Origin of the sequence: Asaia sp. As-1742, from assembly GCF_011753235.1 — a bacterium.
Lineage (GTDB): Bacteria > Pseudomonadota > Alphaproteobacteria > Acetobacterales > Acetobacteraceae > Asaia > Asaia bogorensis_B.
Genome location: NZ_VWWA01000006.1, coordinates 1 through 115,343, shown reverse-complemented (window position 1 = coordinate 115,343; position 115,343 = coordinate 1). Strand labels below are relative to the sequence as shown.

Sequence of the window (115,343 nt, the reverse complement as noted above, 5' to 3'; positions counted from 1 at the left end):
CCTGAATCGACCAGGTCATCAACGCCCAGCGTGTGCATGTTCACAACGCCTGCGATGGCACCCGCACCATCAGCGGTCGAGACCGTGCCACGAGAGACATCCAGCCCCGCAAGCAAGGCCGGGTCGACATAGACACTGCCATTCGCACCATGGCTGCTGGTCTGGAAGTCCTGCCTTGCGCCATCCACCATGACATTTACCCGTCCGAAATCCTGCATACCGCGTATGGAGATCGCGAGGGAGGGGGAGCCGTCATTCTGGAAATAGACGCCCGGCAGCCCGGTGAGGATCATGTAGGGTTCGGTAGGGGCGACACGAAGCATGTCATTACGGGTCAGTGTTGAGCTCGCCTGCGGCACGGCGATTTCGTTCGTTCCATGAACCTTCACGCTAGGCAGGGTGATCTCGTTGCCGTTGCTACGGGTTACGGTGCCCGACCGTGCTTCTGTGCGGGCCAGTTGCGTGGCTCCGGTCGCGGTCGTTGTGCTCGCTGCCGCACGCGCTGATGGGGGAGAGGCGTGTGCGCTGCCAGTCGGCGTGTGCTGGTTTTGCACCATTTGAGGCGCGTGAGGTCCCAGATCCTGACCGGTAGACGGGGCATCGCCGGTCTGGGCGCGTGCCTGAACCGGAACAAGGGTGATCAGGGCGAGTGACGTCGAAAGAGAAAGTACCCGGCGGGTAGTGATCATGGCGTTGGCCCTGCGAGTCGGTGAATGATGTTGCGAACGGTTATTGAGAATGACTCGCACTTGCAAGACGTAAAAACATCCTTTAAATCACCGCTCCATCGGGTGAGGGAAACCGGCCACACAGCCCCCATGTCCCCGCAGAAAAGGGTCAGGAACCATGAGCATCAGGTTGTTTGGACGGCGTCAGTTCGGGCTCTCGGCATTGGCAACCGGCGTTTCCGGAGCCACTTCGCGCGCTGCGCGGGCCGGTGAGGCCCGCCCCATACGCGTGGAAGATTGCCGCGGTCGTCATGTCACGCTGGGCACCATGCGGCGCATGGTTTCCATCGGTGGCACGATTACCGAGACGCTTTATGCGCTGGGTGTTGGAGAGCGGATCATCGGGGTCGATATTACATCGACCTACCCGGTGGCAGCCCTGCGCGAAAAGAAATCGGTCGGTTATATGCGGCAGCTCTCATCGGAAGGGGTCTTGTCCCTACGGCCCGATCTGGTGCTCGCGATGAATGATTCCGGGCCGCCCAACGCGCTCGACCAGCTTATGGAATCACCTGTCCCGATCGTTATGATCGATGCAACGCCATCTCTTGAAGGTGTGAAAAACCGTATCCTGACGCTCTCGCGCATCGTGGGTGCCGAGGAGCAGGGGGCGTCGATGGTGGTTCGTTTCGATAACCAGCTGCGCACGCTCAAGGCATGGAAAGAACTGCACCCCAAAAAGGCCCGCGTGCTGTTTGTCATGCGTGTGGTCAACGGGCGACCGATGTCCGCTGGAACCGGGACGGCGGCCGATGCCATCATAACGCTGGCGGGCGGTATCAACGCTGGAAGCGGCATGCAGGGCTACAAGGCGCTGGAGCGTGAAGCTCTGATCGGGCTGCAACCGGACGTCATTCTCATGATGAGTCAGGGCGGGCAGTCCATGCGGGATGCCCTCCTTGCGGATGAAGCCATCAAGCTTACGCCCGCCGGGCAAAAAGGGGCGATTATCGACATGGAGGGCGAGAAGCTTCTTGGCTTCGGGCCGCGTACTGCCGAAGTCGCGCTTGAACTGGCGCAGCAAGTTGCCCGCCTTACGTTGCCTGCATGAATGTACGACGCCTCAATCCGGTGTCGGCCTTCGTCCTGCTGGGGCTCGGGCTCGTGTCGAGCTTTCTTCTCGCTCTGGCCTCTGGCGCGACCGGTTTCGGCTTTTCACCCCACGGCCTGAGCGATCCGCAGGTCATGCGGCTTGTCGTCATGGGCATCCGTCTGCCGCGTATCGTTCTGGCCATACTTGTCGGGGCGGGGCTCGGGGCGGCGGGGGCGGTCATGCAGGGCATGTTCCGCAACCCGCTGGCCGATCCCGGCCTCATTGGTGTGTTGTCAGGTGCAGCACTGGGAGCGACGCTGATGATCGTTCAGGGCACGCTGTGGTTTGGTGACACCGTTCTCGCCCATTGGGGCATTCCGGCCGGTGGCATGATGGGTGCCTGCGTGATGACTGCCGGGCTTCAGGCCTTTGCAACGCGTCAGGGGCGTGTTTCGACCAGTCGTCTTGTTCTTGCAGGTGTGGCACTCGGCGCTCTCGCCTCGTCCGCGACCGGCATCCTGCTTTACCGGGCCAATGATACGGCATTGCGGGATCTGACCTTCTGGACGATGGGCAGTCTCTCTGGCGTACGCTGGCCCGAGATCGAGATTCTGGCGCCGCTCACCATTGTCTCTCTTCTGATGCTCTGGGCGCTCTCACGACCGCTCAACCTGCTGCTGGCCGGTGAGGAGAATGCCGCGCTCATGGGGTGCCATGTGCGGCGGGTGAAATATCTCTGTCTGTTCGCCGTTACGCTTGCAGTGGGGCCGGCCGTATCGTTTTCAGGCGTGATCGGGTTTGTCGGGGTGATCGTGCCACATCTTGTCCGCCTTGCAAGCGGACCCGACCATCGGATTCTTATCCCGGCCAGCGCCGTGCTTGGCGCCATTCTGCTGGTTCTGTCCGACACGTTGGCCCGAATCATTGCGCCCCCTTCCGATGTGCCGGTTGGCATTATCACGGCGGCGCTGGGTGCGCCCGTTTTCATCTGGCTTCTGATGCGCAGCAGTGATCAGGAAATTCCGGCATGAGCTTGATGCTCGATAACGTCTCTGTCGTTCATGACGGGCGTTCGTTGCTCGATGGCGTGTCTCTCACGCTCTCGCCGGGTGAGATGATTGCGGTGATTGGGCCTAACGGAGCAGGCAAGACGACCCTCATGCGCGTTGCTGCCGGATTGCTCACGCCGAGTTCGGGCCGTGTCACGCTCGATGGCACGCCGCTCCATCGTTTCTCTCCCGCCAGTCTCGCTGCCCGACGCGCCATGCTGACGCAGGACCAGAGCCTTGATGCCCGCTTTTCGGTTGTTGAACTGGTGAGGTTCGGTGTCCAGGCCCGGGGCCCGTCTCGCGTGAGCCTCGACGCGCTCGTTGCCCGGACCCTAGAGGAAGTCGGTCTGGCTGCGTTCAGTGAGCGTGACATCACCAGTCTTTCGGGTGGAGAGCGTCAACGCGCGCATCTTGCCCGTATTCTGGTGCAGCTGCGCTGGCATGGTCATGAAGGATACCTGTTGCTGGACGAGCCCGTTTCAGCACAGGATATCGCTCGTCAGAGGCAGGTTCTGTCTCTCGCGCGGGCGTATACGAGCAAGAACGGCGTGTTCCATGACGGAAAGGCTGCAGGCAATGGCTGTCTCGCCATCTTGCACGATCTGAACTGGGCCGCCGCTTTTGCCGACAGGGTTGTGGTGCTTGCACGAGGGCGGATTTACGACGCCGGCCCTCCTGAGACCGTCATAACACCTTCCATGCTCCGGGACGTATTCGGTCTGACCGATGTTGTTCCGGGGTGCCATCGTGAGACAGGGCGGCCATTTCTGCTGCCGCATGATCTCGTTCCGCCCCGTTTCTCATGAGTAATATCAATAAGATTGTGAAAGTATCGTCGATGTATATCGCCATGAACAGGTTTCAGGTCCTGCCCGAGAGCGAGGAAGCATTTCGCCAGCGCTGGCTCGATCGTGAGGTTCTGCTGACGACTGTGCCAGGCTTTGTCTCGTTCTCGCTGCTGCGTGGGCCGGTCAAGGATGACCATATTCTCTGGTCATCCCACACCATCTGGTCATCCGAGCAGGCATTTCGTGACTGGACGCAGTCCGAGCAGTTCCGCAAGGCGCATGCTGGTGCGGGTGGCAACAAGCCCCTGACTCTGGGGCCGCCGGTGTTCGAGGGCTTCGAGGTCGTCCAGCATATCGATAACTGAAACTGATGCCTCCGGGCAAAAATCCCGACCGGCATGATTGTTTGATGCCGGTCCGGGACCTTTTGCCTTCAGTACGCTGCGCGAACCATTGCAGGGACTGTTCGTGAGACGTCGATACGACGCTCGAAGTCACGCACTAGACGTCGCCAGCGGATCATTCAGCCAAAGGTCCGCTCCACGACCCACAGACGGGGCAGAATTTCGAAGCCCTTCGCTCCGTCCCTGCGTCGGATGACTTCGACGACGAAGTCCAGATAAGCCGCCTTGTCCATCAACTGGAGCCGGTCGTAAGCCCCGTCGGCGAACAGGTGCTTCACCCAGAGCCAGCGCTTGCGGATCGCATCCAGGATCATCTGCGCGCCCGCGCTGTCGGAGATGTCGGCCGGGGTCAGATTGACCATCAGCAGACGTCCGTCTGTATCCACGGCAATATGCCGCTTGCGCCCGACGACCTTCTTGCCGGCTTCATAACCTCTTGTTTGCGCATGCGGTGCCTTGATGCTCTGGCTGTCGATCACTCCGGCGGTTGGGCTCGTCTCGCGACCTGACCGCTCCCGATCGAGCATCAGTTCGACGTCATGAACAGTCTGAAACAGAAACCGCCGGGCCAGCTCCCGAAACCAGCCATAGACCGTGCGCCAGTGGCCGAAATGGATCGGTAACATCCGCCAGCCTCAGCCCGAGCGGACCAGGTAGCGCACCGCGTTGATCACCTCACGAAATTCGATCTCGCGTGGACAGCCCATGCGCCCCGGTTCGGGCATCAGCGGCGCGACCCGCGCCCATTCCTCGTCCGTCATGTCCGACGGATAACGCTTCGTCTTGCGGATAATCCCGGACATTCGGGCCCTCTGCTCCGGTGTCCACATCCAGAGCTTGAATCACATCTGCTTCAACTTTCCAGACAGGCTCTCACACAAAGAGCCCCAAAACCAGAGGGTTTTTCGAACCCTCCACGTGCATCTATCCCGCAGCAATTAGCGTGACATGATTCCGCGACCTGCTATCATAGATGCCAGACCGCCTCCTTGCCGGCTATCCATCTCTCCGCAACCGTTTTGTTTTGTTTAAGAATCTTGAGCCCGACGCGCTCCTCTTTGAAAAAGCATTGTCAGCTTTTCTCGAAGATAGCGATTGCTTGGGCCCGTGATTAAGCGCTCGTAGTATACACCAATAAAAAGACTGGTGGAGATTACAAAAAAATATATGACTGGTATTAGTTGGTCTTTTGGTATGATGAGATCGTAAATGCCCAATGCTGTCATCGTTATAAAGGTGTGAGTAAGATAAATCTCGTAGCTAAGCTTTCCGAAGCGACTAATAATTCCTACTCCAGGAATTCGAAAATTTGCGCCGAGTCCAGAACCAATGGCAACCAGCATGAATGCGACCCCACAGGTAAGAACAGTGATATAGGTTCCGGTCGACACTAATCCCCAGCGTGATGTTTGGACTCTGAAAATATCCACTAGGGCGAAGAGACAAAAACCGAAAGCGAACAATGAAAGTTGACCAGTTAAGTTGAACTGAAACCTTCTCTGCAATATTGCGGCTAAACAGCCAATTGCAAGGCCATCCATACAGCATAGATATGTCTGGTCTTGCGGATCAGTTTCATGGATACCATAGATACGAGCAAATGGTGCGACGACGACAAATATGCAAAGTGCTGAGATGATAAGTTTTTCTTTTCTCAACGCAAGGCATAATAGAGGGAATCCAATATAAAAAGCCTCTTCTATTGAGAGAGACCAAAGCGCATTCCAAGTTGCAGGAAGATCGCCCCAGTGGGCTTGAAACATATTAATATGAAAGGTTAGAGCTTCCCACCAGGCTCGTGAGAGAGATACTTGGTGAGGATCTAGGGTAAAGCCTGGAACCTTGAAGGCATTGAAAATAGTCATTATGATAAGCAAAAAAATCAATCCAGGTATTATTCTGGAAAAGCGATTTATGTAGAATCCTAGTAATTTGACATCACCAATATTTCCCCAGCGGTCGTATGATTTTGTAGTGATTAGGTATCCCGATATAACAAAGAAAGCGGATACTCCGTAAAACCCACTCCAAAGAAAAGTCCATTCTAATGCTTTGGGAATATTATGAAAAAATTTCGATAATGGAATTCTAATATTTATGTGTAAAAGAATCACCGAAATAATAGATAATCCTCTCAGAATATCTATTCCCGCCACTCGATGAGACATGCGCTCCAGATTTGGCTGATTTTTGCTGGGGAACATAATAGGAATGATATTAGTTATTTTCGAGCGTGAAAAAGTATTATTCATATCGATCCCATTACTCTATTTATCATCTGGGTATCCATCAAATCAAAGAATTTTGTCCTAATTTAGGACATTGGTTCCTTTGGCGTAATTTTCCTGTCCTTGTGGTAGGTGCGGTACTCCATGCTAAGAATGCCTAGCCAGATCATGGAAGGCGCGACGAGCCAGATGACCGTAAAGAAGGCGGTCGGGCATTTGTCATAGCAAGCTGCGACCCGCCTTCTGCTCTTGGGCCTGGCGCGACCGTTAGAGCGTTTTCTTTTCAATCTGGCTCGTATCCAGCGGCGGTGAAGAAGTTGGCGCATTCTGCGGGCGCGACCTGGAGAGGTCGAAGAACCGTTGGTTGATGGAGCTGGCTGGTAATTTAGTGTTTTTTCATTCTGACTGACGGCTCCCGGGGTGACTTTCGCTCTGCGTTTTGAGCAGATCGCGGGCTATCGCCATTGGGATGGCTACGCGCTCGCGTTCAGTCTTTCGAGGAAGAGGAAGCGGCGCATGTTGTAGACGATATTGGCCAGCCCGATCCTTATGGTGGCTCGCGTGATACCGACAGTTCGGACGAACAGTCCCGTCTGCGATTTCTGATCGGCAAAGACATGCTCGACACGCGTGCGGATCACGGACTTTCCTCCGTTGGACCGCTGGATGTGGCGGGGCATCGGTTTGAGATGCGGCTTTTTCCTGTGAACCTTCGAAACGAAACCCCTTTTGTCCATGAAGGCCTCATTGGCTTTCGAGCGATACGCCGTGTCGGCCCAGACGCCAGAGGCGGTATCGGTTTTATCCAGCAGCCCCTCGCGCAGCCTGGCACCATCACTGGCGGCGGCATCCGTCGTCTTCCATTTCCGGATGAACCGGAACTTCCGTTCGATGGAGATGTGCGACTTGTATCCAAAGAACGGAATGTCGAGATCTGTGATTGGGAGCGTCCCGTCCTCCTGCCGTTTTGCCTTCGTGAACTTCAGTGTCCAGCGCGCATGTCTGTCCTTGTGCGACAGCTTTGCCGGTTTGTCCTGCGAGTTCTGTGGGATCCGTCCTTCCCGAAGATCGGCTTTCTCTGCGTTGGAGTTCCGCTGCTTTGGAGCAGCCACCAGCGTTGCATTCAGGATCTGGCCCGACATCGGTAAATACCCGGCGTTGCGCAATGTGGCGTCAAAGCGCGCGAACAAACTCTGGATGACGCCCGCCTCGGTCAGACGCGCGCGAAACAGCCAGACCGTCTTGGCATCGGGTACCCGATCCGATAAGGCCAGACTTAGGAAACGCATGAACGACAGACGTTCGTTGATCAGATACTCCGTCCGTTCATCGGAGAGATTGTTCAATGTCTGGATCACCAGGATCTTGAACATCAGTACCGGATCGAACGGCGGACGCCCGCCCTTGCTCCCGTCTGAGTAAGCCAGAGCCTTCTCCAGATCAGGGCGGAACGCCTCGAAATCCACAGTCCGGGAAAACGCTTCGAGCTGATCACCAAGCCCGCTCAACCGCGCAAGCCGCTCATCCACATCAGAGAAACCCGGCTGCTTCATAGCGCCATTCCCTCAGTCAGAACCGGACGAATGGAATCACAGAGCTGGTTTCAAAACCAGTGGGTTCTTCGAACCCTCCACCTGTTCGCCGACGGGGCTTACGACCGGCTCCAGTTGATGGACAAGGCGGCTTATCTGGACTTCGTCGTCGAAGTCATCCGACGCAGGGACGGTGCAAAAGGCTTCGAGATTCTGCCCCGACGATGGGTCGTGGAGCGGACCTTTGGCTGGATGACCCGCTGGCGACGTCTCACAAGCCATGATCCTCGTCGCCATGGGCGCCAATCTCACCCGCAGAAATGTCCATCGGTGAGTTTCCAAACAGGCTCTTATGTGCCGAGGCGGGTCAGGATCAGGTCAAAGGCACGCTCGACCGTAGCCGCGCGCACATCATTCCGATTGCCGGAGAAATGAGCCGTCTCCAGGACGGGATTTTTGGTCCCCTCCATGACACACAGGCAGACCGTGCCGACGGGCTTGTCCGCCGTCCCGCCCGCCGGCCCGGCTATACCAGTGACGGCAACAGCGATGGTCGCGTTTTCGGCACGATCGAGGGCGCCCATGGCCATCTCGGTCGCGACAGCTTCGCTGACGGCGCCGTGACGTTCCAGCGTCAGCTCCGCAACATCCAGAGCATCCATTTTCATCGCGTTGGAATAGCTGACGATCCCGCCCTCGATCACGTCTGACGATCCTGCAAGAGATGTAAGCATTGCCGCAATCAGCCCTCCTGTGCAGCTTTCCGCTGTCACGAGGCGTGCCCCGCGCTGACGCAGGAAGTCGAGAACGGCTTGCGCCTTTTCTGTCAGGCTGGCGGGAACAAGAGCTGATTCAGCCACGGTGATTGACCTCCAGAACACGATAGAGTGCCATGTTTTCCTCGACGCGCTGGATATAGGAGCGTGTCTCCTCGTAAGGCAGGCTCTCGATCCAGTCGACCATGCCCTCCTGAGTGAGAGGCTGGGGCAGGGGGAGGCTGGCCAGCCATTGGTCGGTGCGATGAGGCCCCGCATTATAGGCGGAGAGAACAACCGGCACGACATTGCCAAAACGCTGTAGAAGCTGGGCCAGATAGGCGCGCCCCAGTGTGAGGTTCGTTGAAGGGTCCCGCAGGCCACTGGCGCTCGTATCGACCCCGGCAAGCCCCGCGCGGCGGGCGACATCCCGTGCTGTGCCTGTCTGAAGCTGCATCAGGCCGATGGCCTTGGCCGGGCTCGAAACATGCGCGTCGAAACTGCTTTCCTGGCGCGCTACAGCAAGGGCGAGCCCATGTGGCAGGCCGTCCTCCTCGGCCTGCACGCCATCGAGAACGGGCCAGCCTTCGGGATACAGCGCGGCGCCCAGACGACCTGTGCGGCGCGCTGCGAACACAGCAGGCTCAAGCACATCAATGGACAGGCTGAACCGGGCGAGTGCCGCCTCACCGGCGGCATCCTGAACCTGAGAATACCCCATCATCAGGAACTCACGGGCGTGGTCATCGTCACCGCGCTCATGAAGCAACCGGGTAGCTTCGATAAGGTCACCGCGCGAGACCGGGCCGCTGGAGAGCGACGGTACGCGCGCGAGGGCCTGAGCCAGACCGGGCACGTCGCCGCCATCGGGGAGCAGTGTATCGCTTTTCCCTGACAACGCGGCCTGTGCCAATTGCCCATAAAATGTCGTGGGCATTGTAGCCGCCTGTCGCCACGCGGCATTGGCCTCGCTCTGTGCGTCCTCCGCAGCGTAGGCGCGTCCAAGCCAGTAATAGCCCCGGCTGCGGGTGATCAGGCTCGTCTGACGGGTGAGGGGAGAAAATGCTTCCCGGGCCTGGGCAGGGTTTTTGACAAAACGCAGGTCGATCCATCCACGCAGAAAGCGGGCCTCCAGCGCGGGGGCGGCACTGAGGGGTAAGGTCGTATCATCGGCCAGGATGCGCGCCTGTGGTACGTTGCCCTGCATGAGGAAAGCGCGCGCCAGACCAAGGCGCTCATTGGTCCAGTCGCTTGATGGCGCATGCTTCTGGGCGTCAAAGCCATTGCTTTGCCAGAGTGCAAAAGCGACATCTGGCGTCTCATAGCGACGAAGCTGCCGCAGGCGCGCCAGCATGATCTGTGGCTCGGCGCGTTGTGCGTCGGTAAGGGAAGCAAATTGCGCGGCTGAATCCGGGGCGTTGGAAAGCAGCGCGATCAGCACACGCGCTGTTCCCTGCCGGGACGGAGCCAGCAGCGAAACCTGTCGCCCTGCTGCTGTGAACTGGCGTGTGCGCAGTTGGCGCTGGAAACGCGCCCAATGATCGTCAGGTGTCAGGCTCGTTGCGTATTCCGCGAGGATAAGGCTGGAATCGGTCTCCCGATCCGCGCCGTTACGCCAGATGCGCCGCGCCTGGCTGGCAGCGTCTGGCAGAAGGGTCGCGCAACGCATGAAGGCCTGCACACCAGTAAGCGGCTCGCGTGGGCATAGTGACGTCAGTTCGCTGTCGCTCGTGCGCGTTGCCAGTGCCTGCTGATAGCGCGACAACATGACGGAGCGCTCGGGCCACGCGGGGGTGATATCCAGAAAATCTGCATAGGCGCGTGCTGAAATCCCGGGATCAGGCTGGATCAGGGCAAGCCAGGAGTCGAGCCGTGAGGCGACATCCCCCGGTGCGCTGGTAACGGGGGGCACCATCGAGGATGTTGCTGAGCCGTCCCCGGTCTCATCCGGGGCGGCTGCCTCGGCAACCGGTGGGGCGGGCTCCTGAGCGTGGGTGCTGCAACCGCCAAGCAGGAGAAAGGTGCCGGTCAGAAGGAGGGATTTAGCCCGCGACATGATGCACCACCTCGATACTCCCCTTGTAGATCAGCTCACAGGCGACAAAGGCCACGATGGCGAGCCCCAGCCACGCAATCCAGCGATAGCGTTCGAGCAGCTTTGCCACGAGCGTCGCCGCCACACCCATGAGCACGACAGAGAAGGCGAGACCAGTCACAAGCACGTAGGGATGACCCAGCGAGGCGCCTGCAACCGCCAGCACATTGTCGAGGCTCATGGACAGATCGGCGAGGATGATCCGGAAGATCGCCTGACCTAGCGTGCCGCTGCGCGTCTCCCCCTCGGCGGGTTCGGGGTGGCGCATCTCCTGGTACATTTTCCAGCAAACCCAGAGTAGCAGCAGCCCGCCTGCAAGGGTGAGGCCAATGACGGCCAGCAGCTGCGACGCCACAAGGGCAAGCACGATGCGCATGAGCGCCGCACTCGCGACCCCCACGATGATGGCCTTGCGTCGCTGGGCTGCGGGCAGGCCGCGCACCACCATGCCAATAACGACGGCATTATCGCCCGCCAGGGTGATGTCGATCATGACAACCTGGGCAAGCGCGATCAGGGCGTGCCAGGTGAGATCAGGCGCCACATTATCCTCCACATATCTTCAGGGCCCGAAGCCTAGCGGCCAGACGGGGTGCGCGCAATTATACGCACCCCAACGCAGGGTGTTCGCCTGGAAGGTGTTCGTGGCGTGCGTATTGCGGTAAGAGGGCGCAATCCGGACTTTCCGCTCTCGCAGCGTTTTCTTCCCGAAGGAGCCTTACCGTCATGGTGCCACGTTATAGCCGCCCTGAAATGACCGCCATTTGGTCGCCTGCCAACCGCTATCGTATCTGGTTCGAGATCGAGGCGCTGGCCTGTGAGGCGATGGCAGAGCTGGGCGACATGCCGAAGGAAGCGGCGCAGGTCATTCGCGAGCGTGGTGACGCCGCGATGGCCGCGTTCTCGGACGACGATCTGGCCCGTATCGACGAGATCGAGGCCGTGACGCGTCATGATGTGATCGCGTTCCTGACATGGCTGGCCGAAAAGATCGGCCCTGAGAGCCGCTTCGTGCATCTTGGCATGACGTCCTCTGACGTTCTGGACACGTGTTTTTCGGTCCAGCTCGTTCAGGCAACCGACCTGCTGCTCGAAGATCTCGATGCCGTGCTGGCCGCACTGAAGAAGCAGGCTTTCGCTCACAAGAACACCGTCACGATCGGCCGCTCGCACGCCATCCATGCCGAGCCGACCAGCTTCGGGCTCAAGCTCGCTGGCCATTATGCCGAGTTCGCCCGCAACCGTGAGCGCCTGCTGGCAGCCCGCAAGGAAATTGCCATCTGCGCGATTTCGGGCGCAGTTGGCACCTACGCCCATATCGACCCCCGTGTGGAAGAATTCGTGGCGGCGCGTCTCGGGCTTGCTGCCGAGGATGTCTCGACACAGGTCATTCCGCGCGACCGTCATGCCGCGTTCTTCTGTGCGCTCGGTGTGATTTCGAGCGGTATCGAGCGTCTGGCTGTCGAGGTGCGTCACCTCCAGCGCTCGGAAGTGCGCGAGGCGGAAGAGTTCTTCCATCCCGGGCAGAAGGGCAGCTCGGCCATGCCCCACAAGCGTAACCCGGTGCTTTCAGAGAACCTTACCGGCCTGGCGCGTCTGATCCGCTCGCATGTTATCCCGGCGCTCGAAAATGTGGCGCTCTGGCATGAGCGCGATATCAGCCACTCTTCGGTCGAGCGTAACATCGGCCCCGATGCGACGATTGGCCTCGATTTCGCGCTGATGCGTCTGGCAGGCATGATGGACAAGCTGGTGGTCTATCCCGAGCGCATGATGGCCAATCTCGAATCACTGGGTGGTGTGGTCCATTCGGGCGAAGTCCTGCTGGCTCTTGCCCGCTCGGGTATCTCGCGTGAGGACGCCTACCGTATCGTACAGCGCAACGCGATGGAGACCTGGACCAGACTCGGAACTCCCGAAGGCCGCAGCTTCCGTGAGAATCTCGATGCGGATCCCGAGGTGGCCGGGCGGGTCGACTCCAAGGTGCTCGACGACGCTATGGACAGCACACGACATCTTGTTGCCGTAGACCGCATATATGACAAGGTTTTTGGTTGAGATCCCACATTATGTGTTGACCTTGTGGCGTCTTATTGTGGAAGTAACGAGTTTGTAATCTCAAGCACGTTCATCCGGACCAAGACGAAAGCTGACCAATGGCTTCCACATCGCGCCCACGAGGGCATGCACTAACGAACTTCATCGCCGTAATCGCGGCGACGGGCGGCCTCCTTTTCGGGTATGATACAGGTATCATCTCGGCCGCCCTGCTTCAGCTCACCCCGCAATTCCAGCTCACCACGGAGAGCGCCGAGATCGTTACCTCGGCCGTCATTCTTGGTGCGCTGATTGGCTGTATCTCGGCAGCGCCGCTTTCGGATCGTCTGGGTCGTCGTCGTACGATCATTGCTGCGGCAACGTTGTTCCTTATCGGCACCGTGATCGTCACCTTTGCGCACACGGTCGCTGTTCTGACCTTTGCCCGTCTTATCCTTGGTCTGGCCATTGGCGCATCCTCGCAGATCGTGCCGATCTATATCGCCGAGATCGCGCCGCCCGAGCGTCGCGGTTCGCTCGTGGTTGCATTCCAGTTTGCCATCGCCTTCGGTCAGCTTATCTCCTTCATCACCGGCTATCTGCTGCAGGATTACTCCTGGCGCCTGATGTTCGGCCTGGGTGTCATCCCGGCAGTCATCCTTTTCGTCGGTATGCTTTTCCTGCCCAACAGCCCGCGCTGGCTGGCCATGCAGGGTGAATTCGAACGCGCCCGCACCGTTCTGCGCAGCGTGCGTCGCACCGATGCTGAAGCTGACCGTGAACTGCAGGAAATTCAGGACCAGCACGACGAGAAGGCCCCGCTTTCCGAGGTGTTCAAGCCCTGGGTTCGCCCGGCTACCATTGCGGCCGTTGGTATTGCGCTGCTTTGCCAGCTTACAGGCATCAACGCGGTCATGTACTACGCGCCGACCATTTTTGCCGATGCTGGCTTTGGTCAGTCATCCGCGCTGCTGACCTCGGTTGCGGTCGGTGTTTCGATGGTTGGTACGGTTGCATTCGGCGGCTGGGCCGTCGACGCCTGGGGGCGTCGTACCCTCATGCTTCGCATGATCCCCGGCGCTGTTGTTTCGCTCGTTCTGCTGGGCTTCATGTTTTTCACCGGCCAGACCCATGGCTGGGGTGCATTTGTGACTGCCGCTGCCGTGGTGGGTTATGTCGTGTTCAACGTCGGCAGTCTTTCCGTGGCGATCTGGCTGGTGGGTGCAGAGGTGTTCCCGCTCTCCTGCCGTGGCACGGGCATGAGCCTTGTTGCTGCGAGCCACTGGGGCGCAGATCTGATCATTTCGCTCACGACTCTCAGCATGGTGAAGGCGCTCGGCGCTGGCGGTACGTTCTGGCTCTTCGCGGCCGTGAATGCTGTCTCGTTCTTCTTCGTGCTGCGTTATGTGCCCGAGACACGGGGCCGTTCGCTCGAACAGCTCGAGGCATCCCTGCGTGACGGCACCTTTGCGCCCATCGCTCGCGCCAAGGCTGCTGCTGCCGAATAAGACGACATGCGCTCTCCTGTCATGACGACAGGGGACGATCATGGGTATGAACGGCGTTGCTCCGCTGCTATATGCGGGACAACGCCGTTCACCGTTTTTGAAAGATCGTCATGGCACGCCGTCGTCAGCTCTATGAAGGAAAAGCCAAGATCCTGTTCGAGGGGCCAGAGCCCGGCACACTCGTTCAGTATTTCAAGGATGATGCCTCCGCCGGCAATGGCGTGAAAAAGGGGATCATCACCGGCAAGGGCGTGCTGAATAACCGCATCAGCGAACACCTCATGCTTCGCCTGCATGAAATCGGTATTCCGACTCATTTTGTCCGCCGCCTGAACATGCGCGAGCAGCTGATCCGCGAAGTCGAGATCATCCCCCTTGAAGTCGTTGTGCGCAACGTGGCTGCGGGCTCGATTGCCAAGCGCCTCGGCCTAGCCGAAGGCACGCGTCTGCCCCGTTCGATTCTCGAATATTACTACAAGAACGATGCGCTCAACGACCCGATGGTGTCGGAAGAGCATGTCACCGCCTTTGGCTGGGCCAATGCGCAGGATCTCGATGAGATCAATGCCTACGCGCTGCGCACCAACGATTTTCTCACGGGCATGTTCCAGGGCATCGGCATCCAGCTTGTCGATTTCAAGCTCGAATTTGGTCGCCTGTGGGAAAACGACGAGATGCGTATTGTGCTCGCCGACGAAATTTCTCCCGATAACTGCCGCCTGTGGGACACCAAGACGAGCGAGAAGCTCGACAAGGACCGTTTCCGTCGGGATATGGGCCGTGTCGAGGAAGCTTATCAGGAAGTCGCCCGCCGCCTTGGCATTCTGCCCGAGGCCGGCAACGGCGATCTCAAAGGACCGGAGGTCATGCAATGAAAATTCGCGTCAATGTCATGCTGAAGGAAGGCGTGCTCGATCCGCAGGGCAAGGCCATTGGGCACGCCCTTGAGGTGCTGGGCTTTGCCAATGTCGGCGAAGTGCGCGTGGGCAAGACCATGGAACTCGAGATCGCGACCGAAGACCGTCAAAAGGCACTCGCCCAGGGCGAGGCAATGGCCCGTGAGCTTCTGGCGAACCTCGTGATCGAAGATTTCGCTGTCGAGGTTGTTGGATGACCCGCAAGCTGGCTCTTCTGGCGGCAGTTGCGCTTGCACTGCCAGCAGGCGGCCTGGCCGGTGTGGCTCAGGCTGATGAGCATCGTCTCTCTTCCATGCAGGCCGGTCGCTTTGGCGCCATCTGCTCCAAGCCCCAGGGCAAGGCCGTCTGTGATGCCTATATTGCCGGCATGGCCGATTCAGGTGCGCTTTCGGCACTGAACGCCAAGAGCAATGGCGATAGCGGCACGGTGGTCGGTTTCTGCGTCCCTGACGCCGAAACCACCGATGCCATGCGTGGCAAGGTGCTGTCCTGGCTCAAGGCCCATCAGGACGTCCTGAAATTCCCTGTCGGCAAATCCGTTTTTGCTGCACTGCACGAGGCCTATCCGTGTTCGGGCCAGGGAGGGAAGCCATGAAGGCCGGTATCGTCGTTTTCCCCGGCACGAACCGTGAGCGCGACATGGAGCAGGCGCTTCGTCTCGTCAGCGGCAAGGCACCCACCATGCTCTGGCATCGTGATACGAGCCTGCCTGATCTGGACCTGATTGTCCTTCCGGGCGGGTTCAGCTTTGGCGACTATCTGCGTTCGGGCGCCATGGGCGCACACTCGCCGATCCTGCGCGAGGTGCGTGCCTTCGCCGAGCGCGGCGGGTATGTGCTGGGCGTGTGCAACGGGTTCCAGATCCTGACCGAAGCCCAGCTTCTGCCGGGGGCGCTCCTGCGTAATGCAGGGATGCGTTTTCTTTCGCAGGACGGGTTCCTCCGTGTCGAGACGCAGGATACGGCCTTTACGCGTGACTGGTCCAAGGGCGATGTCTTCCGTGCGCCGCTGGCTCATGGTGACGGCAACTACACAGCTTCGGAGGCCGAACTCGATCGCCTTGAGGGTGAAGATCGTGTGGCTTTCCGCTATGTTTGCGCCAAGGGCACACTCGATGCCGCGAACCGCATCAGTAATCCCAATGGCAGCCAGCGCTCCATTGCAGGCATTCTGAGCGCCAACAAGCGCGTCTGCGGCCTGATGCCCCACCCTGAAAACCTGGTCGATCCCGATCTTGGCGCGACAGATGGCGTGCCGCTGTTCTCGGGTCTGGTGAAGAGTCTCGTCGCATGAGCATGATCGTCAACGCTGAACTCGCCGCCCGCTTCGGTCTCTCTGCGGAGGAATACCAGAAGGTTCTGGACATCATGGGCCGCGTGCCCAGCCTGACCGAACTCGGTATCTTCTCGGTCATGTGGTCGGAGCATTGCTCCTACAAATCATCGCGCGTGCATCTCAAGACCCTGCCCACCAAGGCCCCCTGGGTCATTCATGGCCCCGGCGAAAATGCCGGTGTTGTGGATATCGGAGACGGTCTTGCGGCTGTCTTCAAGATGGAGAGCCACAACCATCCGTCGTTCATCGAGCCCTATCAGGGCGCGGCGACAGGCGTGGGTGGCATCCTGCGCGATGTGTTCACGATGGGCGCGCGCCCCGTTGCCAATCTGAACGCACTTCGCTTCGGTGACCCGTCGCTTCCTGTGACGCAGCGCGTGATTGATGGCGTGGTACGTGGCATTGGTGGCTACGGTAACTGTGTTGGTGTTCCCACGGTAGGCGGTGAGATCAATTTCCACCCGGCCTATAATGGCAACCCGCTCGTCAACGCCATGACCGTTGGTATCGCCCGTCAGGATCGCATTTTCCTCTCGGCTGCTGCGGGTATCGGCAATCCGGTGGTTTATGTCGGCTCCAAGACCGGGCGCGATGGCATTCACGGCGCTACCATGTCCTCGGCGGAATTCGACGAACATGCGGCGTCCAAGCGTCCGACGGTGCAGGTGGGTGATCCGTTCACCGAGAAGCTGTTGATCGAGGCCTGTCTCGAACTGATGGCGACCGATGCCATCGTGGCGATTCAGGATATGGGTGCGGCTGGCCTCACATCCTCTGCTGTCGAGATGGCAGGCAAGGGTAGTGTCGGTATCGAACTCGACCTCGACAAGGTGCCGCAGCGCGAGACCGGTATGACGGCCTATGAAATGATGCTGTCGGAGAGCCAGGAGCGTATGCTCATGGTGCTCAAGCCCGAACGCACCGACGTAGCCCGCGCCATTTTCGAAAAATGGGACCTTGATTTTGCGATTGTCGGCGTGCTGACCGATACGGCGCATATCACGGTCAAGCATCTCGGCAAGACGGAGGCGGATATTCCGCTTGCGCCACTGGCTGATGAGGCACCGCTCTACCATCGTCCCATGACGCACGCTGCCAAGCCGGCGCGTCTGGGCACTGTGGCCGATCCTGCGGGTGTCGAACATGCGCTGCTGACCCTGCTGGCCTGCCCGGATCTCGCTTCGCGCGCCTGGGTCTGGAACCAGTATGACAGCGGCGTGGGGGGGCAGACGGCCCGTCGCCCCGGTGCGGCCGATGCTGCCATCGTTCGCGTCGAGGGCACGAAGCGCGGTCTTGCCATGACGACCGATTGTACGCCGCGCTATTGTCAGGCTGACCCGCATGCGGGTGGGGCTCAGGCAGTTGCAGAAGCCTGGCGCAATATCACGGCAACGGGTGCGCTGCCGCTGGCCGTGACCGATAACCTGAACTTCGGCAATCCCGAAAAGCCGGAGATCATGGGTCAGTTCGCCGATGCCATCAAAGGCATGGGTGAGGCCTGCCGTGCGCTGGATTTCCCGGTGGTGAGTGGTAATGTGTCGCTATACAACCAGACGAGCCATCCGAGCGGTCTGAGCCAGCCGATCCTGCCGACGCCGGCCATTGGCGCTATCGGTGTGATCGACGATGTAACCAAGGCGATTGGTCTTGGCATGCCTGAGCAGTGCGAACTTGTTCTGATTGGCGAGATCCGCGGCGAACTCGGCCAGTCGCTTTGGTTGCGTGAGATCTGCCATCGCGAAGATGGTGCCCCGCCGATCATCGATCTTCACGCGGAGCGTCGCAACGGCGACTTCGTGCGCAAGATGATCGGGGAAGGGCGCATTGAGGCCTGCCACGACATCGCCGATGGCGGATTGCTTGTGGCCGTGGCGGAGATGGTCATGGCGAGCGGCGTTGGCTGCCATCTTGACAAGCCGCATCACGGCACGAGCCTTCATGCCTATTACTTCGGCGAGGACCAGGCCTGCTACGTGGTGGCAACCAAGCATGCTACCGCGCTGATCGATGCAGCTGAAAAGGCTCATGTGCCAGTGCGCCATCTCGGACGTTCAGGGGGTGATTCACTGGTTCTGACCGACGGTATGAGCCTGTCGGCCGAGCGTATGCGCAAGGTCAATGCCGAGTTCTTCCCCAAGCTGATGGAGCGCTGAACCATGCCGATGAGCGCCGAAGAAATCGAACGCACCATCAAGGCTGCCCTGCCTGATGCCGTGATCGAGATTCATGATCTCGCGGGCGATGGGGACCATTATGCTGCAACCGTGACCAGCACTGCTTTTGCGGGGCTGCCACGGGTGCGCCAGCACAAGCTCGTCTATGACGCGTTTGGTGGCCGTATGGGGACAGAGCTTCACGCTCTGGCCCTCAAAACACAAACCCCCTGACAATCGAGACTAGTTGGGTCTATAATTAAGCGATTATTGACCCAACGCGCATCTCGCGCACAGGAGCGATCCATGGCCGAAGCTACTTTCCAGCAGATTCAGCAGCTTATCGACAACAATCCCGTCATGCTTTTCATGAAGGGTGACAAGCTGTTCCCGCAATGCGGTTTTTCCGCACGCGTCGTGCAGATCCTCGGGCACATGGGCGTCGATTTCGAGACGGCCAATGTGCTTGCAAGCCCGGAACTGCGCCAGGGCATCAAGGACTTTTCGCAGTGGCCGACAGTGCCGCAGCTTTACATCAAGGGCGAGTTCATCGGTGGCTGCGATATCGTGACCGATATGTTCCAGAGCGGCGAACTGGAGTCTCTGCTGGAAGAAAAGCAGATTGCCAAAAAGGTGTCCTGATCTGCCTTGATTAAGCCATAAACTCTGCGCGCTGCCACGGTTTCGTCTTAAACTGTGGCAGTATTGCAACGGTAAATCTTCTTGTAAAAATTTCTTCTTCAGACCTCTTGTTGTGCTTTCGCAGTCCTGACTAACGTGGCGGAAGTCATTCAGAGGGAAGAAAAAATGCGGCGTCTATCGGGTCTCAAACTTGCAGCTTCAGTCGTCGCCGCCGGGGCAGCCTTCGCCTCTCATGGTGCAAGCGCAAGAGAGATCACCGATTGGGAAGCCTCCAAGCTGACGCTTGATGCGCTTACCGCCACGCCCGTCTATCACCGCCCCGTCACCACCTATACGCATCACCACGGCGCAGCCGTTCATCAGGTGGCCGCCCATCACGTCTCAGCGCCGTCGCGTCGCGCCCTAGTCCACACTGTGGTTTATCACGCCAAGGCACCGGCAAGCAGCAAGCATCACGCCCGCCGTCACGGCTGACAGATTGGGGGCGCTACAGCGTCCCGCTTGGACTGCTCTCCTGCGGGGGTGTTATCGTGTCTACCAGGCAGGGCCATTTGTGGGGCTCGCCGACGCTACTGAACTTCGGTAGCTAACTAGACCGTGCTCCCGGCGTTTCCCGCCGACCATTTCCGACCGCCATGCTATGCAGCCGCGGTCGCTCCCCGAAGGCTTCTGTCTCTCATCCAAGGCAAGTCCGGTGCAGGGGCAACAGCGCTGTTCGACGGTTGGACTAACCGTCCCTCAGAATATCCTCGATCCATCCAACATTCCCGGCGACGTCATATATCATGAGGTCGAACCGGGTCTTTTCGCGTCGCCATGACGGCTGCGTCTGAAGAAGATACTCCGCAGCGGCAAGTAGACGGCGCTGCTGGGGAAGCCTCAGGGCGTAGGCGGCCTCATCCAATGTTCGGCGCTGCTTGACCTCAACGAACAGAATAAGACCGTCATTCGCCGCGACGAGATCGATCTCGCCATATGGCGTGCGGCATCGCTCGGCAAGAAGCACGTAGCCCGCATTTGCAAGCGTTTCGCGCGTGTGGGCCTCCGCCGCCATTCCAGCGGCGAAAGCCCTGCCGCCGCGCCTTTGGCGCGCGGTCGTCACAGCCTGCTACGGAGCAACCTTGCAGCCTCGACTGCGAAATAGGTAAGGACGCCATTGCAACCGGCACGCCGAAAGGCAAGCAGGCTTTCAAGTATGGCGCGATCGCGGTCCAGCCAGCCATTCTGGATAGCCGCCATCAGCATCGCGTATTCACCTGATACCTGGTACGCAAAAGTCGGAACGGCGAAGGTTTCGCGAACCCGATGGATGATGTCCAGATAGGGCATGCCGGGTTTGACCATGACCATATCTGCGCCTTCCTGAATGTCGAGCGCGACCTCGCGCAGCGCTTCATCGGAATTGGCAGGGTCCATCTGATAGGTTTTCTTGTCGCCCTTGAGCAGTCCCCCGGACCCCAGAGCGTCACGGAACGGACCATAGAAGGCGGAAGCATATTTGGCGGCATAGGACATGATGCGCACGTTGTCGTGCCCTGCCTTGTCCAGAGCGGTGCGTATTGCTCCGATGCGTCCATCCATCATGTCAGACGGGGCGATGATGTCGATCCCGGCTGCGGCCTGATTGATGGCCTGTAGCGCCAGAATCTCTACCGATGCGTCATTGACGACGTAATCGCCCTCGATAAGACCGTCATGGCCATGATCGGTGTAGGGGTCGAGCGCCACATCACCAATCAGCCCAAGGTCAGGATACAGGCGCTTGATTTCACGCGCAGCCTTGCAGATCAGGTTGTCCGGGTTGGTGGCCTCACGGCCCGTTGCATCCCTGATGTCTGTCGGGGTGATCGGGAAGAGGGCCACGGCGGGGATACCGAGACCGATGGCCTCGGCCAGATGAGCCTCAAGCAGGTCCACGCTCACGCGTTCGACCCCAGGCATGGAGGCGACACTGCTGCGCTGCCCTTTGCCATCACAGACGAAGATCGGCCAGATCAGATTGTCGATCGTCAGCGTCGTTTCGGCTACGAGGCGGCGCGTGAAACCGTCGAAACGGTTACGTCTTGGACGGCTGAGTGGAAAGGATCCGGTGATCATCGCGTTGTTCCCTCGGTAGTAAGCTTGCTCTTTTTGATACCATACAGCGCATAAACGACCAGTCCGGCGATCAGCCAGACCACCATGCGTAGCCAGGTGAGCGCATCCAGCGACACCATGACCGCGAGGCAGCTCAGGATACCGCAGACCGGGGTGAACAGCCCGCCGGGTGCGCGAAACGCGCGGGGGCGATTTGGCTCACGAATGCGCAGGATCAGGACACCCACACAGACCAGCACGAAGGCGAGCAGGGTGCCGATTGAGGTCATGTTGCCGAGCACGGAGATCGGCACCAGCCCTGCCAGCAGGCAGGTCACCACGAGAAAGATCAGGTGAGACACGGCTGGTGCCCGCGTGCGTGGGCTGAGGCGGCCAAATATCGCCGGTAGCAGGCCATCATGCGACATGGCGTAGAACACGCGCACCTGACCCATCATGAGCCCCATCAGCACCGAGATATAGCCAAACAGGATGCTGAACTTGAGAGCGCCCTGCAGCCAGAACAGATGGGTGATATCGATGGCTGTGGCCACAGGGCTGCCATCGCCCTCGAGCTGGCGATAATCAACGACGCCGGTCAGCACGAAGGCGAAGGCGATATAGATGATGGTGCAAATGAGCAGGCTGCCCAATATGCCAATAGGCATGGTCCGCTCAGGGTTGCGGGCCTCCTGCGCGGTGGTGGCGATGATGTCGAAGCCCAGATAGGCAAAGAAGATCATACCAGCAGCCCGCATGATGCCCGAGACGCCAAAATGACCGAACTCGCCTGTGTTGGGCGGAATGAAGGGGGTGAAATGCTCGGGCTTGATGAAGGGCGAGCAGAATATGATGAAGGCGCCGACCACTCCGAGCTTGAGCACCACGACCACAGCATTGATGCGCGTGGACTCGGAAATGCCGCGCAGCAAAAGCATGACGATGAACACAATTGCGGCCATGGCGGGAAGGTTGATCCAGCCATGAGCCATGCTGCCATCCGGCAGCTTCACCATGCTCATGGGGGATGCCATCCAGCGCGGGTCCGGATGCAGGTCCCACTGGCCCAGAATCGAGGCCAGATAGCCTGACCAGCTCGAGGCTACGGCTGCTGCCCCTACAGTGTATTCCAGCACAAGGTCCCAACCGATAACCCAGGCAACTAGCTCGCCAAGCACAGCATAGCTGTAGGAATAGGCCGAGCCGGCAGACGGGATCATGCTGGCCAGTTCGGCATAACAGAAGGCGGCAAACCCGCAGGCAATGGCAGCCACCACAAAAGCGAGTATGACTGCTGGCCCCGCATTCTGGGCCGCAGCAATGCCTGTCAATGAAAACAGGCCAGCCCCGACGGTCGTGCCCACCCCAAGGGCAATCAGCGAAAACGGTCCGATAACGCGGTGCAGCCCGTGTTCGCCTTTTTCGTCGGTTGCCACGTCAATCGGTTTGCGCCGCCACAGGGCGGCGAGGGGCTGGGCCATTCAGTCTTCCTCTAAAACAACTCTCCCGCGCTAAACGGGTTGGCGGCGGGGGGAAATCTGGGATATTGCCCATCGTGATACGCCATTTTCCGCGTCTGTGCGCCCCCTCCGGGAGAGAAAAGAATGACTACTCGCGAGAACATGTCCCCCCAGCACGATTTCTATCATCGCGGTCTGAATGAAGCAGACCCCGAGGTGGCAGAAATCATCAACGCCGAACTGATCCGTCAGCAGGATGGCATTGAACTGATCGCATCCGAGAATATCACCTCTTTTGCCGTTCTTGAGGCGCAGGGCTCGGTCCTGACCAACAAATACGCCGAAGGACTGCCCGGCAAGCGCTATTACGGCGGGTGCGTCGATGTCGACCGCGTGGAAAATCTGGCAATCGAGCGTATCAAGGCGCTGTTTGGCGTCGAGTTTGCCAACGTGCAGCCCCATTCTGGCGCGAACGCCAACCAGGCCGCCTTCATGGCGCTGGGCAAGCCGGGTGACACCGTGCTGGGCATGAGCCTCGCCGCTGGTGGACATCTGACGCATGGTGCCGCGCCGAACTACTCAGGGAAGTGGTTCAACGCAGTGCAGTACGGTGTGCGTGCCGAGGACGGAACCCTCGACTACGAGGAAATGGAGCGCCTTGCACGTGAGCACAAGCCGACGATCATTGTCGCAGGTGGCTCGGCTTATCCCCGTCATATCGATTTTGCACGTTTCCGTCGCATTGCGGACGAGGTGGGTGCCTATCTGATGGTGGACATGGCGCATTTCGCCGGTCTCGTCGCGGCTGGTCTTTTCCCGAGCCCCGTGCCCCATGCGCATATCGTGACCAGCACCACGCACAAGACGCTGCGCGGCCCGCGCGGTGGCATTGTGCTTACGAATGATCCGGACATCGCCAAGAAGGTCAATTCAGCCGTATTCCCGGGCCTGCAGGGCGGTCCGCTCATGCATGTCATCGCTGGCAAGGCTGTGGCCTTTGGCGAGGCCCTTGGCGAGAAGTTCAAGGCGTATCAGGGCGCGGTGGCTGAGAACGCCCGCGTTCTGGCCGAGGAGCTTGTGGCACGCGGCTTTGACATCGTGACCGGTGGGACGGATTGCCACCTCGTTCTGGTCGATCTGCGTCCCAAGAAGGTAACGGGCAAGATTGCCGAGGCGGCTCTCGAGCGCGCCGGGATCACGGCTAACAAGAATGCAATCCCGTTCGACCCTGAAAAGCCGTTTGTGACCTCCGGTATCCGTCTGGGCAGCCCGGCCGCGACGTCACGCGGTTTTGGCGTTGAGGAATTCCGCACGATCGCTCGCATGATCGATGAAGTGCTGAGTGCCTACGGAACGCCGGAGCAGGACAGCGTCGAGCAGCGCGTGCATGACGAGGTAAAGGCGCTTTGCCGTCGCTTCCCCATCTATGACGTCGCCTATCCCGGCGCCTGAGGATCGAAGAGGGGGGCAATGAGCCCCCCTTTTTTTGCCCGCGCGGGGCGATTGCGGTGGATCGTTTGACCTGGTTTCGCCGCGATCGTGTCCAGAGTGTCGTCTGGCTGCCGCGACCGGATCGGGCCTATAGCCTGCGTGCAAGCCTCACCGCGAGTTGCCCTCTGCGCACACACAGATTGGGCATGATGAGGACGCATTGGTCGTAGGGCGTACAGATTTCATCATCACCGTCCAGCGCGATAACCGTGCCCGCCTTTTCAATCACCTGACCACCGAGATAACTCTCGGTAAACCCGAAACTGGCGCTTCTGGCGACGACATTATCGGTCACCATTGCCTGGCGTGAAACGGCAACCGGCTCGCTCCGGCTGCCCCAATGCACAAACCCCGCATTCTCAACAAAATGACGAATGACGCGTGCGCTGGTCTCGACCGTTTCCGGTCGCCAGTGCTGACCTGCCTCAAGCAGTACGCTACGCCCTGTGCCGCCGGGTGCCATGAAACGCTCCTGCTCGATCAGCCTTGCGCCTCCAACATGTCCCAGATCGGTGAGGGTCAGAAAGGGTGTGTCGGCCTGCGACGAGAGGAGGCCCGCCAGTGTGATCGAGCGTTCTGTCTGCGGCGAGATGAAAAGAGGTGACGAATCCCATAACATGGAATGAAGATCGAGCAGCATGTCGCTGCGCTGGATGACGGGCAGCAACTCCTGTGCCCGCTCCATTTCAGTCGAACCAGGCTTCTGGCTCAGCCTGTCATTGGACCAGACACGATTGAGATCTTCACCGATGAAGCGCGACGCTGTGGGGTACGACGGGTCGAAGCGCTCGAAGGCGGCCATATTGGCAAATACGATGCGCAGTGTTCCGCAAAGGGGCCTGATATCCTCCCTGAGCAGACGGTCGGCAGCGGCGGCGCCAGCGAACTCATTGCCGTGGATGAGGGAAATCACCGCGATTTCCGGCCCCGGTACAGGGCTCTCGCGCTCGATGACGCCGGCTATCCCGTTATTGCCGGCCCGCCACGGTGAGAGATCAGGTGGGTCAATCAGGATCGGGAATTCGGGAAGGCGACGCGGCAGCGCCAGGCTGGGCAGCAGGCGCTGCCGCCGCCTGCGGACAGGGTGATGATCGCGCGGTGATGCCCCGCAACTCATGCAGCAAGACAGACCTGTCTGACAAGGCGGTCGATCATGGTTTCACATCGCGCCAGCTGGTCGATTGTGATCCATTCATCGGGTTTATGCGCCTGGGCGATATCACCGGGGCCACACACGATCGTCTCGAGCCCGGCCTGTTGGTAGATACCGGCTTCCGTCCCATAAGAGACATAACCCGCACTGTTGCGCCCCGTAATCTGCTGCAAAAGCGAGACCAGGGGCGATGTGGGTGAGAGGTTCAGGGGCGGGAGGTCGACAAGGGGCGTCAGTGTCAGCCCGCAAGATGGATCGGCCATGCGCAGGGCTGCGTCGATTGGCGCAAGGCGCTCTGTAATGGACTGGAAAATTGCGGCGTTGTCGTCACCCGGTACAGCACGCCATTCAAGCTCGAAACTGGCTTGTTCGGGCACGATATTCAGAATGCTGCCACCACTGGCGAGCCCGACCTGCATGGTCGTGTGATCGGGGAGGAAACCGCTGACATGGGGGCCATTGCGTTCGAAAGCGTCGCTCATATCTGCGAGTGCTGCGATGGCACGCCCCATGGCGTGAAGCGCGTTGACGCCCAGCGCAGGCTGGGAGGAATGGGCGGGGCGGCCCCGGATATCCACGCGCACCGTGAATCGCCCTTTATGGGCGATGATCGGCGCGAGCATGGTGGGCTCACCAATCACGCATGAATCGGGCATCAGGCCGCGTGAGATGACATCCTCGATCAGATAGCGGGCACCGTTACAGGTGATTTCCTCATCGAAGGTGAAGAAGAGATGGACAGGCTTGCGCAGGGGCAGGCTTCGGATGCGGGGTATGGCGGCTAGCATGGCAGCCACAAACCCCTTCATGTCGGTGGCGCCGCGTGCGTAGAGTCTCTCATCCTGCCGGGTGAGGCTGAATGGATCACGAGACCAGTCCTGTCCCTCGACGGGCACACAATCGACATGACCAGACAAGGCCAGACCACCGGGCGCTACCGGGCCAATGATGGCATGCAGGTTCCATTTGCCGTCCTCTGGCCCACGACTGCGCGTATAGGGCACGTCCTGCTCATCGAGCAGCGCAGTAATCCAGTCGATGAGGGGCGCATTGGCATGACGGCTTGTCGTATCGAACGAGACAAGCTTTTCCAGAATCGCAATGATGTCCATCGTCTGGGCCTTGGGAGCGGTCATGGGGAGAGTTTAGACCCTGCCTGTCGAAAACCTCAAGGCCGTGTAACTCAGGAAACGATGCTGATACGGTAGCCGATCTCCTTTTCAATCGCTCTCAGCAAAAGTCGCTCATCTCGCGTGCAGAAGGACAGCGCCGCGCCGCGCTTGCCTGCCCGCGCCGTGCGGCCAATGCGGTGCACATAGGTTTCGGCCTTCTCGGGCAGGTCGTAATTGAGGACAAGCGCCACATCATCAATGTCGAGCCCTCGGGCTGCGACATCCGTTGTGAGCAGGATCATGGATCGCCCGCTGCGCAGGGCCTCCACCGCCTTCTGTCGTGCGCCCTGTGCCAGATCGCCATGCAGCGTTGTGACGGGCAGACCTGCCTTGCGCAGATGCTTGCCGATCTGGTCCACCGAGGCCTTCGTGCGCAGGAACACGATCTGGCGTCCCTCGGTTTCGGCACACAGGCGGGTGAGGGTGGCCAGCTTTTCCTCGGCCTCAACGAACATGGCGCGCTGCTTGATGCGACGCGGCGTGACGGTCTGGCTCTCAAATTCAAGCGTGACGGGTTTGTGGAGCAGGCGACTGGCCAGGGCGCGGCCCGTGGGCGGCAGCGTGGCAGAGCACAGCATGGCCTGACGTTCCTGCGGCAGATGCAGGATGATATCATCCATTGCCGCGAGGAAATCCTCGTCCAGCATCTGGTCTACCTCATCCACGATCAGCATGCTGACAAGGTCGAGCCTGCAGGCGCCGCTGGCGAGGAGGTCGATCAGGCGGCCAGGGGTTGCAACCGCAATATCCACGCCTTCCGCCAGCGCCTCGATCTGCGCATCCTTGGGGAGGCCGCCGCAGAGCAGGCGCGTGCGAAAGGGCAGGCGTCTGCCGATCTGGCGGCATACACCGGCGATCTGGGTCACGAGCTCACGGGTCGGGGCCAGAATCAGTACACGGGGTGCGCCGGGTTGCCGTTCCGCGGAGAGCGACAGAAGGCGCTGGAAGGCGGGCGCCGCATAAGCTGCGGTCTTTCCAGAGCCGGTCTGTGCCACAAGAAGCACATCGTGCCTGTCATTCAGTTCGGGCCAGACGCGGGTCTGCACCTCATTGGGTTTCTCTATGCCCACTTGCTTGAGGCCCGCGTTGACCAGCGGGTCGAATGGAAAGGCGGCAGGATCTTGAACATCACTCATGGATGCTTCTTGCCAAAGTTCTGCCGGTGAAGGAATTACCGAGTTATGAGTGTAGCCATCATTGCTGAAGATTTTGCCGGAATGCGCGCCCAGGCGAGCGGTCTTGTCGAGCGTGCGGGGCTGGAATGGCATTTTCATCCCGTGCGGATCGGAGGAGTCTGGCGCCGTATCCCCACGAGATTCTGCCCCGACCCGCTGCGTGCTACGGCACCGATCGTGCTGCCGGGCAACACCCGCCTGCTTGTCAGCGTTGGCGGGACAGGCGGGGCAGTCGGGGCAGCGCTGAAAAAGCGCACCGGGTTGCCGCTGGTGCAGATACAGAACCCCCGCATGGATGCGGCTCGCTTCGACCTGATTGTGGCCAATGTTCATGATCGCATGGCCGGACCCAATGTCGTGGCGGCCCGAACCGCCCTGCATGGCGTGACCCCTGCAAAGCTGTCCGACGCCCGGACCCTGTGGGAAAGCAGGCTGCGAACAGGCAAAAAGGCCCTCTTGTCCGTTCTGATTGGCGGCGCGAATGGCCGGTTCAGTTTTGGCGTCAATGAAGCCGCAACACTCGGCGCACAGCTTGCCGGGATCGCCCGGACGCAGGATGTAACGATTGCCCTTACACCCTCACGCCGAACCGACCCGGCAGCTTTGGCGGTGTTGCGCGAGGCGCTGGATCCGTCATGCGCCATGATATGGGACGGGCAGGGGGATAATCCCTATCTCGGTATGCTTGCCTGCGCCGATATGATTGCCGTGACGACGGATAGCGTATCGATGATCTCGGAGGCCGCCGCCACGACAGCGCCGGTCTTGATCATTGATCTGCCGGGGCGTTCACGGCGCATCCGGACCTTTGTCGAGACACTGGCCGAGGCCGGGCGTGTTCGTCCGTTCACGGGCGCGTGGGCGCCGTGGGCTATAACGCCGCTTGACGATACCGGCAGAGCGGCCGATGAAATGCGTCGGCGTCTCGCTCTCTGAACAAGGAGTGGCGGGGTCCGTAATAAAGAAAACGGGTACAGGACGACCATGCTCGATATCATCACCTTCGACGCTCAGGGCGGCGGAAACATCCTCTACAAGGCGCTTGCGCATCCCTTGGCGAGCGAGGCTCTGAGGCGACTGGAAGCGACACTGGCGGCTGGGGGTGGCTTTGCGGTTTATGACCCGGGCAATGTGCTGCGTACGCTGGTCGCCCTGTACCCCGGACTCACGCCTTCCTGCGGTGTCTACACGCATGACAGCGAGCAGGTGGGCAAGGATGATGGGCTGGGCGGCGAGAAGCTGGCCCTGACGGATCTTTCATCATCCGAGGCCAGGCAGGTGCTTGCCCTCTCCTTCGAGCATGAAAAGATGTTGTCGCGCCTCGCGCGCGTCACCCATGCCGATCAGCAGATTTTCTCTCTGGAGCCCGCAAAATTGCCGGACTCCATGCTGAGCAATCCGCGCAACTATCTCGACAAGCATAATTTCGCGACGAACTTTGCGTTCTTCCGTGATGATGAGCGCTTCAGTACACGGCTCGTCACGGCGAATTACTGGTGCAACTACGACGCGACCGATGTGCGTTACTGGTTCCGCCTTTATGACGACAAGGGCGAGATCCTGGCTGAATGGGAAGAGGAAATTCCCGACGCGCCTGCCGGTATTGTTGTGGACAGTGCCGTGGTGCGGGCGCGTTTCGATCTGCCGGCTTTCTGCGGTCAGCTTTTCGTTCATGTGCTCGGTGCGCGTGGGCATGATGTCGTGAAATATGCGCTCGACACTTATGGCAAGAATGGCGAGCCCAGCCTCTCGGTCACGCATGACGCCAATGCCTGGCCATCACCGCGTTTCGCAACGCTGCCGGCACCGCGCCCCGGTGAGGCGCTGATTCTCTGGATCCAGAACAGCCATGCTACGCCTATTCCGGCGGGTGCCATTACACTCAACCAGATGGGCGAGGAGACGCATTTCCCGGTCACGGTCGAGGTTGGCCCATTCTCCACCTACGCGCTCGATGTGGGTGCGCTTGTGAAGGATATTGTTTGGCCGGCCCAGCTTGAGTTGCGTTCGGGAAACCACATCGTACGGCCACGCTACGAGATTACCGAAGGCGGTCTGACCCGTATCGCGCATCTGAACGTGGAGCGTCGTGACCTCGTACCTGAACCAGCGTTGCGCAAGCTGCCGCCTTCGATGGGCCGCGGGTTTGTGTTGCCTTTCCCCATTCTCGACCCCAAGCGCTTCACCAGCGTGGTGCAGCCGAACCCGATGTCGGAAAAGATCACCAGCCTGCCGCTGCGTCTCGATGTTTTCGATGATGAAGGGACGCTCATCACACAGAAGTTTCTAGGCAATCTGCCGCGCAATCATGAGACAGCAATTGCCCTGCACGAGCTGACTGACTGCGCTGGCCACGCCGACCTCGTGTATGATTTCCGCGACGGTGGCGAGGGGGATGGCTGGATGCATGCCCTGATGCGCTATGAGAACCGCGAGAATGGTCACGCGGCAGAGACCAGCTTTGGCGGGCATATCTTCAACACGCTCATGACGTGGCGTAGCGAGCCGCAATCCTACGCCGGTCCGCCGCCGGGTCTGACGACACGTCTTTTTCTCAAGCTCGGTCAGGAGGGCCATGAAAGCTTCTCCTGCCTGATCCATCCGGCCTCGGTTGAGGGAACAGCGCCCTCAGAGACGATTCTGCATCTCTATTCGAATGATGGTGTCGAGCTGGAGCGCCGCAGGATCAGCATCAATCCATCGGGCTCGTATATGGTTTGGCCGCACGAGATCTTTGGTGCTGAAAAGCTGGCCGAGGCAGGGATTGGCGGCTACGTGTTGATCCGTGATCTGAGCTGCCGTCTGTTCGGCTATCATGGGCAGCGCAATGCTTCGGCCGGGTTCTCGCTCGACCATATGTTCGGGTTCTGATCCTTTTTTTCATTTTCCACCTTGCCGCGTCATCGGGCCTTTGCTAGAGACGCGGCACCGCAGGATGGGTGCGTAGCTCAGCGGTAGAGCACTGCCTTCACACGGCAGGGGTCACAGGTTCAATCCCTGTCGCACCCACCATCCTCACCCCCCAGAAAACTGCCGTTTTTTGAAGATTGCCGACTCTAGGCCTGAGTCCGGTTATGTTCATTCGGGTACGTTCTGAGCCGAGTCATATCGTGTCAAGCTGTGCCAGATCCGTGCCACTTTCCGCGAGTCGTCTGCCGCGGTACTGACCCGCAAGACCTTGCGATCCTGTGAGGACTGCGGCGGCGTGGATGGACATGCGGGAGGGGGCTCTCCCTCAGCGAGACAGGCAGCTCACCAACCCAGAGCAAGCGTATCAGACGGTTAACGACCAGCGCCTGTTCGTACTGAGCTTGAGTGCCAAACAGGGAGGGCAGCAATTCGCCGTGTGGTGTGGTCGTGTCCATCTGTCCGGTCAGGGAGCGAGAGGTGACGCTTTGATGCTTGAGTTCGGTGATCGTGGTCAGGAGGTGGGGGAGCGATCGTCCAAGGCAATCGAACTCCCACAACCCGAGCCTGTCATCACACTTGATACATGCGAGGAATGCCTTGAAGCCGGGGCGATTGTCGCAGGTGCATGAAGCCTTGTCGTGATGCAGATGGCGCTCACCGAGTTCCGCGGTAGTCAAGGCGTCGCGTTGAAGGTCCACCTATTGACGGTCATTGATCGAGGACACCCGATGTAACCGACCAGCATGGGGGATAAACGCCCAGATCAGGGTTATCGTACCGCAGATCGATCCGACAGGGTTGTTCGTGCAGTTTTCGGGTCGTTTCCGTTGTATCCCGATGGGCGCTTTGCACACTGACAAAAACACTAGTTTCCCATCGAGGCGCTTTTTATCGCTCAATTACTTCGCCTGATCTATCAGCAAAGAAAGTGAGTTCGGTGCTAATATTCAGGATAAATAGCGAGATATAATGACCTTGCGGATTGCACTGAAAGGCATACCTGGCCCAATGTCACTATTACACAACACACAGAACGTAGTTCGTGATTTGGTAAATGTTTGTAAAACGCATGAAAATCCATTTATCATACCATAGTGCAGGATGCTGGCGTTGCGTTCAGTCGGTCCCGATACAAGCAGTCCGCACCCGTATTCCAAGTCTCCATAATGTGCGTCATTGGCAGAAAATCGATTCGCGCTGCTGAGACGACCATCCCGCAAGCGCCCAGGCGATAACATCAGGTTAAGATGGAAAGGATCGAGAAGCTCGTTGCTCAGAAGTGCGTCATGCCAGCGACACAGATCAACAGCGCTGCCACGCATTGCGCCAGCAGCACCAGCTTGCGAAACGTCCAAATAGGCTGCGTTCTCGAATGGCGCTCCACCGCTCTTGGGAGAACTGTACCCCGAGGCACGATCGACAACCACCTCGCTTGGGGCGTCGACAGCGAGAGACCTCAGCCCTAGAGGTTCAAAGACCAGTTCCGACATTGCTTGCGAGAATGGGGTGCGGGTAATACTTTCTATGATTGCACCGAGGACAATGTAATTAGCATTGCTGTAAAGCCAGGCAGCGCCCGGATCGAAATCGAAAGGCTTCGTCTGACGAGCAATCTCGGCAGCCAATTCAATCTGTGTCCTCGCGGGCATCGCACAGGTCGGGTCATCGCTTCCCCCTTCGTCGCTGTGTAATCCCGCCGTATGGTTCATCAGCTGCATTACTGTTACGGGTTTCAGCACCCCTGCGGATGGTAGATACGCGGCAGGCGAGTCATGAACGTCCAGACGACCCATTTGCGCCAGCTTCAGGATCGCAGCGGCCGCGAATTGCTTGGTTAGAGAGCCGATACGAAAGATCGACCTCTCTGACACGGCTGTTCGAGTCTCGAGATTGGCAAAACCCCAGCCGCACGCACCGATTATAGTTGATGGGCGCCCTATAGCGACGGACACGCCCGGGCATGCATGACTTTTAATTGCCTCCATGACCGCGTGCTCGATGTAGTGAGCATCGCCAAGCGCTCTAGCATCGGCGAAAGCCGCCGTTGCCGCCGTGGCAGGAATACTCGTGATTACACTTCGCCGGGAAACTGACCCACTCATTTTTTATCCGCCACTACAAGAGAGCATCGCCACTATTGCTTTCCATCCAGATCCTATTGGCAGATGTCGGCACGTTCCGGCCTAAGCCGGGCTTATGCAATACCCTATAGAATTCAAAGATGGTGAAACCAGGGGATCAATCATGAATTGCGTGTACGTATATCTTCACCCATTCCATGTATCACCGCCAGTAAATCAATTTGTTTTGCGGCGATGATCCGCCAGTTTCAGGCCTGCGGCACAGCGATACCCGACCGCCAGAGCATTTCGCGCAGGAGGGAGTTCTGCTGGCGTAATTCCTCAATCAGGTAGAGGTTCTCTTCCTCACGTTGCTCGAGCTTGTCCACGCGTGCGTTCAGGCGCACGAGATCCTCGCGTTGGGAAGCAATGGTGGTGCGGGCGTTAGAAGCCCCAAACCCGATCAGCCATCTTATCGTGAAAAGAATACCCCCAACAACGGCAGCCCACCATGGTTGGGGTTGATAGGCCTCGTTCATGAAGAAACATCCACTATTGAGGGATCGCAACGCGCTTTGTCACGTATGGCATTGGTCGTCAGAAATGAACGTCGCTCGACCTGAGATCCGGGGACAGACAGGGCGAAGCCCATGTGACCGGAACGCTCAACCGGCAGGTCTGCGGCCATTTTGATCAAACTGGTGATCACAACCCGACCCAGCAACCCGAGCCCGGTGTTCTGCGCCAATCGTTGTTCCGCAAGACAGACCTTCGGGCGTGTCAAAGGGCCGTACTGTGAGAAACACGTTGCGCCGGAATGTGGGGCAAACGGCGGAAGCGGACAGAGCGCTCAGATAGATTTCGTGGGTCATGCCGGGTCTCCTATGCGTGTGGGGATGCCAGCGTTATTGAACCACCCTCCCGCGTCATTATCAGGCTCGGTAGGAAGGGCCCTCAGCCAGGCATCCATCGTGTTATCCGTCACCACAGAAAGCGGTGCGCCGGGTGCAGGCGGCGCACTTGCCGGGAAAAGAGACGGGCGGGCACCGATACAAATTTTCGCATCAACCTGCAGGCTCGCACCAAGGCTGGTTAGGGCGCAGACCGTCACAGTTTGCAGGCCCGGCACTGTCCATTGCAGCCAGGCCGTCGCGATTGTTCCAAACAGGCTTGTCCAGGCCTGTTTTGCGCCGGCCCCTGCATCGACGCGGAAGGAGGAGATGAACTCTCCCGGGGCCAGAAGAGCATCGAAATCAATACTGTAGTCTCCCCCGCCATTGAGGGCCGAGGGTGGCCAGACAAGTTCCGGGTGAGATTTTGGATAGCAGCCCTGACCTGCAGGCTCCCTTACGGGCCGCAGGATATTGGCGCTAGGACGCCATGTCATGAATGTACTCCTGGAAGAATTATACAAAGCAGCGGCCATGCTGGCGCAGAGCCTCGTATGGCTCGACACCTGGTGATTTGAGGCACGATCAGGCTTTTTGCGGGTGCATCCCGGTTGCCGCGGCCTTATAGGCGCATCCACGCGGGAAAAGGCGTCTCGCGCGCGTTTGCGGATAGCGCGACAGGGAAGCGATGAAAGTAATCGGAATATATTTCGGGTTCAGGCCCGATGCTCGTCAGTGATGAGCAGTGCTGGTCAGATTCTGGGTGTCCAGATACTGGCAGTATTGGGTTCAGATAGCATAAATATCTGAAAAGATCTACTTTAGAGAAGCCGTCTGCCTCTCAAGCGATCCTGCTACGGCATGCGTAGTGATATGATACACGGGGCGGCGTGCCCAAAAAGCACGCCGCATGATGGTTTCAGAATTCGCTGGATAGCGTTGCCAGTGCGGCGAAAGGCGAAGCGATCTTGTAAGTCGGCGTCGACCCTGCAATCGTCTTGCCAAAGACACCCGTGGTCGGGTTGGCGTTGGCCTGAGGCGACTGGATCCAGTTCAGATAACGGTTGTCGCTGATATTCTGCAGGTTGAGACGCAGGACCGGGCTTTTGAAGATGCTGACTTTCGGCAGGCGGTAGCCGAGGCCGATATTCATGCGGACATAACCCGGGATGCTCTGATCATTCATGAATGTCGCGTATTGACGTCCGACATATTTGAGATTGAAGTTCGCAAAGCGGGTGCCATCGTCGTAATCGAGCCCAAACCCGACCTGCCATGCCGGCGCCTGCGGTGCCTTTTTGCCCGCGCTGCGTACGTAATCGGCACCTGTTCCCGAACCGGCAGGCACATTGCTGTCGGTCACGGCATGCAGATATTCAACCGACAGGTAAGGGCGGATGTTATGCATCGGGCGCGTGCCGATTTCCGCATCGAAGCCATCCGAATGCATACCGCCCGCATTGATATTGGTCGAGTAAAACGCGCCCGAGGCAGGGTCCTGAATAGACTGTGTATAGAGGCGGTTCGTGAAATTGTAATGGAAATAGGTGATCGAGGACGAAATGATGTCATCCTGATAGCGCCAGCCCGCTTCCTCGGAGATCGAGATTTCTGCTTTCTGGTCCGGGTTGGCGAGGGTCGAATACAGGCCCGTCTTCTGATTGAAGCTCCCTGCATCGTAGAGCGCGTAATTCTGCGGCATGCGGAAATTGGTGGAGACCGAAACAAAAACCTGGTTGTGCCGGTCGATCTTGTACCGGATTGCCGCTGTCGGGAGCGCCTGATTGTAATCTGTCGTGACGTATTTGTTGCGTACATCCGGCAGGTAATTCGTCCCCGAGCGTTTGACGATCGAGTATTTGAGGCCTGCATCGATCGTGAGTTTGCCACGCAGCAGCGACAAGCTATCGCCGATGAACGGCGTATGCACCTGCGTCTGCGTCAGCGTATTACGATATTGAGCCTTCGCGCCATTGCTCAGCACGACATTGTTTTCGTCACCCCACTGGCTGAGCGGCGTGCCATCGGCTCCAACAAAGCTGTAAGGAGCCGTCTGACGCTGCTTGGCATATTCAAACCAGTAGCCAATCATCAGGCGGTTGATGCCAGTGGTCAGGGTGAGTTTGGTGGTGGCACCCGGACGATATGTTTCGGTAAGCGAGGGATTATAGAGAACCTGCATCCCCTTTCCGACGCCATTGACCGAGCCAGCCAATGTCTGCTTACCATAAACGAATTTCGACATATCCGTGTATTGGGCGCCGCCACCATTACCATAGCCGTACCAGAAATAGGGCGTCTCGGTCAGAACGAGATGATCGTTCAGACGGAAGGTCGAGGGCATTGAGGCGTAGATATTGGTGAAGGGGTTCGGGCGGGTCTTATAGTAATTGGATGAGCCAGCCTTTGCCGGGGTGTAGTAATTGGCCTCATAAACCGTGTTTGGCGGGTCGGACGGGCTGAGGCCGCTGCCACCCACCGGGTTGGTAAAGCCCGTGCCCCACTTGTCCCAGCTCGCCTTGGTGACATTGGGATAGGCATTGTTCTGGATGTTATTGCCCACCACAGCAAGGGAGACCCGGTTTCCATCGCCCCAGTCATTCACGATCTTCATCTCACCATGCTTCTTGTTGTCCCAGCCAGGGCCACGCCAATGATCCTGACGCCCCTGAGAGTAGGAGAAATAGGAGCGCAGATTGGTGTTGCCGATCTTGCCGGTATCAAAACGCAGGAAGCCGCGTGTGGCATTGAACGAGCCATAGGTCACATCGACCATGCCACCCATCTTGTTCTTCGGATCGATCATGTACATGTCGACCACGCCGCCCGAGGCACTGATATGAGGGCTGTCGAGATCGGCAGAGCCCTGAGCAAGGCGCACGGTTTTCAGATTTTCCGCATCGACAATTTCCTGCGGATAGACAGCAAAATTGCCGATATCGTTGATAGGGAACCCTTCAAGGGTAAAGCCCATCTGGGATTCCGTCAGGCCTCGTACGGAGAGGTTGCCGCCCGTCATGCCCAACGGATCGGTGTCTGACACATTGGCGCCCGGCAGCAGGGCGATAAGCTGCATCGGGTTCAACGCGGGATTTTGTTTGGCAATGAAGTCGCGCGTTACGGCCGAGACCGATTTCGGGCTGTCAGAAGGCGTCATCAGGCCGCCGCCAAAGGCACGACGGGTAACACCGTCCCCATAATTATGCCCGGTTACTTCAATGCGCTCGTCGGTTGGCGAGGTTGCGCCAAGCATGGAAGGGGCGGAGGAATCGCTGGTGGCAGATCGTCCACTGGGGCGGCTGCTCTGAGCGGCAGCCTTTCCTTGCGCGGTGTCCGAGTTGAGATGGGTGTCCGCCGATTTGGCGCTGGCAGCAGATATAGTCAGCGCTGCGAGCGCGGTTGTGCCGAACAAGAGGGCCGTGCGTGAAAACATGATGTCGATCTTCCGTGCCGGGGGGCGGCTTCAGTATCACTATGTAACGTTGCGGCTCGCAGCTGCGCCTCGAAGCACCGGAAAGTGGCACTGCAGGCGGCATTTGAAAAACCGCAACATCTTGCAGACCCTCGTCTAAAAGAAAATTTATGACAGTGATGTGAAATGGAACGACAGCGAATCATGATCCTGTCTACTATGTCAGAAAAGCCACAATTGATACGTTTCGACATAATAGGCGCGATAGTGCAGGCTTCACGATACGGGAACAGCGCGTCGCTACGTTGTCATCTTACGTCCGTGTGACCGCCACGGCGCGAGAGCGTCGTACGGGGTGGGGTACCCTGCGGATTACCCTTAGGGCGGAGGCGATCAGACCTGCCGCCCGTGCATCGAGCAGCGGGATGATCCACTGCAGGCGTCGACGCTCAAGCGCTCCTGCCTGAAGGGTCAGGCCGGGAGCGGTTCGATGCCTTCCTCGGTGCCGGGGTCGGTCAATGGGGGGCGGGCATCGAACGGCAGGTCGTCCATCGTCAGGGCCAGCATGGCGAGTGCCATCTCACGCTCACCCATGATCACGTGATCAGCGCCGAGCTCCTTCAGATGGTCGACGGCGCTGTCGAAATGAGCACGCGCCACGATCCGTAGCCCGGGGTTCAGGGACCTAGCCTGAGCAATGATCTGGCCAGCCTCGAAGGGTTCGGGAATGGCCACCATCAACAGCCTTGCCTGTTCAAGGTTCATGGCCTTCACGACGCGTGACTCTGCCGCATTGGCGAGCATAAGCTCGACATCGGGCAGTGCCGCGAGGGTATCAGGCACCTTTCCGGTTTCAACCACCAGAACTGGCCAGCCATTCTGCACGAGGCCATCGACAACCAGGCGCCCCACCCGTCCGCACCCGACGACGACAGCATGCCCAATAAGGGCCGTCGGCGTCGGAGGAGGGAGAAGAATACCTCCCTCATCCTTTGCGGGTGTTTCCGGTGTGGGGCTGTGCCGTGTGATCCATGCTTCAATGCGCTGGGTCGCCATAAGGATAAACGGATTACTCAGGATCGACAGGATCGACGCGCCGAGGATCAGATCCTGCGCCTGACCGTCCAGAACCTTCATCTTCATTCCCAGCGCGGCAAGGATGAAGGAAAATTCGCCGATCTGGGCAAGGCCGCTCGCGATGAAGAGCGTGGTATTCCACGGCTGACGCAAAAGGCGAAGAATGGCGATGACAGCGAGAGGTGTGCCGACCAGAATAACCAGAAAGGTCAGGATGAGCGGGACAGGTTGCCGTATCAGCACGAGGGGGTTGAACAGCATCCCGACCGAGATGAAGAACAATACGGCGAAGGCGTCTCGAAGGGGGAGGGTCTCGGCTGCAGCGCGATGGCTGAGTTCTGACTCGCTCAGTACCATGCCGGCAACAAAGGCACCGAGAGCAAACGAAACGTCGAACCACTCAGTGGCGATGAAGGCCACCCCCAGTGCCAGAGCAAGCAGCGCGAGACGGAACAGTTCACGCGATCCCGTATGGGCCACGTAGTGCAGTATGGCCGGGATGACCCGCCGCCCGATCACAAGCATCAGCGCCATGAACGCCGCGACCTTCCCTAGGGTCAGTGCAATCGCCACAGCAAGACCTGAGAGGCTGAAGCTGGAATTGCTCCCGCCGCTCATGATCGGCGCGAAAATCGGCAGAAGCACCAGGGCCAGAACGGTCACGAGATCCTGGATGATGAGCCATCCGACCGAGAGCCTGCCGCGCTCGGTCTCGATAAGGCGTTGTTCCTGAAGGGTTCGCAGCAAGACGACTGTACTAGCGACACTGAGCGCAATACCGAAGATCAGGCAGGCGCCAGGCGACATGCCAAGTGCCCAGGCAACGCCGGCACCGATCAGGATGGAAGCGGTGATCTGCAGTAACGCGCCTGGGACGGCTATGGCTTTGACCGATATCAGGTCTTTCAGGGAGAAATGAAGCCCGACGCCGAACATGAGCAGAATAATGCCAATCTCGGAAAGCTCGGCTGCGAGGGGCTGATCAGCGACAAACCCCGGTGTGAACGGCCCTACGGCGATACCCGCAAGGAGATACCCAACCAGCGGAGATATCCGGATACGCTGTGCGATCGTGCCAAGGATGAATGCAAGCCCAAGACCAATGACGAGGATACCAATCAGGGGCGTGTCGTGACTCATCGTAATTCGAGATCCTGAACATGAAGACAAGATAAAGATATATAGGCGACACAGAAATAATCTGGCCAGTTTCGCAATGTGTCACCCAAGAAATCCGTAGCAGGGCGAGGCCCTCAAGGCGGATAATTCGTGAGGGATAACGATGGAGGTTTTGCTTGTGCTGAGCCTTACTGTAAGAGCCCTTTCGCCCACGACAATTTTGTTTTGCCGATTATTACGGGTTCGCATAACGGTGTCTGACATGGCGCAGTTGCCATGTCAGATTATGTCTCACCACAAGTTGTAATCGTCTGTTTCCAAGGGGCGCACCTGACGCTTCTAGCTCTGGACCTCTCCCTCAGATGTGGCTGTTCAGTCGAGCTTTTGCATCCGCCGCGCAGCCCGCTCATGCTCACGGAGGATGATATCAAGGCCAGACTGGCAAGGTTGACCATCCTCTACGAGGATCCGGCCATTGACGATTGTCGTCCATGCTGTTGCCGGAGCACAGCGTAAAAGCGCCTCAACCGGGTCGCTGAGTGCCCCGGCCCTTGAGAAGGGGGGCAGTTCCCATATCACCAGATCGGCGCAGGCGCCCATGCGAAGATGGCCGATTTCGTCTTCACGGCCCAGACATGCCGCGCCGCCACGTGTTGCCATATCCAGCGCATCACGGGCTGTCATGCTGTGCGGGCCATTGCGGTAGCGCCCCAGAAGCAGTGCCATACGCGCTTCCAGCCAGAGGGATGCGTGATCGGTCGAGGCAGAGCCGTCGCAGCCGAGCCCCACTTTCATGCCACGGCGTCGCATGTCCATCGCATCCGCCGCGCCACCGCCGATCATCATGTTCGAGCAGGGGCATTGTGCCATGCAGACACCCTTATGCGCCAGGCGATCGATCTCGTCACCACTGGGATAGATGTAGTGCGCGACCCATGAGCGCTCGCTGGCCCAGCCCGAACGCTCGAAATATTCTGTTGGGGTGCAGCCATACACATCCTGACAATATCGGTCCTCGTCGTGGTCCTCCGCCAGATGGGTGTGCAGGCGCACATCGAGGCGCTCTGCCATGAGCGCGCTCTCTTTCATTATCGTCTCGGACACGCTGAACAGCGAACAAGGCGCCAGCGCCACACGGATCATCGCGCCGGGGGAGGCCTCATGATAGGTGCTGATCAGGCGCTCACTGTCAGACAGGATGACATCCTCGCTCTGCACCACGCTATCGGGTGGCAGGCCACCATCTTTCACCGAGCGCGTCATGGAGCCGCGCGTGGCATGGAAGCGAAAGCCGATATCCCTGGCAGCGCGGATCTGGGCATCGATCAGACGAGGCCGGGGGTGGACGTAATGATGATCCATCGATGTCGTGCAGCCACCAAGCAGTAATTCCATCATGGCGACATAGGATGAGAGATAGACATTCTCCTCATCAAGTGTGGCCCAGAGCGGATAGAGGCCCTGCAGCCATTCGAACAGGGTGCCATTCACCACAGGCGCGTAGGACCGCGTGAGGTTCTGGTACATATGGTGATGCGCATTCACCAGCCCTGGTGTGACGATCCGGCCTGCCGCTGAGATCGTGCGCCCGGCTTCAGGTCTTGGGGTCGTCATGGAGCCGAAACCGCGGACCCGGCCATTTTCGAGATAAATCCAGCCATTTGCTATTTCATGGCCGCGATCGAGATAGAGATAGGCATCCGTGATCAGGATGGAGGGTGACAAGGCGAGAGGCATGGCAGGCTCCTGTGAGCATGGTGCCGCTGGTGTTAAGGGGCACCCGGTTGTGCCGCACTTGGGGCGCCCATCTCACGGGGTGTCTCCGTCTGATAGGCTCCCGTTGGCCCTGTTCCGGATTGGCGGCAATCCGGATCGTCATCTCGCTTGGAAGAACGGGCGTAAAGATTATGGCGCCGTCAGGCGTGGTCCTTCCAGAAGCTGCGCTGCAACTCTGCGGCCTCATCCTCCAGCAATGGCCCCAGAACCTCCACCGGAGTCTGCCCGGCGGAGAAAACCACCCGGCAGGGCAGATCGAGTGTCGGATTTTCAGGGTGGGCGCCAGTCATGGCCTTGAGATGGGCCTCGGACTGCCCATACACCACTCGACCGATCCCCGCCCAGTAGATGGCCCCGGCGCACATGGCACAGGGCTCGGCAGAACTGTACAGTGTGTAACCGCGCAATCTTGTCGCCCCGAACATTCGGCTCGCCCGGCTGGCAAGAAGACGCTCGGCATGAGCTGTCATGTCCTGTCCCTCGGTGCTGTAGCCATTGCCCTGTTCCATGACGATCTCGCCGGTTTCATCTACCAGCAGAGCGCCGAAGGGATGATCGCCCGCAAGGCGGGACCGGTTGGCGACCTCAAAAGCCTGACGCAGAAACGTCAGATCGGTCTCGCTTGGGGGATGGCTCATGGTCTTTTCCTTCGTTCAGGCGGCGGCTCTGGCGGCGCCCGCGCCAAATGTGACACCACGGGCCTTGAGCCAGCGGCGATAGGCCACCGATGAACGGTCTGCCAGGGTGGGAATCTCGCTCGCGGCATCGAGCGGCATGGCAACCGGCCGCTGGCTTTCCAGAATGATGCGATCCTGCAAGAAGATCGTCTGCTGGAACTCCACCAGAGCATCAAGATCAGAGTGATCGTCGAGAAGAAACATGACCGGGTGGGCACGACATGTACCGGCCGTCATGGGCTGGACGAACAGCGCAATCACGTCCTTGCGCTGGTCATCATCGGGGCTGGTCTTGTACAGCAGCGTCGCGAACGGACCGGCAATACGGTAGATGTAGTCGGTCATGATGCCGCCTTCAGCCGAGAGCGCTGCCTGCGGCTGGAAAAACCGGCAATCCGTCGCCCAGATCTCCTTGCCGTCATCGCGTGTTTCGACGGTGTAACGCTGGACCTCGGTATGCGGCTCTGCGCCCAGTATGTCGGTATGCACGAAGGGGAAATGTGCCATATCGAGGAAGTTCTCAATCACGCGCAGCCCGGAAGCATTGACGGCCACCGACCCGCAGCACACAAGCCGGCGGTCGGGTTCATCGGCCTCATCGATACGGATCATGGCATCACGAAGAGAAGGATCGGTCGCAAGAGTGGTCCAGACATAGCCATAACGCTCGCAGCAGGGCAGGGCATGGGCACCATGCTCAACCTCGACCGAGCCATCCGCCATGCGTCGGAAACGAATGACGACACCGAGCAGCATGGTTTGCACCCAGTTGTCAGACAGGGCCTCGATCATCCCGAGCGGATACCACTGGCTGAGTGAGACCGGATCCACATTTGCTGGTGAGGTCATCCTGACAGCCATCCTCGTCGTTGCGATAACGGTTACAATAATATTGGTCCTGCACTTGTCAAAAAAAATATTACTGGCAGGATCAGCTGGTATGCAACGCCGTGATGCGGGAGCGAGGGACTATAGCCACTGCACTTCATCTCACAGGTCATTTCGACACTGAAGCATTCCGGTCTTTCGCCGAGGGCCGCGCACGCCTTCTGTCACTTGATATGCGCACAGAGCGTCTGGAGGCGACCGATATCGTGTTTGTCGTGAAAGGTGCGCAGCCTCTCGTCGGGATGTTCGTGATGGCCTGTCTGGTTGGGCCGGTGGGTTGCCTCGTCAATGATTGGACAGAAGGATACCGGCGATGATCCCTGTTGCCCTGTCAAAGGATCTGGCCCCGGGTGATATTGCCCCTGCCCGCCATAGGGGCCTGTCGCTTGTGCTTTGGCGCGATGAGGCGGGCATCGCGCATGCCTGGGAGGACCGTTGTCCCCATCGCGGCGTACGCCTCAGCCTTGGCTTCATGCGTGATAATCGTCTGGCCTGTCTTTATCACGGCTGGCAATTCGATACCGAGGGGCGCTGTCGTGCCATACCGGCCCATCCTGAACTCAACCCGCCCTCGACCATACGAACACGCCCCTATGACCTGATCGAAAAGGCCGGAATCATCTGGGTCGATCTCACCTCGGGCGATGACCGCCCTCTGATCGCCCCGGCGGAAGGGGTTTGGCATGGTGCGCGAAGCCTTGCCATACGGGCCACAGAGCACGACACGCGGGCAGCCCTCGTAATGGATGAGGGACAATGGCGTCTCTCTGCCGACCGCCTTCTGGCGCTTCACACGCCTGAGGAAGGGATTACCATGGTTCATCTCGCTGTACGCGATGCCACGCATCGTGAGCAGGCGGCGTCATGGCTGCTTCGGCTGCGTGATACATTGGAGGAGACATCATGCTGACGCTCAATGGCTGGGCGATCGACGAACGCAGCTATGCATCCCGGCTTGCAGCGTCATTGATGGATATCCCTCTGGCATTCGCGACCGATCGTCGCGCCGAGACCTTCGGTCCGACCCTGACCGATGAGATGGTCTCCTGTGTTGGCCTTTATGAGATTCTCGAGCATTTCTCACGCGCGTCAGAGACTGGCTGGCTCTGGCCCGAGGGCGAGGCGCGGCAGGTCATGAAATGGGCGCTCGATGGGATAGAGCTTTTTTCAGAGGCACGACGCGAGGCTCTGGCGGCGACACTTCCGCGCAAGGCCGAGACTGAGCCTGTCACGTTCCTGTTTCGTGAAATGGAAGATCGTCTGTCTGCGGGGGCATTCCGGGATGAGATCTGGTTTTCGGGCCGCATGATTGGCTTTGTGGATGTGATCCTCTTCCCGGTCGCCGCGCTGGGGCATGATCTGGACATTGCTATGGATCTGTATCCCGCTCTTCGACGCTTCATCCGTCAGGTCCGGCAGTTGCCCGGCTTTGTGGTCATGCCGGGAATTGCCTCATGTCATTGAAACGACCTGCTCTCCTGACCCGCCGTGGACTGCTGGCCGCGGGTGGATGTGCCGCTCTGACAGGAAAGGCGAGCGCCGCGCCGCGCTTTGCCCCCATTGCGGAGGAGGATCTGCTAGTCGGGTTTGGCCACACCAGCCCGATCAATGATGGTGGCTGGACGCAGATGCATGACAAGGCCATCCGTGCTCTAAAATCGCATTTCCCGCGCATGCGCTCGCTTTATGTCGAGAGCATACCGTACTCGGCTGACGCAACCCGACTGTTCAGACAGTTTGTGGCCGAGGGCGCACAGATGGTGATCTCCACCTCGGATTATGGTGATTTCATCAAGGACGTTGCGGATCAGGCGCCGGATGTGGGCTTTCTCGAATGTGACGGCAATAATGTCACGGGTAATCTGGGCTGGTATTACATCACCCACTGGTACGCCAGCTACGTGATTGGCATCGCCGCTGCGCGACTGAGTCACAACGGCAGGCTGGGTTATATCGCCTCCTTTCCTACAACATCGGTCATTGCCAGCGCCAATGCGACGCTGCTTGGCGCCCGCTCGGTCAACCCTGAGGCGACCATGCGGGTCATTTCCATCAACTCGTGGTTCGATCCCCAGGCCGCGGCCTCGGCGGGTGCAGCTCTGATCGATAGCGGCTGCGACTTCCTGTGCGGCATCATGGACGACCCCGGTTATCTGCGCGTTGCGCAGCAGCGGGGTGTCTGGGCCGCCATGTGGAACACCGATATGCGGCAGTTCGGTCCTGACGCCTATGTCAGCTCTGTCGTGCTGGATTTCGAGGATTATTACCGCGAGACGATTGCCGCACGCCTTGCCGGACGCTGGCGCCCCACCGGCACTTTCCTCAAGCTTGGTCATGGTGTCGATCGCGATGCCTGGGGCAAGAATGTGCCTGATTCCATCCGCCGGGAAGCCGATGCAGCGCGCGAGCGCATGCTGGCGGGCTGGTCGCCCTTCACCGGGCCGATAAGAGACTCCAAGGGGCAGATCCGCGTGCCGGCGGGGCACACCATGAGCGACATGGAAATCTTCCACTGGAACTGGCAGGTCGAGGGAGTATCGGGACTTGTCTGACCTCTCACATCTCGCGGAAGCCAGACCGGATAATCTGCCGCCCGGCGCACCGCCTCTGCTTACCCTCTCCGGAATCGCGAAGTATTTTCCCGGTGTGATCGCAAACAAGGATGTCACGATCGATTTCTATCCCGGCGAGATTCATGCGCTGCTGGGTGAAAATGGCGCAGGCAAATCCACGCTCATGAATATCGTGACCGGCCTTTACCAGCCCGATGAGGGCGAGCTGATCCTCGATGGTTATGGTGTGCGCCTTGAAAGCCCCGAAGCAGCGATCGCGGCCGGTATCGGTATGGTACATCAGCATTTCAAGCTGGTATCGCGTTTTACCGTTGCGGAAAATCTGGCGCTGGGGTGGCGCGAAACCGGGAAATGGCTCTCGGCAAAAACACTCGCCCGACGCGCAGAGGCGGAAGCCGCCCGGTTTGGCCTCGACATTCGGCCTCAGGCACCCATCGACAGCCTGACCTCTGGCGAGCAGCAGCGCGTTGAAATCCTGCGTGTCCTCTCCCGCGGGGCACGTCTGCTTATCCTCGACGAGCCGACAGCTGTGCTGAGCCCGCTTGAGGTGGGCGAGCTCTATGCCGCATTGCGTCGTTTTCGCGATGGGGGCGGGGCCGTTATCCTGATCAGTCACAAGCTTGATGAGATCATGGCACTGGCGGATCGCGTGACTGTGCTGCGTCATGGCCGTGTCGCTGGCAGCCACAGGGTGGACCACACTGACCCTTCCACCCTCGTAACCGAGATGATCGGGCGTCCTGTCGAGCAAAAGACGTCCTATCCGCGCACGACGCCTCAGGGGAAGAGCGAGACGGTCATACGGCTGCACGAGGTGAGCTTTCGGGATAGCGCGGGCCGCCTGCGGTTGCATCCGCTATCGCTCGACATCAGGGCGGGCGAGATCCTTGGGGTGGCGGGCGTGACAGGCAATGGCCAATCCGAACTGGCTGATCTGCTTGCCGGACTCAACGCGCCGTTGACAGGTTCTGTCCATGTCGGTTCGACAGACATGCGCGGGCAGGGGCCGGGTGCCTTTCGTGAGGCCGGCATTGGTTATGTTCCCGAGGACCGGCTGCACAAGGCCCTCGCCCCGGCGCTCGGCGTGACCGAGAATGCCGTCATGCGCGTATTTCGCTCTCACCCGGTCGGCGGGCGGATGGCCTACCACGCCAGTCAGGCGCGCGCGTTCACGAAAAGCCTGCTCGAACAGGCGCGTGTGACGGTGCAGGACCCATCCACGCCGATGCGTGGTCTCTCGGGCGGTAATCAGCAGCGCATGGTTCTGGCCCGTGAGCGGATGATCAGTCACCGCGCCCTGATTGCGAGCTATCCGAGCCGTGGCCTCGATATCGGGGCGATCTCCCTGATGCGTGAGACACTGGCCGAAATCCGCGACGAGGGACGGGCCGTTGTTCTCGTGTCAGAAGATCTGGATGAACTGATGGCGCTAAGCGACCGGATTGCGGTGCTGTGCGCCGGTATGTTGATGACCATCGTTGAGCGCAAGGATTTCGACAGGGCAAGACTGGGGGCTCTGATGAGTGGCCGCGCAGGGGAGACCACAGCATGAGCCGAAGAATCCGCCTTGCTGTGGTTCCGGCCCGCCGCATCCTGATCGGGCGCCTTCTGGCATTGGGCTTCGTTGCGCTCGTTCTGGCGCTCGTTCTGGCCATTCTCGGTTTGCCGCTCGGTATGGTGCTGGGACTTGTCGTGACCTCGACCTTCGGTACTGTTTTCGGTCTCGAAAATCTCGCGCTCTACATGACGCCCTTGCTTATGACGGGTGGTGCGGTGTGGTTGTCTCTTCGCGCCGGGTTATGGAATATCGGCGCCGAGGGCCAGTTTCTCGCAGGTGCCACGGCAGCGTCGGCTGTGGCCCTGTTCCTGCCCATGCCATTGCCACTCTTCTTGCCTCTGGCGATGCTTGCCAGTCTGGCGGCTGGCGCCGCGTGGAGCGCCGTGCCGGCCGCAGGGCGGGCATGGCTTGGCGTCAGTGAAATCATCACCACGCTTTTGCTCAATTTCATCGCGTCGTTCGTCGTCTATTACCTCGTCACAGGCCCCTGGGCCGATCACGTCACGGATGCGCAGGTGTCGAGCCAGCGTCTCTCGGTTGCGATCCCCACGATCTATGGCGTCGTGCACTGGGGTGGAATTATTGCAATCGTTCTGGTCGTGGCTATCGGCTATCTCCTCAAGCGCAGCCGTTTCGGTTACGAGCTGACGCTGTGCGGGTCCAATCCCGAGGCCGCGCGCTACGCCGGGATCAGGGTTGCACCACGGCTTTTCGTCGCCCTTATGGCGTCTGGCGCTCTTGCCGGACTTGGAGGGATGATGGAGGCGCTGGGTACGGTACACCGGCTTCAGGGCGGCCTCGCGCACGGCTATGGCTATCTCGGTATCGTGGTCGCGTTGCTGGCGCGCCATTCCGCCTATGCCCTTATCCCCGCTTCGTTTCTGATGGCAGTGATCCTTAATACCGGGATCGTTTTGCAGACCTTGCAGGTAAGCGCGTCCTCCGTACTGGCGATCACGGGTTTGCTGGTTTTTGCCATTGCGGTGAGTGACGAGCTTGCGGCCTATGTGCGCCTGGAGACACAGAAATGACCGTATGGATCCCTCTGGTTCTTCATGCGCTGGCTTATGGCAGTATCCTCGCTCTGGCCGCGCAAGGCGAAGTCATTGCCGAACGCGCTGGGGTCATCAATCTTGGTGTCGAGGGGCTCATGGCCCTTGGCGCGGTTGTTGCCGTGCTTGCCGCAGATGCCTCCATGTCGCCCTGGATGGGCTGTCTGGCGGCGCTTTGCACGGGTGGTGCAGGGGCGCTCGTGCTCGGGCTTGCTACGGTCAATGGCTCGGCCAACCAGACACTCTGTGGCGTCGCCCTGACCTTTCTTGGGTTGGGGCTGAGCGCGGTTATCGGCCATGCCGTAGCAGGTTTGCCCGTTGCCGCGGTTTTCGACAACTGGGCGATCCCGGGTTTGAGCAGCTTGCCGGGCATTGGGGTTCTGTTCAGTCAAAGCCCGTTCGTCTATCTCGCCTTCGTCATCCTGCCCGCTTTGTGCCATTGCGTCCTTTTCCGCTCCCGCCTCGGGCTGAGCCTGCGTTCGGTGGGCGAAAATCCTGCTGCGGCTGATGCTGTCGGTATTCCGGTGCGCCGCTATCGACTAAGTGCCGTGGTGGCTGGCGGGGCGTTGGCCGGTCTGGCTGGCGCCGACATGACCCTGTCGGTCATGCCCGTCTGGTCAGAAGGGATGATTGCCGGTCGTGGCTGGATTGCGGTGGCGCTGGTCATTTTCTGCGGTTACCGCCCGGTCTTTGCGGCGCTGTCGTCCCTGTTATTCGGGCTCGTCATGTCGCTCAGCTTCTTCGGACAGGCGCAGGGCTGGCCGATTGCCCCGGCCATACTGAACATGACCCCTTATCTCGGCACCATTCTGTTCATGATCCTGCCCGCTCTCCTGCTGCCCGGTATGCGTCGCCTGATGGCGGCGCCAGCCGCACTGGGCACACCCTATTTCCGCGAGGAACGCTAGACGGTTTCGAAAGCTGGAGGGGCCTCACTTTTTCAGGGGGGCTTCCCTCCGGTTCCGTTTCTGCTGGTGTCAGAACGACCAGACCGCGTCGCACGAGAACCAGAGCATATTATTCGTGCCATGGCGCACAACAGGATCTTCAACCGTTGCCGCACGATTGAATGGCTGTGTTCCGTTGAGTGATTTGTCCAGTCTGATTTCGGGGCGGACCTGAAACTTGCCGAACTTGATATGGCGATTGACGAATTCGGGCTTGTACGTGACTCCGACCGTCAGCTCACCATAGGTTGTCGGGAGCGCGATATAGTAAGGGTAGGGCGCGTTACGCAGCATGTCGGTGTATGACGTCGTGCTGGTATAGGCGGCAATCGTGGTGCCAGTATTATCGCGAAAGATTTCGCCACGGAGATTGAGCCTCAGCGAAGGATTGATGTCCCAGGCGAGGTAGCTGGTCACACCATAGGCGTCATCACGCGTGATATCATCATGCATGTAGGTGGCATTGAGCGTGGCTGCCAGGCGATCACTGAAGTGATAGGTCAGCAGGACATCGCCATTATAAAGCATTTTGCTGTTGGCAGCGCGGCCGATCCCGATACTGGTCCAGCCATCGGCAGAGAAGCGGGTCGGCCCATTGTTACCTTGTGGCCCAAAATGCCCGATAACGTGCCCGTCCAGCTTGCCGTGCATCATATGCGCAAATGCGAGGCCGATATAGCCTTTCGGACGACTGTTATTGCCGGCTCCTCCGAAAGTGGTCGAATTACCGGCATCCACTCCCAGAATACCATCCAGTTGTGCGGTCAGGTGGGTGGTCGAGAGAACCCCGACCGTTTCGAATGGAACGATATAGGCGGAGGCATAATTGAAGGTGTAAAGCGGTCGCGCCAGCGCCGGGGTACCCTCTGCTCCAAGCAGGCCATAGATCTGCCCGATCTGAAAGTCGATCCCCCGTGATACCAGCCACGGCGCATGCAGATCGATATGAGCCTGCGTCGGGGCGATCTGATAGAGCCCGGTAATGAGCTTGTCCGCCATCCCGATTGTAGGGTCGAAACGGGCGTCAGAGCCGTAAAGGATCTCGGCAACGAAGCCGACGCCATACCCGCCACCGATCTCTGTTACCGGGTGCGATATCGACCCGAGAACCTGATTTAGGGTCAGCGTGTTGGCGCGATCTGTATAGAACTGGCCGAAATTGCGCCCCGAGCGTGTCCACGGGTTGCCGGCAATGCCACCCTGCACGCTGAGATGCGCCTCAAGCCCGTCCCAGTAATCAGGAGCCTTGCCGGGTGGTGGGCTGAAGAGATTGCCAATATGGCCTGTGCTCAGCGTGTCCGGCTCGTTCGGGTTTGGTGCATTGCCGAGATATTCCGATACCGGTCCGGTACCCGTTGTCGCTTTCCTGACGCGCGGTGCGGTACTTGCGGCGCGCTGTGATGCATCATCAGGAGAGCTTGCCGCCCCGCCGGACTCTCCGGCGCATAAGGCTGTGTCCGGTGCTGTTCCGACCCCGACGACAAGCAACATACCTGCAACGATCCCCGGGTGTGGGAAAGTTGTCATCTGATATTCCCATATTTGTTATTTCATTACGCTGAGCCTATTGAATATTTTCGTGATATTACAAGCAACAATTACGATAAACACCGATAATACGTAGAGCAGAAACAATATAAAATTATAATACGATACTGCAGAGAAGCAGATTGCTGCACCGGCCAGGGCAATAGCGGGCAGCACGGGATAGAATGGTGCTTTGTAGCTGCGTTCCATCTGCGGTTCGCGCCAGCGCAGAACAAAAAGACTGATCATGCTCATCCCGTACATAGTGAGCGCGCCAAAGACCGAAAGCGTGACCAATGTGGCCGTCAGGGGTTGCCCCCCAACCGAGACGAGATCATCTGCATAGATGGCGATGATACCGATAAGGCTTCCCGCCATGGTCGCGCGATGCGGTGTGTGAAATCTGGGATGAAGCGTCCCGAGGAAACCAGGCAATATACCGCCACGGGCCAGAGCGAAGATCTGGCGTGCAAATCCCATGATAATACCGTGCAGTGAGGCGACCAGGCCAAACAGTCCCAGCCAGACGAGCATGGAAAGCCACGGGCTGTGAGGGCCGACAACCCGTTTCATGGCCTGGGGCAGCGGGTCGTTGAGATTGGCAAGCGCCTTCCAGTCCCCCGAGCCACCCGCGAAGATCATGACGCCAAAGGCGAGGGCGACCAGTGTCAGCACACCTGCCGTATAGGCCAGCGGTATGGCGCGTCGAGGGTCGCGCGCTTCCTCCGCCGCCATCGCAACCCCCTCTATGGCGAGAAAGAACCATATGGCGAATGGGATGGCGGCAAATATACCGCCCATCGCTACAATACCGAAATGGGGTGCACTTCCCCAGCCATCGAGCATGAAATGCGCCCATGAGAATGAGGGCGCAACGACTGCCATGAACACAAGCAGTTCGATGATTGCAGCTATCGTTACGAACAACTCAAAAGTAGCCGCGATGTGAACACCCACAATATTGAGAATCATGAAAAGCAGATAGGCACCGGTCGCGGCAGCCTTTGGCGGGATGCCGGGAAACTGCACATTGAGATAAGCCCCGATGGCGAGCGCGATGGCGGGTGGCGCAAAGATAAATTCCACCAGTGTGGCGAGACCGGTCAGTGTCCCTCCCACTCTGCCAAGGGCGCGGTCTGCATAGGCGAACGGGCCACCAGCGTGCGGGATGGCGCAGGTCAGTTCCGTAAAGCTGAAGATGAACGCCGTGTACATGATCGCCACGAAAATGGTGGCACCCAGAAAGCCAAGTGTTCCTGCTGTTGCCCAGCCATAGCTCCAGCCGAAATATTCGCCGGAGATCACAAGCCCGACAGCGATGCCCCACAGGTGAAAGGCGCTCAGCCTGCGATCGAGCTGCGTCTTTTGGGTACTCATGGAGACTCTTCCCGGCTCTTGTTGATTTGTGTGTGAGGGGCTGAGGCCATAAGGGCTGCATCTGTTGCCGAAGCCGTAGGCGCACGCTCCTTGAGATCGACGCCACTAAGGCCCAGCCGCTGGGATTCCCGAATGAGCCAGATCAGTTTCAGGCTTGCCTCGGTTACACTCAGCCCGTGGGTGTGGATGTTGGACAGGCAGTTACGTCGCGAGTCCGGGCAGCCGCGTCTGGGCTCGAAGGTGAAATACACGCCCATACTGTCTGAAACCGAAAGGCCAGGTCGCTCACCGATCAGGACAGCCACCATCCTTGCCCCGAGGCTCTGGGCAATATCATCCCCAAGGGCGACGCGTCCCTGGAGGGCTATGACAGGGGGCGCGATACGCAGATCGGGCATGCCGGCAAGGCAGGCATGAAACAGTGCAGGGCCGTAACCCGAAACCGCTCGTGCCGAGAGCCCATCGGCGAGTACGATAGCGAGATCCCATTTGCCCGATTTGAGGCTATCTCGGCTTGCGTCATCGAGTTGCCGACCGAGATCGGGCCGGCGCAGATAGGTCGGTCGATCCTGTGCGGCGCTCGTTACGACGACAGGCACTGCAGGAAGCAGGGCTTGGGAAAGGGCCGGGACATCGAGTGGCGTGTGCACCGCGTCCCGTGCCTGGGCATGAGCCGCCTGAAAACCCAGCACGTCGGGCGTCGTCTGGGCATTGCCCGTGCGGGCCAGCCCGACACGTGCGCGTGTCTCCCGTCGCAAGACATCCCAAAAGCCGTTATCGCCTTGCTGTGCTGCGGCCCTCCCGCTGCGTTCCGATGACTCGATGCGGGTCATGGCTTCCAGCCAATCATCCCGCGCAGGCGGGTCCCGCCCTCCGGGAGGGTAAGCGCGCGCTCGTTCACGGGGTCGTAAAGGCCCATGCGCTCAAGCCACGCCGCGAACTCGGGCGCAGGTTTCAGACCGAGGAGCGAGCGGGTGGTCAGAATGTCATTGAAGGCGAGGCTCTGATAATTGAGCATCACATCATCCGCGCCTGGGACCCCGATCAGGAACGTGACCCCAGCGGTCCCGAGGAGCAACATCAGGTCGTCCATATCATCCTGGTCGGCCTCGGCATGATTGGTATAGCAGACGTCACACCCCATGGGCACGCCCAGCAGCTTCGCGCAGAAATGATCCTCCAGCCCGGCCCGGATAATCTGCTTGCCATCATACAGATATTCAGGGCCGATGAAGCCGACCACTGTGTTGACCAGCAGGGGGCTGAAGGCGCGTGCTACGGCATAGGCCCGTGTCTCGACCGTTTGTTGGTCAATGCCATGATGCGCACTGGCAGAGAGCGCGGCGCCCTGGCCAGTTTCGAAATACATGACATTCTTGCCAATGGAGCCCCGATTCAGGCTCTGCGCCGCGTCATGCGCCTGTGCCAGGATATCGAGTGTAACGCCGAAGCCTTCATTGGCTTTCTGTGTCCCGGCGATGGACTGGAAAACCAGATCGACCGGACCGCCTTTATTGATGATCTCGATTGTGTTCGTGACATGGGTGAGCACACAGCTTTGTGTCGGGATTTCATAGGTCTGGCGTAGCGTATCAAGCATATCGAGCAGCGCGCAGCCGGTTTCCACATTGTCTGTGGCCGGGTTGATGCCAATCACGGCATCGCCACAGCCGTAAAGCAGACCGTCAAATGTCGATATGGCGATGCCCTTGAGGTCGTCAGTCGGGTGATTGGGTTGCAGACGCGAAGCAAGAACCGATTTCTGCCCGATCGTGTTGCGAAACCGGGTGATGATTTCGATCTTGCGGGCAACGGCAATGAGATCCTGGTTTCGCATGATCTTGCTGACGGCCGCCGCCATTTCGGGCGTAAGGCCTGGTGCCAAAGCGACAATCTTCGCAGTTGTGGCCTGATGGGAAAGAAGCCAGTCCCTGAACATGCCAACGGTCATGGATGAAACCGGCGCAAATGCCTGTGCGTCGTGCGTGTCAAGGATGAGCCGCGTCACGTCATCCAACTCGTAGGGGATGAGCGCCTCATTCAGGAAGGCAGAAAGGGGCAGATCGGCCAAGGCAATGCGGGCGGCAACGCGTTCGGTCGCGCTATGGGCAGCGAGGCCTGCAAGGGCATCGCCTGACCGCATGGGTGAGGCACAGGCCATCAGGTGCTTCAAATCCCTGAAAATAAAGCTCTGTCCACTGAGTGAGGCTTTGTAGCTCAAGATATCGCCCGTTCCATGCCCTCTCCAAAGCGAAGAGTTCGATGCTGATCCGAAAGGAATACGATAAATAATTGCAAGATTTGTCAATGATAAAGGTAGTTATATATCGGATTGGCGACCTATTATTTTTATTCGCAGAAAATCTCGAAATATATTTTCGGGACTGCGCCCTCTCGCAAAGCTCGCGTCAGGCTGTGTCGCGCACACAGCTAACGCACACCGGGGATGAGCGGGCATCCCGGATGAGGGATAAAACGGTAGCATCTCCAACCTTAAGGTGAGAGACGTTGCAACAAGGCTTATCTTTGCACGGTGATGCGTTGCCCGTGCCCCCCCTGCGCTGCTCTTGCCGGTGGCGGGTAATATCTGATCCCTGAATCGCACCTTCTGATGCGTTGATAGCGCAACGCCCACGCTGCACCTCCTGCAGGTTAGTCAGGCCTGGATACCTGACCGCGTGGTTACGATAGTGCGCCCATTCGTGCGGTGGGCGGTTCGCATGTCGGGTCTTTGATCCTGCGCGCGCATCCGCTCATCAAGCTTTCAACGCCTCAAACGATAATAGATCAGGGGACTTCTCCTATTTGATTTCCGGAATGATGCAATCATTGTTGAAACGATACATTGTTGGCAGTCACATTATGAAAGAAACGCGCCTGAATTTACTGTGATCGGATGTGATGAGTGCTTACGCGTTTCGATCAAACGCTCTATGTTCTGTGTGATAAATCACATGGAGCGTGATCATGAAGATGGATTTCTCAGCAGCCGATGTCGATCTCGACTTTTCGCTCAAGGGGAAGGTAGCGCTGGTTACGGGTGGCGCATCGGGCATCGGTGCAGCCATTGCAACCGCGTTTATCCGCAAGGGTGCCAGGGTTGCGCTGGTCGATGTCAATCTGGAAAACGCAGCCGCCAAAGCTGCCGAGCTGGGTGATGCGGCTGTACCCTTCTCCTGTGATGTCTCCAATCCGGACTCCGTGGCCAAGGCCGTGACAGACGTACAGGCGGCGTTTGGCCAGCTCGACATTCTGGTCAATTGTGCGGGTGTCGTGTTCCTTGCACCTGCCGAGACGCTCCCGCTGGATTATTGGGACAAGACGATTGCCATCAACCTCAAGGGTAGCTTCCTGGTTACCCAGACTGTCGGTCAGGCGATGATCAAGACAGGCAAGGGCGGGCGTATCATCAATCTCGCTTCGCAGGCTGGAACAGTCGCGATCGAAGAGCACGTTGCCTACTGCGCCTCCAAATTCGGCGTGATCGGCATGTCCAAGACATTCGCTGCGGAGTGGGGCAAATACGGCATCACGGTCAATACGCTTTCCCCGACCGTGGTTATGACCGAACTCGGCAAGAAGGCCTGGGCGGGTGAAAAGGGCGAAGCCGCCATCAAGCGTATTCCAGCTGGGCGCTTTGCAATCCCCGAGGAAATCGCTGCCGCCGCAGTGTTCCTTGCCTCCTCCGGTGCGGCGATGATCAACGGCGCCGATATTCTGATCGACGGCGGCTATACCATTCTCTGAGTGATATCGGAGCGCTGGCGCAGTTCGTTATGCTGCGCCAGATGTTTCACCTACTGTTATGAACACGATGCCTCGCGTTGTGAGGAGAGGCGCGTCATCTCGACGTTGATCCTTGCGAGTTGCTGACTCACAACGACAATGTACGTGGCGCTCGTCGGTCGTGCCGGTTGAACACCAGTTTTGTCGATTACCGAACAGATATGGCGCTCCACACCGCCCCAAAGCCTGCACGGGACCCGATCTGTGTCCCGGAAACCACATAATTTCACACTTTGTCAGGAACCGGCCATGAAAAGTCATGGTTAGGTTTAGAAAATATCGTTCTATAACAGATGGTTAGACTATCTGTCATGGAACTGTCATATGGGAGTCATCAAAGCTTCGCAGGTCATGCGCGGAGGCACCGATTAAGGGAGGCTCACACCCACCGCAGCATCGGAAGATGAACCTGACATGACCTCTCTCCCCCGTGCCTGTCGCCTGCTGCTGGCGTCGGTATCTCTGGCCTCTCTGGCTATTGCGACGCCGGTACGCGCAGCCAGTCTCGATCAGATGACCCTGATGGAGAAGCAGATCAAGGCCATGCAGTCCCAGCTGGCCGACATGAAGCGCGAGCATAATCGCGAGATGAAGCGCATTCATGACCAGCTGGCACAACAGAGACATGCCGAGGAAAACGACCCCTACGGTGCACGCAACGGATATCGCGGCATGCCTGCACACGGCTCTGGCCAGGCTGCAACGGGTGGCTTCTCCACGGCGTCGGCTCAGGGCCCGAACAGCAATGTTCTCCTTCCCCCTGTCAATGCTGCAACCCCGTATGGTCAGCTGACCGGTACCCCGACCGGTCGCGTGACCGATCTCTATGGGCCGCTTCATCGTGGTCAGATCCAGATTGGTGGCGTACGTATTACTCTCGGTGGTTATGTCGAGGCCGCCACCATGTTCAGGTCGCGCAACAACGTGTCTGACATCTCGTCCAATTTCGGGTCCATTCCTTTCGCGAACAGCCCGAACTACCATATCAACGAGTTCCATGAATCGGCCCGCCAGAGCCGCCTCGCCGCACTGGTGGAAGGTGACATCACCCGCAACCTTCGCGCACAGGCCTATATCGAAACCGATTTCCAGGGCGCTGGTTCATCGTCCAACTCCCGTCAGTCCAACTCCTATGTTCTTCGTGAGCGCGTCTTCTACGGTCAGCTGATCGATGACGCCGACGAACTGACGCTGCTGGGCGGTCAGAACTGGTCGCTTCTCACCATGTTCAACCACGGCATGCGCGCCCGTGACGAGCAGGTGCCGCTGTCGATCGATGCCCAGTACATCCCGGGCTTCAACTGGACGCGTAACACCCAGATCCGACTGGTCAAGGGCTTCGATCACGGCCGCTATAATATGGGCATTTCGGTCGAGAACCCGCAGCAGGTCATCGCGGTCGGCTCGGGTGGCCAGTATTTGCCCGCCGGTGCGACCTCGGGCACCTATCAGAACGCGGGTGTGAACGTGAACAACCCGTCGACCAACTATTCGACGGATGTGGCGCCAGACATCATTGGCAAGCTCGCGGCTGACCCGGGCTGGGGTCATTACGAACTGACCGGGCTGCTGCGCTTCGCTCATAGCCGTGTCTCCTACACCGGCACGGGCCAGAGCAGCACGAAGCTGGCTGGCGGCGGCGGCGGTGGCCTCATCCTGCCGGTCGAGAAGTCGCACAAGGTGTTCTTCCAGGCTTCTGGCCTGATTGGCACCGGGATCGGGCGTTACGGTACGTCCAATATTCCTGATGTGACCATTGACTCCAAGGGCCAGGTCAAGCCCATGCCAGCGGCCAATGTGCTGGTCGGCCTTTATGGCAACGCCACCAAGGCATTGCAGCTTTACGCCTATGGCGGCATGGAAATGCTGCGTTCGCGCTCTTATTTCAACGAGGGCGGCAAGCATTACGGTTATGGCAACCCGCTCTACAACGTGGGTGGATGTGATATCGAGGGCGCAGCGTCGAGCGCATGCCAGACCAGCATTAACCGCGTGGTACAGGGTACGGCCGGTTTCTGGTGGACCTATCTGCATGGCGATTACGGTACGCTGCGTGTCGGTGCCCAGTACTCCTACACCTATGTTACCTCCTTCAGCGGGGTGGGTGGTACGCCGCACACGAACGACAACATGGTGTTCCTCTCGCTGCGTTATCTGCCCTTCCAGTAAGGGCGGGGCCTCGCGAGGATCTTCAACGGAAAAAAGCCGGGCGTCTCTGCCCGGCTTTTTTTATGCATCTATCGATGAACCAAGCCGCATGCAGGTCAGAAATCTGCGTTGATGCGCCCGAAATAGTAGCCACCATTGATCGGCACCTGTGCCGAGGCGCTGTCGTAGACGAGTACGCCGTAAGAGGCGAGTTGGGCGGGCACCTTTCGGGGACGTATGTTAAAGATGTTGTTGGCCCCGATCGCGACATGCCAGTGCTGATTGAATCGGTAGCCGATCTCGAGATCGGTCAACCAGCGCGGAGTGTTCTTGAACTGGGCGAAGCACACATTCGAACCGCGCAATGCCTTGCCATTGATCGGACAAATGGCGCTGGCCGGTGTCCAGTCCTGATAGGTAAGCATTCCAACCGTCTGACCATAGCGCGACTGCCGCAGGTTCACGTCCCAGTTGCCCAGCGTGTAATAGGCGTTCAGCACGATCTTGCTGCGGGGTGACTCGCTAGTGAGATAAGCCGTGGTCTGGGCATTAAGCAGAGGCGTGCCGGTGGCCGAAAGACCGTTATGGGTCAGGGTGGTACGGTTGATGTTGAGGCCCATCGATAGCAGCAGATTGCCGTAGCGATGCATCCTCAGGCGGTAATCAGCCTTGATGTCGATACCCTGGGTGCGTGTGCTTGCCCCATTCGAGAAGTAATAGGCCGAAAACCCCGTCGGGTTCGTCAGGGTCGCCCCGCCGGGCAGGGTGTAGCCCAGCTGTTCGATGGCGGCGATGGCCTGTGCCCCGACAACGGTGCCACCTTGCACAATACGATCACGCAGGTTGATCTGATAGACATCCGCCTCGACATGGAAATTATCCAGGGGCTCAAGCACGATACCGCCACTGGCATTGGTCGATCTCTCAGGCTTGAGAGCGCTGGCACCCAGCGTCCTTGCGGCGTCCGACGAGACCGGAAGCAGGCCGGACGCCGAGGTCGGACCCACGCTCAGGGCGGAATAATGCTGCTCGGCAAGGGTTGGAGCACGAAATCCGTTACTGATGGTGGCACGCACGGCGATACGTTTGGTGAAGTCATAGCGCGCCGAGATCTTGCCGTTCTCGGTGTTGCCCGCATCAGTATAATGTTCAAAGCGTCCGGCCAGATCGATGTCCAGCTTGGGCAGGGGATGAAAGTCATCATCCAGATAGGCGGCCCAGATATCACGGCTCCAGCTTCCCGCATTCTGTGGCGCGGCACCGGCATAGCCCTGTGTGCCGCCTGCCTCGTAGGACGGAGGTTCACCCGCTACAATGTCATACATCTCAAGCCTGTGCTGACCGCCGAAGGCGAGCGTCATGGGCACAGCATTGGCGATGCGGAAGCTGCGCCGGAAGTCAAGATTATTGGTCCACATCGCATTGCGATAGGTTTCGGCCCGCGCACTGGTTGGCGAGTACCCGCAGCCCTGCGACGAATAATAGGCCTTGGCCTTGTTGGTGGTCTGGCATGATGACCCCAGCATACCGGTATTGGCAGTGTTCTTGGTATTGATGTCGTCCTCATCAGCGCCATATTCGGTGCTCAGATCCCAGTCGAATCCAAAGAAATGACTGCCTCTGATCCCCAGATTGGCCTGATAGTCGTTTTCTTCGATAACCTCGATCGGCGAAAATCCTGTGGGGTAGAGGGTGGGAGCGATATTGGGAACGCGGTAATTCTGGATGGATTCAGCGTGACGATGCCCATAGGTAATGAGGCCGTAAAAATCGATGTCGGCTGTGATCGGCTTTCCGAAGTCGATACCCAGATTTTCGCGTGTTTCCTCGGGCGTGCTCAGGATCTTGTTCGAGTTTGTCGGCACCTTGATGGCATTGGGAAGAATACCGTAATAGCCGCTCGTATTGGCACCCGCTGGCGCATAGGGCAGCAGGCGGTGGTCGATTGTATTCGTGTAGAAATGATCCGTGTGGTAGATTTGCCCGCTGAGATGCAGGTAGCCGTCGCGGCCGAGTTTGGTCCCGCCATCGGCATTGAGCTGGTAGTTCCACCCGCTGCCGGCATAGGCGTTGGCCCCGGTCTGGGCGGCCATATGCAGTCCATGATCCTGCTTCTTGGTGATGATATTCACCACACCCGCGATGGCGTCCGATCCGTATTGCGCTGCGGCACCATCCTGTAGCACCTCGATATGATCGATGGCATTGGCCGGGATCATATTGAGATCGACAGGTGTCGAGCCGAACTGGGGACCGGGATTCTGGACGACATTGCCCGTGACGTGCCGTCTTTTGCCATCAACGAGCACCAGAACCTGGTTCGGGTTGAGGCCGCGCATACGGATCGAGCCTGTAAGCGCGGCTGTATCGCTCCCGCGTGCCTGGATATTGATAGCCGGATAAACCCGCGTGATGGCGTCGGTCAGGTTCAGCTGCCCTGAACGCGCAAGTTCGGCCCCGCTGATGACGGTGATGGGGCTCGTGCTGTCGCGAGCCTTGCGGTTGACGGCATGGGTCCCGGTCACGATGACAGATTCTTCTCCCGAGACAGGCCGGGCACGACGTGCAGGCGCTGTGTGGGGTTTGGTATCGGTCTTTTGGGCTGCCTTTGCAGCCTTGTCCCGGCTTTGTGTCGGGTGAGTGGCTTGTGCATGGGCCTGCTGGGCTGACGTGACAGCCGTAATGGCTCCCAGAGAGACGGTCAGCAGGGCAAGTCTTTTTTTCATCGAAGTCCTTCCGATCCGTAAAAGCGTGCTTTCTCATTCCGATATCGAAACAATATGGACGTGAGAAATCGAGCGGGCGCGCCTGTATATCCCCGGCTTTGTCAGGTGATGTGATGGGCAAATGGATAGGGCAGGGAATGAGCCTGGCGGGCATCCTGCCGCATGTGTCGCGGCAGAGGGCTTTCCGGTTCGACCCATTTCCGTTGATCCATCGAAACGATAAATGTTTTTTTAAAAGAGCGGAAGGGGTGTTTTGATGCGTTTATGCAATAAAATTCATCGGGGATACGTGGCCTGATCGCAGCTCTAGAAGCCCGATGAGAGCGCCACCACGCCAGCAAAGCCGCCGCCCACGAAATAGGTCGGCGCCTTGCCAGCAATCATGGTGCCATACACGCCGCGTGTGGCACGTCTGTTGAGCGAGACGCCATTAACCCCTGAGAGATAACCTGACCGGCCAAGATTGATGAGATTAAGCTGGATCTGGGGCGTGCGGAGGGCATTGAACTGCCTGAACCTGTAACCGAGAGACAGATTGGCAGTCGCGAAAGCCGGTATTTTCTCGTCGTTCATGAAGGTCGAATAGGTGGACCCGACATAGCTGCCGTTGAACAGGCCAAAAATCTGCCCGTCATCATAGGATAGTCCAAGCCCGCCGGAGAAAGTGGGGGTTCGTACAGGTGTCTTGCCTTTGGTGGGCAGGTAGTCACTGCCCGAGCGCAGATTATTATCGACGGTCGCGTGGATATATTGTCCCGATAGATAAGGGCTGAAATGGTGATAGGGTTTCATACCGATCTCAAACTGCGCGCCGCGCGCGGTCTGGCCGCCGGCATTGATCGACTCAGTGGTCATGACACCGTTTAGAACGGTCGTGGTCGTAACCTGCCGGTTGGTGAAGTTGTAATTGAAGAGCGCAACCGAGACATTGACCAGTCCTGTATGTCGATAGCCGATCTCCTCACCAATCGAATATTCCGGCCGGATATCCGAGGCGGCCACACGTGTCTGCTGTCCTGTGGAGAGGCTGAAGCGATCCTGATAGCTCGAAATGCCTGAGGGTGCCCGGAACCCCGTGGTTCCGTTGACATAAAGCTGGTCATGATTGCTCAGGCGCCATGAGGCTGTAATCTGAGGCAGGGGGGAAACATAGCTCGCCCCGCTACGATAGCGCGCCCCGGGCAGAAGATTGGTCACGTTGCGCGTCACCATGATCACGCGAAGCCCAGCAGAAACCGTCAATCTGTGATCGAGCAGCGAGAGCCTGTCGGTGAGCGAGAGCGCGTTGACTTGCTGCATCAGTCGAGCGTCGTAGGACGAGAGGGGCGAACCATCGGCTGCAAGAATGGGATAGCGGCCTGTCTGGCTCGGTACGCCACCCTGCGCATCAGGCAGGACGTAGCGCGAGAGACTGGAAAAATCGTAATAGGAATACCAGTAGCCGAGGCTCACACGGTTGGCCCCTGTGTCGATATGAAGGGCCGTGTTCATTCCCGGATGGGACTGCCTGTAAGTGTCTGTCGCCACCGCCGGGATGACGGCCCCCAGTGATGGTGAGACTCGAAGCGGCCCGGCAGGCTGGTTGCCCTGATAGCTGCCAATACGGTTCAGACTGGTTCCGTAACTGTCATACCCCGAGACATAGATAAAGTAAGGCGTGATATCGAGCGTGACATGGCGATTGGGGTGGAGTGACAGGGGGGAAGAAACAAAGCTCTGGGCCCGGGCATTTTCCTGAAAGCGATAATAGTTGCTGTCGCTTGTCTTGTATCTGCCGGTGTAGTGGAAATCGGTGCCGTATTGATCCCACTGGGCGAGGGTAGGTGGTCGCAGGTAGAAACCCCTGTCGCGATTGAAGGAAAAAATCAGTGAGGCGCTGTTTTGCGCGCCCCATTCTTTCAGCAGGCGCATATCGGTGTGATAGCGGCGGCCGGCTCCCGCGCCCCGCCACTGATCGGCGCCTCTGTATGAAAACGAGGCGAAACCCTTGATGCCTGTATGGCCGATCCGGCCGCTATCCAGGCGCAGGAATTCACGATTGAGGTTGAAAGAGCCCCAGGAACCGCTTGCAAAGCCTCCTGCCTCCTCCGAAGGCTTGCGCATCTTCACGGCGATCTCACCCCCCACCGCATTATAGAGTGGCGCGTCTGTGCCAGCCGCGCCCTGTGTGAGCGTGATGGATGAGATATTCTCGTTATCAGCCGTGGCCGAAGTATAGGGAATCAGGAATAACGGCGGCGCGGCGGGAACATTCTCGAAAAGATAACCAATTTCGGTCTGGTCGAGACCGCGCACCGATAGTCCCTGCTGCTCGTCATTCATGCCAAGAGGGTCATTGCCTGAATAAACCACACCCGGAAGGCTCGCGATCATGGCGACAGGAGACAGTGTGGCCGACTGGCGGGCAATGAAATCGCGCGTCAATCCGCTGCGTGAGTGGGGGGCTGTCTGGTTGGGCATCATGCCGCCCCCCGGCGTCGTTCCCGAGGTTCCATCCGCGTTACTGCGCTGATGACGCACAGTGACTGTTTCATGGCGCTGACCCGTGGCGCGCGTATGGGGGCTGTTATGGCCCGTTCCCGCTTTTCCGGGCGTCTCACGTTCTGCGTCTGTCTTTTCGGCCTGGCCTTGGACCGACTCATCTTTCGTTGCGTCGGCCAATGCTGGATCGGCCAGCGAAACGATAGACCAGAGCAGGGAAGAGGCGAGGAGGCGGGATCGTTTGGACAAGCGATTGTTCCGGGTAGAGCCCTGCCAACGCAGAGGTCAGCATGGGATATCGTGAAAAGCAGATGCGATCGCTTGGTTAGGAAGTCTGACGTTTTGTGTAAAATGATATATTATAACAAAGCGCGGATCTGATGTCGCACGTCCGTTGTAAAGCCCTTTAGAGAATTCGTTTCGGTATTTCCGATACAGCAACGCAATTCGATCTGTGTCTTTACGTATTAATACTCATTTATTTACACAAAATATAAAAGTGGTTCTCGTTATAAATAGTCAATCTTCACAATTCAGTCATACATCTTTATTAACGATCCATGTCAAAGCATTGCTGCTATCCATGTGCGAACGATTCTCACTAGCATGAGAAAAAGGGTAGAATGCTGAAATTCAAAGCCGCACGGGGTGGTCTGCCAAAAACGGGGCGGGGTCGGATGTTGGGGGCAAGTATTGGCCTCGTAGCGGCTTTCGCCCCGACGGTCGCCTGGGCCGTCCCGCCGCCTGTAAACCTTGGTAATGCCGCCGAGGCTGGTGACGAAGCCTCGGCAGGGGTGTTCGGCTTCCTTTCGAATTGGCGGCGGAGTTCCAATCTGCTCGGCAATATGTGGGGCCTGCGCCCTGAACTCGGAAAATACGGTGCGGTACTCGCCATCCAGGAGACATCGGAAGTTTTCGGAAACCCTACGGGCGGCAGTCATCGTGGGGCGGGCTATAACGGGCTGACAGTGGCTGTGCTTCAGGTTGATACGCAGCGCGCCATGGGCTGGTATGGCGGCACGTTCAATGTAAGCATGGAGCAGATCCATGGCCGTAATTACAGTGCCGATAACCTTATGGCCCTGCAAACGGTCAGCGGGATCGAGGCCGACCGGGCCACGCGTCTGTGGGAGCTCTGGTTTGACCAGAAGTTTCTCGACCAGCAGAAGCTCGACATCAAGATAGGCCAGCAGAGCCTCGACCAGGAATATATGGTGAGTGCCAACGCGCTCGTGTTTGCCAACACGATGTTCGGCTGGCCCATGCTCCCTTCGGCCGATCTGCCTGGTGGTGGCCCCGCCTATCCGCTTTCGGCGTTGGGTGTGCGAGGCAAATACTGGCTTGCGACACCACTTTATCTGCTTGGCGGTGTGTATAGCGGTAGCCCGACCCGCAGCCGCGATGGCGACCCTCAGATGACCAATCCTTCCGGCACAAGCTTTCCGCTGAACCGCGGTGTGATGGCAATTGCCGAACTGCAATATGTGTATCCCGCTTTGGGGGCCATGGTGTCACCCGACGAGGTTCAGCCCCTCTCTCACGTCTATCGCATAGGCGGGTGGTATGATTCCGAGCCCTTCGCCGACCAGTACTGGGACAACACCGGAATACCGCTAGCCTCACCGAACAGCAACGGTACGGCGCTCACCCATCGCGGGGCATTCAGCTTCTACGCCGTGATGGATCAGATGATCTGGCGTAGCCATACCGATCCCAACAGAACCATCAGCCTTTTCGGACGTGCGATGGGGGCCCCGCAATCGGACCGTGTGCCGATCGATTTCAGCCTGAATTTCGGCCTGACATTCAATGACCCACTTCCCTACCGTACAGACGATACCTTCGGTATTGGCATGGGCTACACCCATGTGAGCGGGGCGCTGGCCAATTATGACCGGGCGGTGAGGCGCTATTCAGGTGCCTATTCCCCCACCCAGGGCGGGGAAACCTATGTCGAGGTGACCTACCAGTACCAGTTTACAGGCTGGATGCAGTGGCAGCCCGATTTCCAATACATATTCAATCCTGGTGGCGGCATTCCCAATCCGTCCCATCCGGATCGACGGCTTAAAGACGAACTCGTGTTCGGCTTTCGCACCAATATTGCGCTTTGAGGAACACTATGTCGCCCCGTCTGTCCTGCACTGCTCTCGCTCTTCTGGCTCTTGCCTCGGCGCCCCACCATGCCCGCGCCGAGCAGAAGGGCTTTCTGGAAACCCTGCACCGCCATACGACGCTGGCTTCGACAAGCCCCGGGAATGGCGACCTCAACCCCTATGCCGTTGTGGTTGTGCCACAGGATATGGGCGTGTTGAAAAAGGACGAGGTTCTCGTCACCAATTTCAACAACATCAGCAACCTGCAGGGAACAGGCACCACGATCGTCGCATACTCTCCCACTAGCGGCAATGCGCGACTATTTGCCAATCTGCCCAGCAACCTCGCTGCCTGCCCCGGCGGTGTGGGCCTTACAACGGCGCTGACCATTCTCAAATCGGGCTGGATTATCGTCGGCAGTGCCCCCAGCAAGGATGGCACGACCACCACCAAGGGTGATGGATGCCTGATTGTGCTCGATGCCAACGGCAAGTTCGTCACGACCTGGAAAGGACCGCTGATCAACGCACCGTGGGGGGATATTGCCAGTGTCGATCATGGCGATAAGGCGAGACTCTTTATTTCCATGACCGGGTTCGATCTGCCTGGCCCGAATGTCGTGGATCCCAAAACCAATTACCCACCGATCCTGCAGAAAGCGACCGTGCTGCGCCTGGAGCTCAGTATTCCGGCAGGTGGGCCGCCGGTGCTCGACAAGCAGACCGTTGTGGCCAGCGGATTTTCAGCCCGTGCCGATCGCGACAACTTCCTGTTTGGCCCGACCGGTCTGGCACTGGATGACGATGGCACACTCTACGTCACTGATGGCTACGACAACGAGGTAACGGCCATCGATAATGCCCTGACACGCGAGGAACCGGTGACACGCGTCAATGATGCGGTGGGGCGGGTCATCACCAAGGGCGGATTGCTGAACTGGCCTTTGGCCATGATCTGGGTGCCCGGCCATCATCTGCTGGTTGCCAATGGTCGAAACGGGCAGGTGGTCGAGATCGACCCCGCTGCGAAAAAACAGATCTACGCCCAGTGGGTGGATGCCGATCAGGCTCAGCAGCCTCCCGGCAATGGTGATCTGTTCGGCCTTGCCATGACCCCCGATGGAAAGAGCTTCTATTACGTTGAGGACGACATGAACACGTTGAATGTGAGCCAGCCATGACCGAAGCAAAGTTCTGGCCCGCATTGCGTCGCCGTCGTTTCCTCGCCGGGTCTGTGGCCCTGAGCGGCCTGTCTCCTGCCGTCGCGGGGGCAAAGGCAGCCCATGCAGATCAGGAGCGGGATCGATCGCATGATGCGATCGCCGTGTCTCATCAGCCCGGCGTCGTCACGCCCCAGCAGCCTCATGCCTATTTCATCACGTTCGAGGTGACGACAGACAAGCGCGAAGCCCTTGTGAAGATGCTACGCGCGTGGAGTGAGGCCGCAGACAGGCTGATGGCAGGCAAGGATATGCCGGGTCTTGTTGATTCAGACGAAACAGATGGCCTCGGTCAACGCAACTTGACGATCACCATCGGCTTTGGCCCCACCCTGTTTATCAAGGAGGGGAAGGACCGTTTCGGTCTGGCCTCGCATCGCCCTGCGGCGCTGGCCGATTTGCCGCGCTTCACAGGCGATCAGCTGGTACCAGCCCGCACCGGTGGCGATCTGTGCGTGCAGTGCTGCGCAGATGACCCGCAGACGACACTCCATGCCTCGCGCATCCTGACCCGGCTGGCCTATGATATTGCCACACCGCGCTGGGCGCAGGCAGGCTTCCTGCCCAATTTTGGCAAGGGCAAGACACCGCGCAATCTGATGGGCTTCAAGGACGGGACCATCAATCCCAACGCTCAAAACCCGAAGAGTGCGGACCGGTATATATGGGCTGCTACCAGCGATCTCCCCTGGATGCAGGGGGGGAGCTATCTCGTTGCGCGTATCATTCGTATTGCATTGGAGCACTGGGACCGGACACCTGTTGCGTTCCAGGAAGAAACGATGGGACGTCAGAAACTCAGCGGGGCGCCCATTGGTGGACACGATGAATTCGAGCCACTGACCCTGACGCAGAAGGATCATGACGGCAACCCTGTTACTGTCCAGAACTCCCATGCCCGCCTTGCAGCGCCAGAGGAGAATGGCGGTGCGCAAATTCTCCGTCGGGCCTACTCTTATGACAACGGCTTGAGCTACACCGCTGAGCGCTGGCCGCCGTGGCGTCAGGGTATGGAGATGGATGCCGGCCTGTTGTTCCTGAGCTGGCAGCAGGACCCCCGGACAGGTTTCGTCAGGATTTTTGAGAAAATGTCCAAATTCGACATGATGAACCAGTACACGACCCATATCGGGGGCGGGCTATTTGCCTGCCCTGGCAGAAGGGATGGGGAGTTTGTTGGTCAGACCTTGTTCGAGAGTTAATCAGATATAGCAACTGGTGTTCCGGTGCATTATTTGAGCGTAACGATTGCAGGGATCTTCTGCCTAGCGATATTCTCTATATTTGGGAGTATTCGAGTCCTGTTTTATAATGCTGGACGTTGGAAGGGCGTCGCGGTATTTCGACCGACAGGCAGCCGCTCCGGGTTACGGGGCGGGCACATACAGGGGCGGGGCCATTTCACCGGCTGGGCGACATTCACGAGGGATCAGAACAGGCGCATCGTTCATGCGCCTGTCTCTCTGCCTTGTCGTCCTTTTCGGGTTCCTTGCCTCGCTTGGCCTGCAGGGTCTGGCCGAGCCGGATGAAACCCCCAGAGCTGAAATAGAGCGACTGATCGGGGTCGATATCGCGTCCGCCATGGTTATGGCCGACCCCATGGGCATGTGTGATTCCACGTCGATGGCGATGCCCGCATCGCATCACATGCCAAAGGCAGGGCATCATCATCACGATACAGCCTGTGCGCTTTGCCCGCTTCTTCAGTTGGCTGTGTTCATTCTCGGGGTCGCTCTGCTGGCGGCGTTCTCCCGCTCGATCCGGCTCACCCACATCGTTTCTCTGCCCCCTTGCCGCGCGCCGCCCGGATTACGGTGGGTCCTGCCGCCATCCCAGGCACCGCCAGTCGTCCTGATCTGACATCGCGTTCCGTACTTCGGTGAATGTTTCCTTTGGGAGCGAGCCGGAAGGCGGGATTTCGTATCAAGACTGATCAGGATTAATCCCATGACACTGCCCTCTTATGGCAGATCGCACCGTCGCGCCTATCTCGCGTTCGGGTGTACCTCATTGCTTGCCCTTATTGCTGTGACCAACGCCAACGCGGCGAACACGCCTCCAGCCACCACCTCGCCCCGCAGCGGGCCCAAAGTCACTGCGAGCGCACTCGAAACATCGCAAACCCGGACAAGGCCATCCTCCGTCAAGCGCAAAGCGCCGGATAGGCCCGCGAACCAGTCAGATGGTGATGACACCCCGGTCGAATATCTCCGTGTGCAGGGGATACGGCGTACCGCCATTCATTCACCCGATACAGCTTCGCTACTCAAAGGCTCGCTGGGCTACACGCAATATGCTGCGGGTGGGGTCTCATCCTTGCCCGTCCTCAACGGTATGGCCGATGACCGCGTCGCGACCATTGTGGATGGCATGCGCATCGCCTCGGCCTGTCCCAATCACATGAACCCGGCGATGTCGTATATCGACCCCGACAGTGTTTCCTCTGCCGAGGCTATCGCTGGTGTCACCCCGGTCAGCCTCGGGGGCGATAGCACCGGCGGCACGGTAAAAATTGAGCGCAAGGATCCGCTTTTTGCTGCTCCCGGCAAGATCCTCGTGACGGGCCATGTGCGGGGCGATTATCGTAGCAATGGCGGCGGCTCGGGTGCTTCGGGCACGGTCACAGTCGCCAATGATCTGCTCAGCCTGCGTTATACCGGCTCCTATAGCCACGCGAGCAATTACCACACTGGGGGTGATGGCAAGCAGGTTCGCTCCACCAGCTATCTCTCCTTCAATCATGCTGTAACGGCAGGCCTCAAGAAGGATAATCACCTGCTCGCCCTGACTTTCGGTCAGCAGGATATCCCGTATGAAGGTTTTCCCAACCAATATATGGATATGACCAATAACCGCTCGACATTTGTGAATGGCAAGTATCGTGGCGAGTATCGATGGGCGACCCTCGACGTGCGCGGCTTCTGGCAGCGCGTCGATCACGTCATGAACATGATGAATGACAAGGGTGGTCATAGCGCCACCAGGGGTATGCCGATGAACACGGATGCCCGGACGGCGGGCTACGCAATTGATCTCACTGTACCCCTCAGCACGCATCACAATATCAAGCTCGGCAGCAGCTATGATCATAACGGACTGAATGACTGGTGGCCGCCGCTCGTGGGGAGCATGATGATGGGCCCCGGTATGTTTCATAGCATCAATAACGGCCATCGTGACCGCCTAGGCCACTATATCGAGTGGAATGCCCAATGGACACGACGCTTCTCGACCCAGCTTGGGCTGCGCAGCGATCTGATCATGATGAACACGGGCAAGGTGGCCCCGTATTCCTGGACCGGCATGATGCAGATGGCCGATATCATGGCGGCACGTAAGTTCAACGCTGCCTCGCGGGGACGGACAGACACCAATTTCGACGTGACGGCCACAGGTCGCTGGCATATTCGTGACGACCTGATGCTTGAGGGCGGTTACGCCCGCAAGACGCGGTCGCCCAACCTGTACGAACGCTATGCCTGGGGTATGGGCACCATGGCCACGCGCATGATCGGCTGGTTTGGCGATGGCAATGGCTATGTCGGCAACCTCAACCTGCGCCCCGAAATAGCGAACACAGCCAGCATGACGCTGACATGGCACGACCCGAAAGGCGAGGGCTGGGAGGTTCGGCTCCAGCCATTCTATACTTACACAGAGGGCTACATTAACGTTGTCCGTCTGGCATCATTCAGCAACGGGCTGTCTAAGCTACAATTCGTCAATCACAATGCGCAGAGTTACGGCCTGAATGGCTCGGCGCGTTATCGCCTGTGGAATGACGAGCGCTTCGGACAAGGCAGGATCGTGACAAGCTTCAACTGGGTGCGTGGGCAGGATATGGTCACCCATTCCGGCCTTTATCATCAGATGCCTGCCAACGGCACGATTGGCCTTCGCGAGACCTATCAGAACTGGACCGGACGTGTGGATGTCACGCTGGTGAAGAAGAAATCGACGGTGGACTGGCTGCGTAACGAACCGCGCACACCGGGTTATGCGCTGTTGGGCCTGGGCGGCAGCTATCGCTGGCGCAAGCTTACGCTGGATGCGAGCATCGAGAATGTGCTGAACCAGAAATACTATCTACCGCTAGGGGGGCTCTCGCTGGGTGATTACCGTCAGACGAATATCCTGTCGCCCCTCGCCGGACTTGGCCGGTCGTTCAATCTCAGCCTGACAGCCGCGTTCTGATGATGGCAAGGCGACGCGTTCATTCTGACGGCGTCGCCTCACCCGTGCCGGGGCAGCAGGATGTTTCGACCCAATGGGCCATGATAAACAACCTACATGCTGTCTTGCCTAATCTGCTGCCCGCGCCTATCGCCTAGCCCACTGATCAATGTTCAGGGGACTGCCCGGAGCGACGGACGGAAAGGGGAGCGCTTTAAGATGGTTGGGGTGACGGATCAGGCGGCGGCAAAATGTTCAGGTCCGGACAGGCTTCCCCGTCATGCCATGATCATTCTGGCTCTGGCTGCCTTTGTGACCTTGCTGACCGAGATCATGCCTGCCGGATTACTGTCGCTGCTTGCAGATGGCCTCCAGATCACTCAGGCGGCAAGCGGGCAGTTCATCACGGCCTTTGCGTTGGGTGCGCTATGCGCTGCTCTTCCTTCAACGGCGCTGACCTACAGGATGCCACGCAAGCGCCTGCTCCTGCTGGGTCTGGTCGGCTTCACGCTGATCAATGCAGCAAACGGCATAATCACCAATCTGGCGCTTGCCCTGACCATACGTTTTTTCGCCGGATGCTGTGGCGGGCTGATCTGGGCCATGTTCGCGGGTTACGCGACGCGGCTTTCACCACCGGCACAACGGGGCAGGGCAATTGCGCTGGCGGGTTCAGGTGTCACGCTGGCGCTCGTGCTCGGGGCGCCGTTGAGCGCGGCAATTGGCCAATGGCTGGGCTGGCGCGGCGCCTTTTTATGCCTTGGCGGGTTTTCGGGCCTGCTCGTGATCTGGTCGCTCTTCTTTCTGCCAGATGCGCCCGGCAGTCAGGCTGGAAGCCATTTCAGCCTTTCAGGCAGCCTGCGCCAGCCCGGTGTGCTTGCCAATCTGACACTGATTTTCAGCTTTGTTGCAGCCCACAGCCTGCTCTACGTTTTCATCGAGCCCCTGCTTGTCCCCTCCGGGCTAGGAGCGCGCGTGGATCTCCTCCTGCTGGTCTTTGGCGGAGGCTCGGTTGCCGGTCTTTTTGTCACCGGCATCCTGATTGATCATCATCTCTCGCGGCTGACGATGGCCAGTATTCTCGTATTCATGGCGGCCTGTCTGCTCATGTCACTTGGTCTGACGCACAAGCTTCCGGTCTGCCTTGGTGTTGTTCTGTGGGGTATTACCACTGGCGGGTTTGCAGCCCTCACGCAAAGCGCCATGACGAGCGTCGCGGGACGCTTCATGGATACCGCTCAAGCCATGGCGACAACGGCCTGGAACCTCGCCGTGTCCGCCGGTGGGTTATTGGGGGGCGTGTTGCTGACCCATAGCAGCATCGTCGCGCTGCCTGCCGCCGCAATCCTGCTTTTGCTGCTGGGGCTGGGGGCCTATCAACGCGGACTGCGCCCGCTCATTTGAAGGATAGGCCCTGTCAGGCAGTCAGAGCGTTTTGACGTGCGTCGTGGCAACGCGCAGACGATGTTTTCTGACCGCACGCACGGTGAACACAGCCAACCCGACGACCACGACAGTTGCCGCGAAGCTCAGCGTAAGCGACTGCAGATCGGTCATGGGATAATGTAAATGCGCAGGGCCCCACCATCTTGTCATTTTGACTCTCCGTTATTCAGGGCCGGCGAACCAGCATTTAGCTGGCCCTTTGTGCTCTTGTCAGAAGGCTGATCCGCTCGACACGGGAAGAGTGGGCGCGTTCGAAATCATCGTCAATATTCAAATACAGTCATAATAATCACGATCTTGCATTATTGATTCAGGTCAAAATGAAAAAATATCAAGAAATATAATAGTAACCAAAACATGTGCATTTGCAACGCGGGAATGATCCGGAGCCACCAAGGCTACGACGCACCGGAGCGGGCTTTCTGCCTAGGGAGATCGCCTTGCACCAGAGACTTGTAGCCGCCTCAAAAGTCTGTTTCGAGCCCGAGCGGCTGCCTCACAGGTGAGTTGCTAACAGAAAGCTGTGACACGCTGCAGTGCGCGTGTTCACGCAATCAGAGGCTCTTAAGACGCCGGGACAGGGAACGGATGGGGCGTCCGGGCGCCTCAATGTCATATACGAGCGAGTCGTGATATGGCCCCTGGAACAAAAAAGCCCGCCACGGTCACGTCAGGCGTGCCGGGCGGGCTTGGGTATAGGTCCGGCTGCAACCAGGCGCAGCCGGGAACAAGGTGACTTCAGTTCTTCGGCCAGCCCTGCAGGACCGCGTCCTTAACGGATTGCGGCAGCGGAACATAGTCCAGCTTCACAGCGTCAGGATTGCCGTTCTTGAGCGCATAGCTGAAGAAGTCTTTCACGGCCTTGCCCTGCGCAGCATCCTTCGGATCAGTCGGGACCAGCACGAAGGTGGCACTCATGATGGGCCAGGCGTTTGCGCCAGCGGTGTCGAGCAGATCCACGGCGTAACGGTCTGCGTGAGCCCAGTCGGCATGGGCCGCAGCGGCAGCGAAGGCAGCGGCATCCGGCTTGATGAACGCGCCATCATGATCACGAAGCTGCGCCATGTTCAGATGGTTGCGGCTGGCATAGGCGTATTCCACGTAGCCGATACCGCCTTCTGATTCCTTGACGCCAGCGGCAACACCGTCATTGCCGCGGGCACCTGCACCGCCGGCCCAGGCGATTGACGTACCAGCGCCGAATTTCTGCTTCCATGCGCCGGAAACCTTGGCGAGGTAAGAGGTGAATACGAAGCTGGTGCCCGACGCATCGGCACGATGGATCGGGGCCACATCCGTGTCCGGCAGCTTGAGGCCCGGGTTGAGTGCCGCAATGCGCGGATCATTCCAGGTCGAGATCGTGCCATCATAGAGCCCGGCGATGGCAGGGCCATCCAGCTTCAGCGCACCGGGGGCAATACCCGGCACGTTCACGATAACAACGATCCCGCCCATGGCCGTCGGGAACTGATAAAGCTTGTTGCTGTCCAGCTTCGCTGCGTCCATCGGCTTGTCAGAGGCGCCGAAATCGACCGTGCGTGCAATGGCCTGGTTCTGACCGGCACCCGAACCAACGCTCTGGTAGTTGACAGAGGTGCCGATTGCCTTTTGTGCAGTCTCACCCCAAGCGCCATAGATCGGGGCCGCAAAGCTCGATCCGGCGCCGGTGATGGTGGCAGCGTGCGACACGCCGCATGACAGGGCCAGAGAGAGCGACAGGGCGCCGAAAATTCGGGAAAGCTGCATTGTTTGACCTCGATAGATCGTGATGACGGCTCGTTCTATCGGCGCCAGAAACAGGAAGATACATTTATAAAATGATAGTTTTATGAAAGCCTCCGGCGCTCCGGCATGGCGCACGGCGTACCTTGGAACCCGTCACGCGCTGTGTCTGATGGGAGCCGTGATACCGCTCTCCGCTGTCCCGATCGGAGTGGGATCAGCCAGCTTAGACCCTTGCGGATGATCGACGCGGCGCTCCGCTCAGGGGAAACGGGTCAACCGATGAAGATCGTAGCAGATCAGCCGGGTAGAAGGTTGGACCATGCCCATTACCTCGTCTCTGTTCAGCGTATCGGCGGTAGATGAGGCAGCTAAAGCGTTCAGAGCGAGTTAAGCGGTATCCCATTATTGGGGACCGGAGACTGGACTGACCGGCTATTATCGGGTTCTCTGTCCATCGGGTCAGCAAGAATGCTCTTGAGCCTCCAATGGCCCCATCCGTGAGAGAATGGGGCCACGGAGCGCGGCGTCAGAAGCTCACGCCTGTTTCAAGGTCGATCAACAAGGCGTTTTTGTACCGGTTAGTGCCGCCCGGGTGCCAGATATACTGGAGGCCGGGGCGGATGGTGAGCCACGGAGCCGGACGCCAGCCATAGTTGATTTCGCCGGAATGTTCACCGCTCGGCTTGAGTAACCCGGTATCCTGCGTCTGTACCGCCTGGAGGGCTCCAACATAAGCGCCCAGCTTTGGGTTCACGAAGTTGAACTTGCCACCGATGCTGATCGTATCGTTCGGCCGGTTCCAGAACGTCCCCTTGCGCACGACACCCCAGGTGATGAAATACGGGGCGATTGCCGTGCGCGGATCACCCCAGGTGAAGGATAGGAAGGCCACGGTCGAGCGCGATGAATCGCTCCTGTCGCGCTGCAGCATCTGGTCGGCCATGAACCATCCGCCGTAACGGCCGCGCACCTTGTCGATGGGCAGATTACCGAGCACGCTTGTCGGCAATTCAAAGCCTGCCAGCTGGGCGTAGACGTTCTTGACCTCTGACGTATCCCAGTAACCGCCAATCTTGACGTTGGTCGGCAGGCGACCCTTGGTGTCCGTGCCGCCGAAATGCCACCCAAGCTGGAAGGGCAGGTAGGCGCCGGTCGATCCGTGCAGCCACATCTTCCAGGCATAGCCCGTGTTTGAAATGGTCGGATCGACGTTATAGATGCCAGCCGAAACGAGCATGCGCTGATCACCGAAGGGGAAAAGCTTCACGAACGCGCCGGGATGGGCTGTCGGATAGTAACCATAGCCAGAGTTGCTGGCGAGCGCCTGTGGCATACCGCAGATCGCGTTCGATTCGAACTGGCAATAAAGATTCATGCCCCAATGCATGGTGGATTGACCGAAATCATTTTCGGTATTGATCCAGCCGATTTCGGTATCGGCGTAGCGGTTCCACTGCATTTCCCATGAGAGCCGTGTGAAACGAATGGTCTCGCCCGAACCGAAGATTTCCTGCGGGCTGTTCAGCGCGGGAAGCTGCTGGCCAATACCGAGGCCGGCGCGCTCGGTGAGCAGCACATGGAACATACCGTAATTATGCCCTGTGAGCTGGGCAAAATTGACATCGGCGCCAATCGCCACTTCATGAGCATAGCGCACGGTCTGGGCGCGCCCGCCGGTGGGATTACCTGCGCTGTCCTGCAGGTAGTGGCCCTGCGGCGTGATGCCCATGTTCTGCAAGCGGGTACGCAGGCCGCCCCAGTCGCCCGTCATTGTGGGCTGCTTCAGCCAGTCTGAAAAACTCGCCGGAAAAAGGGCCTCGTTACCCGGTACCGGCACGAAGGGGTGACGCACGGTGCCCAGAGAAGGCTGTGTGCGATCATAGGGGCTGCCATAGAGATTGGGCGGGTTATCGGCGCCCTTGCCTGCATGATTCTGGGTTGCCGTTTCCTTGAGCATAGGATCGAGCGTGGCTGCGGTCTGATCACTCGGGCTTGCTTGCTGGCTCTGACTCTGGGCAGAGGCCGGTGCAACGAGAAGGCAGCTTCCGAGTATCGTCCCGGCAGCCCAAAGTGCCAGACGCCCCGCGGCATTCTTAACAGGCATGATCGCGCGATCTCTCCATACTGACAGGTAACAACCCCACGCGATGCGAAGCTGACATGTCGCCAGTTTCGCGCGTCGTTGCGCCCTCCCTATCAATATTTCATATCATGACAAGGAGATTGACGGCCGCTATACGTTTCCCACGTTGTGAGCTTCCGGTCTGTGTTTTTGGCGCAACACCCATATATTGAGCGTTAATCGTTAACACCCCAGCACAGGTCGCATGAGAGGTCGGGGCTCGACTGTGAAATCATGTGGATTGTTTCTTGCGGAGGTACGCTGGCGGTTCAGGAGTAAACCGCCAGGAAACACGCTCGTAAGCGCCTCTCGAGGTAAGAAATTATTGAGTGATCAGAACCAGCTGCGAATACCAATCGTCAGGCGCAGGTTACCGTCGCTATCGTTTCGCTCCCGTGCAAAACGCCGCGCCTGCTGGAAATAACCATCATACGTCATGGCGATATAGGGCGCGAATTTGCGCCATATTTCGTATCGCAGCCTCAACCCCGTATCTATATCGGAAATCCCTGCACCGTTACCTCGGGCGGGATCGGCCTTCGAATAAAGATTCAGTTCGATCTGAGGCTGCAGGATCAGCCGGTTCGTCAGCAGGATATCGTAAGAGCCTTCAAAACGGGCGGCAAAACGTCCCTGATCGCTGACATAGCCTGTGGCCTGCAATTCAAACTGATAAAGCGACAGCCCCTGTATACCGAGCGCCGCCCAGGTGCGTGTGGGACCGCTATCCAGATCGACACGAACACCGCCCTGTACGTCGAAATAGGAGGACACGGCGCGGCTGTAGAGAACCTCCTGATCGCCATCCCCCATGCGGCCTTTCGACACGGTGCCCTCGGAACGCAGCCAGAGGCGATTATAGTCGCCGCCAATCCAGGCTTCGCCATCCCACCGAAAGCTCGAATTCTGCCCAGCAAGGCGCCCTTCAAACTCGTCGAGAAGGCCATGGACCCATATTCCCTGATCCATGACAGGCATGACACCGTCAATATAACTTGGCATCGTAGCACTCGCCTTTGGCTGCACCGCAGGCGCCGCATGGCTGCCGGACGTGAGCGCAAGGGCGCCGGCAAGGCCAGCCAGAAACTTGATGGTGTGTCGGCGCATGTTCATGACACCACCACCGTGCGGAACATGCCGAGATGCATGTGATAGATCAGGTGACAATGCAGCGCCCACATGCCCGGCGTATCCGCCGTCACAAGATAGCTGAGCTTCGAGCCGGGCTGGGAGAGAATGGTATGCTTGTTGGGCCTGAGCGCCCCCTGACCGTTTTCCAGCTCGCTCCAGAACCCATGCAGGTGAATCGGGTGTTCCATCATTGTGTCGTTGATGAGTGTAATCCGTACACGCTCCCCCAGACCCAGCATGACTGGCGGCGCTTCAGAAAATTTCTTCGCGTCAAATCCCCAGATATAGCGCGTCATATTCCCTGTCAGGTGCAGCACGATCTCCCGGCTTGGGGGGCGCTGGTCCGGGGCAGGGCGCAGGGCACGAAGCATTGCATAGTTAAGGACTACACGCCCGTTATCCTCCAGTCCGTCCCCCGGTTCTGACAGGCGATTGACAGGATCCATGGCGACATTCTGGTTTTCCACATTGCGTGGCGGCGGGCCGGGGTCATCAATCTGGATGGGCTGCGCCGGGGCGGGATGCGTGCTTGACGCTGGTTTGTCTTGCGGTTTCATGCCGCTCATGCCGCTCATGCCGCTCATGCCAGCTGGGCCGTTCTCCATACGCCCCATGCCCATATCGATCATGCTGCGTACGGGCCGTGGGTCCATGGGGGGGATGGGCCCCATCATCCCCATGGCGGGAGCAAGTGTGCCGCGCGCGAAGCCGGTGCGGTCTTCTGGCTGAATGAAGATTGTCCATGCCCGGTTGTCGGTCGGGGTGACGATCAGATCATAGGTTTCAGCCGGTCCGATGCGAAATTCCTCAACACGCACGGGCTCAACATCCGATCCATCGGCTGCGATGATATCGAAATCGAGCCCCGGTATCCGGAAGTCGAACAGGGTCATGGCCGACGCATTGACGACACGCAGCTGGATCCGCTCGCCCGGGGAAAACAGGCCGGTCCAGTTGTCATCCGGCGATTGCCCGTTGATGAGGTAACTGTAAATCACCCCGCTGACATCAGAGATATCCGTGGCGGACATTCGCATGCGCGACCACATCAGGCGGCTCGCCAGAGCGTCATGCAATCCATGCTGGCGGGCTTCATGAAACAGCGAGGCCACGCTGCGCTGGCGGAAATTGTAATAATCGTCCTGCTGCTTCAGGTTGCTGACGATGTCATGCGGCGCGACATCGCTCCAGTCCGAGAGGACAAGCACATAATCCCGCTCATAGTGATGGAGCGGCGGCCCTGCCGGATCGATCACCAGCGCGCCAAAAAGCCCCTGTGCCTCCTCCATGCCGGAATGGCTGTGATACCAGTAGGTGCCCGATTGGCGCAGCGGGAAGCGGTAGGTGTAGCGGCCCTTGGCAGGAATGCCGGCAAAACTCAGACCCGGCACACCGTCCATGTTGGCTGGCAGCCTGATACCATGCCAATGGATCGAGGTAGGCTGATCGAGATGGTTGATGACATTCAACACCATCTCGTCACCCTCGCGCCAGCGGAGGGTGGGGGCAGGGGCGCTTCCATTGACCGTAAAGGCGCGGCCCCTGCGCTTGCCGACCTGCCAGGGTGCCGTATCGACAGTCAGGTCATACGTGGAGGCGGGCGCCGGCGGAATGGCTGAGGGGTCGGCTGTGTGTGCCGCAGGCGTCATGGCGGGCATGGCGCGGGCGGACGAGGCAACGCCGAGCCCCGCCAGCCCTGTGACGAATTTCCGGCGATTGAGCGCCGGACCCTTGCGTGTCAAGGCAATCATGAAACAGGTCCTGAATGATCGGAACGGAATGCGCGGCCTGATAAAACCAGACCGGCATACGGATCAGAGATTCAGGAAAAGCGGGGCGGTCTGGGGTCCGGAACCCGTTGCTGGCCTGCCAGAGCAAAGCCGGATGAGGCAGCATAGCGGGTTACCTGCACGGCGAGCGTACGGGCAGGTGACGTGACACCAAGAGCGACATGGCCAGTTGTGCAGGACAGGCTCGGGGGGCAACCATGGCAGCCTTCCCCATGCAGTTTGTGCTGGGGGTGTTCCGCCTTGCCCATCATGCCGTTTGTGGCTGCGTCAGGCTGGCCCACCCCACTCATGGTGACGCTGGGGTGATGCATCGCACATCCCGCATGGGTGCTTTGAACCGGCATTTCGCCGCAACCCGTCAGCTGCGCGCTAGCCGCCTGCGCTGGGAACGCCCCGCGCAGGATCAGGCAGAGTGTGGCGAGCATCACGATCCATAGAGGCGTGCAGCGGTTCGGCATGTCGTCCCATAGACGTTACAGGGAAATAATCGGATCAGTTGCGACACTCTTTCAGAGGCATACGTTGATTGCAACCGTATTGATCACCATCTCGGTCTGGTCATATTGGCAAGGAGCATGAAACAATGAGCGAGACCCTTGATTTCAAGGTTGAAGGCATGTCCTGCGGGGGCTGCTCGAGCCGCCTTGAAAAGGCACTGCTCGAAATCCCCGGCGTGAGGGATGTCAAAGCCAGCCACGAGACGGGCGATGTGCGCGTTACCACGGACGGTGCGGCTGTGCCGCGCGCCGCGCTGGAAACGGTCATTGAGGAAACGGGCTTCGACATCGCACGAGGCTGAGATGCTCGTCTATCGCCGCCCGGAGATCATCGAGGCCCATTTCGTCGGTTACAACACGGCGGGATGGGCTCAGCGGTCGTCGTCTTTCAAGCGCCCGTCGTTTGACGAGCCAGCGGTGTAATCTGATCGACACGGGTCAAACGTTGGCATCTCGCACACTTCGTGCTGATGGCTGCGGTAAGATGGTACTGCCGACGGTCCCTGCGGGTTAGGCGGTAGCGCCTTCTATCCGATGGCGGGGCCCGATAAGAGATGCCTGATCGGCAGAGGCAAGCGTTTGAAACGAGCCTTTCTTCCAGTCGAATGAGAAAGTATTTCATGAGCGCCAGCAGTCTTGATCTGGAAGTAACGGGTATGATTTGCGCTGCCTGCGCGGCACGGCTGGAGAAAGTGCTCAACCGGCAGGATGGGCTGACAGCATCGGTCAATTTCGCCTCCTCGCGCGCGATCATCTCCCGAGCGGATGAGGGGCCAGACCTAGGCGCTATCGAAAAAATCGTCGAGAAGACGGGCTTCGGTCTTGGGCATCAGGAAGCACGATTTGCCATTGAGGGAATGAGCTGCGCCGCTTGCTCTGCGCGACTGGAAAAGGTGCTCAACCGCCTGCCGGGCGTCAGGGCAGCCGTCAATCTCGCCACGGAAACCGCGCAGATCGACTATATCACGGGGGCGGTCACGGAGGATCGCCTCGTCGAGGCCGTTCGCAAGGCTGGCTTTACGGCAAACTCGACAGCGGACCATCAGGGGCACGAAGCGCCTTCGAGAGAACCTGCGACGGCGCAGCGGGATCTGGCCATTATCGCCCTGTTCTGCATCCCGTTTGCCATCGACATGCTGGGTATGGCTGTTGGCGCCGATCACCTTGTGCCGCTCTGGCTTCAGGCGGTTTGTGCGAGTGTCGTACAGATCTATGGTGCCCGTCATTTCTATCGCAGTGCCTATCATGCCCTGCGAAGCGGTTCGGCCAATATGAACGTGCTGGTCTGCCTCGGGACGAGCATCGCCTATGGCTTCAGCATGGTCGTCACGCTTTTGGGGCTTGATCTGCCGGTCTATTTTGAAGCGAGTGCCTTCGTGATCCTTCTGATTTCGGTTGGAAGGCTTCTCGAGGCGCGGGCGCGTCAGAAAGCGGCTTCCGGTCTGGAAGCTCTGCTCAGTCTCAGGCCGCAAACTGCCAACCGCGTAACCCCGAACGGCCTGGAAATCTGCGCTGTCGCTTCATTGCAACGCGGTGATGTGTTCGTGGTCCGTCCTGGTGAGGCCATACCGGTTGATGGTGAGGTCATCGAGGGCGCAACCGAAATCAATGAGTCGATGCTTACGGGTGAGGCTGTGCCCGTTCTGCGTCAGGTTGGCGATACGATTTTCGCCGGAACGCTTAACACGACGGGTGTCGTGCGCGCCCGTGCAACCTCGCTTGGGAGCGAGACCGCACTGGCCCGCATCGTGGCGATGGTTTCGCGTGCGCAGGGATCGAAAGCCCCGATCCAGCACCTGGCGGATCGTGTTTCGGCCATCTTCGTGCCCTCCATCATCATCATCGCCCTGCTGACGTTCGTCATCGGTTGGCTGGCAACGCACGATGCGCAATGGAGCCTTGTCTCGGCCATATCGGTGCTTGTCATTGCCTGCCCCTGTTCCCTGGGCCTTGCAACGCCGACCGCGCTGATGGTCGGGACAGGAAAAGCGGCCTCTGCCGGTATCCTGTTCCGTAATGCTGAAGCGCTTGAGCGCGTTCATCGTCTCAGGGTGCTGGCCTTCGACAAGACAGGTACGCTCACAAAGGGGCAGCCTGAAGTCGAAGCGATTTATCCCGCCGATGGGGTGACCGAGGCGGAACTTCTGGGGGTGGCAGCATCACTGGAGGCCAACTCGGAGCATCCCTTGGCGAAGGCCATCATATCGCGGGCAAGCGAAGCTGGGATCACCTCCGCATTCAGTCTGGACCATTTCCGCGCCGTTCCGGGCAAGGGGATCGAAGCGGCAGCAAAGGAAGAGACCTTTTTGCTCGGGACACCCGAATTCCTGCGGGAACAGGGCATCGCCGTGTCGGCCCTGCCATTGGATGCCGAAACACGGAGTGTCGCCTGTATCGCACGCGGTGGCGTCTATCTTGGCACCATAACCCTGTCTGACGCTCTGCGCCCGGAGGCCGCGGCCATTGTTTCTTGGCTTCGCAAGCAGTCGATCGAAACGATCATGCTTACCGGCGATCGCGAGGCGGTTGCTGCGCGGGTCGCCCGGGAAGCAGGTATTGACGAGATCAGAGCCTCACTTCGGCCCGAAGGCAAGGTTTCTGCGGTGCAGGCGTTGCGCGGTGAGGATCGTCTGGTTGGTATGGCTGGGGATGGCATCAATGATGCGCCTGCTTTGGCCGCTGCAGATATCAGCATCGCAATCGGCTCAGGCTCGGCCGCGGCGCTGGAGACGGCAGATCTCGTGCTCATGAGTGCGGATCTGCGTGCTATCCCGGATGCTCTGTCCATCTCCAGGGCTACTGTCGGCAAGATCAGGCAGAATCTCGTTTTTGCCTTTGGCTATAACGTAGCGGCCATACCTCTTGCAGCCTGCGGACTGCTGGACCCGGTAATTGCCGGCGGGGCCATGGCGCTTAGCTCCGTCTCGGTTGTCACCAACTCACTACTTCTCAATCGCTGGCGCTCACAACGATCCCTCTAATCGATGCAGCGCCGAGCGGGGAAGCCTCAGTGTGTGATCAGGCTGACCTTGAGTGCACCACCCTCGGGTGTCAGTCTAACAGCGCAATCGTCAAAGCTCGGCGGCCCGAAACGGACGCTCGGATCCCGTGAAAACCCTATGGGCTCCTTCGGTATGCCAATAAACGAGCGGTCGAGCCGGGCATTGCCGTTGCGGTCCTGATAGGCCTGTACGGCATATACGCCTGCCGGTATGTCAGCAAAATTCACGGTAACGTCTGGCGTAGAGGATTTCACCTCAGCATGAAATTTACAGCTGGGCTTGAGGAACTCATCCTCCGTGCAGATCGCAACCTTGATGGTACCAACGTCATCGGGGACGTTTCCAATAACCGCCTGAACGGGGCCTGCCACGGCCGTGAGAGGGGCGAGCGGCAGGGCCATGAGGGTGGCGAGCAGACCAAGTTCAGGTTTCATAATATCGTCCTTTCCAGGTGACAGGGCGTCCAAGCACATGCCGTATGCGGGCGTGAAACTGGATGAAAAGCAGCATGAATACCCCGACCGGGCTGGCGAGAACGGTGCGTAACCCCTGCTGACACCGCAGCGCCACCAGCAGGCGCAGTGCAAGGCTCGCCAGTCGCGCAAACTGCATCGTCGGAGTGCCGCGGAGCAGGAAGGGCAGGATATGTCCCCCGCCCAGCAGGAGCGTCCATATGGGCAGGGCAAAAGGGCCAGCCAAGCCTTCCACGGCGTTCTTCATCAATCCTGCATAGACTTCGCGCCCATTGCGGTACATCCGGCATGTGGCGAGATCGGTGGCATCGATCAGCCGTGTGCGAAAACCTGCCCGACGCATTTCGCGTGCCAGCGCAAGGCCGTCATGAAGCTTGTCCCGTATCTGCCCATGGCCACCACTCTGACGATAGGCCTCTGCCTTGACCATGACCAACTGTCCGCAGGCCGCGGCAAGGGCGGGTGTGCGACCCTTGTCGAAAACAAGTGGCAGATAACCGAAAAGAAGGACATCGATGAAGGGCAGGAGGAGCCATTCAAAGCCCGAGCGCATTTCCTGACGGGGCACACCGCTGATCAATGACGGGGCGTGTACGCCCTCAGTGACAGCCAGCAGCCGTGGTATTGCACGTTCTTCCAGCCGGACATCGGCATCGATGAACAGGAGCCATTCCTGTGTGGCGGCAACGGCCAGCTGGGCGCAGGCATGGTTCTTGCCACACCAGCCTTCAGGGAGGGGGCGCCCGTGCAGCAGCCGTACACGTTTGTCGGCGATGGCTTCGACACGTGCCGCGGTATCGTCCTGAGAGCCATCATCGAGCACCAGAACCTCGCGCACCGCAGGACCGTTCGCGAGAACGGCGATGATGGCCGTCTCGATCTGTGCCCCTTCGTTGCGTGCGGGAATAAGCACAGAGATACCGGCGCTGCGGACATTTGAACGTGAGGGTGCGCGGCTCAGGGCACGCAGGTTGAGCAACCCGACCAACAACGGAAAGGCTGCGAGGGCTGCGATGGTCAGTTCACCCCGCGTCGGGGCTGAACGTTCAGCGCCCTGCGTGACGTGGGTCATGTTTCTCCCTCCTCATCAGGCTGCTGAGTTTCTGAAGCTGGGCATACAACCCGCCCATGCCGGATCGCCCTTCGATGAGAAGTCGGAAACGTGCATGGTCGCGTGTGATGACATCTGCCGCCAGCGCATCCTGTGTCGCCTCAAGAGCGTCCTCCAGAAACGCGTGATTGGCCTTGAGGCTACCGGGCAGGCTGGAATGAGGCATAGGCTGGCCGAAACGTATGAATACTTCTGCCCGACTTTCGGAGCCGTAGGCATATTCGATTGCAACCGGGATGATCACGCAGTCTGTCGCCTGACTGGCAATATGAGCCAAGCCCGACTTGAGCCTGACGGGTCGCAGGCGGACATCGGTAAATTGCCCTTGTGCAGTGACCCAGAAAACGCCGCCACTTTTCAGGATCGCTACGGACTGGTGCAGGAAGTGCCGTAGCGAGCCATGCGATGACGGATCAAGCGGCAGAAACCCTGCGCGATTGAGGGTGGGATAACGCTTGAGCGTCCGGGCATCTATCGGGCCGAAGCCCGGTCGGCCGGGCATGAAATGCGACTGAAGCAACGCAAACAGGGCAGGGTCCCACCAGCCGGGATGGTTGCTGTAAAACAAGATACCGGATGCTAGGGACGCGTCTGGCTTATGTCCCGACCACTGCACGGAGGCAAAATGACGGGTAAGGCGTTGCCTGAGGGCCCTTGTGATCCAATACGTGAGAAATGGAGATCGGCCATAGGCCGTCTCCAGTCCCGGTCGCCACGCTTTACCGCGGTTGCCGTGTGACAACTCAGCCAGCCGCGCTACGTGATGCTGTACCCGATGGGGCGACGGGCACGGGGCTATCCTTATCCAGGCAATCGGCAGCGATCCAGCCCGACATGAGCGCCATAGGCATGCCGGGGCCCGGATGAGCGCTGCCACCCGCCATATACAGCCCTGAAATGTCGTCCGACCGATTTGCAGGCTTGAAGCCGCCGCTCAGCTTCCCATGGCTGGCGAGGCCATAAATGGCACCCGCCTGAGGTGAGTATCTCGTATGGATATCCATTGGGGTCAGGTGGTGTTCGGCCACGATACGCTCTTCGATATCAGGCATACCGCCTGCTGTCTTCAGCTTGTCGAGTATGACCTGACGATAACCCGGGAACATCTCGGTCCAGTTCTGGCCGGGGCGCAGATACGGCGTGTGCACCAGCACATAAAGGGCCTCTCCACCGTCCGGCGCGGTTTGCGGCTCGGTCCTGGCAGGCGCAGCGAGATAGCAGGTCGGGTCCGGAGCAGGGCGGCCCTGGTGATAGATCGCATCGAATTCCTCTTCCGCATCGCGCGAGAAGACAAAATTGTGGTGGGCAAGGTGCTCATAGGCCTTGTTCAGGCCCAGATAGAGCACAACGCCCGAGCACGCGGGCTCGCGAGACTTCCACTGGCGACGGAACTGGCGAAAGGCCTTTGGTGCGACCTTGCGATCGATCAGTTCATACATGGTACGCACGCTGTCCATGTTCGACACGACTGCCGATGCGGCGATGGTTTCGCCGGATTGGGTCTCGACACCATGGACCCGTTTTGCGTCGTGCAGGATGCGCTTGATACGGCAGTTGGTGCGAAACACGACGCCATTCTCTTCGGCGATCTTGCGTAAGGCAACGGGTACCGCGCGTGTTCCGCCTATCGGATACCAGATGCCTTCATCAACTTGCATATGGGCGATACCGGTCAGTACCGCCGGCGCTTGAAGGGGGTTTGAGCCAACATATTGTGTGAAATGATCGAAAACCTGCACAGCCTGCGGGTTGGTGATGCGCTTTCTGATTTCCTGCCCAAGCGTAGAATGCATACGCAATGCGAGGACGTCTCGCAGCGTCTTGGGCGCAAAAGTCTCACCGATATTCATGGTGTCGCGCAGCCCGCCGACGGATTTCCAGAATACGAAACGCCGCGAGATATCATGAAGCCGCTCGCTGACCCTGAGCAGATCCTCATAACCGGCTCCATCGCCGGGCTTACGTTTTTCCAGCTCCTCTGACATGAGGGCAATGTCCTCAACCAGGTCGAGGGGCTGGCCTTCGTCAAAGAAGCAGCGCCATTGCGGATCCAGACGACGCAGGTCGAGACGATCCTCCATACGCAGGCCGCTTTCGGCAATGATGCGGCGAAGCACGGAGGGAAGCGTGAGAATGGTCGGTCCCATGTCGAAACGGAAACCATCTTGGTTGTGCTCGGCCGCCTTGCCACCCGTCCAGTCATTGGCCTCGCATACGATCACCTCGTGACCGCGGGCGCTTAGCGTGCAGGCGGCGGCCAATCCACCGAGCCCCGCCCCGATGATGACTATGGGTGCTCGCTTCGTCGTGTTCAGCATGGAATTCTCTTCCGCTCAGGCGTGGCCACCGGTACATTCTGGCATCAGGTGCAGACCCGGAGGTGGGGTCTCGATAATCGTCACTGGCGCCTTGGCCAGATCTTCGATGAGGAGCGTCGCACTGATGCGTGCCCCCTCGAAAATGACAGGCAGACCACTACCAGGATGGGTGCCGCCGCCCGCAAGATAAACGCCTTTTACGTCTTCAAACCGATTGTGGGGGCGTCGATGCAGCATCTGCCCAAGCGAGTGCGCCATATTGAACACCGCACCACGATGGACATCATGTTCCTCCTGCCATTGCAGCGGGGTGATGGTTTTCTCGACCAGAATGCGCTCTTCTATATCGCCAAACCCCGCATCACGAAGACGCTGGAAGACGATCTGGCGCGCCTGCGCTGTGTTGGCCTCATCCCATTCGAAGCCATCCTCGCGCAGATTGCCGACCGGCATGAGAACGTAGAGGGCTGAGCATCCTTCAGGCGCCTGACCGGGGTCTGTCACACACGCGTTCTGGATATAAAGGGACGCCTTGGACGAGATCTGTTTACCTGCCTCGATCTCGGCAAAATTGTTCTCATAATCGCTGGAAAGAAAAATGGTGTGATGAGCGTGATCGGGCAGACGGCCCTTAAGGCCCAGATACATCATGAACGTCGAGCATGAGAATTTCTTGCTGGCGATATTCTCATCGCTCCATTTCTTGCGTGAATTGTCTGGCAAAAGGGCGGAAATGGTACGGGCAAAATCGCCGTTAACGACAACCGCATCGACCGGAACGGCACTTCCGTTCGCCATAATCCCGGTTGCCTTGCCCTTGCTGGTCTCGATTGTCTCAACGGCACTGTTGAGCTCAATACGGACCCCCATGGTCGTTGCTGCCTGCGCCATGGCGGCCATGACGGCCTCGGTCCCACCTTTGGGGTGATAAATACCGAACTCGTGTTCCATGAAGCTCAGGATAGTAAAGAGCGAAGGACACCGGTAGGGCGACATGCCCAGATATTTGCTCTGAAACGAAAAGGCGAGACGCGTGCGCGGGTCGCTGAAGTAGCGTGACAGGTCCTTGTCGATGGAAGAGAACGGCGAAAGAACCGGAAGCGCCTTGAGCATGTCAGGCTTGAACAGGTCAAAGACGGAGTTGAAAGGTCGCTGAAGAGGCGCGATGAAACGCTCGAATTTATTCCTGTTATCGGCGAGGAAGCGTCTCACCTGTCTCGCATCCTGCGGAGAGATCTTGGCTATTTCCTCTTCAAGACGCTGTGGATCGGTCGTCAGCGAGAGGTTAGGACCATCTTCAAAGCGCAGATCGTAAAGGTGATGGAGCCTTTCGAGCTCGACCATCTCATCGAACTTGAACCCACATTGCGCGAAAATCTCACGGATAATCTCGGGGTACAGAAAGAAGGTCGGGCCGGTGTCGAAACGGAAGCCCTCGAGCTCGATACATGACGAGCGACCACCGATTCTGTCACCTTTTTCGTAGATCGTGACATTGGCGCCGGCATGGGCGAGCAGCATGGCTGAGGCGAGGCCTCCCGGCCCGGCGCCAATCACGGCGACATTGCGCGAATGAAGCCGGTGGCGAGAATGCTGGGTGCCCGGGGAAGCGGTAGAGTCCATGAGGCGCAGGGTCCTGACAGGATAACGGAATGGCAACATTCCGAGGTATCAACGAAAGATGATGATCCCGAGGCCGCACACCCCGTTATTTCGCTTGGAAGTTGTCCGCCTGCGGCGCGTCGCCCGAGCAGATGCATCCGGCCTTTTCATCAACGGACCGTGATCAATCAGGTTTCGTCGTTAACGATCTTTATCTGCCATGCCATTGGCGAAGCCGCGGCAACAGGTGAAAGGCGCCCCGTTTGCGTGTCGAAATGCTGACTGGTCGGGTGAGCGCCAGCAAGCCCTCGCGCCCGCGGGTGACACCAAAACCGCTCCTGCGTGCCCCGCCAAAAGGCAGCCGCGGATCTGCACTAGGTACGATGATGTCATTGATGGTGATCGTTCCAGCCGGGATCCGCTTAGCGATCGCCAGAGCCTCACGTTCATTACCGAAAATGCTGGCGCCGAGGGCGTGTGTAGCCGCATCTTCAAGGCAGATCGCTTCCTCAACTGAGTGCGTCGTGATCACTGCAAACCAGGATGCGAACAGATCGATATCAGCAAGTCCCGCCTGATGGGCGTTCAGGAAGATGACCTGTGTCTTGCCATAGACAACGACCTCTCCCCCGGCGGCTTTTGCCGAGCAGAGAAATTGCGCAAGCTTTGATGAAGGATCTGGCGCGGGGTTATCCCCTTCACCGCCGAACACGCGGTACAGTTCACGCTGTAAGGGGCGCTTCTGCCCCTCGTTGATGAACACCCTGCGGGGTGCGATGCACGTATGCCCGCCTTTGAGTGTCTGCCCGAAATGCAGCGCTCGTGCCACGAGGGCAAGATCTGCATCGGGCAGGACGAAGACAGGGTCTGCCCCGGATAGCTCCATGATGGTGGGCTTCAGGGTCTCCGCCGCTGCGAGCGCAACCTTGCGGCCTGTTTCAGCTGAGCCGGTAAGGATGATCAGGTCGTAACCGCTTGAGACTGCCTGTGGCCCGCTATCCTCACCGACCAGCTGCACGACCCCTTTCGGCAAACCTGCCTGCTCGAGGAGTACTAAGAAACGGTGGAGGACTTCAGTCCGGCCGGGTGCCGGTTTCAGCGCGACGCTGTTACCTGCCACCAGCGCTTGTAACGTCTGTATTCCTGCGAGCATGAGCGGGTAATTGCCGGGGGCCAGGATGAGGACCGCCCCCAGTGGCTTGCGCACGACAGAGGTCTTGACGCCGTGCAGCCAGAGCGGGCGACCCAACCAGCCAAGCCGCGTCTCCTTGAGCATAGATGACGCCTCACGGCAGAGGAAACGCGACGCGGCCATGAGCGGGAGAATCTCGGCTGTCATGACATCGAGCGGGGCATGATCGGCAATCAAACGGATCAGGCTAGGCGCGTTCAGGAGCATCAGCCTGTTAAACCGGCGTACCATCCTCAATCGCGCACGCAGGGGCACCGCTGCCCATCGGGGCTGTATCGCCTTGAGGTCCCGGCAAACCTCCTGCGACGACGTTGAGCTCGATTTGTCCTCGCTTTCACCGTGCAAGGAGGCGGAGGCCTTGAGACTCTCAGCCGGGCTGTGAGAATTGCGCGTGAAGGAGGTCGTGATGTCGCTCATGAAGGGTTCCGCTCATATCTCGAGTGCTAACCCTTCTTGATCGCCGCAGTTTCCCTGACTCAGCCTGTGCATCTCTACATCGGGGCCTGAGACACATCCCACCAGCCACAACAGGAAAACCATTGAGCTGGGGCAGATTGAAGCATCAGTGATGCCGGCAACCGGAGGCGTCCCTCTGATCCTGAGCTGCCAGCTGTCATGTGCTCGCATTGCTCGGATCCAGCGTTCGAGGGACAGTGCCCGCTTCGTGCGCGGCATGGCGGCTGATGCCTTGCCCGGGAGACACATGCTATGCAAAGCATCATGACGCTGGCTGAAAGGCGCTTTCGATGCGCGCTCGAAGGAGCGGAGATAAGCGCGCCTGCTGGTTCGTCCCGTTGGGAGGGAGAGCTCAAGGCGGGTCCCTCTGGCTTCTCCGGATCAGGAACCGGAGGCGAGTGGCGACCTGTTCCCACGCCGCGTCAGACTCTCCGGCTCTTTACCTGAGCAACCGGAAGATGCCGCTTGGACCAGCATCTTCCGTTCAAGAACTTTCACATCGCGGCTTCAAACACGCCAATGATCTGGGCAAGGGTCGCCTTGCGCGGATTGGTGAGCATGCAGGCATCTTTCTGCGCGTTTTCAGCCATCGTCTTGTGATCTTCCGCCTTGACGCCGAGCGCGGTGAGACCCGACGGAATACCGACCGAGCGGGCCATCTGGGTGATGGCGTCGATTGCAGCCTCGGCAGCCTCATCACGGCTCATGAGATCGGTCGGTACCCCAAGCAGGCGTGCGACGCGGGCATACCGATCGGCGGCAGCGATGAGGTTGAAGCGGCAGACGTGAGGCAACAGCACAGCGTTACAGACGCCATGCGGCAGGTTATAAAAACCGCCCAGCTGATGCGCCATGGCATGCACATAACCCAGCGAGGCATTGTTGAATGCCATGCCGGCCAGATACTGCGCGTAACACATGGCAACGCGCGCTTCCATGTTCTCACCATTGCCCACTGCCTTGGGCAGGAATTCGCCAATCAGGCTGATAGCCTTCTCGGCGCAGGCATCGGTGATCGGTGTTGCAGCGGTTGAAACATAGGCCTCGATAGCATGGGTGAGGGCATCCATACCGGTGGCAGCTGTCAGGGCAGGCGGCATGGCCACCATCAGGTTCGGATCGTCAATCGCGATCAGCGGTGTGCAACGCCAATCGACGATCGCCATTTTCACGTGGGTCTGTGAATTGGTGATGATGCAGAACCGTGTCATCTCAGACGCTGTGCCGGCCGTGGTGTTGATCGCGATGAGCGGCGTCATCGGAACCTTTGATTTGTCCACGCCTTCGTAGTCCCGAATATTGCCACCGCCCGCTGTGACCAGGCCAATGCCCTTGGCGCAATCATGGGCCGAACCGCCGCCGAGTGAAACGATGAAATCGCAGCCATTATCCTGATAGATCTTGACGCCGTCATGCACGTTTTTGTCGGTCGGGTTGGGCTCTGCACCGTCAAAAATGACAGTCTGCAGACCATCCTCGAGCAGGTAGCCCGAAATGATATCTGCCACGCCCATTTTCTTCAGGCCAGCATCGGTGACAATCAGGGCCTTTCTGGCACCAAGCGCTTTCGCCCGGTCCCCGGCCTGCTTGGCGCAGCCGGGGCCAATGAGGGTCACGCAGGGAATGAAGAAGCTGTCTGTATGATCGGCAAGGGCAATATGCGCCATGTTTCTGATCCTTATGCCAGAGACGTTCGTATTGACTGGATTTCATCCCGCATAAGCGGTTTTATCCGGCTCTTCTTACGAAACGTTCCAATAGATTTATGGCTTCCTCAACAGAGGATCAATAAAACTCGATCATGAAGTCAATAAATTACAAATAGTACTACGATGGTATAGAATTATCTGTCTGTTATGTTCTGGCCATACCATTGCGTGATGGCAGAGAGGCTGAAGGTCGAACCACAAGGTACGGGAAGCACGGTTAGTTCGGGCAGGGGCGGAAGGCCGTGCGAACAGAGTGGATACGCCTGGAAGCATGAGCAGCCAGCTTGGGCTGGTGCGCATAGCGCAATCTCAATCAGCTGAGTAGATAAGCTGTAGATTCCCCCTATGCGCAGAGGCATCATGAGGGCGTGAGGTGTAGGCACGGCTCAACGCCGCGCCTATCCTGATCTGCAAAACAGCAGAAATGGCAGCTCAGAGAGCCGCCAGAAGTGCCTTTGTCAGCTCGGCCGTGCCTGTCTCGCCACCCAGATCACGCGTGCGCACGCCATCAATGCGGATGACGCGGTCGATAGCCTGATCCACACGTGTGGAAAGGTCCTGACGACCGACATGAGCAAGCATCATGCTGGCAGCCATGAGCATGGCCAGCGGGTTGGCAACGCCCTTGCCGGCGATATCGGGGGCGGAGCCGTGCACCGCCTCGAAGATTGCAGCATCCGGGCCGATATTGGCACCGGGTGCCATGCCAAGACCACCGACAAGACCAGCAGTGAGATCAGAGAGAATGTCGCCAAACAAATTCGTCGTGACGATCACGTCGTACTGCCAGGGATCGGTGACGAGCTGCATGGCGCAGGCATCGACGATGCGCTCCTCAACAGCGACACGACCTTCATATTCCTTGGCGACCTTCCGACCTTCCTCGAGGAAAATCCCGCTGAAGATCTTGAGGATATTGGCCTTGTGAACCAGCGTGACCTTTTTGCGGCCATTGGCCACCGCGTAATCGAAGGCGAAGCGCACAATGCGCGCACATTCTGCGCGCGAGTTGAAACCAGCGCCATAGGCCAGACCCTTCGGGTCGTCACCGACGGGCAGATAATGCTCCATCGCAGCATAGAGCCCTTCGATGTTCTCGCGCACAACCACGAGATCCACCTTGTCGAAGCGGCCGCCCGGAACGACCGTCCGCGTCGGGCGCAGATTGGCGTAGAGCCCAAACTCCTGACGCATCGTCACATTGACGGATTTGAAACCCGCACCAACCGGCGTGGTTAGCGGCCCCTTGAGAGCAAGGCCGGTCTTGCGAATGCTGTCGAGGGTCGGCTGTGGCAGCGGCGCGCCGAACTTCTCAATGGCGCCAAGACCGCCGGATTGATGGTCCCATTCGAACGGGGCACCGACCTTGGACAGGATCTCGACAACAGAGGCGGTGATTTCCGGCCCGATACCATCACCCTCGATAAGGGTCGCGGGGATCATGTGATCAGCCATTCTGTCTTTCCTTTGTTCAGTTCGTGATTGGCGCGCAGGCGTCAACAAGCCAGTTCCGGTCGTCCTCGTCCAGAAGCGGGCCGATATGGGCGAGCGTATCCTGATGATAGGTATTCAGCCAGCGCAGCTCTTCCGGTTCCAGTAACGATGCCATGATCAGACGCCGATCGAACGGCGCGAAGCCAAGTACCTCGAACTCGAGGAAGGGGGCCTGGCTTGCGACTGATGCAGCCTTGACCAGAAGCAGGTTTTCCAGCCGGATGCCGTAGGAACCGGGCAGGTAATAGCCCGGCTCGTCAGAGACGATCATGCCTTCTTCCAGCGCCACAGGGCGGGCGACAGAGCTGATGTTCTGAGGCCCTTCATGGACGGAGAGGTAGCTGCCGATGCCATGCCCTGTACCGTGGTCATAATCGAGCCCGGCCTGCCAGAGCGCATAGCGTGCCAGAGCGTCGAGCCGATGCCCCGTCGTGCCCTGAGGGAAGCGGGCGCGGGCGAGAAGGATGTTACCCTTGAGCACACGGGTAAAGGCTTCGCATAACGCTGCGGGGGGCGCATCGGGACCATTCCAGATCGTGCGTGTCACGTCTGTGGTGCCGGCATCATACTGGCCCCCGCTATCAATCAGATAGACCTGATTGGGCTGCAGGATCAGATCCTGACCGGGCAGGGCGCGATAATGCGGCAGGGCAGCATTGGGGCCGACAGCCGAAATCGCCGGGAAGCTTTCCCCATGATAGCTCTCTGAAGCACCGCGAAACCCGTTGAGGATTTCGGCGAGCATGGTTTCGCGCAGCCCCGTGCCTTCGCGGGAGACGAAGTGGAGGAAGCGGCAAAGCGCGGCTGAATCGGGCAGATGCACCTTGCGCGCGCCTTCCTGCTCGGTAGCGTTCTTGCACGCACGGGGCAGGGCACAGAGATCGTTGCCACGCGCCAGCGTTGCTCCTGCCTCAGCGAGTGTCTGGATGAACCAGAGCGATGTCTGGGCCGGATCGAAGCGAACGACCTGACCGGAAAGCGCCTTCAGACGGTCCTGAAGCTCCTCGGGAGGCAGGACAGATACATTGCGGAACGAGATGGCCGCATCCGGGCTGACGCGGCTGATATCGACGAACACTTCCAAGGAGGCATCCTGATGCAGGATGCCGAAGGCGAGAATGACCGGCGTATTGGGAACGTCATCTCCGCGGATGTTCAACAGCCAGGCGAGCGATGTCGGATCACAGACCAGCATGGCTTCCTGGCCTGCCTTGCGCAGCGCGCCGCCAATCTTGCGGCGTTTGGACAGGCTGCCTTCGCCGCTGAAGGCCTCCGGGTGATACTGCACGGCACTCTCGGGCGGCGCTGGTTGATCGGCCCAGACGGCATCAACCGGATTGCGATCGAGTGCAACAAAGCTGTAATCGGCTGAAGTCAGGGTATTGAGTTGTGCCTCACCCACCAGTTTGGGATCATACCCGATTTTGAGACCCCGCGCATTATGGGCGAGCCACTCCGCTGCTGGCTGTTTTGTCAGATGCAGCCGCTCCCATTGCGCCCCATCGACCTGATCCTGCAACTGGCTGGTATAGCGGCCATCGGAAAACACTGCAGCGGTCTCGCGCAGGATGATGGCAAGTCCTGCGCTACCGGTAAATCCGGTCAGCCAGGCCAGCCGCTCGGCGCAAGGGGCTACATATTCACCCAGAAATTCGTCCCCACGCGGCAGCAGAAAGCCATCCACCCCGCTTGCATCGAGTTCATGTCGGACAAGTGCCTGACGTTTGTCGAGAGGGATGAGGCTCATGGCGTTTTCTTTCATCTCGGGCCCTGTAAGCAGGGCATTGCGGGACGTTTGTAACGGGGTTCCGGCGTGCTTAGACCGGGTGAGGCGGGACCGTGTCGCTGCCGGGCGACGGCGTGTCCTGCATCAGTCCTGAATGCCCATCTTCCTCAAAAAGACGATACATGAAGACCAGATCCAGCCAGCGACCAAACTTGAAACCCATTTGGGGAAGGGGCGTGCTCTCGCTGAATCCTGCTGCGCGATGAAGCGCGATCGAGGCGGTATTGCTGGCAGTAATGGCCCCGATCAGCACATGCATCCCCGCGTGTTCTGCGTGAGCGGTTATGGCCTCAAGCAGCATGCGACCAATACCTTTGCGCTGCGCTGCACGTGCCACATAAATGGAATGTTCCACCGTGCGGGCATAGCCTTCATAGACGCGAAACGGCCCGTAGGAGGCGAAGCCGAGGATGGTCCCGTCTTCCACAGCCACGATAACCGGAAAGCCGGCAGCCTTGCGATCGGCCATCCAGCCGCGTCGCTCTTCCAAGCTGCGCGGCGACGTTGCCCATATCGCCTCGGAAGTCGCGATGGCATCATTGGTGATGGCGAGAATGGCGGGCAGGTCGTTTTCGGTCGCGTCGCGGAGTTCAGTCACGGCGGCGCAGAACCAGCGTGGACCACTCGCCTTCGTAGTACTGCTTCTCGAGCACCAGTCCCTGGCGCCTGTGCGCGGCCAGCACCATACGGGCCTGGGTCGTCAACAGGCCGGCAAGAATGACCGTCCCCCCCGGGGCAAGATGGCTACCAAGATCACGCGCCATCTTGCAGAGCGGGCGTGCCAGGATATTGGCGAAGACGAGATCGTAAGGGGCCTTGGCACGAACCGCCGGTGTCAGCCAGCCATTGCCCAGGCGGGCATCGATCAGTGGGCCAATGCCGTTGAGCTTCGCGTTGCTTGCGGCCACCCGGACCGACCAGGGCTCAATATCCACGGCAAGGATACGCTTGTTGAAAAGACGTGCCGCCGCCATGGCCAGAATGCCCGACCCGCAGCCCATATCGAGAATACGGGCCGGTTTGCGCCAGGCCATGTCTTCGAGTGCTCGCAGGCAGCCACGGGTGGAACCATGCTCGCCTGACCCAAATGCGATACCTGCATCCAGCGTGATGGTCAGACGATCACGCTTGTGGCTGGGGGTGAGGTGGGTACCCCGAATGGCGAAGCGCCGTCCGACATCCTGCTGCGGAAAGGCTTCATAGGTGCGGGCAAGCCAGCCTTCTGCCTCGGTGCGCTCGCGCACAAGCTCGGCGTCCACGCCGGTCATGAGGCGCGCCAATGTCAGGGCGCGGGCAAGCTCCTCTTCAGCATGGCCCACATCCTTCACGCCCTCGACGCGCCAGATGTTCTGGTCCTCATTGGCCTCGAAAATGCCAACCGTGGTGCAAACGGTCAGAAAGGCCTGTTCGAAAAGCGGCACGGCCTCATCAGCGACGGTGACGGAGATGGTTTCAAGCGCCGAAGCGTGTCGTCTGGATGCGCTCACGAGACCTGTTCCACAAAATGGGCCATGATGCGTTTTTCGCCTGCCTTCTCGAAGTTGATATGCAATCGGTCGGATTCGACACCGAGCACGGTGCCATAGCCGAATTTCTGATGGAACACGCGTGCGCCCGAGGCAATTCCGTGTGAGGCATCGGGGCGCACATCTGTCACGCGGGGGGCAGGTGTGCGGAAACGCCCTTGCGTGCTGCTCAACGGGCCCGATGCAAAGATGGATGTCTGCGCGGCAGCCTGACGGCGCTCCTGCATGGCCTGTCCACTATGCTCGACCGTTTCCGCAGGAATCTCATCGATGAAGCGGCTGGGCATGGAATCCTGCCAGTTGGCATAGATGCGCCGACGGGCGGCATGAATGATGATCGCCCGTTTTCTGGCGCGGGTAATCCCGACATAAGCCAGCCTGCGTTCTTCCTCGAGGCTCTTGAGACCACCTTCATCGAGGCTGCGCTGTGAGGGAAACACCCCCTCCTCCCAGCCGGGAAGGAACACGGTGTCGAACTCCAGCCCCTTGGCCCCATGCAGGGTCATAAGGCTGACCGTGTCAGCACTTGCCTTGTCCTCGGTCTCGGTGACCAGAGCCACGTGCTCGAGAAAGCCTTCAAGCGTGCCGAAATCACCGATGGCCCTAAGCAATTCCTTGATATTGTCGAGCCGCCCTGGGGCTTCGGGCGATTTATCGTCGCGCCACATCGGCAGGTAGCCGCTTTCCTCCAGCAATTGCTCCATGGCAACCACATGGCCCTCGCTCTCACGGGTTTCGCGGGCGCGGGCAAAGGCCTCCATGAGGCCTGAAAGGGCTTCGCGACCCTTGCCTTTCACCAGGCCGGTGTCGAGGGCATGAGCAACGCCGACACTCAGCGGCGCATTCAGGCTGCGCGCCTCATGATGAAGCTTCTGCAACCCGGCGGCACCCACGCCCCGCTTTGGCACATTGATGATCCGCTCAAAGGCGAGATCATCGGCGGGCTGGGCCAGCACACGCATATACGCCATGGCATCGCGTATCTCGGCACGCTCGTAGAAGCGCAAGCCACCGACCACGCGATAAGGCAGGCCAAGTGTCAGGAAACGTTCTTCAAAGGGGCGTGTCTGAAAGCCCGCTCGCATCAGAATGGCAATCTGGGAAAGCGGATGTCCCTCACTGCGCAGCCGCTCGATGGCCCCGGCAGCGATACGGGCTTCCTCGTCGGAATCCCATGCGCTGATGATCTGCAGCTTCTCGCCCTGTGCGTCCTCGCGACCGGGCCGAAGTGTCTTGCCCAGACGGCCTGAGTTATGAGCGATCAGCCCGGAGGCCGCAGCAAGGATCTGGGCTGTTGAACGGTAGTTACGCTCGAGGCGGACGATCTTCGCGCCGGGGAAATCCTTTTCGAAGCGCAGGATGTTTTCCACCTCGGCACCACGCCATGAATAGATCGACTGATCGTCGTCACCCACGCAGGCGATATTGGCCGGTCCGTGCTCGCGCTTGGCCAGCAGACGCAGCCAGAGGTACTGGATCGTATTGGTGTCCTGATACTCATCGACCAGGATATAGCGGAACAGCCGGTGATACTGGGCCAGAACGTCTGGCTGTGTGCGCAGGATCTCAAGCGTATGCAGCATGAGATCGCCAAAGTCACAGGCATTGACCGCCTTGAGCCGGTCCTGATAGGCGGCGTAGAGCTTGCGCGCCTGTCCTCCTGCAAAATCCGTATCCTCGGCTGCCGTCACCTGCTCGGGCGTTAAGCCGCGATCTTTCCAGCGCTGAAAAATGCCTAGCAAAGCCTGAGGTGGCCAGCGTTTCGTATCGAGGCGGAACGGCTCCATGATTTGACGCACGAGCCGAAGTTGATCGTCGGTATCGAGGATCGTAAAACCAGTGGTCAGCCCGACATATTCAGCATGACGGCGCAGCATCCGCGCGCACAGGGCATGGAATGTGCCCAGCCACAGCCCTTCTACAGTCTCACCCAGCAGGGCACCCACACGCTCGCGCATTTCACGGGCAGCCTTGTTGGTGAAGGTAACCGCCAGAATCTGGTAGGGCCGCGCGCGGCCATCGAGCAGGATATGGGCAAAGCGCGTGGTCAAAACGCGTGTCTTGCCCGTTCCCGCCCCAGCCAGGATCAGAAGCGGGCCCTCCGTCGTCTCAATGGCCTCCCGTTGCTCGGGATTGAGGCGTTCAAGATAATCAGGCGAGGGGGATGGAATGAGGGATTGCGTCACCCGACCGATATAGAATGTAATGCGCCTATGGCCAATTGCTCATTTTCGCCTGAAAGCAAGAACCTGCTTCGCGGTGTGGGGCCGCACGGGCATCGCGAGCGCATGCGTCATCGCGTGATGAGCGCAGGGGCTGACACACTGGCCGATTACGAGATTCTGGAGATGCTGCTTTTCAGCAGCATACCCCGACGCGATACCAAACCCCTTGCCAAGGCGCTCCTGCAACGATTTGGGAGTCTTTCTGCCGTCTTCGCTGCCCCGGCCCAGGAATTGAGGTCGCTGGGCGTGAGTGATAAGGCACTGCTGCTTTTGCGTTTCCCCCCGGTACTCGCCGATCGTCTGGCTCTTGCAGAAGACCGGTTGCGTCCCCGTCTCGGGAGCTGGGACCAGCTTTGTACCTATCTCTCAGGGGTGATGGCGAGCGCTGTGCCTGAGCAGTTCCGGCTGCTTTATCTGGATAATCGCAACCGATTGCTGGCCGACGAACCGGTCGATGATTTTTCCACGACCGCACCAATTTTTCGCAGGGCTCTGGCGCTTCAGGCTGTTTCCTTCATCGGTGTTCAGAAAACACTGACCGCGTTCCATGCCGCGACATCGCCCCTGCGTCACTTTGCCGAGCGCCTGAGCCTGGAGGCCGGCGCGCTTGCCATGATCGTTCATGACGTTGTGGTTGTAACAGAGAAGCGTCCCCCTTTGAGTCTGAGACAGAAAGGGTTCTTCTAGGCCACTCCATGCGAGCCTTGCCCGCCCATCAGAGGCGGGCAAGCGCTGCAAACTGGCTGTGCAGGGCAGGTGTCAGATCGCCGGGCGAAACGACAAGAAGATCGGCTCCTGCCTCTGTCAGCTCAGCCTCTCCGCCATAGCCCCACAACACCCCAAGAGCGCGCAGGCGGTTGGCATGGGCTCCAGAAATATCGAATCGCCGGTCGCCAACCATGAGCGTACGGGCAGGAGATAGTCCCTCCTGCTGCAGAATACGGGCGATCATCTCCGGTTTCTCGCCGCCGCTATCATCATCAGCAGCGCCGTGAACACGGTCGAAGCATTCGTCAAGGCCGTGCTGACGCAGTATTTCGCGCGCAAGGGAGGCTGGTTTGGAGGTTGCTGTGAAGATCCTGACCGGCGAACGCGCGAGAGTACGCAAGAGGTTGGCCATGTGCGGGAATACAGGTGTCTGGAACCTGCCCTTTTTATCATAAAGCGTACGGTACAGCGCTACCGCCTTTTCAACCCTGCTATCGCCATAGACACGAATGACCTCCTCCATCAGTTCGGCCAGCGGAGGGCCGACAACCCATGTGAGGTCGATTGAAAGATCAGGCTCATGGCCAAGCGCCCGCACGACTCCGTGTAGCGTGTCGATGATCCCGATACGTGAGTCGATAATTGTGCCGTCAAGGTCCAATAAGATGGAATGTTCGCTCGTATATTGGTCGAATTCTGACATACATCACTCGATTGGTCTTGGCGGAGATGCCGTTGAAAGAAGTAATCCACAAGCATAGCGACGTGGATGTGAGATCGGGTATGCAACACCTTGAAACCGCACAGGCTGCGTTCGGCTCGATGGAACTACCTCACATGGCCTTGGCTGGCGGACAAGGGCCCGTATTGTCGGATGAGGCCTTGCTGCGCCTTTTTTGCGAAGGCGCTGGCGTCCCGATCAATGAACGCACATCTTTTTGCGAGAACATGTTGATGCGTTTCGGATCGCTCGCAGCCATGTTTTCATCGGAGCAGCGCACCCTCACAGGCATTGTTTCACTGAACCGGTCCCTTATCTGCACGTTCGCTCTTCTTCATGAGGCTGCCATACGGGTCAGCCGGGCAAGAATGGGCGAGGGAGATATCCTCTCCAATCCTCGATCAATGCTCGATTATCTGAAATCCCGCCTCGCACGCGAACCCATCGAGCAATTCCGTATTCTGTTTCTGGACGAACGGAACTGTCTCCTGGCGGATGAGGCACAGACACGGGGTACGGTCAACCATACGCCTGTCTATCCGCGGGAGGTTGCACGACGTGCCATGGAGATCGGGGCAAAAAGCATTGTGCTCGTTCATAATCACCCAAGTGGTGATCCCACCCCATCCGAGGGTGATATTGCCATGACACGGGACACGCAACGTGCTGCAGCTTTGATTGAAGTGCGCATTGCCGATCACATCATCATCGGCAATGGCAGCTATTCGAGCTTCAGGGAACTCGGACTGATGAGTGAGCGCTGATCAGACTTCGTGCTCGGGCTGGCTTTTGATGCCGAGTGCCGCGTCGAAGCGTGCTGCGACGCCGAACGGACCTGGAAGCGCCCCAAGCGGAAAAAGGGCATTCACATGGCCCATTTTGCGCCCTTCGCGGCACGCGCTCTTGCCGTAGAGATGCAAGGCCAGCCCGGTGCCGGCGAGAACTGTATCACACACATTCATGCCTTCCTGACCGATAAGGTTTTTCATGACTGCATCACTGTGGCGATAGGGGTCGGGAAGGGGTAGGCCTGCCACAGCGCGGATGTGCATCTCGAACTGATCGATCAGACAGGCATCCATCGTCCAGTGCCCTGAATTATGCGGGCGGGGCGCAATCTCGTTAACCAGAAGCTCACCCTTAGCCGAGACAAACATCTCGACGCCAAGAATGCCAACCAGATCGAGTGTAGTCGCCATGCGGCTTGCCAGCGCCTGAGCCTGTTCGGCCAGAGCCACAGAAATACGTGCCGGTGCCAGACTGATATCGAGAATACCATCCCTGTGCTGGTTCTCTGTCACGGCAAAGCACTTAGTGGCACCACTCGCGTTGCGGGCGACCATTACGCTCAGTTCACGCTCGAAATCCACAAACCCCTCGGCAATGAGCGGGAAGGGTAGATCGCGATCAAGCGCATCGAGTGCGGCCTGATCAGCGACGCGGAACTGGCCCTTGCCGTCATAGCCAAACCGGGTGGTCTTGAGCAGGAAGGGAAATCCCAAGGTGGAAGCCGCTCTTTCGAGCGATGCGTCGTCCGGGACTGAAATCCAGGGCGCTACCGGGATAGCACTGTCGCCAAGGAAGGTCTTTTCGAGAATACGATCCTGGCTGACGGCGAGAACAGATCCCGCAGGATGCACGGGGCAGAGCGAGGAGAGCAGGTCCAGACCAGCTGCGGAGATGTTTTCGAATTCGAAGGTGATGACATCGACGCTCTGAGCAAAGTCCCTCAGAACAGCCTCATCGTCGTAAGCCCCCACGGTCACGCGCTGTGCCGTTTCCTGCGCTGGCGGATCAGCCTCGGCGCTCAGGATATGCACGTGATAGCCCAGACGGGAGGCTGCAACCGCAGACATCCGTCCAAGCTGACCGCCACCGATGATGCCGATTGTCGATCCCGGAGGGAGCGCTGTAACCTTCATGCTTCAGGGGTGTCGGCTACAGAGGCTGTCTGCATGGCGCGCCATGTATCCAGACGTGCCCTGACACCTTCATCCTGCAGGGACAGGATAGACGCAGCAAGCAACGCTGCATTGATGGCGCCAGCCTTGCCAATGGCGAGCGTACCAACCGGCACGCCGCCCGGCATCTGGACGATCGACAAAAGGGAGTCCATGCCCTTGAGGGCATGAGACTCTACAGGCACACCTAAAACCGGAAGTGTGGTCCAGGCCGAAACCATGCCAGGCAAATGGGCTGCACCGCCAGCCCCAGCGATGATGACCTGAAGACCACGCCCCCGGGCGCTACGGGCGTATTCAGCCAGTCTGTCAGGGGTGCGATGGGCGGAAACAATGCGCGTTTCGAAGCTGATATCGAGCTCTGTCAGCTTATCGGCGGCAAAATTCATGGTCGACCAGTCCGACTGGCTTCCCATGATAATACCAACGCGAGGCGTCTGGGCCAGATCGGTTGTCTGGCTGTATAGATCGAGGTCTTCGCTCATTCAGGCAATATCATCCGGTATAAGGCGGTTCTCGATAAAGTTGATTTCGTCCTTCAGAAGCAGCTTGCGCTTTTTGAGGCGCTGAAGCTGCAACTGATTGAGCGGATGCTGGACGAGACGATCGATCACCGTATCGAGGTCGCGATGCTCGCTGCGCAGTTCATGCAGACGGCGGAGCATGACTTCATGATCAACGAGCATCAGGTTCTTTCCGCTTTCATTTCAGCCACTACCCGCGAAATCCTACAACAGGGTTAATGGCCGGCGCTATCCCTACTTAGTTCTCTGTGTCGTCAAACTCTGACATTTCTGCGACGACGGGCACGGAATGGCCTTCACGGGCGAGGCGCTCATTGGCGGCCTGCACCGCAGCGTTAAGATCCGTCTGGCTGCACAGGCCCAGGATCACCGGATCGCGCGGCTTGATATTGGCGCTGTTCCAATGCTGGCGGTCACGCACCTTGGCGATGGTATCCTTGGTCGTGCCCAGCAGCTTGATGATCTGGAGTTCCGAAAGCTGGGGGAACTGGCGCAGCACGAACGCGATGGCATCCGGGCGGTCATTGCGGCGCGCGATCGGGGTGTAGCGTGCGCCCTTGGCGCGACGGGCAACCGGGTTGGCCTTGGCGGAAAGCTTGAGGCGCAGATCCGGGTTGCCTTCGCAACGGGTGATCTGTTCCTGCGTCAGCTGGTTGTTCTTGACCGGGTCATAGCCATTGATGCCCGCAGCAACCTCGCCATCAGCGATGGCCTGCACCTCAAGCGGATGCATGCCGCAGAATTCGGCAATCTGCGTGAAGGTGAGGGCGGTTTTGTCGATCAGCCATACTGCGGTGGCTTTCGGCATAAGCGGCAAGGTCATCTCGGTCCATCCTGCGTGAGGAGCATCGCTCCAGCAGGCACCGATTTGAATGTCCTTACCCGGCGTACCGGGGAGATCTGCGCGGCACCTGCTGGATGCATAGCAAAGTCTGCGCTGATATGGTCTGCGAGAGCGGCAGGGGTCAAGCCCCTGCGCGCATTATTGGCAAAAAACCCGGATGCCGCACGACCTTGCCGCTACGTCATCCCTTGTGCGGGGCGACGGGCCAGGCTGGCGTCAGGCCGCGTGGCTGACCGGAAGGGGGCCGGAGGCTACTGTCATTCCGGAGGCTTTGGCGCTGTCTGAGGCTGGCATACCCTGCGAGATCGGAATACGGCGCGGCTTGAGCGCTTCGGGGGTGACTTGCCGCACGGAAATGGTCAGCAGTCCATTCACCAGCTCTGCGCCACTGACCTCGATATGATCGGCGAGCGCAAAGCGCCGTTCGAATGCCCGGGTCGCAATACCACGGTGGAGCAACTCTCCGGCTGTAGTCTTGCGGGGGACATGGCCCTTGATGATCAGCTGGTTCTCGGCGAGGTACACTTCGACATCCTCAGGACCAAACCCGGCCAGCGCCATGGTGACCTGATAAACATCCTCGGCTGATTTTTCTATGTTGTACGGGGGATAGCTGGCATGGGCCGGCGCATTGGACACGGCATCATCAACCAGACGGGCAAGACGGTCAAAACCGATCGCCGAGCGGAAAAGTGGTGCGAAATCGTAAGACATGAAGAACCTCCTTCAAGGCAGATCCGATACTGCGCCTCCGCATGGGCCGGCACAGAAACATGAAGCATTGTCGCAACCCCGGATGGGCATTGTGACAGGCTTGATGTGGGATCATTTCCGGGCGGGACAAGGCCCCGCCCGGGAAGGAGCGCCTGATATTACTTCTTGGCGGCGCGAGCGCCGATGCCGGCAAAACGCTTGTTGAACTTGGCCACCTGGCCTCCCGTGTCGAGCATACGCTGCACGCCGGTCCAGGCCGGGTGGGACTTCGGGTCAACGTCGAGACGCAGCGTGTCGCCAGCCTTGCCATAGCAGGACTGCGTCTTGAACTCGCTGCCATCAGTCATGATGATGGTGATCTCGTGATAATCGGGGTGAATGCCGGTCTTCATCTGTGCTGTCCTTGTTGCAATGCTCCGATGCCGACCGGAGCGGATGGCGGGGCTATAACGGAAAGAAACGGTCAGGGAAACGACAAAAACGCAGAAACTTCTGCGCCCCCATTGTTTTTTCTATCCGGCCTCAGGGTTTTATCCCACAATCTGGGGTGCTTGACCATTCCAGACACGGCAGATGCCTGCGTCACGAACCGAGCCTGAACACGCTTTCCACAGTCCCGCTCCATTCCCTTACCTGAAGGAAAAAAATTTACGATGTCTGATCTACGTTCAAAGCTGCACACCCCCGGCTGGATTGCCGAATTCCAGAAGTTCATCATGCGTGGCAATGTCATCGACATGGCTGTCGGTATCATCGTCGGTGCAGCTTTCACGTCGATTGTCACCAGTCTCGTCAAGGATATTCTTACTCCCGGCATCGGACTGCTCACAGGTGGGATCGATTTCTCGAATATCTTCGTCACGCTCAAGGGGCCGGTACTTCCTACACTCGCCGAAGCGCAGAAAGCGGGGGCCGTTACGGTCAATGTGGGCGTATTCCTCAACGTCGTAATTCAGTTTCTGATCGTGGCCTTCGCCGTATTCTGGCTGATCAAGATTGTTTCCCGTTTCCAGCACAAGCAGGAAGCCGCGCCGGCAGCCCCGCCTGCGCCGACCAAGAGCGAGGTCCTGCTGACAGAAATCCGCGATCTGATCGCGAAGGATCCCAGATAAGCCAGTCTTTATCACCCTGTATTGACGCGCCCGCTTGGCGGGCGCTGTTTCGTGGCGCATGATCCGTTCATGCGCCATTTTCTTTCATCCGCTATTCTGGTTTCAGCCCTGTCTCTCACCGCTTGTGCCGGGGGCGGAGGCGACCAACTGATGCAGAGCCGCTCACCGAGCGTTCTGCTCACAAGCTATGCTATTGCGAATGGCATGGCGGAGCACGGCATGATCGTGCGCATCATGCAGCACAAGGCGACGAAGACCGATATCGCACGCTTGATCGCGATCGATCACAATACGTGGCAATTGATCCGACAGGCTGCGTTCTCGCCCACGGATGCCAATTTCAGGCTCGCTGACGGTGGAATCATGCAGATTCTGGATTATGCCACCCCGGTGGCCCAGCCAGCCGTTGATGGTATAAAACCAGGGCTGGCGGCACCCTGACCGGGTTCAGGCATCGGTCACCGGGCTAGGGGAGGCAAGCGCAGCCTCCCCGGAATTTTGGCCTCAGGAGGCCTTGCTGCGACGCAGGCGCTTCTCGCCCATAAGCAGAAGCAGCGGTGCCGCAATGAAGATCGACGACGATGTGCCGACTACGATGCCGAAGAGCATGACGGTGGCAAAGCCTGAGAGGCTATGGCCGCCGAAAATGGCCAGCGGTAGCGCTGCGAGAAACACCGTCATGGAAGTGCCGAGCGTCCGGTTGAGCGTCTCGTTGATGGAGAGATCGAGCAACTCACGCAGGGGCATAGTGCGATACTTGCGCAGGTTCTCACGCACGCGGTCATAGACCACCACCTTGTCATTGGTGGAATAGCCCAAAATCGTCAGGATGGCGGCCACCATCACCAGATCGAACTGGAAGCGTGTGATAGCAAGGAACCCGACCGTCTTGGTGAGGTCGAGCACCAGCGTGATCACGGCGCTGATTGCGAACTCCCATTCGAACCGGACCCAGATATAGACCAGGATCATGGCAAGGCTGAGCCCAAGGGCAAGAAGCCCGTTGCGAAACAGCTCGCTGGAGACCGAAGCGCCAACGGCGTCGGCGCGCAGGACCTGCGTACCAGGCTGAGCCTCGACAACCGCGTGGCGCACGGTATCGACCAGCTTTTGCGTATCGGCTTCCTGCGTCGGGCCTGCAGGCGGTGTGTCGAGCTGGATCAGCACATCGTTTTCAGCCCCGAAGCGCTGTAGCCCTGCCGCGGAAATATTATGAACGGCAAGCGCATGACGGAGCTTGTCGAAATCTGCCGGTCCCTGGGTCTGGGCCTCCACAACGATACCGCCATGGAAATCGAGACCGAGCTTGAGGCCAGGCACGAAGAACAGAACGACCGAGAGAGCCGACAGGATGGCCGAGGTGGCGAGGCCGGCATAGCGGCCCCGCATGAACGGAATATGCTTGTCTTCACGGACGAAGCGGAAAAGAGGACGTGAGAGCATCGCTTCAGACCGGCAGTTCTGTGGGGCGTGTGAGGGCGTACCAGCGAACCATCAGCAGACGTGACAGCAGCATGGTGGTGAAGAGGGTGGTGACGATACCGACCGTAATCGTCAGGGCGAAGCCACGAACTGGCCCTGTGCCGAACACGAACAGCATGACGTGCGCAAGAAAGGCCGTCGCATTGCTGTCGATGATGGTGGAGGAAGCACGTTCGAAACCGGTCTGCATGGCAGCGAGCGCCGTACGTCCACGCCCGACTTCCTCGCGGATACGCTCGTTGATCAGGATGTTGGCATCAACTGCCATGCCGAGTGTCAGCAGCATACCCGCCATACCCGGCAGGGTCAGTGTGGCCTCGAACAGCGAGAGGATGGCCGTCATCAGCACCAGATTGGCCAGCAGGGCGATGTTCGCATAGAGGCCGAAACGCCCATAGAACAGCGCCATGAAGACGATCACGAAGATGAAGCCAATAGCCAGACTGATGGCACCGGCCCGGATCGAATCAGCACCGAGCGACGGACCAATCGAGCGCTGCTCGATAACCGCGAGCGGCGCGGGCAGGGCGCCTGCGCGCAGCATCACAGCAAGATCGGTCGCTGTCTGAGCGGTGAAATTACCCGTGATCTGGCCGTTGCCCTGCGTAATGGGGGTCCGGATGACCGGGGCCTCGATCACCTTGTTGTCGAGCACGATCGCAAAGCGTCGGCCAACATTTTCGGAGGTGGTCTGTGCAAAAGCGCGGGCGCCCGCTCGATTGAACGAGAAGGTGACAGCCCATTCGCCAGATTGCTGGTCGATCGATGCACCGGCATTGTTCAACGCAGCGCCATCAACAGCGACATGGTCCAATACCGGCAACATTGCACCCGTGCTGATATCCTGCATGAGGGTGGATCCCGGCGGTGCTACGGCGCCCCCTCCGGCCGAGTTGGCCAGCAGACGGAATGTCATCTTGGCGGTGGTGCCCAGCAGACGCTTGATATGCTCAGGATCACTGATGCCGGGTAGTTCGACCACGATGCGGTCGTCACCCTGTCGCGTAATCTCGGGGTCAACTGCACCCGTGCTGTCGATACGGCGGCGAACGATCTCGATGGACTGCCCGACGGCCTCGCGCGCACGCTGACGCAACGCCGCCTCGTTCAGGGTCATTACGATGCGGTCGTGATCGAGCGCGGCGGCTACGTCGCTGCCAGCGCCAGTCAGCGAGGAGAGAGCCTCGAGGCTGGATTGCTGCTCGCTTGCATCACGCGGGAGGAAGCTGAGCGTGCGCCCAGCGGCATCCTTGCGAAAATCGCGATAGCCAAGGTTCTTTTCAATCAGGACCTGCTTGGCCTGATCCTCAAGACCCTGAAGGCGGTCATCAACGAGGCTCTGCTGATCGAGTCGAAGCAGAAGATAGGAACCGCCACGCAAATCAAGACCCAGATGGATCTGATGCCAGGGCAGCTTGGCCGCAGGCGCACGCATGAAATTGGGCAGGCAGAGCAGGAGGCCGAGGAAACAGACCCCGAGAACTCCCAGCATGGTAGGCCGACTATAGTACATCATCGAACGGAGCGGCGTCCTTCTTGTAACGACCGGAGATTTGAGGCTACCGCGAGGCGGTCAGGCTGCGGGAAGATGCAGGCAGGCGCTCTGCGTTGCAACCTCCCTGTGCCCCCTGCTACACCAAAAACATGATTTCAGACGTGCACGGACCGGGAAAAAATATGCTGAAGGTCGGAATTGTGGGGGCTGGTCATTTTGGCCGCTTCCACGCCCTCAAGGCAAAGGACTGTCCGCGTGAGCAGCTTGTCGCCCTTTATGACCCGGATCAGGCGCGGGCCCAGCTCGTGGCCAAAGAGGCCGGGTGTATGGTCGCGGAAAGCCTTGAGGCCCTGATTGCCCAGTCTGACGCGGTGATCGTGGCGGCCCCGGCGGAACAGCATTTTCCGGTCGCTTCCGCCTGCCTCAATGCGGGGCGTCACGTGCTGGTGGAAAAACCCATCGCTGCGACCCTCGATGAAGCCAGAACCCTTGCGGCACTGGCGAAGGCTAAGGGCGTGGTGCTTCAGGTGGGCCACCTTCTGCGGTACTCCTCAGAGCACAAGGCGATTTCAGAGCGTATCGGCAAGCCTCTGTATATCGAGGCGACGCGGATCGCCCCCTTCAAGCCGCGTGGCACAGATGTGTCGGTGATCCTCGATCTGATGATCCACGATCTCGATTTGGTGCTTTCACTGGTCGACTCTCCCATCGAGTCCATAGACGCGGTGGGCGTTGCGGTATCGAGCGCGCATGAGGATATCTCCAATGCGCGGGTGAGGTTCGCCAATGGATGTGTCGCCTCCATCTCGGCCAGCCGTATCTCGCTCAAGACCGAACGCCGTATGCGTGTCTTTTCGGAGGAGGGTTACCTTTCGGCCGATTTCGTTCAGCAGGAGCTGACCATGATTGGCCGAAAGCGTGGATTGCCTTTACCGGGCACGGGGGGCTTCCGGCGCGAGGCACTGCGGTGGAAAGACAATGATTGCCTTGCTGCCGAGCACGATGCTTTCGCAGCGGCATGCCTGGACGGCGCACCGATCCTTGTCGATGCGGAGGCGGGTATACGGGCGCTCGATGCGGCCATTCGCGTCAAGGCCAGCATGGATGACACGAGGGCGCGCATGGAGATGTCAGGGCTTATCGCATCAGGCGACAGCCTGTTTCCAACCGAGGCCTGAGCGGAAAGAGGGGCATTTTCCTGCTCGGTACCCCTTGAAGATTTCTGGTCCGGTGTTCAAGCGCCGGACTCGATCTCTTCTTTTTTCATTTCCAGAAGGAGCCATTCCTCCTCGGCAGAGGTAAGCGCTGCCTCGGCAGAAGTGAGCTCGTCGCTTACCCGGGCGAACTTCTTTGCGTCCTTGCTGTAGAGCGACGGGTCTGAGAGTGTCTCACGCAGGGTGACGATGAGCTTCTCGAGACGATCGATTTCCGCAGGAAGTTTCTCCAGCGCCAGCTTGTCCTTATAGCTGAGCTTCTTGCTGTTGCGCTCTGATCTTGCAGTATTCTTTTCTCGTGGCTCGGCGGTTTTGCCGTCCGGATTTGCATTGCGCTCAGCCGGGGCTTCGCCACCCGTCTGGGCCAGCATATCGCTGTACCCACCGGCATACTCGATCCAGTGGCCGTCGCCCTGCGCCACAAGAACCGAGGTGGCCACGCGGTCCAGGAAATCGCGATCATGGCTCACCAGCATGACCGTACCCGGATAATCGTCCAGCATTTCCTGCAACAGATCGAGCGTCTCAAGGTCAAGATCATTCGTCGGCTCGTCGAGCACGAGCAGGTTCGATGGCTGGGCCAGTGCACAGGCAAGGGCAAGCCTGCCACGTTCACCGCCAGAGAGGACACCAACCGGCGTGCGCGCCTGTTCGGGGCGGAACAGGAAGTCCTTCATATATCCGATGACATGGCGTTTCTCATCACCCACCTGCACCATGTCGCCGCTTCCCCCGGTCATGGTATCCGCAAGCGTCATGGACGGGTCGAGGCTCGCGCGTCGCTGGTCCAGCGTGACGAGCGAGGTGGAGGGACCTACCTGTACGCGTCCCGTATCGGGCTGATCCTCGCCGGTGAGGAGACGGAGAAGCGTCGTCTTGCCCATACCGTTGGCCCCGACAATCCCAAGGCGATCGCCCTTGAGCACGCGCAGATCGAGATTCTTGACCACAACCCGCTCGCCGAATGCCTTGGTCACATCCTCCGCTACGGTTGTCAGCTTTCCGGTTGTCTGGGCTTCTGACACGGTCAGCTTGAGCGACCCACGGAACTGGCTTGCAATCTCCTTGCGGCGCGAACGTAGCGAGGCCAGCTCCGCCACGCGGCGGACATTGCGCTTGCGACGGGCTGTCACGCCATAGCGCATCCAGTCCTCTTCACGGGCGATCTCGCGATCAAGCTTGTGAGCCGCAAGTTCCTCCAGCGCGAGAACTTCCTCGCGCCAGTCCTCGAAGCGGGCAAAACCCTGATCGAGGCGACGGGTGATGCCTTGCTCGAGCCAGACGACGGCGCGCGAGAGAGTTTCGAGGAGGCGGCGATCATGGCTAATCACGATCATGGCTGAGCGCATGGAGGCAAGCTCGCGCTCGAGCCATGTGATGGTTGGCAAATCGAGATGGTTGGTCGGCTCGTCGAGAAGCAGAAGATCCGGTCGCGCGGCAAGGGCACGGGCGAGGGCGCAGCGACGGGCCTCACCACCCGAGAGTATTGCCGTGGATTCGTCACCTGTCAGACCAAGTTCCGAAAGCATGCTGCGGGCGAGATAATCCTCCTCCGGCTGAAGATCCTGAGCGACGTAGTCGTAGCTCGTCCTGAAGGCCGAGAGGTCTGGTTCCTGCGGGAGATAAACGATCTTGATCCCGGGCTGCACGAAGCACTGGCCAGAGTCAGGCAGGATCTCGCCAGCGGCAATGCGCAGGAGCGTCGATTTGCCTGAGCCATTGCGGCCCACCAGGCAGAGCTTTTCGCCCGGGGCGACCCCGATTTCGGCACCGTCCAGCAGTGGACGACCCCCGAGAGTATAGGAGATATCGCGTAAATGAAGGATCGGTGCAGCCATGCGCCCTATGTGTCGCACCGGCTGCGTCGATGCAAGTCAGATCGCTTTGAGACCGCCCGTAACCGCCTGATAGGTCGTTATGGCCAGCGTGGTAGGCTCGAAGGGCTTGGTGATGATGAAAGATGGCTCTTCCTGCTCGCCTGTAAGCAGCCGCTCGGGATAGGCGGTCACGAAGATCACCGGTGCCTGATGGTCCTTCATAATGCGACCAACAGCGTGCATGCCGTCGCCGCCGCCACCGAGATTGATGTCGGCCAGGATAAGTCCAGGGCGTGTTTCCTTGGCCAAGCGCACGGCATCGGCCTCGGTGTAGGCGACACCCGCAATGCGATGGCCGCATTGCTGTACCACGTCCTGGATGTCCATCGCGATGATGGGCTCGTCCTCGATGATCAGCACGCTTGTCTCGGCAACTGAACGCAGACCCTCATTCGCCTTGGCAATGTCTCCGAGGATATCGGCTTCGGTTCGCCCAAGGATCATGGCAACGGCGCTGAGTGGAACTTCCTCAAGCGAGGTGAGAAGCAGGACGAAGCGCTGCGTCAGCGTGAGGGATGACGGAGGATGAGCACTGCCGTTGGCAGCCTGAAAACAGTCGATGATCGACTTGTAAAGACGGAAGCGAACACTGATCTCATGCTCACCCTTGCGCGTAGCCATGTCGCGTATGGCAAGGGCCACAAGCTGATCACCCTGCTTCTGTGTGCCTTCAAGAGCTCTTGCAAAACGTCGCGCAAAGGGCAAGGCTTGCATGAGGTCTTGGCGCTCTGCATCGACCATAGAGAAACGAAGCTCCAGAAATTTTCCGCCAACACAACGCGGTCCGTTGCGTTACGATGGCACTTTTTCGGCGCTGAGCAAAGAGGAATGCAGTCATGCGCTACCGGGAGATCACAGGCTGAGCACCGACAAGGCAGACAATCCGCAAGCGGCGGGCGCGAAGGCTGATCCCGTCCGGCGGGGAATTGCCGCGCATCTCGTCGATCTGCGCGGTTTTGCACGCTACCTCACCAGAGACGCCTCCGCAGCCGATGACCTCGTGCAGGACACGGTTTTGCGTGCGCTGGCCGCGCGTGACAGTTTCATCGCGGGGACCAATCTCAAGGCTTGGCTATTCACTATCCTGAGGAATGTTTTCTTCGAGCAGCGTCGTCGCAAGGTGAAGGAAACGGAGATTCTCGGCGAGATATCACGAGGTAGTGAGGGAGGGTTCGATGAGCGCGATCGGTACAAGGATGGCGTCATGGATCTTTCGCAGCTCTTATGGCGGCTGCCTGAACTTCTGCGTGAGGCGCTGATTCTCGTTGGTGCTCAGGAAATGAGTTACGAGGAGGCTGCTGCAATCTGCGATTGTCCGGTCGGCACAATGAAAGCGCGTGTGTCGAGAGCACGGGCCCAGCTTGCCGAGATCGCCTCGCCATCTGAAGATCCCGCCTAGATTGATCTTGGCGTGCGGCGAGCGTTCCGGAGGGTCGCCAGAGACTACGCTTGCGACAAGGCATTTCAGACTTCTGACAAAAATTTTCAGTTTTTTGTCATTGCATGCAACCTCTTCTTTCTTCCGTTCATTGGTCCATTGAAAAGCACCGAGCGAAGAAGGATTTTCGCATGACCAGCTTCCATGACCAAGTTATCCAGATTCTCCCCAAACTGCGCGTTCAGGCTCTGTCCCTGACACGCAACCGTTCCGCCGCCGAGGATCTGGTTCAGGACGCGGTATGCAATGCCCTGGCTGCTCAGGACAGCTTCATCCCCGGCACGAATTTCTCAGCCTGGATGCACCGCATCCTGCGCAACCGCTTCATTTCGGATCTGCGCAAGCGTCGCGAGACGACAGATATCGAGGATGTGCCCGCATCGTCTTTTGCTAGCAACGCGACGCATGAGGACAGTCTGGCACTGAAAGACCTGTCAATGGCGCTGTCTCGCCTCCCTGCTGATCAGCGAGAGGCGCTCGTGATGGTGGTCGTGCAGGGCATGAGCTACGAGGCCCTCGCGGAAGCAACGGGCTGCGCTGTTGGGACGGCCAAGAGCCGCGTATTCCGCGCACGCCGCCAGCTCGAGGCTTGGATGACTGGCGATCTGCCGGCCAACGATAAGCTGCGCGTCAAGGTCGCAGCGCTCCGCGCAACACTTGATGATCGTCGGCGCAAGGGTCTCAAGTCTGACGATCTGTTCACATTTTGATTACTGATCTTGATAATGTCCTAGCCTGACGCTGCGACATATTTGCTGGGTTCAAAAGGGGAGTGAGGTATCTCACTCCCCTTTGGCGCGATTGGGTCTTTTCTTTTATTCAAAATGAGATGATTAAATTTCGTTAGTGCAACTCGTCCTGCGGCGCATTGTTAAGATCGCATGGGTTGATTCTTTTCGTTGAGGTGAGGACATGACTGGGGGAAAGGACGGCATGCCGGAGAAGCCCCGCCAGGCAGGCTCAGCGAACGACACCGAGAATCCTTTCGACCTCTGGTTGAAACGTGGACTGCACCAGCTTTTTGACGACGTGGCCAACGAACCGATTCCTGAGGAGCTGCTGCGTCTGATTGAGGAAGATCGTGACGAGCGGGAGCCCTGATCTTATGGCAGGGCTTCAACGGTCCGTAATCAACTTATCAAGGCCTGCGGATTGAAGGTCCTATCGGTACTTACTGCGGGCGGCCTCAGATCGAGGACAAGCCTGTTGGACACTGTAGGTTCACGGGTGATGGCCCTCATCATCTGCACCTCGGTACCCTTGGCGAGTGTGGCAGGGGTTCTTGCATGGCACGCTTATCTCACGACGTCTGATAACAGTTTTGAGCGCACCCGATCGGACGCGTTGAGCGCTCGGCACGAAATCGCTTCCGATCTGGGTCGTGCGCAAGGGGCACTGGAAACACTCGCGCAGATAACCTTGCACGAGGAGATCGCACCCAGAGCCTTCCAGTTGGTGCAGTCGATAAGTCAGCAGCATTACTGCCTGCTTGAGTTGATCGACCGGGACGGCAAAGCGGTCGCAAGCAGTCGCGGTAGCGAGAAAGACGGAAACCCCTGCCAGGCAAATCTCCGTGCTCTCGCTGAGGCTGAGCATCAGGCGGCTTTGGTGGAGGGTACCGGTTCCGACGATCATCCCGATGCACAAATCATCGTGGCGGGAACCTCTCTGCTCGTACGGTCAGCCATCACCCTAAACTATGTCAATCGCGCGGGCACACTCGTGCCTGGACAGCTTATCGCCTTTCGGCCACTGGTGAATCAGGAACTCGTGGCCAACGACCAGTACATGCACAAGCCTCGCGACGCAGACGCGGGTGCGACCGATCTCTGGTTATTCACCGGGAGTACGTCGCCAATTGCCCTGACGGCGAAGCAGCACGTGGGAGAGCCGTGGACGAAGGAGGTGAAAGACCGCCTGCTCGCCGATTTGAAGGTTGGCAGGAAGGCTGACCACTTTGAATCTGATGACGTCTACTACACGTTGATCCCAGGATACGGACCAACGAGTATCGTGGCGATATCGGTTCGTAGCGCAGATGAAACACGTGCGCTCCAGCTCTTTCTGGCGCGTGTGATGCTTATCGTCCTTATTCTGGTTGTCGAACTTTTGCTGGTGGCGCTCGCCGCGCAGCGTTATCTTGTAGAGCCCCTTGAAAAACTGGCATCAAGTGTCTCGGAGTGGCGTCGTCATGGCCTTTTCCAGCCAGACCTCCCGAAGTCCCTTCCGCTTGAGATACGCCAGATGGAACGCGCTTTTAGCCGTGCAACAAAGCGGCTGGACCGGCACGAGGCCCGATTGCAGCGAGCGACGAAGCAACAGGATCTGCTCATTCGTGAGATCCACCACAGAGTCAAAAACAATCTGCAGATCGTAACGTCTTTGCTCAATCTTCAGGCAAACCGCATCAAGCTTCCAGAGGCAAAAGAGGAATTCCATCTCGTGCGAGATCGGGTGCGATCTCTGGCGACGCTCCATCGCTATCTCTATCCTGAAGGTGGGCTGAGTACTCTCGACATTCGTGCATTTCTCGAGGAACTGGCGAGCCAGATTTTCACTGCCAATAATCACGCCAACAAGGGGCGCATCAGCCTCTCGCTCGATGTGCATAACCTGCCAATCACGCCTGACCAGGCAGTGCCGCTCTCTCTCATTGTTACTGAAATTGTGACCAATGCATTGCGATACGCCTTTCCGGAGGGAAGGACGGGCGCCGTACGCATCCAGCTCAACCGCGTTGAAGACACCGCGCTACTTTTGATCGAAGACAACGGCGTGGGACTTGCTTTCCCCTCTGAGGGCGAAAAGCGTGAAGGCATTGGTCTGCAGCTTGTACGAGGTTTTGCCCGACAGCTTGGCGCGACACTCGATATCATTTCCGAGCAAGGAACGGTGTACCGGCTCGTATTCCCAATACATCTCCCGCGCCGTAACCTTGCCTGAAGCACAACAAATGCGTCTCTGCAGATTACCACTTTATCGCATATTGTCAGCCCGATAAGGCCCGATAAGGGTTGAGAGGCTGCGGTATTTGCGGTCAAGCGTCGTCACAAGCGCTGGGGCGCTTAAAGATCCAGACCTGCAACGTGCTGATGGCGCGAGCTGTGTAACAGACACGAGGCGTCGTCGACTCCGAAAATCCTTGTCTCGTGCAGACGCAGTTAGTCTGTTGAATGGTAGCAATTTCGCAATACCAGTCGGTGTACCATTGGCCAGTGCCCTGCGGTACCCACGAGCGAAAACGAATCTCTGACGGCTCTGGTGGTGCATAATTAACGGTATTTCCCGAGCAAGATTCCGAATAACGACCTTAATGTCGAGCTGTGTAACAGACACGAGGCGTCGTCGACTCCGAAAATCCTTGTCTCGTGCAGACGCAGTTAGTCTGTTGAATGGTAGCAATTTCGCAATACCAGTCGGTGTACCATTGGCCAGTGCCCTGCG

At 59.0% G+C, this 115,343-nt stretch carries 98 protein-coding genes, 1 tRNA gene and 2 pseudogenes (1 of these 101 running past the window's edge); 44 read left to right on the top strand and 57 right to left on the bottom strand.

Translation table 11 applies throughout. From position 1 onward, the window contains the following. Nucleotides 1-689, bottom strand: partial view of a TonB-dependent receptor domain-containing protein gene (locus F3J08_RS11060; RefSeq protein WP_166929944.1) — the 5' portion only. Its footprint begins 1,594 nt before the window's first position; only the first 689 of its 2,283 coding nucleotides appear in the window; it begins with the start codon at nucleotides 687-689; its stop codon lies off the left edge, out of view. A gap of 157 nt (nucleotides 690-846) precedes the next feature. Here F3J08_RS11060 and F3J08_RS11055 point away from each other — a divergent pair, with 157 nt between their 5' ends. The 4 genes from F3J08_RS11055 to F3J08_RS11040 are packed head-to-tail and all read left to right on the top strand — an operon-like array spanning nucleotide 847 to nucleotide 3,963. Further along, nucleotides 847-1,779: a hemin ABC transporter substrate-binding protein gene (locus F3J08_RS11055; RefSeq protein ID WP_166929942.1), complete on the top strand. Its 933-nt coding sequence runs from the start codon at nucleotides 847-849 to the stop codon at nucleotides 1,777-1,779. Further along, the gene (locus F3J08_RS11050) at nucleotides 1,776-2,792 is read left to right on the top strand and encodes an iron ABC transporter permease (protein ID WP_166929940.1); all 1,017 of its coding nucleotides are present in this window, start codon (nucleotides 1,776-1,778) and stop codon (nucleotides 2,790-2,792) included. The genes F3J08_RS11055 and F3J08_RS11050 overlap by 4 nt, the downstream gene beginning before the upstream one ends. Further along, complete coding sequence (locus tag F3J08_RS11045; RefSeq protein WP_166929938.1) at nucleotides 2,789-3,616, top strand: heme ABC transporter ATP-binding protein; 828 nt, start codon at nucleotides 2,789-2,791, stop codon at nucleotides 3,614-3,616. Before F3J08_RS11050 ends, F3J08_RS11045 begins: the two co-directional genes overlap by 4 nt. A 32-nt stretch (nucleotides 3,617-3,648) precedes the next feature. Then, entirely contained in the window at nucleotides 3,649-3,963 is a 315-nt protein-coding gene (locus F3J08_RS11040; RefSeq protein WP_031241083.1) for an antibiotic biosynthesis monooxygenase, read from the top strand. Between the two features lie 68 nt (nucleotides 3,964-4,031). Here the strand turns inward: F3J08_RS11040 and F3J08_RS11035 are convergent. The 3 genes and pseudogenes from F3J08_RS11035 to F3J08_RS11025 all read right to left on the bottom strand — a co-directional run bounded on the left by F3J08_RS11035 (nucleotide 4,032) and on the right by F3J08_RS11025 (nucleotide 7,783). After that, nucleotides 4,032-4,832: pseudogene (locus tag F3J08_RS11035) on the bottom strand (IS5 family transposase). A gap of 198 nt (nucleotides 4,833-5,030) precedes the next feature. After that, nucleotides 5,031-6,254: an acyltransferase gene (locus tag F3J08_RS11030; protein WP_166929936.1), complete on the bottom strand. Its 1,224-nt coding sequence runs from the start codon at nucleotides 6,252-6,254 to the stop codon at nucleotides 5,031-5,033. A gap of 449 nt (nucleotides 6,255-6,703) precedes the next feature. After that, nucleotides 6,704-7,783, bottom strand: a complete 1,080-nt coding sequence (locus F3J08_RS11025; protein WP_166929934.1) for an IS5 family transposase — start codon at nucleotides 7,781-7,783, stop codon at nucleotides 6,704-6,706. A gap of 78 nt (nucleotides 7,784-7,861) precedes the next feature. On the opposite strand from F3J08_RS11025, the pseudogene F3J08_RS11020 reads away from it, so the two are divergent. Continuing rightward, nucleotides 7,862-8,096: pseudogene (locus F3J08_RS11020) on the top strand (transposase); the annotation flags it as partial. 16 nt (nucleotides 8,097-8,112) lie between these two features. Here F3J08_RS11020 and F3J08_RS11015 read toward each other — a convergent pair. Genes F3J08_RS11015 through F3J08_RS11010 form a run of 3 tightly spaced genes read right to left on the bottom strand, consistent with a single transcriptional unit; the run spans nucleotide 8,113 to nucleotide 11,156 of the window. Further along, nucleotides 8,113-8,622 (bottom strand): CinA family protein, encoded by a 510-nt coding sequence (locus F3J08_RS11015; RefSeq protein WP_240386527.1) that lies wholly within the window; start codon nucleotides 8,620-8,622, stop codon nucleotides 8,113-8,115. Further along, nucleotides 8,615-10,573 carry a lytic transglycosylase domain-containing protein gene (locus tag F3J08_RS17190; RefSeq protein ID WP_240149296.1) on the bottom strand — a complete coding sequence of 653 codons (1,959 nt, stop codon included), beginning with the start codon at nucleotides 10,571-10,573 and terminating at the stop codon, nucleotides 8,615-8,617. Before F3J08_RS17190 ends, F3J08_RS11015 begins: the two co-directional genes overlap by 8 nt. Continuing rightward, entirely contained in the window at nucleotides 10,560-11,156 is a 597-nt protein-coding gene (locus F3J08_RS11010; protein ID WP_122039668.1) for a TerC family protein, read from the bottom strand. The genes F3J08_RS17190 and F3J08_RS11010 overlap by 14 nt, the downstream gene beginning before the upstream one ends. A 182-nt stretch (nucleotides 11,157-11,338) precedes the next feature. Between F3J08_RS11010 and purB the strand changes: the two genes are divergently transcribed. From purB to F3J08_RS10960, 10 genes are all read left to right on the top strand, one after another. Then, nucleotides 11,339-12,670 carry an adenylosuccinate lyase gene (purB, locus tag F3J08_RS11005; RefSeq protein WP_166929930.1) on the top strand — a complete coding sequence of 444 codons (1,332 nt, stop codon included), beginning with the start codon at nucleotides 11,339-11,341 and terminating at the stop codon, nucleotides 12,668-12,670. Between the two features lie 98 nt (nucleotides 12,671-12,768). Then, nucleotides 12,769-14,157 (top strand): sugar porter family MFS transporter, encoded by a 1,389-nt coding sequence (locus F3J08_RS11000; RefSeq protein ID WP_122039587.1) that lies wholly within the window; start codon nucleotides 12,769-12,771, stop codon nucleotides 14,155-14,157. Between the two features lie 110 nt (nucleotides 14,158-14,267). After that, nucleotides 14,268-15,032 carry a phosphoribosylaminoimidazolesuccinocarboxamide synthase gene (gene purC / locus F3J08_RS10995; protein ID WP_025886165.1) on the top strand — a complete coding sequence of 255 codons (765 nt, stop codon included), beginning with the start codon at nucleotides 14,268-14,270 and terminating at the stop codon, nucleotides 15,030-15,032. Continuing rightward, the gene (purS, locus tag F3J08_RS10990) at nucleotides 15,029-15,271 is read left to right on the top strand and encodes a phosphoribosylformylglycinamidine synthase subunit PurS (RefSeq protein WP_122039588.1); all 243 of its coding nucleotides are present in this window, start codon (nucleotides 15,029-15,031) and stop codon (nucleotides 15,269-15,271) included. The genes purC and purS overlap by 4 nt, the downstream gene beginning before the upstream one ends. Beyond that, nucleotides 15,268-15,669 carry a Rap1a/Tai family immunity protein gene (locus F3J08_RS10985; RefSeq protein ID WP_023979210.1) on the top strand — a complete coding sequence of 134 codons (402 nt, stop codon included), beginning with the start codon at nucleotides 15,268-15,270 and terminating at the stop codon, nucleotides 15,667-15,669. The genes purS and F3J08_RS10985 overlap by 4 nt, the downstream gene beginning before the upstream one ends. After that, entirely contained in the window at nucleotides 15,666-16,367 is a 702-nt protein-coding gene (purQ, locus tag F3J08_RS10980) for a phosphoribosylformylglycinamidine synthase subunit PurQ (RefSeq protein WP_166929928.1), read from the top strand. Before F3J08_RS10985 ends, purQ begins: the two co-directional genes overlap by 4 nt. Further along, complete coding sequence (purL, locus tag F3J08_RS10975; protein WP_166929927.1) at nucleotides 16,364-18,562, top strand: phosphoribosylformylglycinamidine synthase subunit PurL; 2,199 nt, start codon at nucleotides 16,364-16,366, stop codon at nucleotides 18,560-18,562. Before purQ ends, purL begins: the two co-directional genes overlap by 4 nt. A gap of 3 nt (nucleotides 18,563-18,565) precedes the next feature. Then, entirely contained in the window at nucleotides 18,566-18,796 is a 231-nt protein-coding gene (locus tag F3J08_RS10970) for a BolA family protein (RefSeq protein WP_031241086.1), read from the top strand. A gap of 72 nt (nucleotides 18,797-18,868) precedes the next feature. Next, nucleotides 18,869-19,204: a Grx4 family monothiol glutaredoxin gene (gene grxD, locus F3J08_RS10965; protein WP_023979215.1), complete on the top strand. Its 336-nt coding sequence runs from the start codon at nucleotides 18,869-18,871 to the stop codon at nucleotides 19,202-19,204. A 165-nt stretch (nucleotides 19,205-19,369) separates the two neighbouring features. Continuing rightward, entirely contained in the window at nucleotides 19,370-19,678 is a 309-nt protein-coding gene (locus F3J08_RS10960) for a hypothetical protein (RefSeq protein ID WP_166929829.1), read from the top strand. 253 nt (nucleotides 19,679-19,931) lie between these two features. Here the strand turns inward: F3J08_RS10960 and F3J08_RS10955 are convergent, their stop codons facing one another. From F3J08_RS10955 to F3J08_RS10945, 3 genes are read right to left on the bottom strand one after another with little or no spacing between them, the layout of a single operon-like run. Next, nucleotides 19,932-20,258, bottom strand: coding sequence for a YraN family protein (locus F3J08_RS10955; RefSeq protein WP_166929925.1), 327 nt, complete (start codon nucleotides 20,256-20,258; stop codon nucleotides 19,932-19,934). Nucleotides 20,259-20,302: 44 nt separating this feature from the next. After that, complete coding sequence (gene hemB, locus F3J08_RS10950) at nucleotides 20,303-21,301, bottom strand: porphobilinogen synthase (protein WP_122039592.1); 999 nt, start codon at nucleotides 21,299-21,301, stop codon at nucleotides 20,303-20,305. After that, nucleotides 21,298-22,761, bottom strand: a complete 1,464-nt coding sequence (locus F3J08_RS10945) for an APC family permease (protein WP_166929923.1) — start codon at nucleotides 22,759-22,761, stop codon at nucleotides 21,298-21,300. The genes hemB and F3J08_RS10945 overlap by 4 nt, the downstream gene beginning before the upstream one ends. A gap of 123 nt (nucleotides 22,762-22,884) precedes the next feature. On the opposite strand from F3J08_RS10945, the gene glyA reads away from it, so the two are divergent. Further along, nucleotides 22,885-24,192 carry a serine hydroxymethyltransferase gene (glyA, locus tag F3J08_RS10940; RefSeq protein WP_122049948.1) on the top strand — a complete coding sequence of 436 codons (1,308 nt, stop codon included), beginning with the start codon at nucleotides 22,885-22,887 and terminating at the stop codon, nucleotides 24,190-24,192. 127 nt (nucleotides 24,193-24,319) lie between these two features. Here the strand turns inward: glyA and F3J08_RS10935 are convergent, their stop codons facing one another. Genes F3J08_RS10935 through F3J08_RS10925 form a run of 3 tightly spaced genes read right to left on the bottom strand, consistent with a single transcriptional unit; the run spans nucleotide 24,320 to nucleotide 27,692 of the window. Beyond that, nucleotides 24,320-25,348, bottom strand: coding sequence for a succinylglutamate desuccinylase/aspartoacylase family protein (locus F3J08_RS10935; protein ID WP_166929922.1), 1,029 nt, complete (start codon nucleotides 25,346-25,348; stop codon nucleotides 24,320-24,322). Further along, a complete protein-coding gene (gene argE / locus F3J08_RS10930; protein ID WP_166929921.1) occupies nucleotides 25,345-26,520 on the bottom strand; it encodes an acetylornithine deacetylase in 1,176 nt (391 codons plus the stop codon). The genes F3J08_RS10935 and argE overlap by 4 nt, the downstream gene beginning before the upstream one ends. 47 nt (nucleotides 26,521-26,567) lie before the next feature. Continuing rightward, on the bottom strand, nucleotides 26,568-27,692 hold the full coding sequence (locus F3J08_RS10925) for a DEAD/DEAH box helicase (protein WP_166929920.1): 1,125 nt from the start codon (nucleotides 27,690-27,692) through the stop codon (nucleotides 26,568-26,570). A 45-nt stretch (nucleotides 27,693-27,737) separates the two neighbouring features. Between F3J08_RS10925 and F3J08_RS10920 the strand changes: the two genes are divergently transcribed. The 3 genes from F3J08_RS10920 to F3J08_RS10910 all read left to right on the top strand — a co-directional run bounded on the left by F3J08_RS10920 (nucleotide 27,738) and on the right by F3J08_RS10910 (nucleotide 30,743). Further along, entirely contained in the window at nucleotides 27,738-28,667 is a 930-nt protein-coding gene (locus F3J08_RS10920) for a mitochondrial fission ELM1 family protein (RefSeq protein WP_166929919.1), read from the top strand. A gap of 48 nt (nucleotides 28,668-28,715) precedes the next feature. Continuing rightward, on the top strand, nucleotides 28,716-30,602 hold the full coding sequence (locus tag F3J08_RS10915) for a hypothetical protein (RefSeq protein ID WP_166929918.1): 1,887 nt from the start codon (nucleotides 28,716-28,718) through the stop codon (nucleotides 30,600-30,602). Between the two features lie 66 nt (nucleotides 30,603-30,668). Further along, nucleotides 30,669-30,743, top strand: a tRNA-Val gene (locus tag F3J08_RS10910). A 101-nt stretch (nucleotides 30,744-30,844) separates the two neighbouring features. Here the strand turns inward: F3J08_RS10910 and F3J08_RS10905 are convergent. The 9 genes from F3J08_RS10905 to F3J08_RS10865 form a co-directional block, all read right to left on the bottom strand. Next, on the bottom strand, nucleotides 30,845-31,339 hold the full coding sequence (locus F3J08_RS10905) for a recombinase family protein (protein WP_370458716.1): 495 nt from the start codon (nucleotides 31,337-31,339) through the stop codon (nucleotides 30,845-30,847). A 249-nt stretch (nucleotides 31,340-31,588) separates the two neighbouring features. Further along, nucleotides 31,589-32,743 (bottom strand): serine hydrolase, encoded by a 1,155-nt coding sequence (locus F3J08_RS10900; protein WP_166929917.1) that lies wholly within the window; start codon nucleotides 32,741-32,743, stop codon nucleotides 31,589-31,591. A gap of 227 nt (nucleotides 32,744-32,970) precedes the next feature. Further along, nucleotides 32,971-33,240, bottom strand: coding sequence for a hypothetical protein (locus F3J08_RS10895; protein WP_122039602.1), 270 nt, complete (start codon nucleotides 33,238-33,240; stop codon nucleotides 32,971-32,973). Between the two features lie 329 nt (nucleotides 33,241-33,569). Then, the gene (locus tag F3J08_RS10890; RefSeq protein WP_166929916.1) at nucleotides 33,570-34,088 is read right to left on the bottom strand and encodes a hypothetical protein; all 519 of its coding nucleotides are present in this window, start codon (nucleotides 34,086-34,088) and stop codon (nucleotides 33,570-33,572) included. Between the two features lie 422 nt (nucleotides 34,089-34,510). Next, a complete protein-coding gene (locus F3J08_RS10885) occupies nucleotides 34,511-37,024 on the bottom strand; it encodes a TonB-dependent receptor (protein ID WP_166929915.1) in 2,514 nt (837 codons plus the stop codon). A 450-nt stretch (nucleotides 37,025-37,474) separates the two neighbouring features. After that, a complete protein-coding gene (ybaL, locus tag F3J08_RS10880; protein ID WP_166929914.1) occupies nucleotides 37,475-39,220 on the bottom strand; it encodes a YbaL family putative K(+) efflux transporter in 1,746 nt (581 codons plus the stop codon). A 351-nt stretch (nucleotides 39,221-39,571) separates the two neighbouring features. Continuing rightward, nucleotides 39,572-40,936, bottom strand: coding sequence for an 8-oxoguanine deaminase (locus tag F3J08_RS10875; protein ID WP_205206934.1), 1,365 nt, complete (start codon nucleotides 40,934-40,936; stop codon nucleotides 39,572-39,574). A gap of 179 nt (nucleotides 40,937-41,115) precedes the next feature. Beyond that, nucleotides 41,116-41,613 (bottom strand): nucleoside deaminase, encoded by a 498-nt coding sequence (locus F3J08_RS10870; RefSeq protein ID WP_122039607.1) that lies wholly within the window; start codon nucleotides 41,611-41,613, stop codon nucleotides 41,116-41,118. 15 nt (nucleotides 41,614-41,628) lie between these two features. Then, nucleotides 41,629-42,501 (bottom strand): aromatic ring-hydroxylating dioxygenase subunit alpha, encoded by an 873-nt coding sequence (locus F3J08_RS10865; protein ID WP_166929912.1) that lies wholly within the window; start codon nucleotides 42,499-42,501, stop codon nucleotides 41,629-41,631. 352 nt (nucleotides 42,502-42,853) lie between these two features. Here F3J08_RS10865 and F3J08_RS10860 point away from each other — a divergent pair, with 352 nt between their 5' ends. From F3J08_RS10860 to F3J08_RS10835, 6 genes are read left to right on the top strand one after another with little or no spacing between them, the layout of a single operon-like run. Beyond that, nucleotides 42,854-43,450 (top strand): Rieske (2Fe-2S) protein, encoded by a 597-nt coding sequence (locus F3J08_RS10860; RefSeq protein ID WP_166929910.1) that lies wholly within the window; start codon nucleotides 42,854-42,856, stop codon nucleotides 43,448-43,450. After that, entirely contained in the window at nucleotides 43,444-44,004 is a 561-nt protein-coding gene (locus tag F3J08_RS10855; protein ID WP_122039610.1) for a glutathione S-transferase family protein, read from the top strand. Before F3J08_RS10860 ends, F3J08_RS10855 begins: the two co-directional genes overlap by 7 nt. Beyond that, nucleotides 43,995-45,092: a BMP family ABC transporter substrate-binding protein gene (locus F3J08_RS10850; RefSeq protein WP_166929908.1), complete on the top strand. Its 1,098-nt coding sequence runs from the start codon at nucleotides 43,995-43,997 to the stop codon at nucleotides 45,090-45,092. Before F3J08_RS10855 ends, F3J08_RS10850 begins: the two co-directional genes overlap by 10 nt. Next, the gene (locus tag F3J08_RS10845) at nucleotides 45,085-46,665 is read left to right on the top strand and encodes an ABC transporter ATP-binding protein (protein ID WP_166929906.1); all 1,581 of its coding nucleotides are present in this window, start codon (nucleotides 45,085-45,087) and stop codon (nucleotides 46,663-46,665) included. The genes F3J08_RS10850 and F3J08_RS10845 overlap by 8 nt, the downstream gene beginning before the upstream one ends. Then, the gene (locus tag F3J08_RS10840) at nucleotides 46,662-47,702 is read left to right on the top strand and encodes an ABC transporter permease (protein ID WP_166929904.1); all 1,041 of its coding nucleotides are present in this window, start codon (nucleotides 46,662-46,664) and stop codon (nucleotides 47,700-47,702) included. The genes F3J08_RS10845 and F3J08_RS10840 overlap by 4 nt, the downstream gene beginning before the upstream one ends. After that, a complete protein-coding gene (locus tag F3J08_RS10835; RefSeq protein ID WP_166929902.1) occupies nucleotides 47,699-48,631 on the top strand; it encodes an ABC transporter permease in 933 nt (310 codons plus the stop codon). The genes F3J08_RS10840 and F3J08_RS10835 overlap by 4 nt, the downstream gene beginning before the upstream one ends. Before the next feature lie 69 nt (nucleotides 48,632-48,700). On the opposite strand, the gene F3J08_RS10830 is transcribed toward F3J08_RS10835, so the two are convergent. From F3J08_RS10830 to F3J08_RS10815, 4 genes are read right to left on the bottom strand one after another with little or no spacing between them, the layout of a single operon-like run. Beyond that, nucleotides 48,701-50,197 carry an outer membrane beta-barrel protein gene (locus tag F3J08_RS10830; RefSeq protein WP_240149295.1) on the bottom strand — a complete coding sequence of 499 codons (1,497 nt, stop codon included), beginning with the start codon at nucleotides 50,195-50,197 and terminating at the stop codon, nucleotides 48,701-48,703. Between the two features lie 18 nt (nucleotides 50,198-50,215). Then, nucleotides 50,216-51,574 carry an ethanolamine permease gene (gene eat, locus F3J08_RS10825; RefSeq protein WP_166929900.1) on the bottom strand — a complete coding sequence of 453 codons (1,359 nt, stop codon included), beginning with the start codon at nucleotides 51,572-51,574 and terminating at the stop codon, nucleotides 50,216-50,218. Further along, nucleotides 51,571-52,407 (bottom strand): ethanolamine ammonia-lyase subunit EutC, encoded by an 837-nt coding sequence (gene eutC / locus F3J08_RS10820; protein WP_166929898.1) that lies wholly within the window; start codon nucleotides 52,405-52,407, stop codon nucleotides 51,571-51,573. The genes eat and eutC overlap by 4 nt, the downstream gene beginning before the upstream one ends. Beyond that, a complete protein-coding gene (locus tag F3J08_RS10815; RefSeq protein WP_166929896.1) occupies nucleotides 52,404-53,795 on the bottom strand; it encodes an ethanolamine ammonia-lyase subunit EutB in 1,392 nt (463 codons plus the stop codon). Before F3J08_RS10815 ends, eutC begins: the two co-directional genes overlap by 4 nt. 746 nt (nucleotides 53,796-54,541) lie before the next feature. Between F3J08_RS10815 and F3J08_RS10810 the strand changes: the two genes are divergently transcribed. Both F3J08_RS10810 and F3J08_RS10805 read left to right on the top strand, forming a co-directional pair. Continuing rightward, nucleotides 54,542-55,321: an SDR family oxidoreductase gene (locus F3J08_RS10810; protein ID WP_304488587.1), complete on the top strand. Its 780-nt coding sequence runs from the start codon at nucleotides 54,542-54,544 to the stop codon at nucleotides 55,319-55,321. Between the two features lie 453 nt (nucleotides 55,322-55,774). After that, nucleotides 55,775-57,529: a hypothetical protein gene (locus tag F3J08_RS10805; RefSeq protein ID WP_240149294.1), complete on the top strand. Its 1,755-nt coding sequence runs from the start codon at nucleotides 55,775-55,777 to the stop codon at nucleotides 57,527-57,529. Nucleotides 57,530-57,624: 95 nt separating this feature from the next. Here the strand turns inward: F3J08_RS10805 and F3J08_RS10800 are convergent, their stop codons facing one another. Next, complete coding sequence (locus F3J08_RS10800) at nucleotides 57,625-60,234, bottom strand: TonB-dependent siderophore receptor (protein WP_166929894.1); 2,610 nt, start codon at nucleotides 60,232-60,234, stop codon at nucleotides 57,625-57,627. 306 nt (nucleotides 60,235-60,540) lie between these two features. Then, entirely contained in the window at nucleotides 60,541-62,964 is a 2,424-nt protein-coding gene (locus F3J08_RS10795) for a TonB-dependent receptor (protein ID WP_240149293.1), read from the bottom strand. A gap of 374 nt (nucleotides 62,965-63,338) precedes the next feature. Here F3J08_RS10795 and F3J08_RS10790 point away from each other — a divergent pair, with 374 nt between their 5' ends. From F3J08_RS10790 to F3J08_RS10765, 6 genes are all read left to right on the top strand, one after another. After that, nucleotides 63,339-64,829 (top strand): carbohydrate porin, encoded by a 1,491-nt coding sequence (locus tag F3J08_RS10790; protein WP_166929892.1) that lies wholly within the window; start codon nucleotides 63,339-63,341, stop codon nucleotides 64,827-64,829. A gap of 8 nt (nucleotides 64,830-64,837) precedes the next feature. Further along, entirely contained in the window at nucleotides 64,838-65,992 is a 1,155-nt protein-coding gene (locus tag F3J08_RS10785) for a hypothetical protein (protein WP_166929890.1), read from the top strand. After that, nucleotides 65,989-67,233: a Dyp-type peroxidase gene (locus F3J08_RS10780; protein WP_166929888.1), complete on the top strand. Its 1,245-nt coding sequence runs from the start codon at nucleotides 65,989-65,991 to the stop codon at nucleotides 67,231-67,233. Before F3J08_RS10785 ends, F3J08_RS10780 begins: the two co-directional genes overlap by 4 nt. A 247-nt stretch (nucleotides 67,234-67,480) precedes the next feature. Further along, a complete protein-coding gene (locus tag F3J08_RS10775) occupies nucleotides 67,481-67,891 on the top strand; it encodes a DUF2946 family protein (RefSeq protein ID WP_166929886.1) in 411 nt (136 codons plus the stop codon). Nucleotides 67,892-67,978: 87 nt separating this feature from the next. After that, nucleotides 67,979-70,225, top strand: coding sequence for a TonB-dependent receptor (locus tag F3J08_RS10770; RefSeq protein WP_166929884.1), 2,247 nt, complete (start codon nucleotides 67,979-67,981; stop codon nucleotides 70,223-70,225). 198 nt (nucleotides 70,226-70,423) lie between these two features. Then, on the top strand, nucleotides 70,424-71,608 hold the full coding sequence (locus tag F3J08_RS10765; RefSeq protein ID WP_166929882.1) for an MFS transporter: 1,185 nt from the start codon (nucleotides 70,424-70,426) through the stop codon (nucleotides 71,606-71,608). A 21-nt stretch (nucleotides 71,609-71,629) separates the two neighbouring features. Here F3J08_RS10765 and F3J08_RS10760 read toward each other — a convergent pair whose 3' ends face one another. The 6 genes from F3J08_RS10760 to F3J08_RS10735 form a co-directional block, all read right to left on the bottom strand. Further along, a complete protein-coding gene (locus F3J08_RS10760; protein WP_166929880.1) occupies nucleotides 71,630-71,800 on the bottom strand; it encodes a hypothetical protein in 171 nt (56 codons plus the stop codon). Nucleotides 71,801-72,388: 588 nt separating this feature from the next. After that, nucleotides 72,389-73,396: a phosphate ABC transporter substrate-binding protein PstS gene (pstS, locus tag F3J08_RS10755; protein WP_122039626.1), complete on the bottom strand. Its 1,008-nt coding sequence runs from the start codon at nucleotides 73,394-73,396 to the stop codon at nucleotides 72,389-72,391. Between the two features lie 505 nt (nucleotides 73,397-73,901). Further along, nucleotides 73,902-75,479 carry a carbohydrate porin gene (locus tag F3J08_RS10750; RefSeq protein ID WP_240149292.1) on the bottom strand — a complete coding sequence of 526 codons (1,578 nt, stop codon included), beginning with the start codon at nucleotides 75,477-75,479 and terminating at the stop codon, nucleotides 73,902-73,904. A gap of 351 nt (nucleotides 75,480-75,830) precedes the next feature. Next, complete coding sequence (locus tag F3J08_RS10745; protein ID WP_166930028.1) at nucleotides 75,831-76,604, bottom strand: copper resistance protein B; 774 nt, start codon at nucleotides 76,602-76,604, stop codon at nucleotides 75,831-75,833. A 2-nt stretch (nucleotides 76,605-76,606) separates the two neighbouring features. Next, entirely contained in the window at nucleotides 76,607-78,379 is a 1,773-nt protein-coding gene (locus F3J08_RS10740; protein WP_166929878.1) for a copper resistance system multicopper oxidase, read from the bottom strand. Nucleotides 78,380-78,450: 71 nt separating this feature from the next. Then, nucleotides 78,451-78,876, bottom strand: a complete 426-nt coding sequence (locus F3J08_RS10735; RefSeq protein ID WP_166929877.1) for a hypothetical protein — start codon at nucleotides 78,874-78,876, stop codon at nucleotides 78,451-78,453. A 125-nt stretch (nucleotides 78,877-79,001) separates the two neighbouring features. Here F3J08_RS10735 and F3J08_RS10730 point away from each other — a divergent pair, with 125 nt between their 5' ends. Together F3J08_RS10730 and F3J08_RS10725 are read left to right on the top strand one after the other, a co-directional pair. After that, nucleotides 79,002-79,217 carry a heavy-metal-associated domain-containing protein gene (locus tag F3J08_RS10730; protein WP_166929874.1) on the top strand — a complete coding sequence of 72 codons (216 nt, stop codon included), beginning with the start codon at nucleotides 79,002-79,004 and terminating at the stop codon, nucleotides 79,215-79,217. A gap of 318 nt (nucleotides 79,218-79,535) precedes the next feature. Continuing rightward, nucleotides 79,536-81,896 carry a heavy metal translocating P-type ATPase gene (locus F3J08_RS10725; RefSeq protein WP_166929872.1) on the top strand — a complete coding sequence of 787 codons (2,361 nt, stop codon included), beginning with the start codon at nucleotides 79,536-79,538 and terminating at the stop codon, nucleotides 81,894-81,896. 26 nt (nucleotides 81,897-81,922) lie between these two features. On the opposite strand, the gene F3J08_RS10720 is transcribed toward F3J08_RS10725, so the two are convergent. From F3J08_RS10720 to F3J08_RS10665, 12 genes are all read right to left on the bottom strand, one after another. Further along, nucleotides 81,923-82,351, bottom strand: coding sequence for a DUF2141 domain-containing protein (locus tag F3J08_RS10720; RefSeq protein ID WP_122039632.1), 429 nt, complete (start codon nucleotides 82,349-82,351; stop codon nucleotides 81,923-81,925). Next, on the bottom strand, nucleotides 82,341-83,462 hold the full coding sequence (locus F3J08_RS10715) for a glycosyltransferase family 2 protein (protein WP_166929870.1): 1,122 nt from the start codon (nucleotides 83,460-83,462) through the stop codon (nucleotides 82,341-82,343). Before F3J08_RS10715 ends, F3J08_RS10720 begins: the two co-directional genes overlap by 11 nt. Further along, a complete protein-coding gene (locus tag F3J08_RS10710) occupies nucleotides 83,437-84,069 on the bottom strand; it encodes a lysophospholipid acyltransferase family protein (RefSeq protein WP_166929868.1) in 633 nt (210 codons plus the stop codon). The genes F3J08_RS10715 and F3J08_RS10710 overlap by 26 nt, the downstream gene beginning before the upstream one ends. Nucleotides 84,070-84,244: 175 nt before the next feature. Next, the gene (locus F3J08_RS10705; RefSeq protein WP_166929866.1) at nucleotides 84,245-85,819 is read right to left on the bottom strand and encodes an NAD(P)/FAD-dependent oxidoreductase; all 1,575 of its coding nucleotides are present in this window, start codon (nucleotides 85,817-85,819) and stop codon (nucleotides 84,245-84,247) included. Between the two features lie 15 nt (nucleotides 85,820-85,834). Then, nucleotides 85,835-87,442 (bottom strand): NAD(P)/FAD-dependent oxidoreductase, encoded by a 1,608-nt coding sequence (locus F3J08_RS10700; RefSeq protein WP_166929864.1) that lies wholly within the window; start codon nucleotides 87,440-87,442, stop codon nucleotides 85,835-85,837. Between the two features lie 190 nt (nucleotides 87,443-87,632). Beyond that, complete coding sequence (locus F3J08_RS10695; protein ID WP_166929862.1) at nucleotides 87,633-89,030, bottom strand: aldehyde dehydrogenase family protein; 1,398 nt, start codon at nucleotides 89,028-89,030, stop codon at nucleotides 87,633-87,635. A 533-nt stretch (nucleotides 89,031-89,563) separates the two neighbouring features. Next, entirely contained in the window at nucleotides 89,564-90,736 is a 1,173-nt protein-coding gene (locus F3J08_RS10690; RefSeq protein ID WP_122039638.1) for an iron-containing alcohol dehydrogenase, read from the bottom strand. 474 nt (nucleotides 90,737-91,210) lie between these two features. Continuing rightward, nucleotides 91,211-92,233, bottom strand: a complete 1,023-nt coding sequence (locus F3J08_RS10685; protein ID WP_122039639.1) for an isocitrate/isopropylmalate dehydrogenase family protein — start codon at nucleotides 92,231-92,233, stop codon at nucleotides 91,211-91,213. Between the two features lie 16 nt (nucleotides 92,234-92,249). Beyond that, nucleotides 92,250-94,019 carry an aminopeptidase P family protein gene (locus tag F3J08_RS10680; RefSeq protein ID WP_166929860.1) on the bottom strand — a complete coding sequence of 590 codons (1,770 nt, stop codon included), beginning with the start codon at nucleotides 94,017-94,019 and terminating at the stop codon, nucleotides 92,250-92,252. Between the two features lie 70 nt (nucleotides 94,020-94,089). After that, on the bottom strand, nucleotides 94,090-94,656 hold the full coding sequence (locus tag F3J08_RS10675) for a GNAT family N-acetyltransferase (protein ID WP_166929858.1): 567 nt from the start codon (nucleotides 94,654-94,656) through the stop codon (nucleotides 94,090-94,092). Beyond that, the gene (locus F3J08_RS10670) at nucleotides 94,649-95,545 is read right to left on the bottom strand and encodes a 50S ribosomal protein L11 methyltransferase (RefSeq protein ID WP_062164606.1); all 897 of its coding nucleotides are present in this window, start codon (nucleotides 95,543-95,545) and stop codon (nucleotides 94,649-94,651) included. Before F3J08_RS10670 ends, F3J08_RS10675 begins: the two co-directional genes overlap by 8 nt. Next, the gene (locus tag F3J08_RS10665; RefSeq protein WP_166929856.1) at nucleotides 95,542-97,770 is read right to left on the bottom strand and encodes a UvrD-helicase domain-containing protein; all 2,229 of its coding nucleotides are present in this window, start codon (nucleotides 97,768-97,770) and stop codon (nucleotides 95,542-95,544) included. The genes F3J08_RS10670 and F3J08_RS10665 overlap by 4 nt, the downstream gene beginning before the upstream one ends. Between F3J08_RS10665 and F3J08_RS10660 the strand changes: the two genes are divergently transcribed. Beyond that, a complete protein-coding gene (locus tag F3J08_RS10660) occupies nucleotides 97,762-98,496 on the top strand; it encodes a RadC family protein (protein ID WP_240149290.1) in 735 nt (244 codons plus the stop codon). The two genes, F3J08_RS10665 and F3J08_RS10660, sit on opposite strands and share 9 nt — an antisense overlap. Nucleotides 98,497-98,524: 28 nt before the next feature. Here F3J08_RS10660 and F3J08_RS10655 read toward each other — a convergent pair whose 3' ends face one another. Further along, nucleotides 98,525-99,220: an HAD hydrolase-like protein gene (locus F3J08_RS10655; RefSeq protein WP_166929854.1), complete on the bottom strand. Its 696-nt coding sequence runs from the start codon at nucleotides 99,218-99,220 to the stop codon at nucleotides 98,525-98,527. 32 nt (nucleotides 99,221-99,252) lie between these two features. Here F3J08_RS10655 and F3J08_RS10650 point away from each other — a divergent pair, with 32 nt between their 5' ends. Next, a complete protein-coding gene (locus tag F3J08_RS10650) occupies nucleotides 99,253-100,002 on the top strand; it encodes a RadC family protein (protein WP_240149289.1) in 750 nt (249 codons plus the stop codon). Here the strand turns inward: F3J08_RS10650 and F3J08_RS10645 are convergent, their stop codons facing one another. The 6 genes from F3J08_RS10645 to rpmE form a co-directional block, all read right to left on the bottom strand. Then, entirely contained in the window at nucleotides 100,003-101,160 is a 1,158-nt protein-coding gene (locus F3J08_RS10645) for a 5-(carboxyamino)imidazole ribonucleotide synthase (protein WP_166929852.1), read from the bottom strand. After that, complete coding sequence (gene purE / locus F3J08_RS10640; RefSeq protein ID WP_166929850.1) at nucleotides 101,157-101,684, bottom strand: 5-(carboxyamino)imidazole ribonucleotide mutase; 528 nt, start codon at nucleotides 101,682-101,684, stop codon at nucleotides 101,157-101,159. Before purE ends, F3J08_RS10645 begins: the two co-directional genes overlap by 4 nt. Continuing rightward, nucleotides 101,685-101,885: a DUF465 domain-containing protein gene (locus F3J08_RS10635; RefSeq protein WP_023978056.1), complete on the bottom strand. Its 201-nt coding sequence runs from the start codon at nucleotides 101,883-101,885 to the stop codon at nucleotides 101,685-101,687. Between the two features lie 76 nt (nucleotides 101,886-101,961). After that, entirely contained in the window at nucleotides 101,962-102,546 is a 585-nt protein-coding gene (locus F3J08_RS10630; protein ID WP_122039647.1) for a DUF1013 domain-containing protein, read from the bottom strand. A 237-nt stretch (nucleotides 102,547-102,783) separates the two neighbouring features. Then, nucleotides 102,784-103,281 carry an Hsp20 family protein gene (locus tag F3J08_RS10625; RefSeq protein WP_166929848.1) on the bottom strand — a complete coding sequence of 166 codons (498 nt, stop codon included), beginning with the start codon at nucleotides 103,279-103,281 and terminating at the stop codon, nucleotides 102,784-102,786. A gap of 158 nt (nucleotides 103,282-103,439) precedes the next feature. Beyond that, nucleotides 103,440-103,673, bottom strand: a complete 234-nt coding sequence (gene rpmE, locus F3J08_RS10620) for a 50S ribosomal protein L31 (RefSeq protein ID WP_023978053.1) — start codon at nucleotides 103,671-103,673, stop codon at nucleotides 103,440-103,442. A 261-nt stretch (nucleotides 103,674-103,934) separates the two neighbouring features. Here rpmE and mscL point away from each other — a divergent pair, with 261 nt between their 5' ends. Together mscL and F3J08_RS10610 are read left to right on the top strand one after the other, a co-directional pair. Next, complete coding sequence (mscL, locus tag F3J08_RS10615) at nucleotides 103,935-104,393, top strand: large-conductance mechanosensitive channel protein MscL (RefSeq protein WP_166929846.1); 459 nt, start codon at nucleotides 103,935-103,937, stop codon at nucleotides 104,391-104,393. A gap of 69 nt (nucleotides 104,394-104,462) precedes the next feature. Further along, nucleotides 104,463-104,834 carry a hypothetical protein gene (locus F3J08_RS10610; protein ID WP_166929844.1) on the top strand — a complete coding sequence of 124 codons (372 nt, stop codon included), beginning with the start codon at nucleotides 104,463-104,465 and terminating at the stop codon, nucleotides 104,832-104,834. A 63-nt stretch (nucleotides 104,835-104,897) separates the two neighbouring features. Here F3J08_RS10610 and secF read toward each other — a convergent pair whose 3' ends face one another. After that, complete coding sequence (gene secF, locus F3J08_RS10605) at nucleotides 104,898-105,836, bottom strand: protein translocase subunit SecF (RefSeq protein ID WP_166929842.1); 939 nt, start codon at nucleotides 105,834-105,836, stop codon at nucleotides 104,898-104,900. 4 nt (nucleotides 105,837-105,840) lie between these two features. Next, the gene (secD, locus tag F3J08_RS10600; protein WP_370458715.1) at nucleotides 105,841-107,391 is read right to left on the bottom strand and encodes a protein translocase subunit SecD; all 1,551 of its coding nucleotides are present in this window, start codon (nucleotides 107,389-107,391) and stop codon (nucleotides 105,841-105,843) included. 161 nt (nucleotides 107,392-107,552) lie between these two features. Here secD and F3J08_RS10595 point away from each other — a divergent pair, with 161 nt between their 5' ends. Then, nucleotides 107,553-108,548, top strand: a complete 996-nt coding sequence (locus tag F3J08_RS10595) for a Gfo/Idh/MocA family protein (RefSeq protein ID WP_370458714.1) — start codon at nucleotides 107,553-107,555, stop codon at nucleotides 108,546-108,548. Nucleotides 108,549-108,604: 56 nt separating this feature from the next. Here the strand turns inward: F3J08_RS10595 and F3J08_RS10590 are convergent, their stop codons facing one another. Both F3J08_RS10590 and F3J08_RS10585 read right to left on the bottom strand, forming a co-directional pair. Beyond that, entirely contained in the window at nucleotides 108,605-110,422 is a 1,818-nt protein-coding gene (locus tag F3J08_RS10590; protein WP_166929838.1) for an ABC-F family ATP-binding cassette domain-containing protein, read from the bottom strand. 36 nt (nucleotides 110,423-110,458) lie between these two features. Further along, nucleotides 110,459-111,202, bottom strand: coding sequence for a PhyR family response regulator anti-anti-sigma factor (locus tag F3J08_RS10585; protein WP_166929836.1), 744 nt, complete (start codon nucleotides 111,200-111,202; stop codon nucleotides 110,459-110,461). 184 nt (nucleotides 111,203-111,386) lie between these two features. On the opposite strand from F3J08_RS10585, the gene F3J08_RS10580 reads away from it, so the two are divergent. The 4 genes from F3J08_RS10580 (at nucleotide 111,387) to F3J08_RS10565 (ending at nucleotide 114,842) form a co-directional block, all read left to right on the top strand. Further along, entirely contained in the window at nucleotides 111,387-111,860 is a 474-nt protein-coding gene (locus F3J08_RS10580) for a sigma-70 family RNA polymerase sigma factor (protein ID WP_240386535.1), read from the top strand. 170 nt (nucleotides 111,861-112,030) lie between these two features. Further along, on the top strand, nucleotides 112,031-112,609 hold the full coding sequence (locus F3J08_RS10575; protein WP_023978043.1) for a sigma-70 family RNA polymerase sigma factor: 579 nt from the start codon (nucleotides 112,031-112,033) through the stop codon (nucleotides 112,607-112,609). A 223-nt stretch (nucleotides 112,610-112,832) separates the two neighbouring features. Continuing rightward, nucleotides 112,833-113,000 carry a NepR family anti-sigma factor gene (locus F3J08_RS10570; protein WP_240149288.1) on the top strand — a complete coding sequence of 56 codons (168 nt, stop codon included), beginning with the start codon at nucleotides 112,833-112,835 and terminating at the stop codon, nucleotides 112,998-113,000. A gap of 105 nt (nucleotides 113,001-113,105) precedes the next feature. Next, nucleotides 113,106-114,842: a sensor histidine kinase gene (locus tag F3J08_RS10565; RefSeq protein WP_166929831.1), complete on the top strand. Its 1,737-nt coding sequence runs from the start codon at nucleotides 113,106-113,108 to the stop codon at nucleotides 114,840-114,842. Nucleotides 114,843-115,343: the final 501 nt, after the last annotated feature.

Coding starts and splice junctions, on each gene's coding strand:
- F3J08_RS11055 (WP_166929942.1), top strand. CDS start 847: ATGAGCATCAGGTTGTTTGGACGGCGTCAGTTCGGGCTCTCGGCATTG.
- F3J08_RS11050 (WP_166929940.1), top strand. CDS start 1,776: ATGAATGTACGACGCCTCAATCCGGTGTCGGCCTTCGTCCTGCTGGGG.
- F3J08_RS11045 (WP_166929938.1), top strand. CDS start 2,789: ATGAGCTTGATGCTCGATAACGTCTCTGTCGTTCATGACGGGCGTTCG.
- F3J08_RS11040 (WP_031241083.1), top strand. CDS start 3,649: ATGTATATCGCCATGAACAGGTTTCAGGTCCTGCCCGAGAGCGAGGAA.
- F3J08_RS11030 (WP_166929936.1), bottom strand. CDS start 6,254: ATGAATAATACTTTTTCACGCTCGAAAATAACTAATATCATTCCTATT.
- F3J08_RS11025 (WP_166929934.1), bottom strand. CDS start 7,783: ATGAAGCAGCCGGGTTTCTCTGATGTGGATGAGCGGCTTGCGCGGTTG.
- F3J08_RS17190 (WP_240149296.1), bottom strand. CDS start 10,573: ATGTCGCGGGCTAAATCCCTCCTTCTGACCGGCACCTTTCTCCTGCTT.
- purB (WP_166929930.1), top strand. CDS start 11,339: ATGGTGCCACGTTATAGCCGCCCTGAAATGACCGCCATTTGGTCGCCT.
- F3J08_RS11000 (WP_122039587.1), top strand. CDS start 12,769: ATGGCTTCCACATCGCGCCCACGAGGGCATGCACTAACGAACTTCATC.
- purC (WP_025886165.1), top strand. CDS start 14,268: ATGGCACGCCGTCGTCAGCTCTATGAAGGAAAAGCCAAGATCCTGTTC.
- purS (WP_122039588.1), top strand. CDS start 15,029: ATGAAAATTCGCGTCAATGTCATGCTGAAGGAAGGCGTGCTCGATCCG.
- F3J08_RS10985 (WP_023979210.1), top strand. CDS start 15,268: ATGACCCGCAAGCTGGCTCTTCTGGCGGCAGTTGCGCTTGCACTGCCA.
- purQ (WP_166929928.1), top strand. CDS start 15,666: ATGAAGGCCGGTATCGTCGTTTTCCCCGGCACGAACCGTGAGCGCGAC.
- purL (WP_166929927.1), top strand. CDS start 16,364: ATGAGCATGATCGTCAACGCTGAACTCGCCGCCCGCTTCGGTCTCTCT.
- F3J08_RS10970 (WP_031241086.1), top strand. CDS start 18,566: ATGCCGATGAGCGCCGAAGAAATCGAACGCACCATCAAGGCTGCCCTG.
- grxD (WP_023979215.1), top strand. CDS start 18,869: ATGGCCGAAGCTACTTTCCAGCAGATTCAGCAGCTTATCGACAACAAT.
- F3J08_RS10960 (WP_166929829.1), top strand. CDS start 19,370: ATGCGGCGTCTATCGGGTCTCAAACTTGCAGCTTCAGTCGTCGCCGCC.
- F3J08_RS10955 (WP_166929925.1), bottom strand. CDS start 20,258: ATGGCGGCGGAGGCCCACACGCGCGAAACGCTTGCAAATGCGGGCTAC.
- hemB (WP_122039592.1), bottom strand. CDS start 21,301: ATGATCACCGGATCCTTTCCACTCAGCCGTCCAAGACGTAACCGTTTC.
- F3J08_RS10945 (WP_166929923.1), bottom strand. CDS start 22,761: ATGGCCCAGCCCCTCGCCGCCCTGTGGCGGCGCAAACCGATTGACGTG.
- glyA (WP_122049948.1), top strand. CDS start 22,885: ATGACTACTCGCGAGAACATGTCCCCCCAGCACGATTTCTATCATCGC.
- F3J08_RS10935 (WP_166929922.1), bottom strand. CDS start 25,348: ATGAGTTGCGGGGCATCACCGCGCGATCATCACCCTGTCCGCAGGCGG.
- argE (WP_166929921.1), bottom strand. CDS start 26,520: ATGACCGCTCCCAAGGCCCAGACGATGGACATCATTGCGATTCTGGAA.
- F3J08_RS10925 (WP_166929920.1), bottom strand. CDS start 27,692: ATGAGTGATGTTCAAGATCCTGCCGCCTTTCCATTCGACCCGCTGGTC.
- F3J08_RS10920 (WP_166929919.1), top strand. CDS start 27,738: ATGAGTGTAGCCATCATTGCTGAAGATTTTGCCGGAATGCGCGCCCAG.
- F3J08_RS10915 (WP_166929918.1), top strand. CDS start 28,716: ATGCTCGATATCATCACCTTCGACGCTCAGGGCGGCGGAAACATCCTC.
- F3J08_RS10900 (WP_166929917.1), bottom strand. CDS start 32,743: ATGAGTGGGTCAGTTTCCCGGCGAAGTGTAATCACGAGTATTCCTGCC.
- F3J08_RS10895 (WP_122039602.1), bottom strand. CDS start 33,240: ATGAACGAGGCCTATCAACCCCAACCATGGTGGGCTGCCGTTGTTGGG.
- F3J08_RS10890 (WP_166929916.1), bottom strand. CDS start 34,088: ATGACATGGCGTCCTAGCGCCAATATCCTGCGGCCCGTAAGGGAGCCT.
- F3J08_RS10885 (WP_166929915.1), bottom strand. CDS start 37,024: ATGTTTTCACGCACGGCCCTCTTGTTCGGCACAACCGCGCTCGCAGCG.
- ybaL (WP_166929914.1), bottom strand. CDS start 39,220: ATGAGTCACGACACGCCCCTGATTGGTATCCTCGTCATTGGTCTTGGG.
- F3J08_RS10875 (WP_205206934.1), bottom strand. CDS start 40,936: ATGCCTCTCGCCTTGTCACCCTCCATCCTGATCACGGATGCCTATCTC.
- F3J08_RS10870 (WP_122039607.1), bottom strand. CDS start 41,613: ATGAGCCATCCCCCAAGCGAGACCGATCTGACGTTTCTGCGTCAGGCT.
- F3J08_RS10865 (WP_166929912.1), bottom strand. CDS start 42,501: ATGACCTCACCAGCAAATGTGGATCCGGTCTCACTCAGCCAGTGGTAT.
- F3J08_RS10860 (WP_166929910.1), top strand. CDS start 42,854: ATGATCCCTGTTGCCCTGTCAAAGGATCTGGCCCCGGGTGATATTGCC.
- F3J08_RS10855 (WP_122039610.1), top strand. CDS start 43,444: ATGCTGACGCTCAATGGCTGGGCGATCGACGAACGCAGCTATGCATCC.
- F3J08_RS10850 (WP_166929908.1), top strand. CDS start 43,995: ATGTCATTGAAACGACCTGCTCTCCTGACCCGCCGTGGACTGCTGGCC.
- F3J08_RS10840 (WP_166929904.1), top strand. CDS start 46,662: ATGAGCCGAAGAATCCGCCTTGCTGTGGTTCCGGCCCGCCGCATCCTG.
- F3J08_RS10835 (WP_166929902.1), top strand. CDS start 47,699: ATGACCGTATGGATCCCTCTGGTTCTTCATGCGCTGGCTTATGGCAGT.
- F3J08_RS10830 (WP_240149295.1), bottom strand. CDS start 50,197: ATGACAACTTTCCCACACCCGGGGATCGTTGCAGGTATGTTGCTTGTC.
- eat (WP_166929900.1), bottom strand. CDS start 51,574: ATGAGTACCCAAAAGACGCAGCTCGATCGCAGGCTGAGCGCCTTTCAC.
- eutC (WP_166929898.1), bottom strand. CDS start 52,407: ATGACCCGCATCGAGTCATCGGAACGCAGCGGGAGGGCCGCAGCACAG.
- F3J08_RS10810 (WP_304488587.1), top strand. CDS start 54,542: ATGAAGATGGATTTCTCAGCAGCCGATGTCGATCTCGACTTTTCGCTC.
- F3J08_RS10805 (WP_240149294.1), top strand. CDS start 55,775: ATGACCTCTCTCCCCCGTGCCTGTCGCCTGCTGCTGGCGTCGGTATCT.
- F3J08_RS10800 (WP_166929894.1), bottom strand. CDS start 60,234: ATGAAAAAAAGACTTGCCCTGCTGACCGTCTCTCTGGGAGCCATTACG.
- F3J08_RS10790 (WP_166929892.1), top strand. CDS start 63,339: ATGCTGAAATTCAAAGCCGCACGGGGTGGTCTGCCAAAAACGGGGCGG.
- F3J08_RS10785 (WP_166929890.1), top strand. CDS start 64,838: ATGTCGCCCCGTCTGTCCTGCACTGCTCTCGCTCTTCTGGCTCTTGCC.
- F3J08_RS10780 (WP_166929888.1), top strand. CDS start 65,989: ATGACCGAAGCAAAGTTCTGGCCCGCATTGCGTCGCCGTCGTTTCCTC.
- F3J08_RS10775 (WP_166929886.1), top strand. CDS start 67,481: ATGCGCCTGTCTCTCTGCCTTGTCGTCCTTTTCGGGTTCCTTGCCTCG.
- F3J08_RS10770 (WP_166929884.1), top strand. CDS start 67,979: ATGACACTGCCCTCTTATGGCAGATCGCACCGTCGCGCCTATCTCGCG.
- F3J08_RS10765 (WP_166929882.1), top strand. CDS start 70,424: ATGGTTGGGGTGACGGATCAGGCGGCGGCAAAATGTTCAGGTCCGGAC.
- F3J08_RS10760 (WP_166929880.1), bottom strand. CDS start 71,800: ATGACAAGATGGTGGGGCCCTGCGCATTTACATTATCCCATGACCGAT.
- pstS (WP_122039626.1), bottom strand. CDS start 73,396: ATGCAGCTTTCCCGAATTTTCGGCGCCCTGTCGCTCTCTCTGGCCCTG.
- F3J08_RS10750 (WP_240149292.1), bottom strand. CDS start 75,479: ATGCCTGTTAAGAATGCCGCGGGGCGTCTGGCACTTTGGGCTGCCGGG.
- F3J08_RS10745 (WP_166930028.1), bottom strand. CDS start 76,604: ATGCGCCGACACACCATCAAGTTTCTGGCTGGCCTTGCCGGCGCCCTT.
- F3J08_RS10740 (WP_166929878.1), bottom strand. CDS start 78,379: ATGATTGCCTTGACACGCAAGGGTCCGGCGCTCAATCGCCGGAAATTC.
- F3J08_RS10735 (WP_166929877.1), bottom strand. CDS start 78,876: ATGCCGAACCGCTGCACGCCTCTATGGATCGTGATGCTCGCCACACTC.
- F3J08_RS10730 (WP_166929874.1), top strand. CDS start 79,002: ATGAGCGAGACCCTTGATTTCAAGGTTGAAGGCATGTCCTGCGGGGGC.
- F3J08_RS10725 (WP_166929872.1), top strand. CDS start 79,536: ATGAGCGCCAGCAGTCTTGATCTGGAAGTAACGGGTATGATTTGCGCT.
- F3J08_RS10720 (WP_122039632.1), bottom strand. CDS start 82,351: ATGAAACCTGAACTTGGTCTGCTCGCCACCCTCATGGCCCTGCCGCTC.
- F3J08_RS10715 (WP_166929870.1), bottom strand. CDS start 83,462: ATGACCCACGTCACGCAGGGCGCTGAACGTTCAGCCCCGACGCGGGGT.
- F3J08_RS10705 (WP_166929866.1), bottom strand. CDS start 85,819: ATGCTGAACACGACGAAGCGAGCACCCATAGTCATCATCGGGGCGGGG.
- F3J08_RS10700 (WP_166929864.1), bottom strand. CDS start 87,442: ATGGACTCTACCGCTTCCCCGGGCACCCAGCATTCTCGCCACCGGCTT.
- F3J08_RS10695 (WP_166929862.1), bottom strand. CDS start 89,030: ATGAGCGACATCACGACCTCCTTCACGCGCAATTCTCACAGCCCGGCT.
- F3J08_RS10690 (WP_122039638.1), bottom strand. CDS start 90,736: ATGGCGCATATTGCCCTTGCCGATCATACAGACAGCTTCTTCATTCCC.
- F3J08_RS10685 (WP_122039639.1), bottom strand. CDS start 92,233: ATGGCTGATCACATGATCCCCGCGACCCTTATCGAGGGTGATGGTATC.
- F3J08_RS10680 (WP_166929860.1), bottom strand. CDS start 94,019: ATGAGCCTCATCCCTCTCGACAAACGTCAGGCACTTGTCCGACATGAA.
- F3J08_RS10655 (WP_166929854.1), bottom strand. CDS start 99,220: ATGTCAGAATTCGACCAATATACGAGCGAACATTCCATCTTATTGGAC.
- F3J08_RS10645 (WP_166929852.1), bottom strand. CDS start 101,160: ATGAAGGTTACAGCGCTCCCTCCGGGATCGACAATCGGCATCATCGGT.
- purE (WP_166929850.1), bottom strand. CDS start 101,684: ATGAGCGAAGACCTCGATCTATACAGCCAGACAACCGATCTGGCCCAG.
- F3J08_RS10635 (WP_023978056.1), bottom strand. CDS start 101,885: ATGCTCGTTGATCATGAAGTCATGCTCCGCCGTCTGCATGAACTGCGC.
- F3J08_RS10630 (WP_122039647.1), bottom strand. CDS start 102,546: ATGACCTTGCCGCTTATGCCGAAAGCCACCGCAGTATGGCTGATCGAC.
- F3J08_RS10625 (WP_166929848.1), bottom strand. CDS start 103,281: ATGTCTTACGATTTCGCACCACTTTTCCGCTCGGCGATCGGTTTTGAC.
- rpmE (WP_023978053.1), bottom strand. CDS start 103,673: ATGAAGACCGGCATTCACCCCGATTATCACGAGATCACCATCATCATG.
- mscL (WP_166929846.1), top strand. CDS start 103,935: ATGTCTGATCTACGTTCAAAGCTGCACACCCCCGGCTGGATTGCCGAA.
- F3J08_RS10610 (WP_166929844.1), top strand. CDS start 104,463: ATGCGCCATTTTCTTTCATCCGCTATTCTGGTTTCAGCCCTGTCTCTC.
- secF (WP_166929842.1), bottom strand. CDS start 105,836: ATGCTCTCACGTCCTCTTTTCCGCTTCGTCCGTGAAGACAAGCATATT.
- secD (WP_370458715.1), bottom strand. CDS start 107,391: ATGATGTACTATAGTCGGCCTACCATGCTGGGAGTTCTCGGGGTCTGT.
- F3J08_RS10595 (WP_370458714.1), top strand. CDS start 107,553: ATGCTGAAGGTCGGAATTGTGGGGGCTGGTCATTTTGGCCGCTTCCAC.
- F3J08_RS10590 (WP_166929838.1), bottom strand. CDS start 110,422: ATGGCTGCACCGATCCTTCATTTACGCGATATCTCCTATACTCTCGGG.
- F3J08_RS10585 (WP_166929836.1), bottom strand. CDS start 111,202: ATGGTCGATGCAGAGCGCCAAGACCTCATGCAAGCCTTGCCCTTTGCG.
- F3J08_RS10575 (WP_023978043.1), top strand. CDS start 112,031: ATGACCAGCTTCCATGACCAAGTTATCCAGATTCTCCCCAAACTGCGC.
- F3J08_RS10570 (WP_240149288.1), top strand. CDS start 112,833: ATGCCGGAGAAGCCCCGCCAGGCAGGCTCAGCGAACGACACCGAGAAT.